This window comes from Planococcus sp. 107-1, from assembly GCF_021513255.1.
Classification (GTDB): Bacteria; Bacillota; Bacilli; order Bacillales_A; family Planococcaceae; genus Planococcus.
Window position 1 is genome coordinate 2707660 of the sequence record NZ_CP090977.1, and the last position, 115343, is coordinate 2823002.

The window sequence follows — 115343 nt, forward strand, 5'->3', positions numbered from 1 at the left end:
CATGAAATTTTGCATGCCGGTTGGCTTAAGCTTTAAATTCCGAGTAGAAATGAAGGCAATTAGAAATACGATAACAGCGGCTACGATGAGCATCATAACGTTCGACAAGTTAAACCAGATCCCGAACACTTTAAGCATAGGAGCTTCATGACCCACGATAGTTTCACCTCTCTTTCCACTTTCTTAATGGTGTTTCACATGATAAACAATCCGTTCTGCCAAGAGCAGAACATAAGGGATCATCAACCCGATTACTGTACTGACCAAGTGAATATGCTCTGCGAATAATAATGCCATCGCCACAGCAGCTACACCCGATGCAAACCGTAATGCCGTTCCAAGCGAACGAACCTTCGAGCCTTCTGCCACCGCCCGGTCGAATTTTTCCATCCGGCGAACCAGGATCCACATATTATAAATGCCGAACAAAGTTCCGATTAACAGACCGGCGAACACCTCTTGATAAGGGGTAAACCCCCAACCAATAACGAAAGCCGCCAGGATGAAATAAATCATTCTTTTTAGTCTTGTATATATCTCCCTAAGTCCATCCATTTTTCATTTGTCTCCTGATTCGAATTTTCGGACGGTCTGCAGCATTGCCCACACACCGGCAAACATGCCCGTGAGCAAGCAGATGATTAAGAAAAGCGGGGGCGGTTCCGAATTGTTCATCGAGCCACATACCTGTGAACGTACCGATGAGCACGGACCCGACAAGTTGTGAGAGGATAGCACTGTAAAGTGCCATCGCTTGTAAGGGACTTTTTGTTGGGCGCATGATAAACCCCTCGAGTTTCGTTTGATTTGACATTTTACCCCTATAAAAGAGCAGTCGCATCAGGCTTTCGGAACAACATCTATATGTAAGAAAACCTTCTCATGCATACCCTTTGTAAGCATACAATAGGGGTAAAATCATGTCAATTACTAGAAGTGAAAAACTTCACAAGCAACTACGCTTCGACATATTCTTGACAAATTCGTGTCGAACATGTCCTCTCAACAATTCCGCTATTTATTTCTCAGAAAAATACGTGTGCAGCGCTTCAACGATTCGGCGGGAAGCTTCCCCGTCCCCATAAGGGTTTGAAGCATGCGACATTTCTTTATATGCGTTTTCATCTGTCAATAATTCTTTTGCCATTGAATAGATGGTTTCTTCTTCTGTACCTGCAAGTTTCAACGTTCCTGCATCGATTCCTTCAGGGCGTTCCGTCGTATCGCGAAGTACCAGTACCGGCTTGCCGAGTGATGGCGCTTCTTCCTGGACGCCGCCAGAATCCGTCAAGATGATGAATGAACGTGCTGCGAAGTTATGGAAATCCAGAACTTCAAGCGGTTCGATTAAATGGATCCGTGGATCGCGTCCTAAAACTTCATCTGCCACTTCCCGGACAGCCGGGTTCATATGCACGGGATAAACCACTTGGACGTCATCGTGTTCTTGAATCAACCGTTTAATCGCACGGAACATATTGCGCATCGGCTCTCCAAGGTTTTCGCGTCGGTGAGCTGTCAACAAGATCATCCGGTCATCGCCGATCTGTTCAAGGATCGGATGGCTATAAGTTTCGCGCACCGTCGTTTTCAATGCATCGATCGCTGTATTGCCCGTAATGTAGATGGTTTCTTCTTTTTTGTTTTCATCACGCAAGTTTTGCGCAGATTTTTCAGTCGGCGAAAAGTGGATATCAGCCATTACGCCCGTCAATTGACGGTTCATCTCTTCCGGATACGGCGAGTATTTATTGTGCGTACGCAGACCCGCTTCTACATGGCCGATGGCAATCTGATTGTAAAACGCTGCTAAACTGGCAACAAAAGTTGTCGTTGTATCGCCATGGACCAAGACGATGTCCGGCTGTGCTTTTTTCATGACTTCGTCTAAGCCAAGCAGAGCACGTGTCGTAACGTCGCTCAATGATTGGCGGTCTTTCATAATATTCAAATCGTAATCCGGCGTAATCTGAAATGTCTCAAGCACTTGATCGAGCATCTGTCTATGCTGAGCTGTTACCGTCACAATCGGCTCGATTGTTTCCGGATGCTTTTGAAGCTCGAGCACTAGAGGCGCCATCTTGATTGCTTCCGGGCGCGTGCCAAAGATCGTCATTACTTTCCACTTTTTCGTCAAACTAATCAACCTCGTTTTCATATTATTTGAGTGAGAAAGTGATCACCTTTGTTTCCGGCAATCGCTTACCTGACTTATCGCTTTTTCGTGTCCAAATTCCAACTGCATAAGGCTAAACGGGCGCTTCCGCTTTTCTACTGTCCAGACTCCAGCGCCCAACCCCTCGAGTCGCTTCGCCCTTTCCTGCAATGGCAAATACCGCCATTACCGGCAAGGCCTCCAGCGCTTGTCGGGGTTAAACGGGCGCTTCCGCTTTTCTCTTGTCCAGACTCCAGCGCCTAGCTCTTCGGGACATAAGCTGCTTCGGCTGTGCGGCTGAAAAACGCCGCTTCGCCGAATCATCTTATGTCTGTCAGAGCTGACCAGGCGCTTCCGCTTTTCTATTTACTTCGTGCCGAACAATCTGTCTCCGGCGTCTCCGAGTCCTGGAACGATGTAACCGTGGTCATTCAATTTTTCATCAAGTGCCGCGATGTAAATATCCACATCCGGATGCGCTTTTTGCAAAGCTTCTACACCTTCTGGAGCTGCGATGATGCACATGAAACGAATTTTAACAGCCCCACGTTTTTTAAGTGAATCTACTGCTTCGATTGCAGACCCTCCTGTAGCAAGCATCGGGTCAACGACAATCAATTCACGTTCTTGAACATCAGAAGGCATTTTAAAGTAGTATTCCACCGGTTGCAAAGTTTCCGGATCACGGTATAAACCGATATGGCCGACTTTAGCAGCTGGCATTACTTTCAAAATACCATCTACCATGCCAAGACCGGCGCGGAGAATCGGCACGATGCCTAATTTCTTGCCAGAAAGCACTTTTGAAGTTGTCAATTGAACAGGCGTTTCAACTTCAATATCCTCCAACGGCAGATCTCTCGTAATTTCAAAAGCCATCAATGTAGCAATTTCGTCTACCAATTCGCGGAATTCTTTCGTTCCTGTAGATTTATCACGGATATAAGTCACTTTATGCTGGATCAACGGATGATCAAATACATGTACTTTTCCCACGGCACATCTCTCCTTTTCAAACTTTATCTTAAATAGTATAACAGAAAATTTAGGCCGCTTGGGGCTGTAGATAGCATTGCAACTTTTCAGTTAATTGGAGTTTTCCGCAAAAGAAAAATGGAAAAAACAAAAAACCGAAGTTAAAAACTCCGGCTTTTTTATAAAAGGTTGGCTTCTTCGAGCGACATCGGACGGTAGTAGAAATACCCTTGCCCTACCCGGCAGCCGAGCGATACCAACACGCGTCTTTGCTGATCGGTTTCAATGCCTTCCGCAACTGCTGTCATATTCAAGTTTTCAGCTAGTTGAATGATGGTTCTGACAATCGCGAGCGTCCCTTGTTCATGCATAGTGGAAATGAAAGAACGGTCGATTTTGATTTCACTGACCGGAAGTTTCTGCAAATAACTAAGCGAAGAATAGCCTGTCCCGAAATCATCTACAGAACTGGTGAATCCGTAGCGATTTAATTTTTTAAACACTTGATGAGCGGTTTCAATGTCAACGAAGCCGATGCGTTCGGTGATTTCAAGCTGAATCCATTTATGTTCAATGCCGTATTCAGCCATTTTATCAACCAGATGCGGTATGAACGAATGGTGGAAGAAATGATCAGCCGAGACATTGATGGCGACTTGGCGCAATTCAAGTCCGATTTCTTTGCGTTTCCTTAACCATGTCAGCACGCGTTTTAAAACGACTTGCTCCAGCAGTCGGATTTTCCCGTTCTTCTCCGCTGCCGGAATGAATACATCCGGCGCAATATTGCCTAGCTCCGGAGAATTCCACCGGGCCAAAGCTTCAAAGCTGATGATTTTGCCTGATCTCAAGTCCACTTTCGGTTGGAGATGGACATCGATTTCTTCGCGTCGTAACGCTGCCGATAATTCATTGGCAATCCGCAAATCCCTCATCATGAAATCATCGTGCTCATTTTCAAAATAACAGATGGATTCTCCGCGCGCAATTTCGCTTTTGACAGCGCACTGTCTGCATAGCGGATCAGTTCTTTCTCATCCTGCTGTTTTGGCGTAATAAGCGCGACGCCCATTTTTAACGTTAAAAATAATTCCATGTCTTGTACACTGATCGGTTCGATCACACATTGCGATAACTTTTCTAAATACGCCGGTACATCCCCTAACGGATTTAAATTTACTAAAGCAATGGTCGAATCGGAAAAGCGCGCAATGACATTATTTGCAGACATGCCCGCTCTCAAAAATCGTTTGCCGATTTCCCTGATCAGCGCATCTCCTGCCGTATGGCCGTACTGATCGACTACTTTGATGTATTCATCTGCTGAAACGAAAGCAACAAATCCTTCTTTCTTTTCATCCAGCAATTCTTTCAATTCATTGATAAAATAATTCCGGTTTGGCAAGGCGGTCTCTTTGTCGGTGTATGCTAAGCGCAGGATTTCTTCCTGTTGCTGAGAATACCTTACGGTTAACGACACAATAGAGCCGACCTGCTCCATGAAGGCAATGTCCTCTTCAGTCGGCAATGCCTTATCTGCGAAATAGATTCCGAACGTACCGATTGCCCGGCCGTCTGCATCATTGATGGGCACAGACCAACTTGAAGTTAAATGGTGTTCCTCCACTAAATATTGAAGGCCATTCCAGAGCGGACTTACCTTCATGTCTTCAACAATGACCGTTTTATTTGTATGGAAAGCGGCTCCGCACGTACCGGTTAACGGAGAAGACTGGATTTTCTCGACTTTTTCATGAAATTCACTCGGCATTGATTTTCCGGCACCTACTTGAAAATAACCGGCATCATTGACAAAAAGCACGGTGCATTTCGTATCATCTTTGAAGAAAGATTCCACTGTATCACACGCTTTTTGAAGCAAAAAGCTTAGTAGATAGCCTTTGCCTATATCGTTGTAGATTTGCTGCTGCAAATTGATCAGTGCCTCTGCCCGTTTCCGATCAGAGATATCGCGCTGCAGCATGATCGTGAACGTAAAGCCCGTTTCATGCATGACGATTGGCTGGATCGTGATTTCATTCCAGAAAGGAAGTCCGTCTTTCCGATAATTGACGATTTCAAAAATCCCTGCTTTTTTTGATTCCATGCATTTCCTGATTTCCTGCCCAACCTGCTTATCTGTTTTAAGGCCATGCATGAACCTGCCATTCTGCCCTAAAACTTCCTCTTCTTCGTAGCCGCTCATCTCTAAAAAAGATTGGTTGGCATAGATGATCGGATGGTCTTTCACTTCTGGATTCAGCACAATAAAACCTGTCTGGAATTCCATTCCCAAACGCCGCAGCCAGTTTATGATCACTTGTTTCTCTTCATGTATTTCGTGAGTCGGCATACGCGGTTCACCTAGCTTCCCTTAGTTAATGTATTCTATGTATTGCTGGTTTCTGAAGAAATTAGAAATAAGTAACATTATTAATGAAATTACCAGTTTTATACCAAAAATCTAGTTGCTATTCTTCAAAAATCGGGGAAAAAATACAGCTGCCTTAATCCCTCTTTGGCAGCTGTATTCCCTTATTTGTATAATGGAAAACTAGCTGTAAGTTTCGCAGTGCGCTCAGCAGCTTCTTTTTTCGCATTTTCATCTTCAGGATTTTTTAGCAAGGATGCAATAATGGATGCAATTTCCTTCATTTCAGGTTCTTTAAAGCCGCGAGAAGTAACTGCCGGCGTTCCTAAACGGATGCCTGACGTGACAAACGGGCTTTCCGGATCATATGGAATCGTGTTTTTATTAGTCGTGATGCCGACTTCATCCAACACGTGCTCCGCTACTTTTCCAGTTAGACCTAACGAACGAAGGTCAATCAGCATCAAATGATTGTCTGTTCCCCCAGAAACGATATCCACGCCTTCAGCGATCAATCCTTCAGCTAACGCATTTGCATTCTTCACTACTTGTTCAATATAAGTTTTGAATTCCGGCTGTTGCGCTTCACCGAATGCTACCGCTTTTGCAGCAATGACGTGCATCAACGGTCCGCCTTGGATTCCCGGGAAAATCGTTTTATCGATTTTCTTTGCGAATTCCTCTTTGCAAAGGATCAATCCGCCGCGAGGTCCGCGCAAGGTTTTATGCGTTGTTGATGTAACGAAATGGGCATGAGGAACCGGGTTCGGATGGGCTCCGACTGCAACAAGTCCCGCAATATGCGCCATATCCACCATCAAATAGGCGCCTACTTCATCCGCGATTTCACGGAATTTAGCAAAGTCCAGTTGGCGTGAATAAGCACTTGTTCCAGCAACGATCATTTTCGGTTTGTGCTCAAGAGCGGCCTGTCGAACCGTTTCATAATCGATCAATTGATTGTCTTCTGTTACTCCATACTCGACGAAATTGTACTGCATCCCACTGAAATTCACTTTACTGCCATGTGTTAAATGTCCGCCATGGTTCAAGTTCATCCCTAAAATCGTGTCGCCTTTTTCAAGAACCGCTGTATAAACTGCCATATTGGCTTGTGATCCAGAATGTGGCTGTACGTTTGCATGGTCTGCGCCGAAAATTTCTTTCAGGCGATCACGAGCAATGTTTTCTACGATATCTACATATTCGCAGCCGCCATAATAGCGCTTGCCTGGGTAGCCTTCGGCATACTTATTCGTAAGTACAGAGCCTTGAGCGTCCATTACTGCTTGTGATACAAAGTTTTCAGATGCGATAAGTTCGATATTCGATTCCTGACGTTCCTTTTCCGCTTGCATTGCTTCATAAACTGCCTGGTCCTGCGTCTTAATCAATTCCATCTGTTAATCCCTCCTGTAGTTGAACAAGCTCACGATCATACCTAGCGCGTTCCCCCCCGATCAATTTCGGCCGAGTGGTTGCAGCTGAGACAATCGCTTCTCCTACTAGTTTAACAGAAGTTCGCACAGGAACGGCTACTCTTTTTAAATGCATGCCAATCATTGTCTGGCCGATGTCGATTCCGGCATGCGCCTGCACTTCTTCCACGACCACCGGATCTTTTAAATTCGAATAAGCGAATGCACTCATCGAACCTCCCGCTTTTGGCACCGGCACTACCGACACAGGCTCCCACCCGTATTTTTCTGCAGCTTCCCGCTCGAGCGTCAATGCCCGATTGATATGCTCGCATCCTTGAAAAGCCAGGAAAATGCGGTGGCGGTCTGCAAAATTCTGCAGAGGTTCAAACAAACTTTCGGCTATATCAAGGCCACCTGACGTTCCGATCCGTTTGCCTACCACTTCTGAAGTCGAGCAGCCGACGACAAATATCTGGCCATTTTTAAATTGAATTTCCTGCTCCAATTCACTTAAAGCTTCTTCAAGCTGTAATTGCCATAAGGGTTGCATGCCAGCCACTCCTTCAGTTTATTATTTTTCTAAATCCGAGATTTTTTGAACGCGTTTTTGATGGCGTCCGCCTTCGAATTCTTCAGTCAGCCAAGTTTCTGCAATTTCACGCGCAAGTCCTGGGCCGATGACACGTTCGCCCATCGCCAGAACGTTTGAATCATTATGTCCTCTCGTCGCTTTCGCACTGAACACATCATGTACAAGCGCGCAGCGAATGCCTTTTACTTTGTTTGCGGCAATCGACATGCCGATTCCTGTTCCGCAAATTAGAATGCCGCGGTCAAATTCTCCGCTAGCCACTTTTTCCGCAACCGGTGTTGCATAATCCGGATAATCGACCGAATCATCTGTATGCGGTCCAAAATCTTGATATTCCATGCCAAGTTCGTTTAATAAGTTGACAATTTCTTTACGAAGATTATTTCCGCCGTGATCTGATGAGATTGCAATTTTCATTAAAAACCCTCTTTTCTTTTCAGATAAAGTGAAATCCAGAATTGCATTCCACTTACTTTCGCTTCACTAAGGGCTTTGTTGATTAACGCGCCCTTAGCGATGGTTCACTTTATTTTAACATCATTATATGAAAAAACATACAAACCTGCATAGGCTTGTATGTTATCACTCTATTTCATCATTCAATTTTTCGGCTACCTGGTTGATCAATCCGTGCAATTCATTAAACGTCGACTGATAAGTGGCTAAAGAGCCGCCGTATGGATCACTGACGTCCGCTGTAGAACCATTCGCGAATTCTTTTAATGTATAGATTTTTGTTGCGTATTCCGGAAAATTCTGCAGCAAGAATTTCCGGTGCGATTCGGTCATCGTCAAGATCAATGTCGCCCATTCCATGTCGCCAGGCAGCAACTGTTTGGAAGTATGGGTAAAATCGATCCCTTGATCATCTAAAACCGTTTGGGCATGGGATGACAAGGGAGATTCTCCAGCAAAGATGCCGGCTGAACGAACTTTCACATCCGGCAATTCCTTCGCTTTTAAAATTGCTTCCGCCATCGGGCTTCTGCAGGTATTCCCCGTACAAACAAAGAAAATATTCATGTTATTTCCTCTCTTTCTACTTCATTAACTGAACCATTTATGGTCAGCCGCTTTCTCCAAGCGATTCATCATCGCTTCACTTCTATTGGCATCTGTAGAAATTGCAGCCAATATCAAGTCTGCATCCGTTTGGTCGCATTTGCGCAAGCTGGCATACAGCGTTTCCGCTGAAAGTGGGAAGCAATAATCCGCACTCGGATGCTTTTCCGAACTTAGAATCGCCACTTTTTTGCCGTCATTTTGCACATGTGCGATCGCTTTTTCAATCAAGCCATCTGCTTTTTCAATCAAATAGACCGGAGCTTCTGGTGCATAATGAATGTATTTCATTCCCGGTGATTTGGGGATATTCCCTTGAATTTCCGAAGAAAGCCGGACTGTTCCGATAACAGCCTCTAAATCTTCTTTCGTGATTTTGCCCGGACGAAGGATAACAGGTGGTTCACTTGTCATATCCAATACGGTCGATTCAATGCCGATCATTGTCGCCCCACCATCTAAAATCAATGGAATGGTTCCTTCCATATCGTGATACACGTGCTCCGCTAAAGTCGGACTTGGTTTGCCGCTTGTATTCGCACTTGGCGCCGCAATCGGCAATTTCACACGTTTTAGCAAATTCAGCGCTACCGGATGATTCGGCACTCGAATTCCAACTGTGGATAGACTGGCTGTTACGTTTTCAGCAAAAACTCCCGGTTTCGTTTGTAGAATCAACGTCAATGCGCCTGGCCAAAATGCTTCCATGCATTGGATCGCTTTTGGACTTACATTTTGAACATAATTCAATGCGCTTTCTTTTGAATCCACATGGACAATCAATGGATTGTCGGCTGGACGCCCTTTTGCAGCAAAGATTTTTGCCACAGCCTCCGCATTTGTAGCGTCTGCTCCAAGTCCATAAACGGTTTCTGTCGGAAAAGCGACAACTTCTCCATTTTGCAGTCTTTCCACAGCCTGTGAATAAGTTTCTTCTTTATTCACATTTCTATCCACAAGTATGGTTTCCGTTTCCATATAAACATCTCCTATTATAACTAGTTTTCGACAAAGTTATGCACATTACGTGGATAACTTCACCTACCCTGTTTAAAATATGTTAGTAACTTACACGTTTATGCAAAAAACCATTCGGTCATTTTTGTTGATATCTTTTTTGACATACACATTCGCTTCCGGAAAAGCATCTTTTAAGAGATTTTTTACAGCCTTTCCCTGTGTATAACCGATTTCAAAACCGATAATGCTTGGTTTATCCACAATTTCCGGTAACCCTTCAGCCATTTTTTCATACAAGGCCAAACCTTGGTTTTCTGCAAATAAAGCCGAGTGAGGTTCGAAGTCACGGACACTATCCGATAAATCAGGAGCTTCCTCGTAGCCGATATAAGGAGGATTGGATAACACGATATCCCATTTCCGGTCTTTGATCGATTCCAGCAAATCTCCTAATTTAAACGCCACATCTGCATGCAGCCGTTTCGCATTGTCTGTTGCAACACTTAAAGCTGCTTGTGAGATATCCGTTGCTGTCACGTCTGCAGCAGGCAACTCGCATTTCATCGTGATGGCGATAACGCCGCTCCCAGTTCCTATATCTGCGATAGACGGATTGCCAGTTGGAAAATAGCGAGCGGCCAACTGCAAAGTTTCTTCGATTAGTTCTTCTGTTTCCGGCCGCGGAATCAGAACATGCTCATTTACTCCAAATGAACGCCCGTAAAATTCCTCGCTGCCCGTTATGTGCTGAATTGGCGTTCCTAAGGAATGCAATTCAATTTTAGACCAAAACTCACGGAATTTCTCTTCTTCCAACTCTTCACGCATTGAAGCGAGCAGCCCCGCATGTGAAAGGCCCAGTTCATGCTGAAGAATAATCCGTGCCGCTGCTTCTTCGCGGCCTTTGCTTTTTAAAAAGAAGAAGCCCCTTGAAGGGCCTCAAAAATGTATTTTTTATTAGTCATTGTTTAAGCTTTCCATTCTTGCTGATTGTTCTTCAACAATCAATGCATCGACGACTTCGTCCATTTTGCCTTGAAGAATCTGATCCAGCTTTTGAATCGTCAAACCGATGCGGTGGTCTGTAACGCGGTTTTGCGGGAAGTTATACGTACGAATCCGCTCAGAACGGTCGCCTGTTCCGACTGCAGATTTTCGGACTGCATCATATTCAGCTTGCGCTTCTTGCTGGAATTTATCGTATACACGTGCACGAAGTACTTTCATCGCACTCGCTTTGTTTTTAATCTGTGATTTCTCGTCTTGGCACGTTACGACCGTATTGGTCGGGATATGCGTTAAACGGACAGCTGACATGGTCGTATTGACCGACTGCCCACCTGCACCGGATGATGCATAGGTATCGACGCGGATATCGTTGTCATGGATTTCAACTTCCACTTCTTCCACTTCCGGCAAGCAAGCGACTGTTGCTGTCGAGGTGTGGATCCGGCCGCCTGATTCCGTTTCTGGTACCCGCTGCACACGGTGTGCACCGTTTTCGTATTTCAATTTCGAATACGCGCCTTTGCCGGTAACCATGAAGACCAATTCTTTGAATCCGCCGAGTCCGGTCGGATTGGAATCCATGATACTCACTTTCCAGCCATTTGATTCCGCGAATCGGCTGTACATGCGGTATAGATCTCCCGCAAACAAAGCCGCTTCGTCTCCGCCTGCAGCTCCCCGGATTTCCATAATGACGTTTTTATCGTCATTCGGATCTTTCGGAATCAATAATACATGCAAACGATCTTCAATCGCTTTCGCTTGCGTTTCCAATTCGCTCACTTCTTCTTTGACCATTTCGCGCATATCTGCGTCCAGCTTCTCATCGAACATCGCTTTCGCTTCATTCAATTGGGAAGTGACTTCCTTATATTCGCGGTACGCTTCCACCGTTTCCTGCAAATCCGATTGCTCTTTCGAGTATTCGCGCAATTTGTTTGTGTCGCTGACAATCGCCGGGTCACTCAATAATTCGTTTAAACGGTCGTACCTGTCTTCTACTGCTTGTAATCTATCGAACATTGTTGCATCACCTCTAATTCACATATTTATTGTTAAACTATATAAGTTCACTAGTGTTGCATAAATAATGACGAAATATTCAGTCACAACGTTTCAATTATTTTTGCCAAAAAGGGAAGCACCCGAATAAAGGTAGCACTGTCCATTTGGTAAATTTATACATTTCGGCAGAGGCGACAATGACAGAACAGCTTGTTACGGAACCTTTTCACTTCCGATTTTCCGAAGCCAGTACTGGGGATTTTTCCAAAGGTTGGCGACCAGTACACGCGAAATTCGTAAGATCGACACTCTACTGTTCGTGTCCATTTGAACAAGCACGTTCAAGCAGTAGGCAATCAAAGCAAGGTACACCTGGTTTTTCACGGCGTTTTCGCTTTGACCATAAAAATGCTTGATTTTCACGTGCTGCTTAAGCCATTTGAAGAACAGTTCGATGGCCCAACGGTTCCGGTAAATATCACTGATTTCCTCTACGGAAATATCGAAGCGGTTGGTGATCAGACGCAACACATCGCCTTTTCCATCTGGGAGAACGATAATTCGGAAGACATTTTCTGTACAATTGGTGGCGTTTCCCACGAATGCCATCGAATCGGAAACAGCATCGCTTTCTTCCGGAAGTTCAAATGTTTCGACTGAATGGATGACGGCTTTGTTTTTCAATCGGGAAACGAAAAAGATGCCGTCATCTGTGAAGGTATCAAAGCGTTCATAGTCGATATAGCCGCGGTCAAAAACATACATGGCTTCCTTGTCGTCCACCAGCACTTCCAGCTGATTGCGATCGGATTCCTTGGCATGGGTCATGACTTCTTTGTCCGGATAATGCGTTCCGTATTCATCGTAAACCAGTCGCAGATGCAGTTTGATCCCCGCTTTGGTTTTTCGGAATTCCGCCCAGTTGAAATGGTTCACATTCAAAGGAAGTGTCGTGGAATCAATGATTTTTAACAACATGCCCTTTTTCGGCGCTCGCTTTTGCGCGGCAATCTGGCTGACCAGCTGCTGGAAAAGATTCGACAGAATCGCTGGATCCAACTTGTTGTTTTTACGGGAAAGCTGCGACACACTGATGGACTTCACGCCAACCGCCCGCTGAAAATCGGCGTTCGTTAACGCTGCTTCAAGCGCATGAAGACTATCCGCCTCGGTCAATTGCGCGTGCAGCATCAGCAGCGTATACGCCTGTGTCGTCAGTTTTTTCGTGTACCGGTCTTGCCCGTGAATTTTCACGTTTTCGTTGAATTTCTCAAAATTAATGGCGTGAAGCCATTTACCAAATGAAGTTTTTCGTGTATTCTTGTCCATGCGTGAGTCCTTTTTATTGGATTTGGACAGGAACTACCTGACCTTTCCATTATAAAGGACTTTTTCTTTTGGTTTTCATCGGTTTTTGAATGTTTTATGAATTCCTAATCTTCAAAATCAATTAATGCAACACTAGTGATATAAGTTGAACTAATAACTTTTCCCTATCGATATTCCGCAAAACAGCTACGCTTGCCGCGGGCTCGCGTCCAAGCCTCCTCAGTCGCCTTGCTCCCTGCGGGTCTCGGCCGTCTCGCTAAGCCGCAGGCGTCGTAGCTGTTTTGCTTCATATCTTGATACTTCTTAGATGAAAGAGCAGAAGGCATCCGCCTAGAGCGATTTCCTCACACTACAATTAACTTAGTTTACCATCTATAAAAATATTCATTCTTAAAACAGTGCCACTTCATATTTCAAATTAGTTAGAGAGCCTCCAAAATAACCTATTTCGTCACTGTCACGCCAGCAGGCACTTCATGATGATGGCGGCAACGGGGCTCGTAGGCTTCTGAAGCGCCAACTAAAATGGTAGGATCGTCAGAACCGGCAGGCTTGCCGTCAATTAGGCGCTGCGTCCGGCTTGCTGGAGATCCGCAAACTGTACATACTGCCTGCAATTTTGTCACTTGCTCAGCTATCGACAGCAAATTCGGCATCGGTCCAAACGGACGCCCTCTGAAATCCTGATCCAATCCGGCAACGATTACGCGGAATCCATGATCCGCTAATTTTTGTACGTTCTCAATGATCTGTTCATCAAAAAACTGGGCTTCATCAATGGCAATCACATCGAAATCATCGGAAATATAATCCCAAATTTCTTGTGAATGCTGGATTGGTAGAGCAATTACGGTCGTGCCATTATGGGAAACAACCGCTTCTTTGCTATAGCGGTCATCGATTTTCGGTTTAAAAACTGCAATCTTTTGTTTGGCAAATTGTGCGCGGCGCACTCGGCGGATCAGCTCTTCTGATTTCCCTGAAAACATGCTTCCGCAAATCAGTTCTACCCAACCGGATTGTTTCATAACGTACATAAATAAGCCCCTTTCAAACAACTTTATCATTATTCATCATACCCAAAATCGGGCTGAATTACTGCTTTTTTCTCGATTACGTAAAAGAATTAACGCTCAAAATGTGTCTTTTAAACGAAAAAATACCTGCTTCGCGTTTTCGCGCAAAGCAGGTATATTCTTTACTATTACTCGTTGATTTCTTCTTTGATGCCGTATTTTTTGTTGAAACGGTCTACGCGGCCATCTGCTGCTGCGAATTTCTGACGTCCAGTGTAGAATGGATGACATTCAGAGCAAAGCTCGACGTTGATGTTTTCTTTTACAGAACCTGTTGTGAAAGAGTTCCCGCAAGAGCAAGTTACTGTTGCTTGTTTGTAATCTGGATGAATACCTGTTTTCATTATTGTTTCTCCTCCCGCCCTGAACCATCTGGAACAGAGTTTGATAATCTATTTTGACTATTGCCTTACATGGCTCTTTAGGCCATATATGCAATAGCACTGTTTTAATTCACTCTCATAATCATAACAAATCTTTCGTCTGTTTGCAACTAATTAGATCATCTTTTTATTGCTGCGATGAGCTTTCAATTCGCTGTTAAGCTGTTCGAAAAATTCTTCGTTAGTTTTTGTTTGGCCAAGTTTTTTCAAGAAGCGCTCTCCGAAATCATGCGTATCTGAGAACGTTTTACGGATCGTCCATAGCTTGTCCAACTGATCGGCTCCGATGAGCAATTCTTCTTTCCGCGTTCCTGAACGGCGAATATCAAGTGCCGGGAAAATGCGGCGTTCCGCTAGGCTGCGGTCCAAATGCAATTCCATGTTGCCGGTCCCTTTAAATTCTTCGTAAATGACTTCGTCCATACGTGAACCTGTATCAACTAAAGCCGTTGCAAGAATCGTTAAACTGCCGCCTTCTTCAATATTGCGGGCAGCCCCGAAGAAACGTTTCGGACGGTGGAATGCTGCTGGATCTATCCCTCCTGATAGTGTACGCCCACTTGGAGGAATGACCAAATTATATGCTCGCGCCAGGCGCGTGATGGAATCCATCAATATAATAACATCTCGTTTGTGTTCGACCAAGCGCATTGCTCGCTCTAAAACAAGTTCAGCCACTTTCACGTGATTTTCAGGAACTTCATCAAAAGTCGAAGAAACGACATCCGCATTTACCGAGCGTTCAATATCGGTTACTTCTTCTGGACGCTCATCAATCAAGAGAACAATCAATTCCGCTTCAGGATGATTGGTTGTAATTGAATTGGCAATTTCCTTTAAAAGCATTGTTTTCCCGGCTTTTGGCGGAGCGACAATTAATCCGCGCTGCCCAAATCCGACAGGTGCTACCAAATCCATGATCCGCGTAGATAAATGTTTAGGCGATGTTTCCAAACGGATATGGCGATCCGGATAAAGCGGCGTCAAACCTGGAAAATGGACGCGTTCTTTTGCCACTTCCGGATCTTCACCGTTAACGGCTTCGACTTGCAGCAATCCGAAATACCGTTCGTTTTCTTTTGGCGGACGGACTTTCCCTGAAACTTTATCGCCATTTCTTAAATCGAATCGGCGGATTTGTGAAGCGGAAATGTAGATATCCTGGGAACTTGGAGAGTAATTGATTGGACGCAAGAAACCGAAGCCTTCTGACTGGATGATCTCTAAAACGCCTTCCATGAAGAAAAAGCCTTCTTGTTCGGCACGTGTTTTCAAGATAGCAAAGATCAATTCTTTTTTTGTCAATTTGCTGTAATTCGTTAATTTGTATTCTTTCGCTAAATTATAAAGCTCTTTTAGCGTCATGTTTTCCAATGCGGAAATTGTTATCGTTGTCATGTATCAGACACCACTCTTAGTCATTTTTTAGGGTTAATTTTTTGAGGATCAGTCGTTGCAATGATTGGAAGATCTTTAAAGAAGGAGCCCGGCATTCAGCCGGACTCATTTTAGAAGTAGGATCATTAATCGTGCATGACAAGATTCGGTTTTTTCTTCAGGCTGTGACGGCCTTCTACAAAGCGGACAGTTCCTGATTTCGCACGCATAACTAAAGTGTGGCTTTCTGCAAAGCCGCCTTTCAGTTGAACGCCGCGCAATAATTCCCCGTCCGTTACACCCGTTGCAGCGAAAATGCAATCGTCGCCTTTAACAAGATCGTCCATTTTCAGGACTTGAGTAACGTCGATTCCCATATCAATGCAGCGTTGTGCTTCTTCTTCGTTTTGCGGCAATAATTTGCCCTGCAGTTCGCCGCCCAGGCATTTCAGGCCGACTGCAGCAATCACGCCTTCAGGTGCGCCGCCAGTTCCAAATAAAATATCGACGCCCGTCTGGTCAAAAGCCGTATTGATGGCTCCTGCTACGTCGCCGTCGTTGATCAGTTTGATCCGGGCTCCGGCTTCGCGGATTTCCTGGATGATTTTATCATGCCGCGGACGGTTCATAACAGTCGCCACTACGTCTTCTATATCTTTGTTTTTGGCTTTCGCCACTGCACGGAGATTATCAATTACAGGTGCATTGATATCGATTTTGCCAACCGACTCAGGTCCCACTGCAATTTTTTCCATGTACATATCCGGTGCGTTCAATAAGTTTCCGCGATCGGCAATTGCCAATACCGCCAAAGCGTTCCATCCGCCAGCTGCGACAATATTCGTTCCTTCTAAAGGATCGACTGCTACATCCACTTCCGGCCCTTGACCCGTGCCAAGTTCTTCACCGATATAAAGCATTGGAGCTTCATCCATTTCACCTTCACCGATAACCACGATTCCGCGCATCGGAATCGTATCAAATACATTTCTCATTGCCGTAGTTGCTGCATCGTCGGCTTCGTTCTTCAGTCCACGGCCCATCCATTTAGAGGATGCAATTGCAGCCGCTTCTGTAATGCGCACCAATTCCATCGATAAACTTCGTTCCATTATGCATTTCCTCCAGTTCAGCTATAAGTTCAATTTAATTGTAGCACAGTTAAATCAGCCAAAAAGAAGTCAATTCGCATTATGCCCAAGGTCAGACTTTGCACTGCTGACGGGATCGATTGTTTCTCTGCGGATATCCGCACCTAGCCCTTGCAGTTTCTGGACAATTGCAGAATAGCCGCGTTCGATATGGTAAATCTCCCGGATTTCGGTTTCGCCTTCAGCAAGCAAACCAGCGATGATCAAGGCCGCACCGGCACGCAAATCAGATGCTACAACAGTAGCAGAAGTCAACGGCGTCGGTCCGGTAATAATGGCAGCCCGGCCTTCCACACGCCCACTTGCATTCATGCGGCGAAGTTCATCAATATGTTTGAAGCGGGCCGAATAAATGGTATCCGTAATCATCGAAGACCCCGTGGCCTGCGTCATCAATACAGAAAACGGCTGCTGCAGATCCGTTGCGAATCCAGGATACACAAGCGTTTTTACATCAATCGCTTGCAGTTTCTCAGCTTTCGGAATGTAAATGGATTCTTCGCCTTCTTGCACGTCGACTCCCATTTCACGAAGTTTCGCCGTCAAAGCTTCCATATGGAATGGAATAACGTTATCAATCGTGATTCCGTCTCCTGCTGCTGCCGCCATGATCATGAATGTCCCGGCTTCAATGCGGTCTGGAATGATGGTATGGTTCGTACCATGCAATTCTTCAACGCCGTCAATCCGGATAATATTCGTGCCTGCCCCTTTGATTTTCGCGCCCATATTCGTCAATAAAGTAGCAACGTCAATGATTTCAGGTTCTTTAGCAGCATTTTCAATGACCGTCTGCCCTTTCGCAAGAACAGCAGCCAACATGATGTTGATCGTAGCGCCAACGCTCACGACATCCAGATAGATCTTCGCACCGCGAAGTTCATCTGCACGCAGATAAATCGCGCCGTGTTCATTTGTCACTTTCGCTCCGAGTGCTTCAAATCCTTTGATATGCTGATCGATTGGACGAGGCCCTAAAAAGCAGCCGCCCGGCAAACCGATCGCCGCATGCTTGAATCGTCCAAGCATAGCGCCCATCATATAATAGGAAGCGCGAAGTTTTTTAACATTTCCGTTTGGCAGAGGGATATCAACCATATTGGTCGGATCGATGTTCATGGTTCCGTCTTCGAAAGAAACTTCTCCACCGATCTCTTCAAGAATATTTTTCAGTGTCCAGACATCAGAAATTTCCGGTAAGCCTTCGATTTGCACAGGCGAATTCGCTAAAATTGATGCAGGAATCAAAGCCACTGCACTGTTTTTTGCGCCATTCACTTTTATCGTGCCCGACAAGCGTTTACCGCCTTTTACTTTATATACATCCATCAGATCTAATTTCTCCTTTGCCCTACTTCAAGAATCAGCCAGGCTTTCAAAATAGAAAGCCTGGTGAATCTCGAAATTTGATTGCCGTGCCGATTTATTTTGCTTCCTCTTCAATTGAACGTTTTTCCCAATCTGCCAGGAACGCTTCGATGCCTTTGTCTGTTAGGGGATGCTTGAACATTTGCTCCATAACTTTAATCGGCATTGTTCCAATATGCGCACCGTTCAAAGCAGCGTCCGTTACGTGCTGTGGATGGCGGATTGATGCGGCAATGATTTCAGCTTTGATGTCATGGATAGCGAAAATGTCTGCGATTGTCGCGATTAAATCCATGCCGTTGTGTCCGATATCATCCAAACGCCCAAGGAAAGGAGAAACATATGAAGCGCCGGCACGAGCTGCAAGAAGAGCTTGGTTCGCACTGAAAATCAATGTAACGTTTACTTTGATGCCTTCTGCTGCAAGTGTTGAACATGCTTTCAAACCATCTGGAGTCATTGGCAATTTCACAGTAATGTTTGGAGCAAGTGCAGCCAGTTCACGGCCTTCTTTGATCATGCCTTCTGCATCTAATGCAATAACTTCACCACTGATTGAACCATCGACCAAAGCCGCGATTTCTTTTAAACGATCATGGAAAGAAACGTTTTTCTCTTTCGCCACTAATGACGGATTTGTCGTAACGCCTGAAAGGATGCCCCATGAATGTGCTTCTTTGATTTCCTCGAAGTTTGCTGTATCAATAAAAAATTTCATTGTTGTTTTCCTCCTGTAATTTGGAAAAGGAAGAAGAGACCACTCGGACGCTTCTCCCTTTCCACAGTTTTAGTTTATTTTTTTGCCGATTCCAGAGAATCGATTACGCTTTGTTCGAACTTCCGAATTCACGCATTTTGCCGATGACTGTCGCTTTGATCGCGTCGCGAGCTGGCGTCAAGTATTTACGTGGATCATACATTTCTGCATCTTTAGCCAATGCTTCACGAACCGCTTTCGCTGACGCAATCTGGTTTTCTGTATTGACGTTGATTTTCGCTGTTCCAAGTGACACAGAACGTTGAATATCTTTTGTCGGAATGCCTGTGCCGCCGTGCAATACAAGCGGAACATCACATAGTTGAGAGATTTCTTCCATTTCTTTAAAACCTAAATTCGGCTCGCCTTTATATGGTCCGTGGACGGATCCTAAAGCTGGTGCTAAACAATCGATGCCTGTTTGGTCAACGAGTTGTTTGCATTCCTGCGGATCTGCATAAATAACGCCGTCAGCGATGACATCGTCTTCCTGGCCGCCTACAGTGCCAAGTTCCGCTTCAACTGAAACATTGTGTTGATGTGCGTATTCTACCACTTGTTTCGTGATTTCGATATTTTCTTCAAATGGGTGATGGGAAGCGTCAATCATGACAGATGTAAATCCAGCATCAATCGCTTCTTTGCATTTTTCAAAGCTAGAACCGTGATCTAGGTGAATCGCCACTGGCACTGTAATTTTATAATCGTGCATTAAGCCTTTCACCATATGTACTACAGTGGTGAAACCGCCCATATAACGTGCTGCCCCTTCAGATACCCCTAAAATAACTGGTGAGTTCTCTTCTTGTGCAGCTTGTAAAATTGCTTGGGTAAACTCCAGGTTATTCAAATTGAATTGACCGATTGCATAACCTTCTTGTTTCCCTTTGATCATCATATCTTTCATTGAAACTAATGCCATTCACAATTCCTCCTAAGCTCTACTCTTATCCAAATATCCTTTATACTATACCAAAAACGCCGTGCTTTCGCCACTTCTGCGTGTATCAGTCTGTTAACAATTGCTTTACAGCTTCACGTATCTCGAATACGTCAAACGGTTTTGTGAAATAACAGGATGCACCGTTGATGAGCGATTCTTCGATCAAATCCAGTTCGCCATAGGCTGTCATCATGATTACCTGGACATCCGGCTGAACCTGTTTCAAATTCTTCAATATCTCGATGCCGTCCATCCCTGGAATTTTCATATCGAGCAATACGATATCCAAATGCTTTTCGCCTGCCGTTTGAAGGGCTTGGTTGCCATTTGCAGCCGTCAAGGTGTCATACCCCTCTTTTTTAAATACTTCATTCAATAAAAGACGGATTCCCATTTGGTCATCTACAATCAATATCGTCTTCAACCGTATTGCCCCCTTCTGTTCCAGCTTTCTCAACTCTAGTTTCATTCTACTGAATCGCCGCATGCATTTCCACCAATACTTTCCAATTATTTTTGAACTCATTTAAAATTGGACGACTGGAAAGCTTATTCTTTTCTTTCATTTGGCTATAATGAAAAGTGAGGTGAATGAAATGAAAATGTTAGCAACTCAAACCGCCGGGCTGCTCCAGCGTCTTTCAAAGCAAGAAGAGGCCGTTGAAGATACGGCAAGAGTCTTGGCTCAGGCCGCAGTCGGCGAAGGAACTATCTTTCTCGCAGCCTTTGGTGAAATGAAAGCAGTCGTTGAAACGGCGCTAAACGGTGCTGAACCGCTCAAAAGCAGTATCGACTGGAAACCTGATAGCATTTTGACAAGTGCTGATCGTGTATGGATTCTTGCACCCAATGATGAAGGCGACGAACTGGCAGGACGCTTGAATGATGCCGGAATTCCGTTCGCCATGCTGACGGGTGCCGCAAGAGATCCGGTAGAAGCCGATGCATTCATTTCACTCGGCATTTCGAAAGGCCTTGTTCCTACAGACGACGGTGGACGCACGGTGGTTCCTTACGCAATAGGCGCATTGTTTATTTACCACGCTGTCAAAATGATCATCGATGAAATGCTCGCGGAATAAAAAAATCCTTCCCAAGGAAAGCTCCTGGGAAGGATTTTTGATATTAGTTGTTCAAAGAAGCTCTAACGAATTCTCTGAATAGCGGCTGTGGGCGATTCGGGCGCGAGATGAATTCCGGGTGGAATTGGCAAGCGACAAACCATGGGTGGTCTGCAATCTCGATAATTTCCACTAGGCGGCCATCCGGGCTCGTTCCTGAGAATTTAAAGCCGGCTGCTTCGAATTGCTCACGGTATTCGTTGTTGAATTCATAGCGGTGGCGGTGGCGTTCATACACCAATTCTTCGCCGTATGCTTCATGCGCTTTTGAACCAACTTCCAATTTTGCCGGGTAAAGTCCAAGGCGAAGCGTTCCACCTAAGTCTTCGATGTCTTTTTGTTCCGGAAGAAGGTCGATGACCGGATACGAGGTTTTCGGGTTCAACTCAGATGAATGCGCATCGTCAAAGTCCATGATGCTGCGTGCAAATTCGACTGAAGCCAATTGCATGCCCAGGCAAATCCCGAAGAATGGCACTTTGTTTTCGCGTGCATATTTTGTCGCCACGATCTTCCCTTCGACTCCACGGTCTCCAAATCCACCAGGAACCAAGATTCCGGCACAGTTTGCGAGTTTCTCTTCAACGTTTTCAGCGTTGATGTGTTCTGCATTGATCCAATCCACTTCGATATCTGCATCAAATGCAAATCCTGCGTGTTTCAATGCTTCTACTACAGAGATATAAGCATCTTGAAGTTCCACATATTTTCCGACAAGGCCGATGCGGACTCTTTTCGATAATGATTTCACTTTATCCACAAGTTCGATCCACTCGCCCATATCCGCTTCCGGTGCTTCAATGCCGAAATGGTCAAGAACGATCTGGTCCATATGCTGTTCTTTCAAGCGAAGCGGCATTTCGTAGATCACGTCAACATCACGGGATTCGATGACTTCTTCTGCTTTGATATCGCAAAACAAAGCGATTTTGTCTTTCATGTCCTGAGGCACTTCATGCTCGGTGCGGACAACGATCAAGTTTGGCTGAATCCCTAAGCTGCGCAATTCTTTCACGCTGTGCTGAGTCGGCTTCGTTTTCATTTCCTTCGCAGCGCCCAAGTACGGGATCAACGTACAATGGATGTACATGACTTCTTCGCGGCCAAGGTCTGAACGCATTTGGCGGATGGCTTCAAGGAATGGAAGCGATTCGATATCCCCAACGGTCCCGCCGATTTCGGTAATGACGACATCTGCTTTTGCTGTTTTCGCAGCGCGCAGAAGGCGGTCTTTGATTTCATTTGTGATGTGCGGAATCACTTGGACAGTTCCGCCCAAATAATCGCCGCGACGCTCTTTTTGAATGACAGTGGAATATACTTTCCCTGTCGTTACGTTAGAGTATTTATTTAAATTGATATCGATGAAACGTTCGTAATGCCCTAAATCCAAATCTGTCTCCGCGCCGTCATCCGTTACGAAAACTTCTCCATGTTGGTATGGGCTCATCGTTCCCGGATCAATATTGATATATGGATCGAATTTTTGGATTGTGACGTTCAACCCTCTGTTTTTCAATAAACGCCCGAGTGAAGCGGCTGTTATCCCTTTTCCTAATGACGATACAACGCCGCCAGTTACAAAAATATACTTTGTCATGCCGGTTTCCTCCTTCAATTTTGAAAAAATAAAAAGCGCCCCTTCTGCAAGTGCAGAGGGAGCGCGTAAACTGTACGAATCATCTCTCCTATTTTTAAGGAGCCCAGTAAAATCTTATCCAGTCTAGTCACATAAGTCAAGGTAAAAAATTGTTCTGATTACTTCAGATCATCTTCCTCTTCGTCATCTTCATCATCAATGATGTTGCCGTCCAAATCTTCTACTAAGACGCCATCATTATCATCGTCTTCATCTTCTACGTCGAAATCAAGGACTTCCACTTCTGGAACTTTCAACAGCTCATCTGTATCATCGTCATCGTCGTCTTCTTCATCGTCGCCTTCGCCGAAGTCATCGAATTCCAATTCATCTTCAAGATCAAGATCCAAATCGTCGAAGCCATCGTCGCCTGCCACTTTCGCTTTTTTCTTGCGTGCTTTAACAGTCGGTGCCGATTCTTCTTCGATCTGTTCAACCGGGTACCATTCGCGAAGGCCCCAACGGTTTTCGCCGAGAATCAAGAAACGGCCGTCAATATTCATGTCTGTGTAGAACTGAGCCAGACGTTTTTTCATATCCTCTTTAGATAAACCGAGCAATTGTTCAATTTCTGCAACAATCTCCGGATAAGTTTTTGTTTCGTGTGTTTCTTCTAAAAGTGCATAGGCTAAGTCGACAAACGACTCTTCCACTAATTCTTCTTTTGATAATTCACGGATTTTCAATCTGTGCACGTCCCTTCTTCTATCTTAACTTAATTCATTATATACAAAGTAGTTGCGCTCCGCTACCGTGTTTTCTTTTTTCTGCTACTCAGCTGCGTCCAGCCGAAATAAAACAAGTAAAACGACAAGATCAAAAACGGGATTGATCCGAGCGCTTTGTTGTAGAGAAAGAAAGTAAGGACGAGGCAGAGGAGGATGATAAGATAATGTGCGTATTTCGACATGGGTGATCATCCTTTGTGTTTTCTACAGTGAACTTTCTTCTATTATACAGAAAATTGCCATCTTTATCGACTTGCTGCACTTCCAGGCGGCGAAGATATTCGTGTGGATGTGCCCATTGGGTCGAACGCGCGTATTCTTGGTTGAGCGCGCGCATTTTTCATTGAACGCGCGCAAATGGATTTAAACCATCTAAATTCAAAAAAAGAAGAAAAAGTGGTTCGTGGATGCTCCACGAACCACTTTTGTCATTATTCAAGCTGGATGTCGGAGCAAAACGGCCGATTCCGCTTTTCCATTGTCCAGCTCCTCCGCCCAGCCCCTCGAGGTCTTAAGTCAACTTGGCTGTGCGGCTGAAAACATGCCGCTTCGCCAAGTCGCCTTAAGCTTGTCGGGGCTTTCGCGGGCGATTCCGCTTTTCCATTGTCCAGCTCCTCCGCCCAGCCCCTCGAGGTCTTAAGTCAACTTGGCTGTGCGGCTGAAAACATGCCGCTTCGCCAAGTCGCCTTAAGCTTGTCGGGGCTTTCGTGGGCGGATCCGCTTTTCTAACTACATATTCCGTCTGTACTGTCCGCCAACTTCATATAAAGCTGTCGTGATTTGGCCTAGGCTTGCGACTTTTACGGTTTCCATCAATTCTTCGAAGATGTTGCCGCCGGATTTCGCTACGTGTTTCAAGCGATTAAGCGCTTCTTCTGAAGCATTGCGTTCCTGGAAAGCGCGCAAGTTGGCAATTTGTGTTTCTTTTTCTTCGGTCGTCGCACGGGCGATTTCCATTGCGTTGATATCGTCGTCACTTTGTGGATTCGGATTCAAATACGTGTTCACGCCGATGATCGGCAATTCGCCTGTGTGTTTCTTCATTTCGTAATGCATGGATTCTTCTTGGATCTTGCCGCGCTGATACTGCGTTTCCATCGCGCCAAGAACGCCGCCGCGGTCATTGATGCGGTCGAATTCCTGCAATACTGCTTCTTCAACCAGCTGCGTCATTTCTTCAATGATGAACGCACCTTGCAGCGGTTTTCGTTTTTCGACAAGCCGTGCTCTTTTGTAATGATCATCTGGATTGCCATTGCACGGCGAACCGATTCTTCCGTCGGCGTTGTAATCGCTTCGTCATAAGCATTTGTGTGAAGCGAGTTGCAGTTATCCTGCAACGCCATCAATGCCTGCAGCGTCGTACGGATGTCATTGAAGTCGATTTCCTGTGCGTGCAAGCTGCGCCCGGAAGTCTGCACATGGTATTTCAGTTTTTGGCTGCGTTCGTTTGCGCCGTATTTATCGCGCATCACGACTGCCCAAATGCGGCGTGCCACACGTCCGATGACTGTATATTCCGGATCCAAACCGTTCGAGAAGAAGAACGATAAGTTCGGTGCGAAGTCATCAATGTTCATACCGCGGCTCAAATAATATTCGACATAAGTGAAACCGTTCGACAAGGTGAACGCGAGCTGTGAAATCGGGTTCGCTCCCGCTTCTGCAATGTGGTAGCCGGAAATCGATACCGAATAGTAGTTGCGCACTTTATGGTCAATGAAATATTGCTGGATATCGCCCATCATGCGCAACGCGAATTCTGTTGAGAAGATGCAAGTATTCTGGCCTTGGTCTTCTTTTAAGATATCCGCCTGCACCGTCCGCGCACTACTTGAAGCGTCGATTCACGAACTTCCGTGAATTCTTCAAGCGTCAACGGACGGCCGAATTTCTCTTCGTTTATTTTCACTTGCTGATCGATGGCAGTGTTCATGAACATCGCCAAAATGATCGGCGCCGGTCCGTTGATCGTCATCGACACCGATGTAGATGGTGCGCATAAATCAAAGCCTGCGTATAGTTTCTTCATATCCTCTAATGTACAGATCGATACACCCGACTCGCCGACTTTTCCGTAAATGTCGGGACGGTGGTCAGGATCTTCGCCGTATAGCGTTACCGAGTCAAAAGCCGTTGATAAGCGTTTCGCATCGTCGTCTTTGGATAGGTAGTGGAACCGTTTATTCGTGCGTTCAGGTGTTCCTTCTCCTGCAAACTGGCGCTTTGGATCTTCGCCTTCCCGTTTGAATGGGAATACTCCAGCCGTGTAAGGGAATGAACCTGGAACATTTTCCAAATAAACCCATTTCAAGATTTCGCCGTAGTCTTCGAATTTCGGCAGTACCACTCGCGGAATCTTCAATCCTGACAAACTTTCCGTACGCAAAATCGTGCGGATTTCCTTGTCGCGGACTGTTGTGACGAATTCATCTCCAGCATAAGCGTCTTTCAGCTGTTTCCAGTTTTCAAGAATGCGTTTGGATTCCGCCGTCAATTCGTCGCGGACGCCGTAAGCAAGCGATTGAAGCGATTCAACAAGCGCATCATCCGGCGCTTTTTCTTTTACCGCTTCGATGGCGCCTTCCAATTGGAACAAGCGGCGTGCAAATGCTGCTTGCGCTTGCGTTTTCGCATGGTAGTTGCGGACTGTATCCGTGATTTCCCGCAAATAATAGCGGCGGTCATTCGGAATGATCAAGTTCTCTTTTTGCGTTTTGACGAATTGGTCATAATCCGTCGTCCACTCGGTGCCGCATTTTTCATTGACTGCATGCACTAGCGCTGCAAAAAGTGAGTTCGTGCCTTTGTCGTTGAACTGGCTTGCGATTGTGCCGAATACCGGCATTTCGTCCAAGTCTTTATCCCATAAAAGATGGCTGCGCTGGAATTGCTTCTGCACTTGGCGAAGCGCATCTTCTGAACCTTTGCGTTCGAATTTGTTGATGACAATCAAATCTGCGTAATCGATCATATCGATTTTCTCAAGCTGTGTCGGCGCACCGAATTCGCTTGTCATGACGTACATTGAAACGTCTGAGAAATTAGCGATTTCCGCATCCCCTTGTCCGATTCCGCTTGTCTCCACTACGATCAAATCGAAATCTGCCGCTTTAACGACATCAAGGACATCGCCCAATGCGCTTGAGATTTCCGTTCTTGAACCGCGAGTCGCCAAACTTCTCATAAAGACGCGTTTGTTGAAGATCGCATTCATGCGGATCCGGTCACCAAGCAAAGCGCCGCCCGTTTTTTGCTTTGTCGGATCAATGGAAAGAATCGCGATTTTCTGATCCGGAAGTTCAGACAAGAAACGGCGGATCAATTCATCTGTCAGAGAAGATTTTCCTGCGCCGCCTGTTCCGGTGATGCCGAGAACTGGCGTGTTCTTCGTTTGGGCACGTACTGCCTGAAGCAATTTATCGGTATCAAGTTCACGTGTATGCGCTTCTTCGGCTGCCGTGATCAAGTTTGCCAAAGCTACCGGATTGTCAGCTGAAATCACATCAAAAGCAGGTGTTTCTTTGATTGTCGAGAAATCGCATTCTTTGACGATTTCCAGAATCATGCCTTCAAGGCCCAATTTGCGTCCGTCTTCCGGCGAAAAGATACCGGCAATGCCGTACTCTTCCAATTCTTTGATCTCGCGCGGCAGGATAACACCGCCGCCGCCTCCGTAAATGCGGATATGGCCAGCGCCTTTTTCCTGAAGCAGATCGTACATATACTTAAAGTATTCCATGTGGCCGCCTTGGTAAGAAGAAATGCAGATTCCTTGAACGTCTTCCTGGATTGCTGCGTTTACCACTTCTTCGACTGAACGGTTATGGCCTAAGTGGATCACTTCAGCCCCGCTTGCCTGCAAAATGCGGCGCATGATATTAATCGATGCATCGTGTCCGTCGAAAAGGCTGGATGCCGTTACAAAGCGAACGTGATTTTGCGGCTTGTATTTTGTTTCTTCTTGAATTGTCGCCATAATCTATTAAACCCCCCGTAGCGTAATTTTCTCCCCTGCCATCCCCTGCAGCAGAAATTTCGTTTGAAGTTCGATGAATTCCTGAATTGTGTAATCACGCAATGCCCAGCGGCGGAATGCCCACATTTGGCCTTGGACAAATAAATGATTGGCTGCCAGTTTAATTTCCTTCGGCGCCATGGTGATTTCTCCGCTGTCCGCACATTCTGCGAGCAAACGCTCAAAGAGAGACACCATTTCCATTTCTTTATCCAGCACATAGCGAAGCGCGTCTTTTGGGAGCGATTTCGATTCCTGGTACATGACCACGTATTCGTCCTGCATGTCATCGATCAAGCTGTAGTAATGTTCGATTGCCGTAATCAGTACATCAAGTGATCCTTTGTCAATGTCAAGCGCATCGAGCCGTGCATGCACTTCGTCGTAAATCGAGTCACAGACCAAATAAAGGACATCCTCTTTTGTCCGGATGTATTCATATAAAGTGCCGATACTAAAACCTGAAGCTTTGGCAATTTCTCTTGTCGTCGTCCGGTGAAAGCCTTTTTCTTTAAAAAGCGTGACAGCGCCGCGAATCATCTGTGCACGGCGCTTTTCAATCAGGCTTTCGTCTTTTACGGAGGACTGAATTTCACGCTTTTTATTCATCAAGCAGCCCTCCGGTTATTTAGTGACCATACGGGAAATGACCAAACGCTGGATTTCCTGTGTGCCTTCGTAAATTTGAGTGATTTTCGCATCACGCATGAAACGTTCGACCGGATAGTCTTTCGTATAGCCGTAGCCGCCGAATACTTGAACAGCTTCTACTGTGACTTTCATCGCCGTATCTCCAGCCATCAATTTCGCCATTGCCGATTCTTTGCTGTAAGAAAGTTTGTTCGACTCAAGCCAAGCAGCTTGGTAAGTCAACAGGCGGGAAGCTTCAATCGATGTTGCCATATCCGCCAATTTAAACGATACGCCTTGGTTCGCAGCAATCGGTTTGCCGAATTGCTCGCGCTCTTTTGCGTAGCCGATTGCAGCGTCCATCGCACCTTGTGCAATTCCGACTGCTTGTGCAGCGATTCCGTTGCGTCCGCCGTCAAGCGTCTGCATCGCAATTTTAAAGCCTTGGCCAAGTTCGCCAAGCATGTTTTCTTTCGGTACGCGGCAGTTGTCAAAAATGATTTCAGTTGTCGGGCTTGAACGGATCCCGAGTTTCTTCTCTTTTTTGCCGACTGAGAATCCTTCAAAGTCTTTTTCAACGATGAAAGCGGTCGTGCCTTTATGCTTGGATTCTGGATCTGTCACCGCGAAGACGATGTAGATGTCCGCAATTCCGCCGTTTGTGATAAAGATTTTCGAACCATTCAAGATGTAGTGGTCGCCGTCTTCTTTAGCAGAAGTTTTCATGCCGCCTGCATCCGATCCTGAAGCGGGCTCCGTCAAACCGTAAGCACCAATTTTCGTACCTTCTGCCATCGGGCGAAGGTATTTCTGTTTCTGCTCTTCTGTTCCGAATGTGTATACCGGCCAGCCTGCAAGTGATGTGTGGGCTGAAAGCGTTACGCCAGTTGAAGCGCAGACGCGCGACAATTCTTCCACAGCGATGCAGTATGCCAAATAGTCAGATCCAATACCGCCGTACTCTTCCGGCCAAGGAATCCCTGTCAATCCCAGTTCCGCCATTTTATCGAAAATTTCGCGGTCAAAACGTTCTTCTTCGTCGCGCTCTTCTGCTGTCGGCGCCACTTCTTTGTTTGCGAAATCGCGTACCATTTTGCGGATCATTTTATGTTCTTCGCTCAATTGAAAATTCATTTTCATTTCCCCCAATTATTTTAATAGTTGCTTGCTGATAACAATGCGTTGAATTTCACTCGTGCCTTCATAGATTTCCGTTACTTTCGCGTCGCGGAATAAGCGCTCGACCGGATAATCTTCCGTATAGCCATAGCCGCCAAAAACTTGGATGGCTTCGATGGAAACGTCCATTGCTGCTTTGGATGCGAATAATTTCGCCATTGAAGCTTGCTTATTGCAGTCTTTACCTTGTGCATAAAGATCAGCCGCCTGGTAGACAAGCAATTTTGCCGCTTCCACTTGTGTTGCCATATCCGCTAATTTAAAGCCGACGCCTTGCTGCTGTGAAATCGGTTTGCCAAACTGCACACGCTCTTTCGCATAAGCCACCGCATGTTCATAGGCCGCTTCTGCGATGCCAAGTGCCTGTGCCGCAATCCCGATGCGTCCGACGTTCAAATTCGCCATGGCGATGCTAAAGCCTTTATTTTCCGTGCCAAGCAAGTTTTCAACCGGCACTTTCATATTATCGAATGTCAGCTGCACTGTCCGTGAACCGTGAAGCCCCATTTTCTTCTCATCTTTGCCGATGACCAAGCCCGGAAAATCCTTTTCCACAATAAATGCAGAAATTCCACGCGAGCCCGCTTCCGGTTTTGTCGACGCGAAAACGATATATGTATCCGCTTCTCCGCCGTTTGTGATAAATACTTTTGAGCCGTTTAAGACGTAATGATCACCGTTCAACACTGCTTTTGTCTTTAAGCTGCCTGCATCAGAGCCGGCAGCCGGTTCTGTTAGGCAAAATGCCCCCAAATATTCGCCTGAAGCCAATTTCGGAACATAGCGCTGGATCTGCTCTTCTGTACCGAAGTTCAAAATCGGATTGGTGCCGACTGACGTATGGACGGACAAAATCACACCGACAACTGCACTGACTTTTGACAATTCATGAATGGCGCTGATATAAGAAGTAAAGTCCATATCGGAACCGCCGTATTTCTCAGGTGCGGTGATGCCCATCAAGCCAAGTCCGCCCATTTTCTTGATGATTTCGCGGGGAAATTCCCCTTCTTCCATCCGGTCGATAAATGGTGCTATTTCTTCTTTTGCAAAATCACGCACCATATTGCGCATCATCAATTGTTCTTCTGTAAATCGCAAATCCATTGCTGTTCCCCCTAAATTAGCTGTATTCATAAAATCCACGGCCCGTTTTCTTGCCTAACCAGCCGGCTTTCACGTACTGGCGAAGCAATGGGCTTGGACGGTATTTGCTGTCGCCGAATCCTTCGTGCAAAACTTCCATGATGTAGAGACAAGTATCGAGCCCGATAAAATCGGCAAGCTGCAATGGCCCCATCGGATGGTTCATGCCGAGTTTCATGATGTCGTCAATCGCTTCTTTCGTTGCGACACCTTCTTGCAGCGTGAAAATCGCTTCGTTGATCATCGGCATCAAAATGCGGTTTGCAACAAATCCTGGGAAGTCGTTGCATTCAACCGGCGTTTTCGAAAGTTTGAGCGTCATTTCTTCAACCGCTTGGTACACTTCATCAGAAGTTGCCAACCCGCGGATGATTTCAACCAATTTCATGACCGGTACCGGATTCATGAAATGCATGCCGATCACTTGCTCTGGCCGGTTCGTCACTGCTGCAATTTCCGTGATTGGAAGCGACGATGTGTTCGATGCTAAAATCGCATGCTTCGGCGCCACTTCATCCAGCGTTTTGAAAATGCTGTGCTTGATTTCCATATTTTCTACTGCAGCTTCGATGACGATATCTGCATCATGGGCATCTTTTAAATCAAGAGATGGTGTAATTCGGCCGAGAACCGCTGCTTTCTCATCTTCCGTCATGCGTCCTTTTTCAACGTTGCGGGATAAGTTTTTCGTAATCGTCCCGATTCCGCGGTCATAAGCTTCTTGTTTCATATCATTCAGTTTCACGTTAAATCCAGCTTGTGCACAAACCTGTGCGATGCCTGAACCCATTTGGCCGGCACCGATTACCATTACGTTTTGAATCGCCATTGTCAGTTTGCCTCCTGTTTCGGTACTTCGATCATGATTGCATCGCCTTGGCCGCCGCCTGAACAAATAGCTGCGATGCCAATTCCGCCTCCGCGGCGCTTCAACTCATACGCGAGTGTCAGGATGATGCGTGTTCCGCTTGCTCCGATCGGATGTCCAAGCGCAACCGACCCGCCGTTCACATTCACTTTTTCAGCATCCAACCCAGCAATTTTCGAGCTTGCCAGCGCCACTGCTGCAAACGCTTCGTTAATTTCGAATAAATCGATTTCCTCTAGTGATCTGCCCGTTTTCTTCAATAATTCGTTGATGACAATTCCTGGAGTTTCCGGGAAACGGTGCGGCTCAATCGCCACTTCCGTATGCGCCAAAATATGTGCCAACGGATTCTTGCTTTCTTTTTGAGCACGTTCTTCGCTCATCAACACGAATGCTGCGGCACCGTCATTGATTCCTGGTGCATTCCCAGCTGTAATCGTGCCGTCTTTTCCGAATGCCGGCTTTAATTTCGCAAGCGCTTCGATCGTTGAATTGGCACGTGGTGCTTCATCAAAATCAACTGTTATTGAATCGCCTTTACGCTGTGGAATTTCAATCGGTGCGATTTCTTCGGCAAAAAGGTCTTTCGCTTTGATCGCCCGTTCATGCGAACGCACGGACCATTCGTCTTGCGCTTCACGCGTCAAACCGAAATCTTCCGCAGTCGAGTTGCCGTATGTTCCCATGTGCACGCGGTCCGGGTGGAACGAACAAGACAATCCGTCGTGAACCATCCCGTCAATCACTTGAGCATCGCCCATGCGAAGCCCCCATCGGCCTTTCGGCAAATAATACGGCGCATTGGACATCGATTCCATGCCGCCTGCCACGATGACTTCTTCATCCCCTAAGCGAATGATTTGATCCGCAAGTGTCACGCTGCGCATGCCGGAAGCACACACTTTATTGATTGTTTCCGATTTGACGTTATAAGGAATCCCCGCTTTTTTAGCTGCCTGGCGGGAAGGGATCTGCCCCTGTCCTGCTTGAAGCACGTTGCCCATGATGACTTCTTGTACTTGTTCCGGCTCAATGCCTGCTCGCGCCATCGCTTCTTTGATCGCTGCTGCCCCAAGCTCGCTTGCTGTGAGCGTACTTAAATTCCCGCCAAACTTGCCAAATGCTGTCCGTGCCCCTTCGATGATCACTGTTTTTGCCATTTTCTTTTCCTCCCCTTCGTGTAGGTGTAAACGGTTTCATAGCGGTATAAAAAAATTCATTTATGAAAATGAAATTGGGTTATACATGAAGATAATTGGTTTGTTTCTGCGTCACTTCGCTGCTTCGAAACATGAAAGTGCGTTGCATCGCTGCGCTAGCTTCGGCAAACCGTTTGCTCCTCCATCGCTTCGCTGCTTCGTCGCAAATTTTATACTTAGCATCGCATAATACTATTGCGCCTGTTTCTGCATCGCTTCGCTGCTTCGTCGCAAATTTTATACTTAGCATCGCATAATACTATTGCGCCTGCATCGCTTCGCTAGCTTCGGCGCAAACATTTGATGCCGCGTTCCCTGCGGCATCAAATGTTGACTGAACGCTCGCTCGGATTTTGGTTCAAAAGAAAAGGGAGTGGTTAGACTCCCTTTCATTTCTGTTGCTTATGATTCTATCTTATAGAATTTTTGTTGTTTTGGCAATAATTATTGAACGATTGCCGGTTCTAGTTCTGGTGTCTGGCTGCCGATGACTGCCATTTCCAGAAGTTCTGCTACGTCGTAAGTGCTGACGGTTTCTTCTACTTCTTTTGCTTTCGTTCCATCCGACAACATCGTCAAGCAGTACGGGCATCCAGATGAGATGACGGTTGGGTTTACTTCCAACGCTTGTTCCGTACGCGCTACGTTGACGCGGTGTCCAGCATCTTCTTCCATCCACATCAATCCGCCGCCGGCTCCACAGCACATGCCGTCTTGGCGGTTTCGGACCATTTCGACCAATTCGACTCCTTCGATCGATTTCAAAATCTCACGCGGCGCGTCGTAGACGTCGTTATAGCGGCCCAAGTAGCAAGAATCATGGAATGTGATTTTTTCATTTACCGGGAATTGCGGTTTCAGTCTGCCTTCTTGCACAAGTTCAAACAGCATTTCCGTATGGTGGTAGACTTCCGCTTTAAAGCCGAAATCCGGATATTCGTTTTTGAAGATATTGTATGCGTGCGGGTCAATCGTCACGATTTTCTTGATCTCCGCTTTTTCGAATTCTTTGATGTTCGCTGTTGCAAGTTCCTGGAACAAGAATTCATTTCCTAGACGTCTCGGTGTATCGCCGGAGTTCTTTTCTTTATTTCCAAGAATCGCGAATTTCACGCCTGCTTCGTTCATCAAACGGGCAAACGATAAAGCGATTTTCTGAGAGCGGCTGTCGAATGATCCCATCGAACCTACCCAGAATAGGAACTCGAATTCTTCGCCTGCTTTGTTCATTTCTTTTACAGTCGGGATTGAGATATCTGGACGTGCATCTCTCCAGTTTTCTTTTTCTTTGCGGTTAAGGCCCCAAGGATTCCCTTGCTTCTCGATGTTTGTCATCGCGCGCTGAGCGTCTTTGTCCATCTTCCCTTCCGTCATTACAAGGTAACGGCGAAGGTCGATAATTTTATCCACGTGCTCGTTCATAACCGGACATTGGTCTTCACAGTTACGGCAAGTTGTACATGCCCAGATTTCTTCTTCTGTGATAACGTCTCCGATCAAGCTTGGGCTGTAAAGTTCGTCGATGCTAACCCCTTCAGCACCGGCAGCCATTGCCAACTGGTTCCCTTTTGTTCCGTTGAATGCAAGTGCCGGAACCCATGGTTTTTGGCGTGTCATAACTGCGCCTGTATTCGTCAAATTGTCGCGAAGTTTCGTAATCAAGTCCATCGGAGACAGCATTTTCCCTGTTCCGGTTGCTGGACACATATTCGTACAGCGCCCACATTCTACGCAAGCGTAAAAGTCGATCATCTGCGATTGGCTGAAGTCGGTGATTTTGCCGACGCCAAATGAAGGCATCGCTTCCTCGTCTTCTTCGTCTTCCATCTCTTCAAAATTGATCGGTTTCAAGCGGCCCACGTGGTCCACACGGTGAAACCAAGTATTGACCGGTCCGAAGATTAAATGTGCGTGTTTTGATTGCGGTACGTAAACTAAGAATGTCAGAAGGAACAATAAATGCGCCCACCACATTACGTAGAAAATCGCAGCTGCTGCTGTTTCAGGAAGTCCTGAGAACAAAGTGGCAAATACAGAAGCTACAGGCTCTGTCCATGCAGTTTCGTGTCCAAGCCAAATCATGCTGGCACCGTTCCCAACAAGTACAGAAACCATCAATCCACCGATGAAGATCAGCACTAATCCGGATTTCCATCCGCGTTTCAAACGCACCAATTTCTCGATGTATCTTCTATAGAACGCCCAAACCACTGCAACCAAAATCGTCAATGTCACGATTTCCTGGAAGAATGTGAAGGCTGGGTATAACGGTCCTAGCGGCAAATGTGCTCCAGGCACAAGCCCTTTAATGATGAAATCGATGGCGCTTGCCTGCACCAATAAGAACCCGTAAAAGAACATAACGTGAATCGTTCCGCTCTTCTTATCTTTCATCAATTTCTTTTGGCCAAAAACGTTGACCATGACTTTGCGCAAACGCTCTTTGAAATTTTCTTCAAACTCGACTTTCTTTCCGAGCTTGATGAAGTCGTAGCGCGTTTTCAGCAAATAAATAAACAGATAAACTGCATATCCCAAAATGGCTATGAAGAAGACCCAGTTCGCAATGAGCAATGGCTCCATGATGTTATCCCCCTTTTTTATGTGTAAATTCCAAAAATTCCTTAAGCAAAGTGTACGTGAACCCTTTTTAAATGTCGATGCTAAGTCTAGTTTAAAATATGAATGAGCATTCAGTCAACTGTTATTTGAAAGGGGTTTCATCTTTTTATTATACACAGGCTCCAGTTGAATAAAAGCTTTTTCTGGAATCGCTCTCATCGGCTTGATATCAAGGGAACCAGGATTGTGCCAAATACTTAAATTTCGAAATTGCTGCACGTGAACCTTGGGGCCGAATTATTGCCCATAGAAAAAAGGCAGCGTCTTAAACGCTGCCTTCTTCCCGTTCTACAATCAATGGTTCAAAAAATTTACCGAAAAACAGAGCGGCTTCCTTTGTCCGCTCTGTTTCTACACCGAGCAGTACGCAGCAGGCCGGACCAGCGGATACATCCAATTGAACATCTGCAGAAACGGCTGCAGTTGCACCGAATAACTGCCGGGCTTCTGCTTCAATGCCTTTGGAGCCAATTGGCCAAATCCGTTTGACGATTCCGCTTTGGATGGCTGCGCGGATTTTCTTCAAATCCGCAACCGCTTCTTTTTGTGCAAGTACAGCTTCACCGACGAGCGGCTTCCCGTAGACATACCATTGCAGTCCTTCCGAAACGAAGTGACGCTGCTGCCGGCCAAGCATCGTCACCGCAATTCCGGATTGCAGCGTCGCCATATTCGTCTCGGAACTTCCACCGATTTGCGGCACGTCCATATCTGCTTCTCGGAAAATTTCTTCGATGCCAGCCTTATAGGAAGCCCATTGCGCATCCCCGCTGAAATTGTGGACGAGTACAGCTTCCGGTTCACTTCCGGCCGCCCATTGTTCAAGCAAGGCAACACGGGCTGCAAATTTTGCAGTTAGCTGGTCCGGTGCATTGACTTCATCCAACTCCTTGCCGCCGATTCCCGCTGAGTTATCGGATGTAATCACCCAGCCATCCAGTTCGATCCCGTTTCGCATCAGCTCACCTTCTCGCCAACTCGGAACATGAAGGGCATAACGACTGCGGCAACGCCGGCGTTAATCGCTGCCGCAAGCAAGAGTCCTGGAACAGAAGCATAGAAAAATGCGGAGACAATAAAAAATAGAACGGGATGGCGGCGATGATTCCATTCCCTATAACAAACGCCGGCCATCTCAATTTATTCCACCTATGTTCACTCATCTTCGCAAACAGCCAAACAACCGCAAACATTTCAAACGCGATCAGAAAGTGAAATGGACCGAGCGGAAAACCGCCGAGCATCGCAGATAGTAAATGGCCGGCCGCAGCCACTGTCCCAGCAAGCGGGGCTGACAAAAATAAGGCGGCAATTAACGCCGGCATGGAATCGAGTGCGATCGAAGCGATGCCGACTGGAATTTTCAATAATCCGCCGATTGCAGCTAAACTGATAAATAGAGCAGTGAGGGCAAGCGTCTTTGTCTTCATATTAATCCTGTTTTTTCGCACGGCCGCCGTTTTTGAAGACTTTCGCACTTCTGACGTATTCGTTATCCGGCACTCCTGCACGCGAATTCACCACACGGGCTGCTGCAAACAAGTAATCGGACAAGCGGTTCAAATAGCGCTGCACGACCGATGGAAATTCTTCCCCTGATTTCATCAAAGTCACTGTTTGCCGTTCTGCCCGGCGTGTGATTGTCCGTGCGATATGCAAAGTGGCTGCAGCCGGCGATCCGCCCGGCAAGATGAAACGCTCGAGAAGCGGCGGCTCTTCCATCAAGTCATCAATGCGCGATTCCAACACTTCCACCGGCTGTTCGGTCATTTTGTAATTCGGCTCTTTCCGGACATCTGCAAGATCCCCGCCGCAATCAAACAATTCGTTTTGGATGGCTTCCAGATCCGCCAACAAGTCGGCGTACTTTTCTGCATCCAACTCTGTCATTGCTTTGCCGATAAACGAATTGACTTCATCAATCGTTCCGTAAGCTTCAACGCGCGGTGCATCTTTATCCGCCGCGCCCCGATTAAACCCGTTTGCCCTTTGTCGCCTGTTTTTGTGTAGATTTTCATCTTCCATCCCCGCCTTTTAAGTTTTGTGGTATGCCGTACCAAATTCGTGTAATTTCAGTCGCTTCGGAGAATAAAAATTGATAGATCCTGCCGAGCACATCGCGCAGTTCGCGTTCGAGCGGATCAATCGGTACGATTCCCCGGTTCATATCGGTTAATACCCAAATCAGCTTATAATCTTTGTACTTAGCCAGCATCTGTTGGATTTCTTCACGAATTTGAAATTCGGAAATCCCATTGCCCAATTGGGTTTTGATGCGGTGCTCAATTCCAGTGACCACTATTGTTGAAAATACAACCGAACCTTTTGGAAGTTCGCTTTCCAACCATTCCACTTCCTGGCCAGCAAAACGTTTTTTTACGTATTCACGTTTGCCATTAAAGGCACCGCCGAAAACGATGCGCATAATTCCCCCTCCTCCATAGCTTTCCGGTTTTTCCATTCCAACGTAATTTGGCGCCCGTGCTGCGCAGTTTGCCGTTGGAACGGCTGTCCCATTGCTCTCGCCAATATATATCGGATGGGTCCTCCGTGCGTCAAAATGGTGAATTCATCGCCTTCCGGCAAAACTTTTAACGCCTTTTCAATCCGTTTCGCTAGCTGCTGCAAGTTTTCTCCATTAGGAGGTGCCAAGTTTAGCGGATCGTCAATCCAGTTCCGATACAATTCGTCGTTTTCGAGTTCTGCATAGGTTTTCTGCTCCCAATCGCCGAAATGGCATTCGCGCCAAAGCGGCGACGGGTGATAATTCGCATTTGGAAAAAGAAGGGCTGCCGTTTGCTTGCATCTTTTCAGATCACTTCCCCAAACGGATGTCTGCGAAGAATTGGGTTCTGCTTTAAACGGCAACACCGCTTCATCAGTCCAGCCGATATATTGTTTCGCCTGATTTCCTGCAGTCGGTGCATGGCGGATCAGATGAAGAATAAAAGAATTGCCCATAATAGCCATTCCGTCCCTTCTATATAAGCTCCAAACAAGTCTCCCGTCGCCCCTCCGAAATGGCGCTTGCACCAATTCCGGTAAAGCCCTAAAGAAATGGCAAAGGCGAGAGATAAAGCAATAGCTATTTTCCAGCCAAGCAAGATGACCATCCCGCTTAATGCGATTGCTAAATATAGGGCCGATGCTGCAAGCAAACTTTTTTTATTCGCTTTATTCTGAAAAAAGAATGCAAGGCCCTCTGCTTTTGCACTGCCAAGCGTATTGAACAGCAGCAGAAGACCCGTTCGGGACAGGAATGGGAGGAATAAAACTGCAATGAGTGAAACCTGGTAAATAATTTCCGAAATAATAAGGATTTTCCCGATTACTGCAAATAGCAGCACCATCGTCCCGAATGCACCGATACGGGGGTCGGCCATGATTTCAAGCCGCTTTTTCCGGTCCCGATAAGAGAAATAGGCATCTCCGACATCCGCCAAACCGTCCAAATGCAAGCCGCCTGTTAAAATAACGAAGAGAACCGTGATGAAGAATGCGGCAATTAATGAGCTGAGTTCTGTGAAATCCCTGAATACCAACGCAGTAATTGCTGCTGCACTGCCAAAAAACAATCCCAGAAAAGGCAGAGCCGCATACATTGCGGTGATGTCTTTTCTCTCCATCGGCAATTCCTTTTTAACCGGAATGGCAGAGAAAAACTGAAAAGCCAGTGCAATTCCATTCACTACATGGCGCATCTTTTCATCACTTCCTTTTTTGGGCCATGCCATTTTCCATTTCATAAGCTTCGTCTGCTTGTGCAGCAATCCAAATATGGATTCTCCCGAGCCAGCGCTGATACGTATCGTCCCGGACGAAATCATCCAACACTTCATTCGAGACAATAACCAGCAGTTTTGTCCGGCACTGCAAACTGTGGATCGTGTTCTTCAAATTGGCCCATTTTTGCTCCATACATCCTGGCTGTCCGGCACACGAAGCCCCTTTTTCCCAGCCTTCGTATAATTCATTGGCGAGCCAGGTGGTGGCGCAATCCCATAAGACCGCGTCGCCGTCTTCTATAAATGGAAGCGCCTTTTCCAAATGCAAAGGCTGTTCGATGGTGATCCAATCTTGTTCTTTCCGGTCCTCCTGGTGGCGATGAATTCGTTGCACCATTTCCGGGTCATGCGCTTGCCCGCTCGCCAAATAAACTTTGCGAGTCCCAGCTGACCCTTGAATTCTCCGTTCAGCCCACGCACTTTTCCCGCTGCGGACACCTCCGCTCACAAAGATCAATTGTCCATTAGCCATCTGCCGATCGCCTCCTGCAATTGATCCATTTGCGCAGGTGTCTTCATGCCGATGCGGAACCATTCGCCATCCATTCCCCGGAACGATTTGGTATGCCGAAGAACAAAGCCTTGCTCAAGAAAATCGATGAAAAACCGGCAGGAATCTTTTTCTTCCGGCAGTTTGAAAGATAAGAAATTTACTGCGGATGCACTCACCTTGCATTGAACGCCTTTTAAAAAGGCTGCCATGCGCTCCCGTTCTTCATTCGCCGAAGCAATTACTCGCTCCCTGTAAATCTGTTCCTTAAAACATTCGGCTCCGATTTGAGCGGAAATGGCGTTGACATTCCAATGTGCCGCTCCTTGTTTTAGCGCCTGCATGATTTCCAGGGTGCCAATTGCATAACCGAGCCGGAGTCCGGCAATCGCGTACATTTTTGTCATCGATCGGACGATGATGGTTTGAGGGTAAGACGATTGGCGCGGAATAAATGAAAAAGCCTCCCCCGCAAAATCGATGAAGGCTTCATCGATCACCAATTCACATCCCGCCTTCTTGCAAGCTTCAGCAATAGATTCCATCTGCGGCTGTTTAATCAGAAGGCCTGTCGGGTTATGCGGGTTGCAAATATAGACAGCGGCACAGCCATCAAGAGAAGATGCCAATAATTCGATATCAAGCTGCCAGTCATTTTCCTCCGTCAATTGGATGGTTATGATTTGGGCTTCTTCCGCTTCCAGTGTTTTTCGGTATTCGGAAAAAGCCGGTTCAATCAGCACCACTTTCTTTTTCTGATACCGGTGTGCTAACCATGTAAAAATTTCAGCAGCACCGTTTCCTGTAATCACTTGTTCAGTTGAAACCCCATGGTAACTGGCAGCGGCGCTCCGAAAAGGTTCACCTTCCGGATCCGGATAACGTTCAATCAATCCATGCATGGAATGCCAAGAGTTCCGGATGAATTCCGGCGGACCAAACGGATGGACATTTTCACTGAAATCCAAAATCCGCTCCGGACATTCGATATTCAATTGCTGGTAAAGCCGGTGTGGATTTGCTCCATGGTCAGGCAATTTCAAAAATCATCGCTCCTCCTGCAAATAAAATGTAAAACCAAAAAACAGCTAGATGCATATGCGCTACTGTTTCTTTAATATGATGGGCTTCCAATTTAAAAATTGGCGTCCCCATTCGCGCACGGACGGATTGAACCCCTTTGTAAGTATTGACGCCGCCCAATTCGATGCCAAGCTGAATGGCAGTCGCAGCTTCCAGCCAGCCACTATTCGGACTTGGGTGTTTCGGAGCATCACGCAGCCATTCAGCAAAACGCTGACGTAAGGTGAGCCCTCTTTTATTTCTCGTTGACAATAGAATAATCGCTCCCGTAATACGGCTCGGGATAAAATTCAGCACATCGTCCAATTTGGCAGAAGCATAGCCGAATCGGCTAAACTGTTCGTTTTGATAACCGACCATCGAGTCGCACGTATTGACTGCTTTATACATCCAAAGCCCGGGTGCACCCAGCAAGAACGCCCAAAACAAAGGAGCCGTGACGCCGTCGCTCGTATTTTCGGATACGGTTTCGACTACACCTCTTGTGATTTCGCTTTCGTTCAAGTGCCTGGTATCCCGACCGACAATCCAGGATAGCTTTTCGCGTGCTTTTGAAAAGTCCTTCCGCAAAAGCGGCTGATGCACTTCTTCTGCTGCGTCCTTCAAGCTTTTTTGTGCGAGTCCTACCGCGATCAATACAGCTTCAACAAAGAAGCCCACTATTCCTTGCACTTCATAAGCTAAGCTGATGATCAGATAAGCAATCGCAAAAGCACCGCCAGCCATTAAAGCGATGAGCAAGAAACCATTGCGAAACGCATGTGGCGCACGGTTCAACTTTCGAGTCAGCTTCATAATGAGCGATCCGATCCAGCGAACCGGATGCGGCCAATTCTCGGGATCGCCGATGACCCGGTCGATTAAAATACCAAGGGCAATGGCTAAGACATGCGCCGTCATTGCTGTTTCGCCTGCCGGTAGGATTCAAGTGCATCCAATGTACATTCAAACACACCCGTACCGATCAATTTGCCCAGTTCCGTAATCGGCCCGGCATAAGGCAAGTATTCGCCTTGCTGAGTAGCAGAGACGAGGCAGCTGTCTGTAGATGTTCCGGTAGCGATCGTGCCCGTCAATGGATCTTTTACCTCTTCTTGATGAAGCGCTTTCGTCTTGGCTTCTGTCGCTGTTATCATTGCCTGGATAAACGCTTCATCCGATAAATGGCCATTGACCATAATCCACGTATTGATGGTGCCGACGCCAATTTCCCGGTCAACCGCCCTTGAGACATCGACGGCATTTCCGACACCTGCAGTCACGGCAATGACAACCGATCCGAAATCTCCCTGATATTCTTTCACAACCGCATGTTCTGTTCGGACAGCCGTCATCATCCCGACTGTTTCTGTCGGCTTATAGCCTTTGCTCTCAATGAAACCGGTCATTTCCTGGACACTGTCGTCGATATTATAATCCATATCCACGTGGCGGTTGATAAAGGTACGGAACCAGCCCGCCTCCCGCATTAATCACCGCGGAAGAAACGGTTTTCAAAGGCATTTCACTTTGGTATACGACCATTTCAGGTGAAACCAGAAAATCGGCGGCTGCAATTTTAACCGCGGCTGTTTTGCGTTCCACTCCCGGCAGCAAAGTAATCTGCGGCTTTGGAAGCTCTGGATGGGGATGATTGCTGACACGTGTATGGTAAACCGCTTCGATATCTTGCTCCCGCACAACTTCGTGCGGTTCGCCCATGCGGACAATCTGCCCTTGATCCAATAGCAAGAGCTGGTCGCAATACATGGAGGCAATATTGATGTCATGGAAAATCGAAACGATCGTCAGATTTTTTTCGATTGCTTGTTTTTTAATCGTGTCTAATAATTCCTTTTGGTGGTTAATGTCCAAATGATTGGTTGGTTCGTCTAATAATAGAACGGGCATTTTGGGCTAGAGCTTGCGCCACAAAAACACGCTGTTGTTCTCCGCCTGACAGCTGGTCAATTTGCGTCTTTTCATACTGGCCGATGTTCATCAGGCGCATCGCTTCTTGCACTTCGCTTTCATCTTCCGCTGACCAGGAAGAAAACCAGCCGCTTTGATGCGGGTAGCGGCCAAGCGAAATCGTTTCACGGACCGTATGGGCAAAAGCATGGGCGTGAAGCTGCGGCAAAACAGCCATCTCTCTCGCTAATTCTTTTGCTTGGAATGCGCCAATTTCTTTGCCGCCGATTTCGACTGTTCCGGCAGTTGCCGGCAATACCCCGCTGATCAACTTCATTAAGGTCGATTTGCCGCTGCCGTTCGGACCTAAAATGCCGAGCATGGACCCTTTCGCTACGGAAAAAGAGACATTCCGGACAATATTCCGGTCCCCATATCCGCCGCTTAAGTTGTTTATTTTCAACATATTATGCCACTCCTTTGCGTTGGCGGAAAAAGATAAAGGCAAAGACCGGTGCACCGATAAAGGCTGTGATCACGCCAATTGGAAGTTCCGTCGGCGAAATGATCGTACGTGAAACTAAGTCACAGACGATCAGCAATGCGGCTCCGTTGATAAAGGACAGCGGCAGCACATGGCGATGGTCCGATCCCCACAGTAAGCGAACCATATGCGGAACCACGAGCCCGACAAATCCAATCGTTCCGGAAACGGCAACGGCTGCACCAGTCAGAACAGAACCGCTGACCAAAATCATCATTTTGCTCCTTTTGATATTGACGCCAAGATGCTGTGCCCGTTCTTCACCAAAAAGCATGGCGTTCAACTCTCTGCGGTTCAGCCATAACAGAAACGATCCGATTAAGAGAAATGGCAGCGCCATCTGCACATAAGGCCAACCGCGCATGGAAACTGAACCAAGAAGCCAACCGATAATCTGGCGCAGCTCTTCCCCCGTCAAAGCGATCATCAACGAAATGACCGAGCCGAGAAAAGAGCTGAAAATGATCCCCGTTAAAATCACCGTTTCCATCTTCATCGACCGGTCCACTAATTTGGCAAATCCCATGACAGCCAACATTGTGGCCAGTGCACCTGCCATACTGATGACCGGCAAGGTGAAAATTCCTAAAAAAGGGATGGTAATGCCGAAAAAGAGCGTCGTCACGGCACCTACTGAGGCACCGGAAGACACTCCTAACGTATAAGGATCGGCCAAAGGATTTTTCAGCAACCCTTGAAAAGCTGCTCCGGCAATGGCCAGCGCCGCTCCAACAAGGCCTGCCAAAACCACACGCGGCATCCGGATATTCCAAAGGATATTGGCCGCTGTTTCATCCGAAGATGGATTCCATAGCACACGCGGTGAAATCGTTACCGTGCCGACCGTTACACCCAACACTACAGCTCCCGCCAATAAAATGAGGGATATCGTGTAGGCGATCAGGTTTTTATTCACCGTAGACCTCTGGATATACTGCCCGTGCAAGCTCTAGTAATCCTTCTGTCACTCGTGGGCCTTGGCGTGTCAATTTATCCGAGTCCAGGTTATAAACCGCCTCGTCTTGTACTGCCGTGATTTCAGCAAAACCATTGCGTCCCATGATGAGCTCGACTGCATTTGGTACGTATGCGCCTTCAGTAGTAACAATTACATCCGGATTGCTGCTGACGATTGCTTCCGGATCCATGCTGACCCAGCCTTCCTGATCGCCGGCGATGTTTTCAGCATTGATCGTTGACAGCATTTCGTCTATGAACGTGCCCGTTCCGGTCGTATAGATTTCCGGCGTACTTCCCACTTCGACAAATACTTTTTTCGGTTCTTTTACTTCTGCAGACATTTCTTCGATTTCGTCCAATTGCGCTTCCATCTCTGAAATTTGCGCATCCGCTTCTTCCATGGTGCCTGTTGCTTGCCCGATGATGGTCATCGTTTCAAAAACTTCATCAAAAGTGGTAGCTTCTTCAACTACAAATACATCTAGGCCAGCATCTCGAAGCTGCTGCAACCCCGTCTCCGATTCCTAAATTCGATTCATGCGCTAATACGATATCGGGTTGCAGGCTGATGATTTTTTCCACATTGAATTCCTGTCCGCCAATTTTCTCAACGCTTGCCGCTTCTTCCGGATAATTATCAAAATCGGAAACCCCGACCATTTTTTCACTCAATCCCAGTTCATAAGCGATTTCCGTATTAGAAGGCACCATCGAGACAATCGCATCCGGCTCTTCTTCAATCACCACTTCTTCGCCGACAGCATCCGTCAAAGTCACCGGGAATTCAACTTCTGCCACCTCTTTGGGCGGTTCTGCCGGTGTTTCTACGTCCTGTTCTTCTGCCGGTGCCGCCTCTTCCCCGCAGCCTGCCAGCAGCAAAGCCGCCATACCCGCACTCATTCCAAACTTCCAAAACTTCTTCATTGCTGTATCCCCTTTTCTCTTGTTGGTATTATTGCGTTCGAAATAAAAAATCCCTCCGCATAAAACTGCGGAGGGATGAAAGGACGGCATAATAAAACTATGCATCCAGCCGGTCCTCGCAGGCTTATGGGGCGTTTCATAAAGGCAGGTCTCCTGGCTCGTGCTCGGCGCTTTCTGTTCCTTCCCGGAGTCTTGCTCCAGTGGCATCAACAGATTGCTCACACTTACAGTGGCGGGACCGCGCCGGATTCGAACCGGCTTCCCTTTTAACTTATGCTGTTACACATAAGCACCTTTATGATTTCAACTATTCAATTGATTCATTTTCATTATACACATTCAGTTTAAAAACAGAAAGTTTACATTTTATCCGGTGCAGAAACGCCGATCACTTTTAACGCATTCGCAATCGTCGTTCTAACTGCTGTAATTAATGCCAGACGTGCACGCGTCAAATCTTCATTCGTCGCATCCAATACTTTATTGGCATTATAGAAGCTGTGGAAGTTCGAAGCAAGATCTTGGATGTACGTCGTGATGCGGTGCGGTGCACGCAGCTTTGCGGCATCGGCAACCACTTTCGGGAAATCGCCGATTTTCTTCAAGACATCCACTTCTTTTTCTGATGACAATAATTCCAGATGGTCAGTTGAAGCTGTGAAACCTTGCTCTTCTGCCTGGCGCACAATCGAACAGATGCGGGCATGCGCATATTGCGAATAGTAAACCGGATTTTCGTTGGACTGGGAAACGGCCAAATCCAAATCGAAGTCCATATGCGAATCGCCTGAGCGCATCGCGAAGAAGTAACGGACTGCGTCTAAGCCGACCAACTCAACCAATTCACGCATGGTGACCGCTTTGCCGGTACGTTTGCTCATCTTCATCTTCTCGCCGTCTTTATAAAGCTGGACCATCTGCACGATGTTCACTTCCAACGTGTCGCGGTCGTAGCCAAGCGCTTCGATTGCCGCTTTCATACGCGGAATATAGCCATGGTGGTCAGCGCCCCAAATATTGATCAATTTATCAAATCCACGCTGCAATTTATCTTCATGGTAAGCGATATCCGGAGTCAAATACGTGTAAGATCCGTCGTTCTTGATCAATACGCGGTCTTTATCGTCTCCGAATGCCGTTGAACGGAACCATGTAGCACCGTCTTCTTCATAGACATGGCCATTTTCGCGAAGTTTTGCTAATGCTTTATCGATTTTGCCATTTTCATAAAGGGACGATTCCGGATACCACACATCGAATTCCACGCGGAAATCCGCAAGGTCTTTCTGAAGCTTCGCCAATTCCACTTTCAAGCCGTGTTTGCGGAAAGCTTCAAAACGCTCTTCGTGCGTCATCGCAACAAATTTATCGCCGTGTTCTTTTACAAGATCTTCCGCGATATCTTTGATGTCTTGTCCGCGATAGCCGTCTTCCGGCATGCTGTCGCCTTTTCCTAATGCCTCAAAATAACGGGCTTCGATCGAAAGCGCCAAATTGTTGATTTGGTTTCCGGCATCGTTGATGTAATATTCACGTGAAACGTCATAGCCTGCAAGGTCCAGTACATTGCAAAGCGAATCGCCGACAGATGAACCGCGGGCATGGCCAAGATGCAAGTCGCCAGTCGGATTTGCTGAAACGAACTCGACTTGAATGCGTTCGCCTGCGCCGGAATTGGTGCGGCCGTAATCTTCCTTCTGCTCCAATACGGTTTTGACGACATCCAGTAAATAGTCTTTCTTAATCGTGATATTGATAAAGCCAGGTCCTGCAATTTCCACTTTTTCAATATTCGCTGATTCTTTATCCAGGTTTTCCACAATCGCTTCCGCAATCGCACGCGGTGCTTTTTTAGCGATGCGCGTCAATTGCATGGCGATATTCGTTGCATAATCGCCATTCGCTTTGTCTTTTGGAGATTCTAAATGGATTTCCATTGGTTCGGTTGTTAATTCGGCTTTTTGAACCGCTTCACTGATGGCCAATTTGATGGCCTGTTGAACTTTTTCTACTGCATTCATGATTTACCCTCCGTAAATTGTATTTCCATTTCGTATTCCCCGACATGGGACGAGCCCATTGCCAGATCGTATCGAACTTTGAAACGCGTATCGCTTGCTGACAATTCGTGCGCTTTCGTCGTCAGCATAAAAGACCCCTGTTCGTTCGTTAAATTCCCCGTTTGCTCTTTATGTAATAAAAACGGCAGGCGCATCTGCAAGCCTCCGCTTCTCATGATTACTGCTTCATCATCGCTGATTTTCACTGTGGTTCGGATGCTGAGCTCTTCAAGCTGCTCTTCATATTGCAAATAAAGCCGGTTATTTTTAACCGTCATTGTGCCTTCCGACCGCATTTCCAACACTTGCTCTTCAACATCCGGTTGGCGGATTTTAGTTGTCAGTTTGATTTTCACGAATTTCTTCAAAACGCTTCCGCCTTCCTGTCAATTGATAACCTTTATATTATAGCCTGTTTTGCACTGGTTTTTCAATTAAGTTTGGGATAGCTCGCGGCACCGCATAAAAAAATGGCGCACAGCCATGCTGTGCGCCACTTGGAGCCATTTATCGCGTATACGTTTTAACGAAAGAAGGGCGCGGAAAAACATTCGGGCGCTTATCAATGCCTTCTGCTGTGCCGCGTTTCGCGTGGGCATGGCTATAGGCTTGGGACTGCTGCCAGTTTGTAAACGATTCTTCATCTTTCCACAAAGTCAAAATGATATACGTATCCGAATTTAGCGGTCGAAGCACCCGGATCGCCGCAAACCCCGGCTCTTCTTCCACTTTGCCGGCGCGATTTTGAAAGCGCGCTTCAAACAGCTCGCGTCCTTCCTCAGTTACCGGAATGTTGTTGAAGACCGCATAAAAGCCGTCATTGATATCACCGACTGCGTTCAAGATCTGAAATGCTTCAAACCCTTGCGCCGATGTGCCATCTTCCGCTTCAAACAATACCGTTGCCTCTTCGCCGTCCACCAAGTAAATCAATCGCGAATTCGGCGAGGACGCAAGGATCGATACCCCCTGGTCGCGCGGTCCAGTCCACTTATATAATTCCATCGTCAGCACCTCTTTCAATATTTTCTCTCTCATCTTACCGTTTCTTTTCGAAAGATTCTATTTTGCAGGTCTTACGAGCGAGTTTTGTGTTTTTATGAGCGACTTTCGCCATTTTATGATCATTCACCAAGAATCTGCATTCCGCCGTCCGAAAAGTTGCCGAAATAAAAAACGGCCTGGAGATTTCCAGGCCGTTTCCGCTTTTCTTATTGTCTAGCTCCAACGGCCAGCCCCTCGAGGTCTTAAGTCGTCTCGCCTGTGCGGCAAAAAGCGCCGCTTCGGCAATCCGTCTTAAGCTTGTCACGGCTACACGGCCGTTTCCGCTTTTCTTATTGTCCAGCTTCGCCGCCTAGCCGCTCGAGGTCGCTTCAGTCATATCAGCAATGGCTGAAGAACGCCATTCCCCGCTCTGACTTCCAGCGCTTGTCGCGGCTGTCGAGGCGGCTACGCTTTTCTTATTGTCCAGACTCCAACGGCCAACCCCTCGGGTCATAAGCCAAACCAGCTGTGCGGCAAAGAACGCCGCTTCGCTGATTCGTCTTATGCCTTTCGGGGCTAACGGGCCGTTTCCGCTTTTCTTTATTTCACCCAACCCAAAATCATTTCGCGCAGCAATTTGCTGGCGGTGTTGGCTGTTTGGTCGGAGTGGTCGTAAACCGGAGACACTTCCACCAAATCGAAACCGACAACATTGACGCCTGAAGCGGCGATGGCGTGGATCGATGCGAGCAGTTCGCGGGAAGTGATGCCGCCTGCGTCAACGGTTCCAGTACCCGGTGCATGCGCCGGATCCAGGACGTCGATATCAATCGTCACATAAACTGGGCGTCCGGAAAGTGTCGGCAATACTTCTTTCAATGGTTCCAATACTTCGAACATGGAAATGTGCATGCCGTTTTCTTTTGCCCAGATGAATTCTTCTTTCATTCCTGAACGGATACCGAACGAATAAACGTTTTTCGGTCCGATATGATCTGCGATTTTGCGGATCGGCGTCGAATGCGAATATTCTTCGCCTTCGTAATTTTCGCGAAGATCAGTGTGCGCATCAAAATGGATGATCGCTAAATCATCGTATTTGCTCGCCACTGCCTTCATCACCGGAAGCGATACTAGATGTTCGCCGCCCATGCCGATTGGGATTTTATTGTCAGCCAATAAGGTATGGATATACGTTTCGATTTCAAGCAGCGATTTTTCCGGGTTGCCGAATGGCAATGGGATATCGCCGGCATCGAAAAATTTCACGTCATCCAGTTCACGGTCCAGGTAAGGGCTATACTCTTCCAGGCCGATCGACACTTCACGGATTTTGTTCGGGCCAAACCGGGAACCGGGACGGTAGCTGACTGTCCAGTCCATCGGCATTCCGTAAAGGACCGCTTTCGATTCTTCATAATTCGGATGGCTTTTGATAAATACTTTTCCAGAATACGTCTCGTCGAAGCGCATCTTATTCGCCTGCCATATCTTTCACGAATTTCGGCAAGACGAATGCCGCGTTATGCAATTCTTTCGTGTAATACTTAGTTTCGATGTCATGGAAGCGTTCAGCTGGAACAGCTGTCGGATCGTATTTCTTCGAACCGATTGTAAACGCCCAAAGGCCTGATGGGTACGTCGGGATGTTCGCCAAATACAATTTCGTGATTGGGAAAATTTCCTTCACGTCTTTTTGGACTTGTGTGATCAAATCCGCTTTGAACCATGGGTTGTCCGATTGCGCGACGAAAATGCCGTCTTCTTTCAATGCGCGTGAAATCCCAGCGTAAAAGCCTTTTGTGAATAAATTCACAGCCGGGCCGACCGGTTCCGTCGAATCCACCATGATCACATCGTATTTATTTTCAGATTCTGCAATGTGCATGAAGCCGTCGCCAACGATGACGTCTACACGTGAATCTTCAAGGCCTGACGCAATAGATGGCAGGAATTTTTTCGAGTACTCGATCACTTTGCCGTCAATGTCGACAAGCGTCGCTTTTTTAACAGAAGGGTGTTTCAGCACTTCACGGATAACGCCGCCGTCTCCGCCGCCTACAACCAACACGTTCTCCGGGTTCGGGTGCGTGAACAATGGAACATGTGCCACCATTTCATGGTAGACGAATTCGTCTTTTTCAGAAGTCATGACCATGCCGTCAAGGAAAAGCATATTTCCCCATTCCGCCGTTTCAGCCATTTCTAAATATTGGAAATCCGTTTGTTCCGTGTGAAGCGTTTTGTTGATTTTCATTGTGATCCCGAAATTCTCGGTCTGTTTTTCTGTATACCAGAATCCTGCCATTTATAATCAAACTCCTTTAACTTTCAGATTAAAATCTACTTAAAAAAGTATAAATCTTTTCAACGAAAGTGCAATCATTATTTGCACAGTCTTCTTTACCCGAATCCCATCCAATTATCCCCAAAATAAAAAGGTTTTCTGCGCAGAGAACTTTTCCCTGTACAGAAAACCTTTTTATGCCTGACGGCGCGAAGAAAGAGACATGAGGCATTGGGCTTGGGTTTTCTCGCAATGGCTCACGTCACTTGTCCGCAATCAGGTGTCCTAGCTTTCTATTTAAAAGCTGTAGTTATAGTGTACTGCCTTTTTTAAACAACTTCAACCGCCTGTTGGAAGCAATTGCAAATGTCACAAATCGTACAAATATTTTTAGCTTTTATGCGTTTAAATCTTGTTTCAACTGATCTTCGCTGCGCTCCCACATTTTGGGATTGTGGCTTCTCAAGTATTCAGCCAAGACTTTTTTCGAACTTTCGTCCATCTGCTCGACGATAATCTTGCGTTTCATCGATTTATCCATGAGGTTCACATGATCGGCTAATATCTTATAGCCTCGGCGTTTTTCCCGGTTCACAACCATTTCACAAGCCGTCACGCCAGCGTAATAAGGGCCTTCCGGATTGAAGTCGATCGTGATCCACACAAGCCAGTAAGGTTTTCCGCCTTCCGAGTCTTCGCGGTTGACCGTAAACTTGATGCCGCGTTCGACTTGGCTGCGGGCGTGCATAGCACCGATATCAATAAATGCCTCCTGCTCTTCGATGTCGATGAACAGCGGTGACACGTTTTCGAGTGACAAGGAGCCGATGCCATAGCCTTTATGGCCATCAGTCGGGTCGTTCTTTATAATGGTAAATCCTACTTTTTGTTTTGGTTTTTCTTCGTTTGCCATGTGTACATTCCCTCCGTTCTGATATGATAAGAATATCCCTAAAAAAGGAGCTGTGTCCATTATGCCATACGTAACTGTGAAAATGCTCGAAGGCCGCACAGAAGACCAAAAGCGCGCACTCGTCGAAAAAGTAACTGAAGCTGTCTCTGAAACGACTGGCGCTCCAGTCGGAAACGTAGTCGTCTTCATCGAAGACATGAAGAAAACCGATTACGGCGTTAAAGGAAAATTATTTTCTGATATTTAATTCCCATCACTTTTAAAAAAACTCCCATCATGGGAGTTTTTTTAATGCACTCAATTCTTCTATAAAAGCAAACGCCTCTTCGATTTCTTCCTCTGTAAAGTTTAGCTTCCCTTTAACAACATGGAGTTTTTCGATTTGTTCGCTTCGTTCCAGCTGGTCAAAGTACAAAAGCGTCGCGGTCAATTCCAAAAAGCGGCCGCTCTTTTCATTAAGCTTTGCGGCGTAAGCCGAATCTTCCAGCACCGATTCTTTCAAGGTATTCCGGAAATCTCCGCCTTCTTTTGTGACGCTGTATTTATATTGGACGTAAGAACCTTTGTCTTCCAATTCCTCCGACAAAAACCCCATATCGCAAAGTTCTTCTACGCGGGCCGTCAACTCTTCTGAATACGGCCCATAAATATGGAATTCGTATTTTTCCTGAAAAGGAACGCCCATCTTCTTTAAGATGTAAATCATCTTCTGCATCTTTTTGCGTCCTGTAATTCCGTCCGCTGCAGCAATAAAATCCACAATTTTCGCATGTTCCTGGAGCAACTAAATTCCCCCTTCTCTTAACATTTCCAGTATTTGCTGCTTGATGGCTTTTTTCTTGCCATCGATCAATAGCTCAGCTGGAAAATACAATTTATAGTCTGTGCGCCGCTTACCTGAAATCGCATCAACGATTTGGGACAAGCGGGACAGTTCTTTAATCTCACCGGACGGCATCAATAAATGAATCGGAAGGCGTTCTTCCTCTTCTCCCGGACGGTAAAAGTCATATGGCAAATCGGACGTAGAGTCATCAATCAAATAATAATCCGGATCAATTCCGGCTTTTCGGAACAATTGTGCAAGTTCCCCAAGCTTCCGGTAGTCTTTCCCTGGATCGAAGTCGACGTATTGGAACAAGCGCCGATTAACAAAGCGGTCGCTTAAGTCCGCTAAAATCGGATCGCGTTCCGTCATCCACAATTGGAAATACGTCATCAAGACGCCTTCATCCAGCGCTAAATAATCCTTCAATGTGAACGTGCGGTCAAAAAATGACAGGAAATGCGTGGGTGGCTGGGCAAATTTATAGCCGCCTTCGCTCAATTCTTTCGCCCGCTGCAGGATTTTCCGTAAAATCACTTCGGCGCTTCGGGCAACCGGGTGGAAATACACTTGCCAGTACATCTGATAGCGGCTCATGATGTAATCTTCAACAGCATGCATGCCGCTCGATTTGATCACCACTTGATCATCCACCGGACGCATGACGCGAAGGATCCGCTCCATATCGAAATGGCCGTAGGAAACTCCCGTATAGTACGCATCCCGCTGCAAATAATCCATGCGGTCCGCATCAATCTGGCTCGAAATCAGCGAGACGACTTGTTTATTGCCATAGGTTTTGGCAATGACTTCAGCGACTTTCGCAGGAAAATCCGCCCCTACTTTCTTAAGGACGCGATGGACTTCAGTATCGCCAAGCAAAATTTCACGGGTGAATTCTTCGTGGTCGACTTGAAAAACCTTTTCGAACGAATGTGAAAATGGACCATGTCCAAGATCATGAAGAAGCGCCGCACATAAAACGACAAGCCGTTCACTTTCATCCCATTCGGGGCGGCCGTGGAAAATATCGTCAGAAATTCTTCGGACGATTTCGTAGACGCCGAGGGAGTGGTTAAAACGGCTATGTTCAGCGCCGTGGAAGACTAAATATGAGGTGCCAAGCTGTTTGATGCGCCGCAGACGCTGAAATTCCTTCGTGCTCACCAAGTCCCAAATTACTTGGTCGCGCACGTGTATGTATCGGTGAACCGGATCTTTAAACACTTTTTCTTCAGCTAATTTTTGCGATGCGTAATCCATAAGCCCACCTCCAAATTTTCCTGCGTAACAGGTATTCTACACCAGCAAAAGGACCTCATTCAAGAGGCCCCGGAAGCATTTTCGCGTTGCGTTCAACGACACGTTTCAAATAAAATCCGTAAAGTTCAGTCTCATCAGGCATTAGCGGGCGCGGCGCGGGCGACCCGATCAATTCGTATAAATTTATGACAACTTCCTGGACCGTAATTTCTTTATCCAGCAATTCGCTGAGCGACGCCATCACTTCCGGTTTGATGGCCGGGTAATCGAATTTTGTGTCTTCGCCTTGCAGCCCTTTTTCATAAAAGCCGCGAATCAGTTCTGCACGCTCTGCACCAGAGCCTTCGACGCAAAGATAGACTTGGACAGCGATCCCTTTGCGGATGCGGCGTTGGGAGATTCCGGCGAACTTCTTGCCCCCGATGCTGAGGTCATAAGATCCCGGACAGTAGGATCCCACGATCTCGTAAGCTTCTATTGGTGCTTCCGGAAACAGTGCCTGCACCAGTTCAAGCATCATATCGTAGCCAGCCGAAATATCGATGGCATGTTCTTTCTCCGAAACGACCAATGAAATATTCAAAACACCGGCATCAAGAACCACTGCGAGACCGCCGGAATTCCGGACAATCGGATAGTAGCCGTTTGCTTCCAAGTATTCCATACGCCGTCCGACATGCGGCAAACGGTGATCTTGGATGCCAAGCACTACCGTATCGTCATGGACCCAAGTCCGGACGGTCGGCTCACTTCTCCCGCTGCCAACCAGTTCGCATAATGTATCATCCGCCGCAAACGATTCCAGCGCCGAACGTTTTTTTGCGCTCAAGGATTGGTCCCAGAAACGCCAATTGGTTTGTTGTGAAAATAAGCTCATATTCATTCTCCTCAAAAGCATTTTGCTTAACTCCAGTCTACCCGACTCTCGCCTTGCTGAAAAGCAGGTGCAGCAATGACGAATTGGTGACAGCCTTCTGTTTTATAGGAACTTGAATGGCCGATGTGATAAACTGGATGGGAGAGATTTAGATCAAAGGAGTGTTTAGAGAATGAATGAAGCTGCAATTACATTAGACGGCTGGTACGTCCTCCACGATTTCCGTTCGATGGATTGGGTATCCTGGAAAATGCTGACGGACGAAGAACGCCAATTCGCAATCGACGAGTTCCAGGCATTTATGGACAAAGTAAACCAAGCCGATGAAAATAAAACAGGTGCCCACGCATTGTATTCAATCGTTGGCCAAAAAGCGGACTTGATGTTGATGCTACTTCGCGAAACGATGGACGAATTGCGTGAGCTTGAAACAGAATACAATAAGCTGACATTGATCGCTTATACCGTTCCTACGTATTCGTATGTATCGGTTGTTGAACTTTCCAACTATTTGGCTGGAAAATCAGACGAAGATCCATACCAAAACCCTCACGTGCGTGCGCGCTTGTATCCTGAACTTCAACGTTCACAGTACATCTGCTTCTATCCGATGGATAAACGCCGCGAAGGCGACGACAACTGGTACATGCTGCCAATGGACACACGCAAAGAATTGATGCTTTCCCACGGCAAAATCGGCCGCAGCTATGCCGGCAAAGTTAAACAGATCATTTCAGGATCTGTCGGCTTTGACGATTACGAATGGGGCGTTACGTTATTCGCAGACGACGTTCTCCAATTCAAGAAATTGATCTACGAAATGCGCTTTGATGAAGTCAGCGCGCGCTATGCGGAATTCGGTTCTTTCTATGTGGGAACTCGCTTAGACGCTGATCGTACAGCTAAATTCCTGGAAGTTTAAGTTTTAAAACCGCCCTCGGGCGGTTTTTTATGTGTTTGAGCTGTGAACGCACCCCAGATCAGTATTTTCGCACCCCAATGCTGCTTTTTCGCACCTCAAATTGATATTTCCGCACCTCAGAACAATTTTTTCGCACCTCAAAATTAAAACCGGCGTGATTGCAATATTTTCCGCATGCCTTAATTCGCTAACTGATACAAGTTTTCAGAATTCTGTCACAGATCAGCGCTGACCTTTCCCATGCCCTGCGATATACTAAAAGAAAATGGGGTGTTTAGATGTTTGTAATGCGCCAAACCAACTTTGCAAAATGGGCTTTACTTTTACTCGCACTCGTACTCACCAGCAATTTCCTGCTTTACCGTTCCCCTCTCTCCACTATCATCATTCCAGAAGAAGCGATTTGGGTCGTCAGCGGTTCGCTTCTCGATTTAGCGCTTGTGGCCCCGCTTCTTTTGCTCGCTTCTTACAGGCTTTCAACCAAGCAATTCATCGGCTTTGTCGCCGGGGGCTTGATCCTTGCCCGCCTGCTTATTCCTTCTTCTTACATTGAACCATTCTCCGGCCTGGTCTATGCAGCGCTCGGATTAGAAGCCATCGCCATAGCGGCAGAAGCTGCATTGATCTTCTTGCTTTTCTATCATTTCCCGAAAATCTTGCGGACCATTAAAAGCCAGGCAGAAAGCCCGCTTTTTTCTCTTTTTCCTGCGACATTTGCAGTCGTTAAACCCAATCCGCTCGTTTCGATTGTGCTTTCGGAAGCTTTGATGGTGTACTACGCATTCTTTACTTGGAAAAAACAAGCACCAGAAAACCTTCATACCGTGTCGCTCCACAAGAACACCAGTGCCATCGCTTTCAATATCATGCTTATCCACGCAATCGTTATTGAAACGATCGGCATCCACTGGTTCCTGCATGAAAAATCGGCGGTTCTCTCGATTATTCTGCTCGTCCTGAACATCTACTCGGTATTTTATTTCCTTGCTGAAATCCAGGCCATCCGCTTAAATCCTCTGACGGTCAAAGACGGTTCCGTCCATTTGTCTCTTGGATTGAGCAAACGGATTACTTTCCGTCTGGATTCCATCGAGTCCATCCGGTGGGGCGAAAAACCTGAAAAAGGCAGCTTGGAATTTATCGCAAATGACATCGAAACCGGTGAACCTCAACTGGTCATCGATTTTAAGAAGCCTCAAAAAGCGACCCTATTCTATGGCCGCACAAAAGAAGTTTCGCAAATCGCCTTAAAAGTGGATAATCCGGAAAAATTGAAAAACTTGCTGAACCAATAAAAAAGCTGCCGCGGGCAGCTTTTTCTCGTTCAACTATTATAATGCTTTCGCAGCTGCTACAATCACGAGGATCCAGGCTGCAATAAAAGCCACACCGCCGATTGGCGTAATAGCACCTAAAATGCTAATGCCAGTCAAGCTTAAGACGTATAGGCTGCCTGAGAAGATGATGATCCCGGCAAGCATCAAATAACCGGCCCAGTTTAATGAACCCAGGCTGCCGATCAACGATGAACTCATTAAGATCGCAATGGCGATCAAGCCGATGGAATGGAACATTTGATATTGTACGGCTGTCTGCCATGTGTCCAAATATTTATCTGCAACACGCCCTTCGAGCAAATGCGCTCCAAAGGCTCCAAATGCAACAGACAGCATCGCATTGACTGCGCCTGCAATTAAGAAAAACTTCATATCAGGTCCTCTACTTTCCTGTTAAAATTCAAACAATGAATCGCCGTTTGCATCTTCTTCTTTGAGCTTGTTGATAGATGAGACGGTTTGGACTTGCGGAGACGCGAGCGGCATCGCTTTCGGTCTGCTGGATTCAGGCAGCGGTTCATCGTTCAGCAATAAGTCGCATAAAGCCCGAATGGCCGCAACCGATTCACGGACTCTTGCCGGTTCAGCATTTTTTGCCTGGACGGTATGCTTTTCAATCTCTGTTAGTATCCGGACAGCTTCAATCGCCATTTGAACTCCCCCTCTCCACTTCTAATCATCCTATTTTATCACGCACAGGGAAAAGCCGTCAGGCCAAACAGAAATCTATCGGTTTTTCTCCACGCGCTTGTAACAGTTCGTTCACTTTTGAATAGGGCTTGCTGCCAAAAAATCCACGGCTCGCACTTAACGGGCTCGGATGCACCGATTCGATGACCGAATGCCGCTCCAAATCGATAAGCTGTTTTTTCTTTTGGGCAGGCTTTCCCCAAAGCACAAAAATAACAGGTTCTTCGCGTTCGGATAGTTTGCGGATCACTTCGTCAGTGAAAATCTCCCAGCCTTGATTGCGATGCGAATTGGCTTCGCCTCCACGTACTGTGAGCACCGTGTTCAGCATCATCACCCCTTGGTCTGCCCATTTTGTCAGCGTTCCGTCTTTCGGCTTCTCACAACCGATATCTTCCTTCAGTTCCTTGAACATATTGCGAAGGCTCGGCGGGTGCGGGACGCCTGGCTGAACGGAAAAGCTGAGGCCATGCGCTTGGTTCGGGCCATGATAAGGATCTTGCCCTAAGATAACGACTTTTACATCTCGGTAAGTCGTGTGCTCAAAAGCATTCCATATGTCTTCTTTCGGCGGATAAACCGTCTCATTTTCATACTCCTTTTTAAGGAACTCACGCAGCTTTAAATAATAAGGCTTTTCAAATTCTTCTCCCACAATTTCTTGCCAGTCATTTCGAAAAATTTTCTTTGGCATATCGGCCACTCCTTATTCTTCAAATTCTACTGTAACGTTATAGTCCACCAGATTGAACATACTGCGGACGGATTGTGCAGCATTTTCTTCTGCAAGTTCCAATACGCCTTGTCCTCTAGTTTCCTCCAGAATCATTTGCTTTGCTTCGTCGGCTAATTCAAAGGCTTCGGAAATATCGGAACCACCGCTGAACAGCCCTTCATAGGTGTATATTTCAGCTTTGTCCATGAACAATTCCGGACCTCCCAGAAAGTCGGCTTTCGGCAATGTAAGTGTAGCCGTTTTCGCTTCTTCATCCAGTTCAATATCATTTTCCGTTAGTTCGGAGAAATCCACCCCTGCACGGACCGAACCTGGAATCACGACTAAAATCTGGCGTTTTGTTCCCGGCAGATCAAGTCCGATATCTTGTCCAAACACTTTATTGTCTTCCCGCTCAATAATCACTTTCGAAAAAGCTTCCGCAGTCGACAATTCATTGAGATCCTGGATCTGCTCTAAAAAAGCCCCTTTGCTTTCCGTTGCTGTGCTGCCTTGGATCATCCACCAAGTTCCAAGAGGCAATGCGATCAATAATAGAAGAAGGATGACGATCAACACTAAAAATGAATTGCGCCAAACGCCCATCATCACTTTGATGCTCTTCCAGAATCCGGATTCTTTCGTATCTTCTTTCCCTTTTACTTCTTTTAATAAGCGTTCGATTTCCGTTAACTTTGGATCTTTTGCCAATTCCTCTCCCTCTTTCTTTTTATTCATTTCATCCTCGCTCCGTGATAGGATTAAAGAAAGGAGCGATGATTATGGCGGACTTGCGTGAAAAAATAAAAACAATCTCCTCCACCAAAGGGGACCATGCCCCGGAAAGCGCCAAGCGCATCGGGATGTGGATCATCGCCGCAATGGTGATAGCTGTTTCCATTCTAACATTTATCATAGCAATTGGTCTTTTCAGAAACGGCAATTGGATCTTGGCTGTCATCGCCGGTTTATTTTTCCTGGTGTCGGCTGCAACCGCCTATGTATTGGCGTTTCCCCATAAGCTGAATACTATGTAAATGTTTCGCCATTTGTTAAAATAAAGCGATAAACGAATCTATTTAAAAGGAGTTTTGATGATGTCATTGAAAAAGACTTTAACGATCGCTGGATCGGATACGTCCGGTGGAGCTGGCATACAAGCAGACTTGAAAACTTTCCAGGAGCATGGCACATATGGCATGAACGCATTGACCGTAATCGTCACAATGGACCCGAATAATGGCTGGAGCCACGGCATCCACCCAATTCCGGTTGAAACGCTGCATGCTCAACTGCAGACCGCTTTTTCTACAGGCGTTGATGCATTGAAAACCGGCATGCTGCCGACAGTCGACATTATCGAGATGGCCGGCAAAGCCATTAAAGACTCCGGCTTGAAAGACGTTGTCATTGACCCGGTCATGGCATGCAAAGGCGAAGATGAAGTGCTATTCCCTGAAAATGTCGATGCCATGATCCAGCATTTGCTTCCGAATGCTAAAGTCGTTACGCCAAACTTGGTTGAAGCTGGCCAACTATCCGGCATGGGCACTCTTCGTACAGTGGAAGACCTTCAAGCAGCAGCCGAAAAAATCCATGCACATGGTGCACAGTTTGTAGTCATCAAAGGCGGCAAACAGTTGCAGCATGAAAAAGCGGCTGACCTCTTGTACGATGGCAAAAAGCATTATCTTTTGACAGCTGAAAAAACTGAGACGACTTACAACCACGGTGCAGGCTGCACATTCGCTGCCGCAATCACCGCTAATTTAGCCAATGGCCAATCGGTTAAAGATGCTGTATTGAACGCGAAGATCTTTGTTTCTGCGGCAATTGAACACGGATGGAAACTCAACGAATACGTGGGGCCGGTTATGCACGGCGCCGCTAATAAATTCCCGAAACCTGAAGTGACAGTTACTGAACTTTAATCATAGACGAAGCCGAAGGAGAGAAGCATCGCTTTTCTCCTTCGGCTTTTATTGTTTTCTGCGATTTATAATTCCTTCGCCATCATCACTTGTTTCGTCGTCACTTTAAAGCCCGCTTCTGCCAGAACTTGATGGGTGAATTTGTTCATTTCCACCGGGATATTGACCGCTACGCGATTGATCTCTCCTGAGAAGCCTTCAAAAGCTTTTGCAATCAAGCGGGCAGTAAGAGATTGGGAATCTTCGGCCAAAGGATTTGCCACACATTGATAAAGCGTTGTCCCGATATGCTTGCCGTTTTCATCTTTGGATTTCCGGAAATACGCATAGCCTGCCGCTTTTCCTTCAGCGTCATGGGCAATCAGCGCCTCGCCGTCTTTGACACTTTGCCATTGGGTTTGCCACGTGAAATCATGTCGATAGAAATCCAAACTGCCGGCCTCTTCTACAGTTGCCGATTTCAGCGTGATTTCTTGTCCCGACCCCAACTCTTCTGGAAGCTTCTCGACTTTCCCTTTAAGCTGCATGAAATCCACTTCATCCACTATTTCATATCCTATTTTTCGGTAAAGTTCGATCGCTGCGTTATTTTCACTGACAGCTTCAAGGGTAGCCAGCTGTACTCCTGAATCCCCAAGCCACTCGATCGTCTTTTCCATCATGCGTTTTCCGACGCCTTGGCCCCGAACCGATTTAGCGACGCCCGTCCCGCCATTCCAGGAAACTTTTCTTCCGCCATTTTCGCGAAACCCGTTACGGACGATGCCTACTGGATGGTTCCCATCAAATGCAATGATCGATAATTCTTCATTCAAATCTTCCATTGTTCCTCTTTTTTCAAATGCTTCTGCAGTCGTTTCCATATTAAAATAATAGCCTTCGAACCCTTTATTCCAGGCTTCGACCTTTTCTTCTATTGAACACTCGGACATCTTCTTTATTTCGAACATTTGCTGTACCTCCCCATTTTGTTAACTTCCCCCGTTATTTTTTCGACAGAACCAATTGAATTTCCTTTTTCCAAAACGATTAACTAACTTGTATAACAAAGTAGTTGACTTGTATTGTTCATCATGCTATCTTGTATTACAAAGTAGCAGTTTTATTTTTAGCTATCTTGTTTTACAAGTTACTAAGAAGGAGGGTATATATGTCATCTAGCCAGATGCTAAAAGGAATACTTGATGGGTGTCTGCTCGGCATTATCCATAAAGGCGAGACTTACGGATACGAAATGATCGAAAAATTGGAGATTTACGGTTTTCGGATGGTCAGCGAAGGCAGCATTTATCCCGTGTTGATGCGATTGCAGAAAGACGGTTTCGTCCATTCGGTCATGAAAGAATCACCCAGCGGCCCGAAAAGGAAATACTACACCTTAACTCCGGCAGGCGAAGAGGAATACGAACAGTTTAAAGAACGGTGGGAAAGTTTATCCCATTCTGTCAATCGACTCGTAAAGGAGGAAAACTAATGGTCTTATCAAGAGAAAGTGAAGAATTCATTGCTAATTTGAGGATGTATTTGATGACTTCCGGGAAGAACGACCACGAAATCAATGAGATCGCGGAAGAATTACGGGGCCATCTGGAAGACGCCGAAAGCCACGGGAAAACGGTGGACAGCGTTACTGGCGGATCGCCTCAAACGTATTTGGAGAACATTAGCAATGAAATGAAAACCGATTATTTCGGTTTAGTGAGACTGGCGCCCATGTTCATTTTGCTGCTTATCGCATATTTCATCACCGGGTCAGCTATCCGCGGCGATCTGAATTTTTCTTTGCTGAAGCTGATTGCTTATCCGGCCATTGCACTTTTGAGCATCGGTGCTTATATTTATTTCTTCCGGAAAATGAGCGTAGCTAACTATTCGAAGAAAAAAGAGTTGTCGATTTTTATCGCTCTCCAAGTCATCATTACTCTATCATTAATGGCTGTGCTTTTTATGGACATCTTTTTCTTTGAGCCTTTCTATATACCTTCTCGCGAAACGATGTGGGTCATTGCAGCACTTGGAGCTCTGGTTTTCATTGCAGGCGCCATTTGGTCGAAAACGTGGTTCACGTTAATCCTTCCGCTGTTTTTATTCGGGCCGGATTTCATCCTGCAATTCCTTCAATATAGTGAAACGACAGAGCTGATTATCAGCGCAAGCGGCCTTTACCTCGGGATTGGAATTGTGGTCCTCATTCTTTATTGGCAGAATAAAAAACAAAACCCTCACAAATTGTGAGGGTTTTTTAAACGGATCATTTTCTCCCGCAATTGTTCTTTATTCCATTCGACGATTTTCTCGGACGGTGAAGCGATGCCTTTCCGTTTCTTCACTTGCGGATTTTTCGACCGTAAATATCCTTCCATCATGAATGAGACTGAAAGAATTGCCAAGGCGATAAAAAACACGGGATATAAAGGCAGCCAAGGTGCACCTTGCAGATAGCGGAACGTTGAACCGAAAAGCCCTGCCCATTCATACGAAATGGACATGGGTGGATCTCCGAACATCGGGTCGTAGCTGACTTTCGTACCTCCAAGGAACAAGTCCAATAAACTGAGATGGGCCATCACTATAAAAGTCTCCATCACCTGCTGACCGTATAGAACTGCCAGCTTTTCACGCATTTGCGGATACAGATGCTTCCGGATAATTCGGAACCGCCCTGCACCCAGTACACGGGAAGCAAGGACATATTCTTTGCGGTATAGAAGCGCCGCTTCATTTCCTACCAATACCGCCACAATCGGCATCGTCAATAACGACATCAAGACAATTTGTATCGCGATGCGTTCCCATACCCCATTCGAAAACCCTTCCGGCGGCATCCAAAGAACCGGGTAGAGCACGTAAGCCGCAAATAAAGTCAAAGGGATATAATGCAGAGAATCGGCAAGTCCGCCAATCCATGCACGATGCTTTTGCAGATAAGTCCCAAGAAGATAACCGAAAGGGACGGCAATTAGCATTCGAAGTGCGGCGACTGCGAGTGCAGCGATAATGGTGTATTTTCCGCCAAGCATGATTTTGCCAAAGAGGTCATAGCCATACTGGTCGGTTCCAAGCGGAAATTCCCATTTCGGCGAAATCGGCGGACCTTCGACTGCCCGGCCATTTTCTTCGATAAAAAAGACTTGTTTCGGCACCTTGCCGAAAAGCCATTCGAAGGCAAAGCTTCCGAAAAGCAGCAAAGCCATAATACTGAAACCAATCACAAAATAAGGCTGTCTCCACATTTAAGCCACTTCCTTTCCACGGAAATGGCGGAGGAAAAACCATTCGCCCACGCTGTACAGGATAAACATCGGCAAGAAAAAGCTGAAGATCGTCACAAGAAACACTTCAGGTGAAATATTATCGCGCATGAACAGCATGATCCCCGGCATATTGAACATCAGTTCCAGGACAAACAGATTCGACAACATGAACCAAATCGTTTTTCTTGGATTGGAAAAACACTGAAATGATAGCATTCCGGAACATATGCATCCAAACGATAAAGACTTTCGAAAAGCCGAGTGATCGAGCAAGTTCGACATACATTTGCCGCTCTTCTTCCTGGAAAGTCAGCATGCAAAGCCGGTATAGCTGGATCATCGGCAATATTGATAAACACAGGACCGGGAGCCAATAGATTTTGTCCCCGCCTACGACTGCAATCTTGGAGATCAAAACATCCGTTTTTAAATAGATGAAGATGATGCCAAGCTGAGCTGCCATGATGATGAGCAAATCCGGAAGCGATTCCAGAAAATACAAAAAGAGCTTTACCGCTCTCGGGCCTTTTCAGATAATAGCATCGTCAGCACCGTGAAAACTAAAGCGAAAACCACAGCTGCCGCAAATGCCAAAAATAAAATTTGAAGTGAATAAAGTATGTATTCGGCAATGGTTGGAAACAAGAAAATTTCTCGTCCTGTCCGCATATTCATAACAGAAAATTCCTGCAGCGGCCAAACTTCTTTTAGTACCTGTTGAAGCGATGAAATATACGCACTGATTCTTAGTTCGCCTTCCGTCAATCCCCCGATAAGTACGGGAAAGCCACTGATTAAAACGATGCCGAGCAGCGAAAACACAAATCTCAAGATTATTCCCAATTTAGCCATCCCTTTTGTTCGAAAATTCTTTCATTCATTATCATAGCATTATTTCGGTTTCCGTAAAGCATCCTAATCGCATTCTCGCTTCTTATTCCCTATACTAAAAGAATACGGAATGTCTGAGGAGTGAGAGAAATGGAATTAGTTGAAGCAAAAAAATTACAGGTTCACTTGGATGCGTTCGCCAATAAAGATGTTTATCTGCATCTGGAAACGACGAATGGCTCTTATGCGACTCATTTTAATGAAGGGTTTTTCAATGCAGGAGCTTTTATCCGCAATGTTGTCATTAATTATGAGCTTGGCAAAGTGGTCGGCGAAAGCCCGCATCGGGTCGGACTGAAATTGCCGCATGGCTGGGTTTACGCCCAAGGCATTACACATTATGAATTAGATGAGCACGGCAGATTATTGCTGGCTGGACACGACGGATCAGGAAAACTGGCGGTAGCGCTTGAAATCAGCGAAACACCGTTCAGTTATTAAGGAGGCATAAAAAAATGACAATTCCACAAGAACGTCATGTATTGGTGGTTTTCCCCCATCCGGATGATGAAGCATTCGGCGTATCCGGGACCATCTCGACGCATATCAAACAAGGCACCCCGGTTACATATGCTTGCTTGACTCTCGGCGAAATGGGCCGAAATTTAGGCAATCCGCCTTTTGCTACCCGCGAATCGCTGCCGGAAATCCGCAAGAAGGAATTGCAGGCTTCAGCTGATGCCATGGGCTTGACCGATTTACGAATGATGGGCCTGCGGGATAAGACGGTTGAATTTGAAGATGATGAGAAAATGGTCGGCATGATGACCGACTTGATCAACGAACTTAATCCTTCCTTGATCATCACGTTTTATCCGAACCTTTCCGTGCATCCTGACCACGAAGCGACGGCACGCGCTGTAGTACGTGCTGTCCGGCGGATGGAAGACCGGCCGAAACTCTATTGTGTAGCTTTTGCTAACAACACGTTGGAAGTTCTCGGCGCTCCGGATGTCCTTCACGATGTATCGGCTGTCCGCGACCAGAAGATGGGTGCGATGAAGGCCCATATTTCGCAAACGGTTTGGATGCTTGAAGAAATGGAAAACAAATTGGCACAAGGCGATCAGGAAACTGAAAACTGGCTGACGAAAGAACGTTTTTATAATTACCGCTGGGACCAGGATTTCGAAGAAAAGTTCTAACCAAAAATACCCTTATTTTCTTTTTGAAAATAAGGGTATTTTTCTGTGCTGTTTTCAGATAATATAAACATTGATTATACAGCGGTTTCATCGGGGAGAATGTTGTATAATTAGTATCAATGTTGTGTTTTCATGCACAGAGAAAAGGGGATTTATTTGTGAAAAAGTTTTCAGCTTCAACTTGGATTTTATTCCTACTTCCTTCCTTGTTGGGAATTTTGCTCTTCTTAGTGCCAATTCCAACAAAAGATGAAGGCGAAACTGTCTGGATGGTCACCATAGCCGTTTTGGCTAACTTGATGGCTGGTGCCATTGAATCCGTAGTCCCTTGGATTATGATGGGGATCTTGATCATTGCAGCAATCGGTTCAATTGCGGCCATTGCGAAAAAAGTGAATGAACACCATTCCGCGTCGTTTTTCGATAAGCTATTTAATGTGAATTTATTTTGGACGATTGTACGCATCCTTGGAGCGGTGTTCGCTGTCATGGTTCTCTTCCAAGTCGGCCCGGAAGCCGTTTGGAGTGAAAATACAGGTGGATTGCTGCTCGCTGGAGATGGGCTACTCTCTTTCTTGTTTACCATTTTCCTATTTGCGGGCTTGTTCTTGCCGCTTCTCATGAATTTCGGTCTTTTGGAATTCTTCGGAACGATGATGGTAAAAGTCATGCGCCCATTATTCCGCCTTCCTGGCCGCTCTTCCATCGATGCGTTGGCATCTTGGGTCGGTGATGGAACCATCGGTGTCTTATTGACCAATAACCAATATGTACAGAACAAATATACACAGCGCGAAGCAGCGATTATCGGGACAACTTTCTCTGTTGTTTCCATCACTTTCGCTATCGTTGTCATCCAGCAAGTCGGATTGAGCCAATACTTCTTGCCTTATTACGGCACTGTCATTTTGGCTGGCATCGTTCTTGCGCTCATCATGCCGCGCATCTATCCGCTTGCCCAAAAGTCGACCAATTTCATGAACGGCGATCCGCAGGAATCCCAATCGGAAGAAGTTCCTGAAGGATACAGCGTCGCTTCTCACGGCATTGAAAATGCGTTGACGAAAGCCTCTGAAAACAAATCCATCAAAGAGTTTTTCAAAGATGGCTTTAAAAACGTTTTGGATATGTGGATTGGTGTAGCGCCGGTCGTTATGGCATTTGGTACTGTAGCGTTGATTTTAGCAGAGTATACACCTGTCTTCTCTGTTCTTGGCACGCCTTTCGTCCCTTACTTGAACTTGCTCGGCATTCCTGAAGCAGCCGAAGCGGCTCAACTGATGGTCGTCGGTTTTGCAGATATGTTCCTGCCTTCCCTTCTTGCTGAAGGCATTGAATCCGATATGACCCGCTTTGTTGTCGCAACAATGTCCGTGACGCAATTGATCTACATGTCCGAAGTCGGCGGCTTGCTGCTCGGATCGAAAATTCCTGTCAACATTCTTGACTTGATCGTTATTTTCCTTTTGCGCACGATTATCGCATTGCCGATCGTTGCAGGAATTGCCCACTTATTGTTTTAAACAAAACGAAATGCCCTTCGCAGCTGCGGAGGGCATTTTTCTATTCTTTTTATTCGATTAAGCGTGCATTAATTTTTTTTTCAACTTTTCCAGCATATCTACAGTCATTGCATCCAAATCATACTGGGCTTTAAAGCCCCATTCTTTTTGCGCAGCTGAGGCATCAATGCTATCCGGCCAGCTATCTGCAATCGCTTGGCGAACCGGGTCTACCCGGTAGCTCATTTTAAAATCAGGAATGTGCTTTTGGATCGATGCAGCAATCTGTTCCGGCTCAAAACTCATCGCCGTGACATTGAAGGCATTGCGGTGTTCAAGCTTCGAAGCGTCCGCTTCCATCAAATCGACGATTGCTTGAAGTGCATCCGGCATATACATCATATCCATATAAGTCCCTTTGGCGATAAAAGATTCGTAGCTCTTTTGCTCAACCGCCTTATAATAGATGTCCACTGCATAGTCGGTCGTACCGCCGCCTGGAGGAGCTACATAAGAAATCAACCCCGGGAAACGGACTCCGCGTGTGTCTAGCCCGAACTTCTGGAAATAATAATCGCATAGGAGTTCTCCGGAAACTTTATTGACCCCGTACATTGTCGTCGGGCGCTGCAGCGTATCTTGCGGTGTATTCTTTTTCGGCGTCGATGGTCCGAATGCGCCGATCGAACTCGGCGTGAAGAATTGCATATCCAATTCACGTGCTGCTTCAAGCGCATTCACTAAGCCGCCCATGTTCAGGTTCCAAGCAAGCAATGGCTTTTCTTCAGCAGTCGCTGACAGCAATGCGGCCATATGCATAATCGTATCCGCCTCAAAGTCTTTCGCCAAATCGTGCATCTTTTGTCCATCTGTTACATCCAATACATTAAAAGGGCCTCTTTCATCATTGGTTGCACGGATATCTGTCGCCAAAACATTGTCAGCTCCGTAAATCGTCCGCAGCTTGGTGGTCAATTCTGAACCGATTTGCCCTAGAGCTCCGGTGATCATTATTCGTTTCATTTTATGTGCTCCTCTCAAATAAAACATTTGTCCTCTGGATAAAAACATTCAAATCGTTAAGATCATTGTTTAAATAAGCTTTTCTATCTTGCCATTATAATTTGTTCTCTTTAAAAATACAATGAATTTTGCTGTATTTATCCGAAAATGGGCTAAACAGTTCACTTGTGTCTCTGGAATAGCCGGTGCTATAATGAGAAAGTTGTTTAAGCCTTTCAAAAGGCTGATCAAAACTTATTAATCGCTTTTTTTTAAGTTTTAAACCAAGTATTCCACTGTGTTTTATGGCGTTAGTTTCCCTCTTCTCGAAGAGGGGTATATTATGCGAAACAGACTGGGATGCCTTTTGTGGAGAATTTGGAAAGGCCGTTAATAAAACATATAGAATGGAGGCATTTATTTTATGAAGAAATTTAGTTTTGCACTATTATTATTGATTGCCGCACTCGTATTGGCAGCATGTGGCGGAGGATCATCTGAAGAAGATCCGACGACAGACGATGCAGCAGGATCTGGCGGTTCTAGCAGCTCGGAAGGAGATTTGCTGGCTGAAGTCCAAGAAGAAGGTAAATTGATCGTAGGGACTGAAGGTACATACCCTCCTTTCACTTTCCATGACGAAACTGGTGAACTGACAGGATTTGATGTTGAAATTGCACGTGAAGTCGGGGAGCGCCTAGGCGTTGAAGTCGAATTCCTTGAAACGCAATGGGATGCGATTTTCGCAGGGCTTGATGCAAGCCGTTTTGATATGGTAGCTAACCAGGTCGGCATCAACGAAGAACGCCAAGCAAGCTATGAATTCTCAGATCCTTATATCACTTCTACTGCGGTACTGGTTGTAGCTAAAGGCAACGAGGAGATCAAAAGCTTTGAAGATTTGGAAGGCAAACTTTCTGCACAATCTTTGACAAGCAACTACGCAGAAACTGCCCGTTCGTACGGAGCTGAAATCGAAGGTGTAGAAGGATTTAACCAAGCGATCGAGCTATTGAACTCTGGCCGCGTTGAAGCGACGGTAAACGATAACTTGACTGTGCTTGATTTCTTGAAACAGCGTCCGGATGCAAACATCGAAATTGTCGATGAAGCAGACGATGCAGCTCAAAGTGCCCTATTGTTCCGTAAAGACAGCGGCGCAATCGTTGAAGAAGCAAATAAAGCCCTTGCTGAAATGATCGAAGACGGCACGTACGATGAAATTTCCGAAAGATGGTTCGGCGAAAATGTACTTGAATAGTATTTTCTCTGACCCTGTCCGGATGGAGCGGCTAATGGACATCTCGCAGACGTCCTGGCTGCCCCTTTTGGAAGGGCTGATCCAGTTTACTGTCCCTTTGTCGATTATTTCTTTTATCATTGGTTTGATATTAGCAGTTTTGACAGCGTTGGCACGTATTTCTACGATCAAAATCCTGCAAGTGATTGCCCGGATCTATGTATCCATCATCCGCGGCACACCTTTGCTTGTTCAATTGTTCATCTTATTCTATGGCTTGCCGTCGCTCGGTGTGACGATTGATCCTTTCCCGGCTGCGGTCATCGGTTTTTCATTGAACGTCGGGGCATACGCATCTGAAGTGATCCGCGCTTCCATCCTTTCGATTCCGAAAGGCCAATGGGAAGCTGCCGATACTATCGGTATGACATATGTACAATCGCTTCGCCGCATTATTTTGCCGCAAGCGGCCGCGTTTCCGTTCCACCTTTATCCAATACTTTTATTAGTCTAGTGAAAGACACGTCGCTCGCATCACTCATTCTCGTAACTGAAATGTTCCGCATTGCCCAGCAAATCGCTGCGACCAACTACGAATTCCTATTATTGTATGGCCAAGCCGCACTTATCTATTGGGTCGTCTGTTTCCTTCTATCTGTCGGACAGGGCCGATTGGAAAACCGGTTTGACCGTTACGTTTCACGATGATGAATGCTTACGAAGCGAATAATAAAGCACTGGCTGCAGTGAGGAGCGAAATATGATTACAATAAAGAATTTGCATAAGAAGTTCGGCGACTTGGAAGTTTTGAAAGGCATTGACCTTGAAGTGAAAAAGGGCCAGGCCGTTGTGGTCATCGGCCCTTCCGGATCCGGGAAAACGACTTTCCTGCGCTGCTTGAACATTTTAGAAACACCTTCAGCCGGCGCTATTTCCATCGATGAACAATCGGTCGACTTTGCGAAACCGGTTCCGAAGAAAAAAGTGAATGCTTTCCGGAAACAATCCGCGATGGTATTCCAGCACTACAACCTCTTCCCTCATATGACGGCGCTTGAAAATGTCATGGAGGGTCCGGTTACGGTGCAGGGACAAGATAAAGCAACGGCGCGCAAGAAAGCGGAACAATTGCTTGCAAAAGTTGGCCTTGCCGACAAAGTGAACGAATACCCGTTCCAACTATCCGGTGGACAGCAGCAGCGCGTCGGCATCGCCCGTGCGCTCGCACTTGAACCAAAAGTGATGCTCTTTGATGAACCGACTTCAGCACTCGATCCTGAACTTGTAGGTGAAGTGCTGCAAGTTATGAAAGATTTAGCGTCAGAAGGAATGACGATGGTCGTTGTCACCCACGAAATGCGTTTTGCAAAAGGCGTGGCTGATGAAGTCCTGTTCATGGACGGCGGACATATTATCGAACGCGGCAAACCGGAGGATATTTTTGAACATCCAAAAGAAGCCCGTACTCAGCAATTCCTGAATTTGATTCAAAAAACAGATATCATCTAAACCCGCAGCCATTTATGGCGCGGGTTTTCTTTTTGTATTTTTATTCTGTTTTATCGTTTTTTATTCCTTTTGAGGATTTTATTGTATACTGAATCTATCCGCTTTGAAGGAGAGTCGAAAAGATGAAACCGTTAATCTATGAAAAAATCGAGTCACTTTATACAGAAATGGTGGAAACCCGCCGCTATTTTCATATGCATCCTGAGCTTTCCCATCAAGAAGTCCATACACCGGAGTTTATTGCACAACAATTGGAAAGCATGGGCATAGAGGTTCGTCGCGGCGTTGGCGGCCGTGGTGTGGTCGGCTATATCCGCGGCAGCTTGCCGGGTAAAACCGTTGCTTTCCGGGCAGATTTCGATGCGTTGCCGATCACCGACCAAAAAGAAGCTGCTTATAAATCGACTGTCCCTGGAGTTATGCACGCCTGCGGCCATGACGGCCATACAGCAGGGCTATTAGGCTTTGCCAAAGCGATGGCTGAATTCAAAGATCAACTGCCGGGCACGATTGTGCTGATCCATCAATTCGGCGAAGAAGTAGCGCCGGGCGGGGCTCAGGCGATGATCGCCGATGGCTGCTTGGAGGGAGTCGATTCCGTTTACGGTGCCCATCTGCAAAGCAAGATGGAAAGCGGCAAAGTCTTTGTGCGTGATGGCTTTTTGCAAGCTTCTGAAGACACGGTGAAAATCATCGTTCGCGGATACGGAACCCATGGTGCAGAACCGCATACTGGCGTGGATCCGATTCTCGCAGCCAGCCATATCATGATCGCTCTGCAATCGATCGTCAGCCGAAATGCCGATCCACTGAAAGAATTGGTGGTGTCTATCGGGAAATTTCATGCAGGCGATGCCGATAATGCCATTCCAAGCGAAGCGGTACTGGAAGGCACAATCCGCGTATTTGATCCGGAACTGCGGAAGATGGCAACGGAGCGGGGTAAAAGCGATTGCTGAAAACATAGCGCTGGCCATGGGTGCAGAAGCGGAAGTGACGATTGAAGCCGGCTATATTTCCTTATGGAATCATCCGGAGGCGGCTGAAGTGGTCCGCAGTGCAGCTCGCCAAGCGATTGGCGAAGAACAAGTGATGGAAGCGGACCCAATCATGCCGGTGGAAGATTTCGCTTATTTTACCCAACAACGGCGGGGTGCTTACTTTTTCGTTGGAGCGAAAATGCACGATGAGCGTTTAAGCTTCCCGCATCATCATGAGAACTTCGATTTTGATGAGCGTGCCATGCTTGTTGCGGCAAAAGTGTTTGCGGCCATTTATTTTGAGGAGCAAAATATGGGGATGGAAAGTACTAAGTAAATCCTTAGATTGGAAAATAAAACACGCTCAGCTGCTGCTAGCTGAGCGTGTTTCGCTGTATTATTGAATAACTCCAAGTTCTTTTCCGACGCGCGCATACACTTCGATCGCTTCGTCGAGCATTTCTTTTGTATGGGCCGCTGTCGGCATGTTGCGGACACGTCCTGTGCCTTTTGGAACCGTCGGGAAGACGATGGATTTCGCATAGACGCCTTCTTCAAATAAACGTTTTGAGAACTCTTGTGTGAGCTTCTCGTCGCCAATGATGCAAGGTGTAATCGGTGTTTCAGAATCTCCGATGTTGAATCCTAGCTCTTTCAAGCCTTTTTTCAAGTAATCGCCGTTATCCCAAAGTTTATCGTGCAGTTCTGTCGAATCGATGATCATTTGCAATGCTGAAATGATGGCAGCCACGTCACCAGGAGTGACGGCTGTTGAGAACAAGAACGGGCGGGAACGCACTTTCAGCCAATCGATCAAGTTTTTCTTGCCGGCCACATAACCGCCAACAACGCCGACCGCTTTAGATAAAGTACCCATTTGCATATCGATCTCTTTTTCAAGGCCGAAATGCTTTACAGTCCCTTTCCCTTTTCCAGTAACGCCTGAGCCATGCGCGTCATCGACGTATGTAATCAAGTCAAATTCTTTTGCGATTTCCACAATTTCCGGAAGCTTCGCGATATCGCCATCCATCGAGAATACACCGTCTGTAATGACCATGACTTTATTGTACAAACCGGATTCTGTCGCTTCTTTCGCTTTCGCGCGAAGGTCTTCCATATCCGAGTGCTTGAATGCGATGATTTTCGCTTTTGACAAACGGCAGCCATCAATGATGGACGCGTGGTTCAACTGGTCGGAAAGAATCGCATCGTTCTTATCCATGACCGCAGAAATCGCTGCCATATTGCAGTTAAATCCGGATTGGTAGGAAATCGCCGCTTCTGTTCCTTTGAACTCAGCAAGCTTTTCTTCCAATTTCACGTGGAGGTCCAATGTTCCGTTGATTGTGCGGACCGCACCAGCACCGACGCCGTACTTGTCGATTGCGTCTTTTGCCACTTGCTTCAAGTCTTCGTTTGTCGCAAGCCCCAAATAGTTATTTGATGATAAGTTGATCAAGTCTTTGCCGCGGACTTGGATGATTGCGCCGTTCGGTCCTTCAACTGGATCGATTTCGTTATATAAGCCTTGCTCTTTTAATTCGCCAAGGTTTTGATCTAAAAATGCATCTAATTTTTTTGACAATGTCCTCTTCCTTTCGCAAACGATTTCACTTTCCATCTTACCATAAGGGCAATCTTCTCCAAACTGAAAAGAAATTCAGGCAAAAGAAAAAGCGGACCGAGGTCCGCTTCTCACTTATTGATTGCCTTTCCCTTTTCCATTGTTATTGCCTTTGCCTTTATTCTTTTTGTCTTTTTTGTCTTTCCCTTTTTGGTCTTTATACATCACTTCATAACTGAACTCCTGCGCTTCTTTCTGGCCTTCAGCTGCTGCATAAGACGTGATCATTTTCACATTGCCTTCACGAAGCACTTGCTTCAGATCCAATGCCTGTTGGTTCGTTACATTGTATGGGTTGACATGGAATACATGCTCTTTGCCATTTTTCTTCGTTTGGATGAACGTCGTTGTGAAATTCACGTAGTCGCCTTTCAACTGTCCAAGTGACTGGAATGCGTCGGTTGAAGAACCGTCATTCGAGAAGTTGCCCAGTTTCACGTCTTTGATGTACCAGCCTGGATTGTTTGAACCCCAGTCCGTCAAGTTGCGGAATGAAACCAGTACGTCTTTGCCAGCATAAGCTGACAAGTCGAAGCTTTCTGTTGCCCAATCACCGTTCGTGCCTGTAAATCCAGGAACATTTTCTTTGATGGTCGGGTAGCCTTCTTCCACTACATCACTGCGTGTGTTTTCGTTTTCAAGAGATTTCCATGTTTCGCCGTTGTCTGTTGAAACTTGGACCATGCCGAAATCCCATTGTTCTTCAATATCGTAGTAGTGATCGAATGTTAAGGTCGGGTTTGCTGCTGGCACCGTTGCGCCGAAGATCAACGCTTGGTCCGCCTCGTCTCCGTTATTCGGATGCAACACTTGTTTACCGGATCCTTTAGGATCCGCGACTGTGCTCCATTGCAATGGCAAGAAGTCGACGCCGTCAAATTTCAAACCGCGTACGTCTTTGCCAAAGTTGAATTCTTTAAAATCGCCGCCCCATGCTGGAACTCCCGCTTTTTCATACGTTTTTGCACTTTCAAAATCGATTGTTTTGCCGCGCACTTTCCCGTCCGTGCCAACCGGCAACTCGCGAAGGTCGATGCTGTCAATATCATAGTCGCTGTCGACTTTTGAGCTATCAAGTGTCAATGCCGTCATGAAATCTTGGTAGACTTCAAGGAATGTTTTGTTCGTGCCGTAGTCTTTCAACACTTGGTCTACGCTCGCCATGCCTTGTTTTTCGCCGTCGACTGCCAATTCACGGATGAATTCCTGGCCAAATTTATCGTACATATAAAGAGTGAATAAATAAACTTGTCCGTAGTCCGCAATTGTTTCCGGACCGGTTTCAGCTGTTCCGTGTTCATCCCAGCTTACGAGTGAGTTTTCTGGATGATCCAGATAGAAATTGATGGATCCTTCACTGTGTCCGTAGCCGCCAAGGTATTCAGAGAAAGTGGACATTCCTTCGTTCAACCACGTTTCCTCAGCGCCGTCATTGTCTGCATGGATCAAATGCTGCAATTCGTGGATTGTCGTCCCGAAGAACGTCGACTCCAGGCGTGTTTCCCATGAATTCGTATCGATTGTGATGATGTTGCGGTCTGTATAGTTTTCGAGCGTCTGCCAGAAGAAGCCGGCTACAAAGAATGGATACGACGGGTTGTTCCAGCCTTCATCCTGTACATTGTCAACAAGCATGATGACTTTGTCCGATCCTTCGTAATAATCTTCAGGCAATCCGACCATTCCTGGAACCGTCGCATTTGAACCATCGAGCTGATCCGGCATTCCGAAGAATCCAGTCGCTTTCGGGTAGATATTGCTGTCGAATTCTGCTTTCAATTTATCTACTTGCGCCTGCGTTACGACATCAGCGGGTTTTGGGTTATCCGGGCCGTAAGCCAAATCATTCGCTACCCAGATTTCCACATTATCGCCTACGCTGCGCAAAGTGAATTCTTTAAACGACAAGTTGCGGTCTAGGAATAATTTAGTTCCTCCGTCGTATGTAAATGGACCATCAGCTGCTGCTTCAGCGCCGGAAGCCGCCACATCGTTGGCCTGTGCTTTGATTTTTTTATCGGCTTGCTTCATGAACGCTTCATCTTGCGCCATATCATTTAAGGTTTGGTCGATGTCGACACGGTCCCCGTATCGCTCACTGTTCCATTCCGCTTTTGTCGTTGATGTTGTTGCCGCTTCCGCCGGTGCAGCTGCTGCCGGCACCATTAACGACAATGCTAGAGCACTTGCTGAAAGAATGGAAACCCACTTGCTTTTAACCATGTTATTTTTGCCCCTCTCAAGTTGTCAGAATTTTATAGCTGAATAAAATAATAACATGCAGACTATTCAGACGAATGAGGTAAATGGTTTATTTCGGATTTCGAAATTTGAGGTATTAATTGCTAATAAAAATTTGGAAAATTATTAAAAAACTTATTTTTTAGTAAGTTTTATCCTTACACAAACAAAAAAACCGCCAAATGGCAGTTTTTTATCATGATTTATTTTAATGCGTTCTCAAGGTCTTCGATTAAGTCTTCCACATCTTCAATCCCGACGGAAATCCGCACTAAGCCTTCTAGGATCCCAAGTTCGCCGCGGCGTTCAACAGGAATCGAAGCATGCGTCATTTGCGCAGGCACTGAAATCAAGCTCTCAACGGCACCTAAGCTTTCCGCTAAGGTGAAGTAACGCAATTTCGCCAACAATTCGCCCGCTTTTTCACGGCTGCCGACATCAAATGAAATCATCGCACCGAAACCGGTTGCCTGTTTTTTCATCAATTCGTGTCCCGTGTGATTCGGCAATCCAGGATAGATGACGGCATTGACTGCTTCATGCTGATCCAGGAATTCAGCGATTTTCTGTGCATTTGCTACCGCTTCTTCCATACGGATGCCTAGCGTCTTCAACTCCGCATCAATAGCCAAGAATCTTGCGGCCCTAAGATGGCGCCAACAGAATTCTGGACAAAATGCATGTCGGTTGCTAATTGCTCTGAACTGACCACGACAAGCCCAGCTACGACGTCACTGTGTCCGCCGATGTATTTTGTCGCACTATGCAAGACAATATCTGCGCCCAATTTCAACGGGTTCTGTAAATAAGGCGTCATAAATGTATTGTCGACAATCGTCAATAAGTTCTTCGATTTTGCATAAGCCGAAACCGCTTCAATATCCGTTACTTTCAACAAAGGATTCGTCGGTGTTTCGATGAAAATCGCTTTCGTATTCGCTTTTACAGCGGCTTCGATCGCTTCCAAATCGCCTGTATCTACGAAAGTGAACTCAAGACCGAAACGGTTCAAGACTTTATTGACCACACGGTAAGTTCCGCCGTACACATCATCCGTTAAGATGATGTGGTCGCCTGCTGAAAATAGCATCATGACAGAAGAAATGGCAGCCATTCCGGAACCGAATGCAAATCCGGCATGTCCGTATTCCACGTCTGCAATCAATTCTTCGAGTGCATGGCGCGTCGGGTTTCCTGTACGTGAGTATTCATAGCCTTTGAATTTCCCAACGGCTTCCTGCTTGTATGTGCTTACTTGGTAAATCGGTGTGGATACGGCGCCTGTCGCTTCGTCTCCAAAAATTCCGCCATGGATTAATCTTGTTTTCGGTTTCATGAATGATCCTCCTCAAATGTTCTACCATATATATTCTGGCTCATATAACGTTCGCTTGAATCTGCAAAAATCGTGACGATATGGCTTCCTGGTTTAGCTGTCTCGGCTTCTCTCATCGCAGCAACAAATGCGGCACCTGAAGAGCTTCCTACTAATAAACCTTCTTTTCTCGCCAATTCGCCAACAGCAGCAAATGCTTCTTTATCCAAGATGGTGTGGATGGCCTCAAAATGGGAGTGGTCCATATAGGCAGGCAAAAACTCCATGCCGATGCCTTCCGTTAAATGAGGGCCGGATTCCCCGCCATTGATGATCGATCCTTCCGGTTCCACAATCACCGTCTTGATGGTTTCCCGTTTCAACTTCAAAAACCGCGACGTCCCGGCAAATGTTCCACCGGATCCTGCACCTGCTACAAACACGTCGATTTTGCCGTCCAGCGCTTCCCATAATTCGGGGCCGAGTGTCCGGACATAAGTTTCCGGATTCGCTGGATTTGAAAATTGGGATGGGGAAAATGCATCCAGCTCTTTGGCTAATTCATTCGCTTTTGCGATTGCGCCTTTCATCCCAAGTTCGGTTGGTGTATTGATCACTTCAGCTCCAAGTGCGCGCATCAAGGCCTGCTTTTCCTGGCTGAATTTCTCAGGAACCACAAATTTCACTTGATAGCCTTTGCCGATTGCAGCCAAAGCAAGGCCGATCCCGGTGTTGCCGGCAGTCGGTTCGATCATCGTTCCGCCTGGCTTTAGAACACCGCGCCGCTCTGCATCTTCAATTAATGAAACGCCGAGGCGGTCTTTTACGCTGCCGCCCGGGTTAAAGAATTCAAGTTTGGCAAAAATCCGGCAGCCATTCGGAATTTCAATATTCGTCAATTCCAGTACCGGTGTATTTCCGATCAATTGCTGAATACTCGTTGCAATGTTCATGCCCATTCCCCTTAAACAGTTTCTTCGGCGAACACTTGGCGCCATTCGTCTTTTTTAACCAGCATTTCACGCGCTAATTCTTTTGCACCTTCTAAGCTATGGCTTGCAGCCCATCCGCATTGGACTTCGTTGCACGCAGGCACTTCGTCAGCTGCAATCACATCCGTCAATGTGTTTTCCAAAATGCGGAGAATGTCTTCGTAATCATCGTGGTTGATGACAGACAGATAAAAGCCGGTCTGGCAGCCCATTGGCCCGATGTCGATGATTTGGTCTGAATGGTTGCGGCTATGTTCCGCCATCATATGTTCTAGCGAGTGAAGGCCCGGCATATCCATATGCTCTTTGTTCGGCTGTTTAAAGCGGATATCGTATTTCTTGATCGTATCGCCATTTGATCCTGTTTTTTCTCCAGCTAAGCGTACATAAGGCGCCACTACTTTTGTATGGTCTAAGTTAAAGCTTTCAACATTCATTTTTTTCAAGTGAATCGTCTCCCTTAGTATAAAAATTTCTTTTCAATCTTACTGTTTTGTCGCGTCAATCAGAAACACGTAATTATTGAGCTGCGTAAACTCGACTTCGAATCCTGCTGCTTCGATCAATTCTTTCATCACTGGCAAGGTCGTGTAATATTCTCGGTTTAAATCTTCTACTAGATTAGCATAACCACGCGACTCTTCAAATTCAATCATTTGCTGTTTTGCTTCTTCGGATTTAAAGACGGTATCCGCAAATACCACTTTTCCGCCTGCCGGAAGCTTTTCGGCATAAAGTTTAAATGCCTGCGCTTTCTCGGCATCGGTCAAGTGATGAAAAGCATACGTACTCGTGAAACTTTTCACGTTAACCGGCTGCTCGAACTCCAAAAAGTCGCCGTCGATGATTTTCAATGCCGGAAACTTTTCGGCTTTCGCTTCGCGCATCGCCTGATTCGGCTCAATGCCCACCACTTCAAGTCCGCGGTCCACCATCTTTTGCGTCAAGTTTCCCGTACCTACTCCGAACTCAATTACCGGCTCGATCGCCCGGTCTGCGACTGCTTGCAAAATCTCATTATATTTAACGAAGACATCTTCGTATTCTTTATCTTTTCCATTTACCGAATCATCATAAGTGTGAACCCATTCATCAAAAATTTCTACGAACTCTCGTCCCATTTTCAATTCTCCTTTAGATGGCTTTTTCTATAAAACCAATAGACTTACTAGGTTTTATTTATACCATAAAAAGAGCCCGGATTCAACTCTCTGAACCGGGCGCTAAATCTTCAAAACGGGTGGAACGTCGCTTTTTCTTCCAATGATTTTCTTAAGCATTTTTTCAAATAAAGGCAATGCCGCCTGAACGATTTTGCCGGTTAAAAGGGCAACCGCAATCGTCCCGATTCCCACCGGACCGCCAAGCAGCCAGCCAGCTACTGCTGCAAACACTTCGATAATGGTCTTTGCCCAGCTGATGCTGATGCCGGTTTTCTCGTTGATGACGAGCATGAGTCCATCACGCGGGCCGGCACCGATTTTCGGGGCTACGTAAATCCCGACGCCGTAGCCGGATATGATGATTCCTGCAATCAAGATCAGCACTTGCCCCGTCCACGTCGTGATATCCGGAATCAGGAAGTTGAAGATATCGATAAAAGCACCGACCAGCAGCATATTCAAAAAAGCGCCGATTTGCGGCAATTTTTTCGTGAAGAGCATCGTGAACAAAATGATGGCGAGTCCCATGATGACTACCCAACTGCCAATGGTCAAACCGAAGTTAAGATGCAGCCCAACATGCAGCACATCCCAGGGGCTGATGCCTAATTTGTCTGCTTTTAGGACCAGCGTGAAACCGAAAGACATGATGATCAAGCCGACAATAAAAAATAGCCAGCGGTAAAACAGCGAACGCCTCATTTTCATCCTTCTTTCTGCTATGTATTATGAAAAATCCATCCACTCAAGTGAATGGACGGATTTTTCAATTTGCCGCCATAGTGATTGCGGCAAATTTGGCGTTTGTCGCTTTCGCTAAATCGTTGGGCTGGAGCTTTAGCTGCACTCCGACTTTTCCAGCCGATACAATGATTTCAGCCATCTGCTCAGCAGATGCTGAAATAAACGTAGGAAATAGTTTTTTCATGCCGAGCGGCGAGCAGCCGCCACGGATGTAGCCGGTCAAACCTTGGAGTTCTTTGACCGCTATCATTTCAATCCTTTTCTCGCCTGCTGCTTTAGCCGCCGCTTTTAAATCCAGCTCTTCCGCAACCGGAATGACAAATACGTAATGCTGCTTGGAACTTCCGACCGTCACCAAGGTTTTATGGACGAGTTCCGCATCTTGGCCAATCTTAGCTGCAACGGATACGCCGTCATTCAACCCGTCGCCAGGTTCGTATTGAAGAATGTCATAGGAAATGCTTTCTTTATCTAATATTCGGGCTGCATTGGTTTTCGCAATTTTCTTCGCCACTCGCACCATCTCTGCCTTTCACTGTTCATTTTCAACAGCATATCATCAAATTCAATCGATTTCTAATCGTTTTGATTTAATAATTTTTTCAGAGCTTCAGCCATCGCAGTGTTTGCCGGCGGCTCTTCTTGTTGTTTTAAGAATTTATTGACGTCTTTCTTATTCGCTTTCGACTGATTGTTATTGCGGCGTTTTTCAAATGCCGACAATTTCTCGCGATGTCCGCATTTGCAGACGAAAATCTTGCCATCGCCCTCACCTTGCATTTCTAATTTCTTATGGCAATTCGGGCAGCGGGCATTGGTCAGCATCGCCACTTGTTTCTTGTAGCCGCATTCGCGGTCTTGGCAGACATTCATTTTGCCGCGTTTGCCATTGACTTCAAGAAGCGGTTTGCCGCAGTCCGGGCACATCTTGCCAGTGACGTTATCATGCTTGAATTTCTTATCGCTCTTCTTGATGTCCGACACGGATTTCTCGGCGAATGCAATCATCTCTTTCATGAACTGCTCTTTTTTTAATTGCCCTTTGGCGATTTTATTGAGCTGCTGCTCCCAATCTGCTGTGAGTTTCGGCGACTTGAGATCTTCCGGAACAAGCTCCAGCAATTGCCGGCCTTTTGATGTGATGGTCAAATCCTTGTCTTTTTTCTCGATCAGGAACGTATTGAACAATTTGTCGATAATATCCGCACGCGTCGCCACAGTCCCGAGTCCTCCTGTTTCACCGAGTGTCTGGATCAATTCCTTCGACTCGCCGGCCATGAACTGGGACGGATTTTCCATCGCACCAAGCAAAGTTCCTTCATTGAAGAATGCAGGCGGCTTCGTTTTGCCATCGGTTAAAGCGATGCCTTTAATCGACAGCTTCTGGCCTTTTTCAAATGGGGGCAACGTGGAATCGCCGTCTTCTTCGTCGTCTTTATAGATGCGCTTCCATCCTTCGTTGCGGATTGTATTGCCTTTCGTCTGGAACGTTTCGCCGCCTGCTGTGATTTTCACAGTCGTCTGGTCATATTCGTACGCCGGATAGAAGACAGCCAGGAAGCGCTTGACGATCATGTCGTATAGTTTATGCTCTTTGTCGGACAAGTTGTGGAGCTGCGGTGTTTCCTCCGTCGGGATAATCGCATGGTGATCGCTGACTTTACTGTCATCGATCACGCCTTTTTGCGGAGCCACCGGCGTTTTCAGGATAGTCGCGGCAAGCGCCCGGTACGGTCCGACTTGCACCGCTTTGATGCGGTCTTTCAACGTCCCCTTCATATCGGACGTCAAATGCTTCGAATCCGTCCGCGGATAGGTGACGATTTTGTAGCGCTCGTACAAGCCTTGCAGCGTGTTCAGCGTCTCTTTCGCCGACCAGCTATAGCGCTTGTAGGCTTCTTTTTGAAGTTCGGTCAAGTCGAATAAAGGCGGAGCCGGCTGTTTCTTCGGCGTGACTTTTACATCAGTAACTGTTCCTTCATGTGTGTTTTGAAGTTTGCTGAACAGCTTATCGATTTTTTCTTTATCGAATGACTGCGTCGAGTTGCCGTCCGTCCAAGTGAAGGCGGCATTGTCCGTAATCGCCTGCATGCCGTAATACGGCTTCGGCTGGAAATTGCGGATCTGCTTCTCGCGTTCTGCAATCATCGCAAGCGTCGGTGTCTGCACGCGGCCAGTCGATAATTGTGCATTGTATTTCACGGTCAACGCGCGCGTCGCATTAATGCCGACGACCCAGTCCGCTTCTGAACGGGCAACTGCCGCTTGATATAAGTTTTCGTAAGCTTTGCCGTCTTTCAGATTGTTGAAGCCGTCTTTGATCGCTTTGTCCGTCACGGATGAAATCCATAAACGCTTGATCGGCTTGCGCGTTTTCGTTTTCTCTAAAATCCAGCGCGCGACAAGCTCCCCTTCACGCCCGGCATCGGTCGCGATGATGACTTCGTTGACGTCGCCTCTCGACAGCTGTGCTTTTACAGCATTGTATTGTTTCATCGATTGCTTGATCGGCACGAGTTTAAACGGATTCGGAATGATCGGCAAGTTCTCCATCTTCCATTCCTTAAAGTCGTTGTCGTATTGCTCCGGCTGCGCCTGTGTCACCAAATGGCCAAGCGCCCACGTCACAATGTATTGCTTGCCTTCCAAATAACCGTTGCCTTTTTGTGAACATCCAAGAACGCGTGCAATATCGCGCGCCACGGATGGCTTTTCTGCTAGTACTACTGATTTCATTTATAGTCACCCTCATTTCTATATGGATTAATTATAACACCTTCCGGATTTGCCGGCTTTTGGGGGGGTTGGGTGTGGTACGGAAAGTATTTTAGGCTGCAAAGAAAGTAAATCCTTATACTGGAAATAAATTCTTAGAGCCGCTTGCTCTTCTACCGTCCGTAGTCTATATTCAGATTAATAAAATAAAGGAGATGATGGTTTGATTTTAAAACATCGAAAAGAACCGCCTGACATTTTTCAGCTGCAAAGTTTACTGAAAAGAACTCCATTTACCTACAGCCAATTCCCCCATTGGACTGAACAGCTCCGACGAATCACTGCCGGTTTCCACGGCGAGCAGCGAATCGATTCCCTCTGGCACGAAATTGAGTTGCCTTTCCCCCACTTTTTTATCCATGATTTATTTATTCAAAAGCCGAATTCTTCCCATCAACTGGATACCATTTTGGTGACAAGCCGGTTCATACTGATTTTAGAGATCAAGAGCATTTCTGGGCTGCTCAATTTCGATTTGCAAACACGCCAATTTTCCCGGACCAATAAAGACGGCAGCATCGACGGCATGCGAAATCCGGATGACCAGCTGCGGCGCCACGAAAAATGGATGCAACGGTTTTTGGCTGATCAGCAATTCGAGCTTCCTGTAATCGGAGCAATTGTATTCACTTATCCTTCTTCGGTTATCCAATCGAAAGCCGGCAAGCGGATTATGATCCACTCTTCCGGATTGCTTTATTTAATGGAACAATTGTTTTTAAAATATCCTGAAGACATTTTGACTGGAAGGAAAACAAAGCAACTCGCTTTGAAATTGGCTGGCCTCCATTCACTGCAGCCTCTCGAGTTGCCGGCCTTGCCGGCGTGTTTCATGAAGGGAGTGCTTTGCCCTGTGTGTCCGGGCTTATGCTTAACTTACCACCGTGGAAAATGGCGATGCAGTAAATGTGTTCATGTAGATTCCTTGGCTCATTTGGATGCTTTATCACAATATCGTGCACTGGTCAAAGCAACAATTACCAGTTCGGAATTCCGGGAGTTTACTGGAATTTCTTCTCGTTCCGTTGCTTCTAAAATGTTGGTTCATGCGAAAATGCCCTACACGGGTTCATTTAAGGACCGGAATTATATAATTCCGGAAGCTTTTCTGTGAATGGATAGTATTTCTTCCAGTTTCGACAGTATTTAAATTATATGGACAGTATTTTGCCCAATTCGGACAGTGTTACTTCGATTTGGACAGTAAGCTGTTTTATTACTGTAAATAAAATCTAAAATTTTATCAAAACAAAAAACCTCCCACGGGAGGTTTTTTCTGCTCATTACGGATTATCGATCGTTTCTTTCGAAAGGTTCTTGCTCATTTCGGCATATTCCACGAAAACACGGGCCAGCTCACGCAAGCGGTCGTGAACGTCTTCATTGATGATGGTATTGGTTTCATCAAAATGGCTCGTATGCGTGTAGACGTAGTTCGGCGTAACGAGGCAGCGGAAATAATCAAGAATCGGCTTCAGCTGATTTTCAATAACCAAGTGATGCTGATACGTTCCACCGTTTGCGACGATCGAAACCGGCTTGTAGCGCATCGTCCGCGGATGCAGCATATCGAATGTGTTTTTCAGAACACCGGGAATCGAGCCTTGGAAAATCGGCGTCGCAATGATGTAGCCGTCCGCATTTTCGAAGCGATGAACGATTTCCTGCATGTCTTTATTGTATTCGCCGAGCGGCCGGCCATCGACGAACTGGTGCTCATATTCGGCCAGGTTCAAAATCACCAATTCCATTTCCGGATTGAAATCTTGGATATATGTTTTCACCTGTTCTAAAATGGCTCCTGTTTTTCTCCCGATAATGGTGCCGTCCACTAATAAAATCTTCATAAGAAAATCCTCCTTGAATGCATATCTGCCGAGCAGCTTTGTTATCTTCATCATAGCAAAGACCGTTTCGTTATACGCATCGATAAATCTTACGAAATCCGAATTTCATTCTTTAGACTGAGTTTCGCTTTTTAAGCGATTGGTTTCCAGCTTTCCTTGAATCCGATTTTCCTGGTGCGCAGGCGGTGAAAAGCTGACAATCGTGTCGCCGATTTTCGCTTCCATCTTGTTTTCATCCGTAAAGAATTCAATTTTCCCTTGCGCCCGTTCGATAAAGAGAGGAATTGTCCCTTCGACCGACTTCTTCTGGAAATCCGTGTAGGTATATTGCTCCGTCAATTGTGTTTTACGCATCGCGTAGCCTTCATCTATTTTCGCTTCGAGTGCATGGATATTCCACTCGGAGCCGAATAAAGTACGGCCACTGAGCGATGAATGTAAATCAGCAGGATTGCCGATGTGGATCGCCGTCTGGTATAAATTCACGCGCCCTAACTCCGGCACGAAATTATTCACCACCAACGAGTTATAGGAATCGGTATCCGTCGCGACAATCATTGTTTCATAAGGCGTCAAGTCGAGTTCATATTCCGTATGCTCGGATAAAATTTCCCCCACAAAATTCGGAATGCCCAATTGGCGAGCAAGCTGCAAACTGCCCCACGCCGGATCCATTATCAAAACGTTTTTATTGAGCGTGCGCAGAATTTCCGCGAGCCTGATATTAAAGCGGCTGCTGCCGACAATTAAAATCCCCGGTTCATCAGACGAGGCAAGGCCCAGTTTCTTTCCTAGCCAGCTGATGCTGAACCCATGCGCCACTACCGTTGAAAACACCAAGGCAAAAGTCAACGCCGTCAAAAGTTCTGCGTCTTCGAATCCCGCTTCAAGCAAAGTGCTGGCAAAATATCCGGATACCGTCAATGCGACGATTCCGCGCGGCGCAATCCAGCCGATCAAAGTTTTTTCCTGGTTGGTCAGGTCGGTGCCGATTGTCGAAAGCCAAATCGATAACGGACGAACCACAAATAGCATGGCCAGCACAAAGGCGATGATTTGCCAATTCAAAATCTTGAGAAGCACTTCCAGACTTAATGAGGCGGTCAACATGACAAATATGCTTGAAATCAATAAAACAGAGATATTTTCTTTAAAATGGCGCATTTCATTGATCGACGTAATGTTCATATTCGCCATCATGATCCCCATTGCCGTAACAGCAAGCAATCCCGTTTCGTGCATCACCATATCTGATACGGCAAACACCAGCAGCACCACGGCAAAGACCATCGGCGATTTCAAGAATTCTGGCACTTGCCCTTTCTCGAACATGCGCCCCATTCCCCATCCCGCGAGTAAACCGAGCAAGACAGCGAAGAGCGCCGCCAAGAAGAACAAACCAAATGCCGCAGCCGATTCTTCGCCCATCGCAAACAGTACAAATTGGAAAGCGAACAAAGCAAGCAACGCCCCAAACGGATCGACGACGATGCCTTCCCATTTCAGGATTGCAGCTGGCCGCGCTTTTAATTTTGCCTGGCGCAGCATGGGCAAAATCACAGTGGGTCCCGTTACGATGAACAAGCCGCCGATTACAAAAGAAACCGCGATCGACAAGCCTGCCAAGTAATGAGCTGCCAGCGATCCCGCAATCCAGGCGATAAACGCTCCGAGCGTGACGATCCGCAGGACCGGTTTGCTAAACGTTTTTATTTCTTTGAAGTTTAAATTCAGGCTCCCCTCAAATAAAATAATGGCCACAGCCAATGAAATGATCGGGTTGAATAAATCACCGAAACTTTCCGCTGGCGAAATGATGCCGAAAAACGGCCCTACGATCAAGCCGGCAATGGACATCATCACAATCGCCGGAAGCTGCAATCGCCACGCAATCCACTGCGACAGAACGCCAAGGAAAAGAATCAGCATGAGATCGAATAATAAAGAATCGATGATAGGTACCTCCATGTCTGTAATTTAGGGCTGATTCTATTTTTAAGCCAACTATTTGACCATTATAGAGGGTTTTCCCTCAGATTGAAAAGCGAGAACCGAGCCACCAGGGATTTAATAATATGGAATTTATGCTATAATAGAAAAAAATCTAAGGGTGAATCGTATGAACAAACAAGAAATCGAGTTTGAGATTGCTGATTTGAAAAGCGATTATGTCCGCCACCAAGGGGATATTGAAAAATTAGAGACCACTGGCCATGCTCGGATGGTCGAGCAAGCAGAAGAACGATTGGAAAAAATGGAACAGCGACTTGCGGAATTAAACAAAAAACTCGCGGAACTCTAGCCCGCGAATTTTTTTTTGGCGTTTCGCTCCAGTCTGTTTGATTTTTCATGGCCTTTATCTTTTTCTTTTGTCCAGTTCCAGCGCCTAGCCCCTCGAGGTCGCTTCAGCCCAATCGCCAATGGCAAAATACGCCATTTTCGATTGAGCTTCCAGCGCTTGTCGGGGCTGAACTTGCTGTCTAGCTGCAGCAGCCAGATTCTCGGGACATAAGCCACTTCGGCTGTGCGGTTGGAAATACACCGCTTCGCCAAATCGTCTTACGCCCTTCGAATCTAAACGGCTGCTTCCGCTTTTCTATGGCGCTTATACTTTTCTTAAATAATGGAGGAATACAATAAATGAGTTTATTAACAGTAGAGAATTTAAGCCACACTTTCGGTGACCGCACGCTTTTCAATGATGTGTCGTTCCGTTTAGTGGAAGGCGAACATGTTGGCCTTGTCGGCGCAAACGGCGTCGGCAAATCGACTTTGATGAATATTTTAACAGGAAAGATCATGTACGATTCCGGCCGCGTTGAATGGCAGCCGAAAACGCATTACGGTTATTTGGATCAGCACACACAATTGACGCCTGGACGCACCATCCGTGAAACTTTGCAGGACGCGTTCTTGCCTCTTTATGAAAAAGAAGCGGAATTGAACAATATCGCCATGCAAATGGGCGAAGCAGATCCCGATCGCTTGGAAGAATTACTAGAAGAAATGGCGGAGGTCCAAGATGCCTTGGACGCTGGCGATTTCTATACGCTTGATGTGAAAATCGAGGAGATTGCACGCGGCTTGGCCTGGATGCCATCGGCCTTGAACGTCCGGTTGAAGCTCTTTCCGGCGGCCAGCGCACGAAATTGCTGCTTGCGAAACTATTGCTTGAAAAACCGAAAGTCCTATTGCTCGATGAGCCGACCAACTATTTGGATGAAGAGCATATTCAGTGGCTCGTCAATTACTTGAAGAATTACTCCGCATGCGTTCTTGTTGATTTCGCATGATACCGAGTTTATGAGCAGTGTCACGGGCGTCATTTTCCATTTGGAATTCTCGCGCCTGTCCCGCTTATACCGCTACGTATGAAAAATTCATTGAGCTTGCGGAACTAGCGAAAAAGCAGCATCTGGATGCGTATGAAAGACAAGCAGACATGATCAAGAAAACCGAAACTTTTATCGCGAAAAACAAAGCCCGTGCGTCAACTACCGGCCGTGCTAAATCCCGTCAAAAGCAATTGGACCGGATGGACCGGATTGAAAAACCTGAAATTGCAGCAAAACCGCAATTTTCGTTTAAAGAAACACGGAGCCCGAGCCGTTATGTCGTAGAAGCCGAAGCTTTGACGATCGGCTACGACAAGCCGCTTCTTCCGCCGCTTACCTTCATGATCGAACGCGGAGAAAAAATCGCGCTTGTCGGCATGAACGGCGTCGGTAAATCGACGCTGCTAAAAACGATGCTTGGCAAGATCAAACCGCTCGACGGCAATGTGCTGCGCGGAGAATATTTGACGCCTAGCTATTTTGAGCAGGAAGTCAAAGCGCCTACGCATACGCCGCTGGATGAAATCTGGGCAGCGTATCCAAGTTTGGATCAAGGCCAAGTCCGTGGAGCCCTTGCGCGCACCGGTTTGAAAAACGAACACATTTCCAGATCGATGACGCAACTAAGCGGTGGCGAACAAGCCAAAGTCCGTCTATGCAAATTGATGATGGAAGAAAGCAATTGGCTGATTTTCGATGAGCCGACGAATCACTTGGACATCGATGCCAAAGCCGAATTGAAACGTGCGATGCAAGCTTATAAAGGCACGATCGTACTGGTCAGCCACGAACCTGAATTCTACGAAGGACTTGCAACCAAAGTCTGGAACGTCGAAGAATGGGTCAATGCTGGAAAGCAATCGACTTTATAATAAATCCGGCTCGCAAATTAAAAATCATTTCTTTTAAAGACTAAAAAAGGCTTTTCGCAGATAAATGCGAAAAGCCTTTTTTTAATAGGTCGTCAGCTTGAACAACTTCTGGAATCCATAAATGCCGCGCTGCAGGAATGAAAAAGTATCTTGGTACTCCTCGGTATCCAACGTATAAAGCGCATCTTCATTTTCCCAAAGACGATCAAAATAAGTATTCATATTGTCCGTCAGCTCACTGTCATTCGGTGCAATGATGCGGATATTGTTTTCCAGATTGTAATTATCGAGAGCCCGCTCTGTGTAGTTGGCGGCCCCGCCGGAAATAATTGTTTCTTCCGCCGTTTCAATCATGATGGTTTTTGTATGGAACTGGCCAATCACGGTATTGTACCAGCGGACCTGTACTTGATCATCAGACTCTTCGAGCATTTCATTGACTACGGGACGGTTTGGCAGCCCCGTTTTCTCATTGCCGAATGCGTTCTGGTTCGGGTCCAAGATCAATTGGACTTCCACTCCCCGGTTCGCTGCTTCAGTCAGCGCTTCTACAATATCACTTTCTGCCACATAGAACATCGCTAATCGGATGCGGTCGCCTTTTTTCGCTTTTTCAAAATCTTGGAGCAGCGCATCTAAAATTTTTCCTTCAGTTACATATTGAATTTGGTATTCTCCCTGCTGCTCTTCTGCTTCCACTCTTGGAAGTTCAGGGCCACCTGACATTTTCGATGCTGCCTCTTCTGATTCCAATATGTCATTCAAAATAGGGCCGCTGACCTTGAATGCCATATTGCCATGGAAGCCGCTCGCATTATGGGGATTAGCAGAACTGATTAATGCTTCTTTTTCCGTAATGATCGCTTTCCGGTGATTGGCTTTGATGTTCATCATCTTCAAATAAGAAGCCAATTTCAGATCCGGTGCATCGCTTGACATGCCATTTGGCAACCAGCCTTTACCGTCCGTATCAAACCATTGGAAAAACGCACGGTAGAATCCGGAATACAACGGAGTTGAATCGCGCAGCTTATCGAGATCCGTCACAACCACCTCTACTCCTGCCTCTTCCAAAGCATCCAGCAATTCGCTGTCATAAGATCCATATCCTTGATTCAGCGGGTCCGTAATAAAATAAATCGGCATCTCGGGAAATGCTTCTTTTTTCTTCAGGAGATGTTCGGTCAAACTATCGGCCACTTCCGGGAAGTCCGTATTTTGATCGTTATAATTATCGAATAGGAAAAAGTCCAAAACGATGAATTCTTCTGCACGGTCAATCATTCCATTGATTTCATCAAAAATCCTTAATTCGTGTTCCATCCCGGTTCCTTTTTTATCTTGCGCATAAGAAAGATCATAAAACATCTCCACTTGTTCCACTTCATGCAATTCACTTGTATAGGAAACACCTGGAGGCAGTGGTTTGTATGTATGCCAAATAATGATGCCAATGTAGACCAACGCGAGAACGCCTGCGGTGGCATAGACGATTCTTCGGCGCTTGCTCCAATTTCTTGCTCTTCTCTTCACTCGATTCATCTCCTCTGGTCTTATTATAGCAATAAGAACAGAAAAGGAATTTATTAATTAATTGTAAAAAAAAGCCAACCGAATAAATCGACTGGCTTCTAAATTCTTAAGCTAATTCAGCCTTAAGCTGTTTGTACGTATTCCCGTGTGCGTGCATCTTCTAAAAGCATATCTTTCAGGCGCTGTTTGCCTCGGAACAAACGTGATTTCACCGTTCCGATTGAAACTTTCATCGCTTCAGCTATTTCGATCAATGACAATTGGTGAACATAGAAATACACAATCGTTGTCCGGTAAATGGCATCCAGCTCAGAAATCTTGCTGCGGATCATTACCGATACATCTTGCTGCTCCAGAAGTTCAGGTGCTCCCGCTTCATCTGTGGGAATCAAATCCAATAAAGACACGTCAAGCCCTTCCGGCTGCTGCTGGATGTGTTTGCTGCGTCGGACATTCTTGCGGTAACGATCACGGAAAGTATTCATGCAAATCGTAGTCAGCCAAGCTTTTACGTGATCGACTTCTTGAATTGATGATTCATAGCGCACGACCTTCAACCAAACCTCTTGCATCAAATCCTCTGCTTCCGCTTTGTTGCGCGTCAGTTTTAAACACAAGTGGTAAATGTAGCGATTGTACTCTATATATAAACTTTCCATGATAATTGCCCCCATCCGATTTTTTCTTAATGCGGTCCGTTCGAACCGTTCCGGTTTTCTTGTTACCCTTATTGTGCCTCAAGCCAAGCTTTCACTCTATCGCTCTCACTTTCATTTCACTTACAAAATTGTAATATTACCGAAATAAAAACAGAAGAAATTGCCAGGCTTGGATAAATCCATAAGAAAGTTTGCGGATAACAGCAAAAAGCACTGCCGAAGCAGCGCTTTTCATTCATGCGATTTTTCATTCATTCTTTTGCAGGCTTTCCAACCTTTCGGAAGTCAGCCACAATCAATGCGCCTACCAGTAATAGGCCAAGGTATCCGATGGCTGGATAAAGCCAGTTTACCAATTGGGTGAAGCCGGCGAAGCTGAGCCCAAAAGCTACTATGCCCGACACGATCACAAAAACTCTAAACTTTTTTGTGCCGATTGGTGTAAAGCGCGCAGAAAACGAGAGCAATAAGCTGACAGCCGTGTTGTAGATCATACTGAAAATCACGATAGCCATAACGATGCCGAGTACGGGTGAAATATTATCTGCCAGTCTTAGCATCGGCAAATCAGCTGTTCCTACAACATCAACTTTTGAAAAAATCGCAAAATAACTCAATAAAATTAACACGCCGAAAACAATCCCGCCGATCATGCCGCCGCGCGCTGCAATTTTTTCGTTTTTCTCTGCGCCTCCGAGCACAAGCGCCATGGCAGTGGTTAATGCAATAGCTAGCGAAACGTAATTAATCGCCGCTATCAGCCAATTGGGGCCAGCGGACAATTGCTCGTTAGCGATAGGATCCAACTCTCCAAAGCTGATGTCCATCGTGGCTAAGCTATAAATCGCAATCCCAACCACCATGACGATTAACAAAGGCGTGATGCTTCCAATGATTGTGATCACTTTTTTCACGTTAAGCATAATGGTCAGTATAACAAGCAGAGTAATAGTCACCCTGCCAACCACCGGGGAAAGCCCGAATTGCTGTGAAAAAATGGACCCCGCGCCTGCTATCATGACGACCAAAATGCCGAATAAGGTAATGATTAATGTATAATCGATAATTCGCCCAATTACCTTTCCGCCAATATGGAAGACCGCTTCTTCATGGGATTCTGTTTGGAGCCGGCTTCCAAGCCCCGTCAGCACTTTCCCTAAATAACCAAAAAGAATGGCAGATAAGACTACTCCTGCGAGCCCCCAGTAGCCGAAGCTCGTAAAATACTGCAAAATTTCCTGGCCGGATGCAAAACCTGCTCCAACAATGATTCCGATAAATGCACTCGCTATTTTTAAACTGCGTCTCATCACATTCTCCTTTCAAAAACCGCTTACCTGATTTTTTATTGTGCATAATTTCCTATATATTCATTACTACCTTTTCAGCGGCTAATGTAAACTGGCTATTTTTAACACCAATGAGGATAGAAGTTTCCGATGGCCGTATAAATCTTCTCTCATTAAACAAAAAAAGCTTTGTCCGGAGACAAAGCTTTTAAGCAAATACTTCTTCTGTTGCATTTTGTTTTGTGATTGTTAACCGCATGATCCGATTGCGATCCATTTCATTGATTTTCACATGAAGGTTTTCATAAGAAAATTCTTCGCCTTCATCCGGCACATGGCCTAGTTGCTGCATGACAAAGCCCGCGATGGTATCGTGGTCATCCGGCACTTCGACTTCGAACATTTCATTGACGTCTTCAATTTCCAAGCGGCCATGGCAAATCAATTGCGTATCCGTGATTTCAAAAACAAGTTCATCGTCTTCATCATCGGTTTCGTCTTCGATATCCTGGCCAATCATTTCTTCAATAATATCTTCATGGGTTACAATTCCCAATGTCCCGCCGTATTCATCCAAGATAACCGCCATATGTTTTTTCTTCGCAAGCATCATCTTGAACACTTTTTCAACGCTTACAGATTGAACCACAAATAGCGGGTTATCATCCATTAAATCTTGAAGCGTTAAATTGGGATCCATTGACCACTCAATCAGTTTCTTCGAATAAAACAAGCCAACTACGTTATCCATGCTTTCTTCATAGACAGGATAACGGGTGTATGAAGAATCCAAGATCAGATCACGGACTTCTTCATAAGTTGAATCGATTGAAATGCCTACCGTATCGGTACGGTGAGTAGACATTACATCTGAAACGTCTTTGTTCGGGAAATCGAGAATCCCTTTAATCCGTTCAGACTCTCCTTCTTCGAAAGTCCCTTCAGTAGACGCAATGTCTACCATTGAACGCAATTCCTCTTTGGTTAAAGTAGCTTCCTTAACTGTCCCTTTGGAGATGATGCGGATAAAGATATTTGTGAATTGCGAAATCAGCCAAGTTAACGGGCGAAGGACCGCCACTAAAATCGAGATGATCGGCGCTACGATATAGGCCATTTTATCGGCAAAAGTTGCCGCGATGGTTTTCGGCAAAACTTCTCCGAATAAAATCAATACCACTGTCAGAATAGCCGTAGCTATCCCCACTTCCCATCCGCGTGTGATGGCAATAGTCGTCACTAAAGTCGGCAGCATGATATTGGCTATATTATTTCCGATTAAAATCGTTGTAATCATTCGGTCCGGCTTCGCTATCAATTTTTGCAGCCTTTGCGATTTTTCATCGCCCTGCTCTGCGCGAAGATGGACCTTCATCCTATTTACTGCTGTTAAAGCCGTTTCGCTTCCCGATAAGAAAAACGACATCATTAAAAAAATCCTAATGCGATAAACAAATTTAGTTCCTCCAGTGTTTTAAACACAGATTTTACGAGCTCTTTCCGTATCCATAATTATACCATAGCGATTTTCCAAATGTCGAAAACCATATCTCGTATGTTATAATTTTCCCATAATAAAAATAGAAGGATTGAGGGATATTATGAATGCACAAGTGATTGACCAATATTTCAAAGACCATCGTGAAGAACATTTAGAAGAATTGAAAGCATTTTTGCGCATCCCTTCCATTTCATCACTGTCTGAGCACAAAGAAGACATCCGCAAAGGCGCTGAATGGCTGAAAGAGGCCATGCTGAAAGCCGGACTTGAAAATGCTGAAGTTTTTGAAACAGAAGGACATCCGGTCGTATATGCGGACTGGCTCCATGCAGAGGGCAAACCGACAGTGCTTGTCTACGGCCATTACGATGTCCAGCCTGTCGATCCGCTTAACCTGTGGGAATCCGCTCCATTCGACCCGCAAATCCGTGACAACAAACTTTTTGCACGCGGTGCCAGCGACGATAAAGGACAGACTTTTATGCATGTCAAAGCAGTCGAAGCATTGCTTCAATTGGACGGTGAGCTTCCAGTCAACATCAAATTCATCGTTGAAGGCGAAGAGGAAGTCGGCAGCCCGAACTTGCCGCTCTATGTTGAACAAAACAAAGAGCAGCTAAAAGCTGATGTCATCGTGATTTCAGATACAGGCATGCAAGGGCCTGGGCGTCCAGCTGTATGCTACGGCCTGCGCGGATTAGCCGGCATCCAAATTGATGTCAAAGGTCCAAAAGGAGATTTGCATTCCGGCTTATATGGCGGCGCTGTCCAAAACCCGCTGCACGCCGTGGTGGAAATCCTGCAATCTTTCCGTGATAAAGAAGGCGTCATTCAAGTCGAAGGATTTTACGAAGACGTCTTGCCGGTATCGGATGAAGAACGTGCCGAATTTGCTTCGCTTGAATTTGATTTGGAACATGAGAAAAAAGAAATTGGCATCACGGAAGATTTTGGCGAAAAAGGCTATTCCTTTGTCGAACGTACTTGGATTCGCCCGACTTTGGAGATCAACGGCATCACTGGCGGTTTTTCCGGTGAAGGCATCAAGACCGTATTGCCAGCAGAAGCCAGTGCGAAAATCACGTGCCGTTTAGTGCCGAACCAAGATCCTGATGACATTGTCGCGAAATTGCGCGCACACATCGATGCAAATAAACCAGCGGGTGTCACTGTTGAAATCACGGATTTTGATAAAGGGAAACCTTTCTTGACACCATTTGACCACCCTGCGATCCAAGCGGCTGGCCGTTCGTATGAAAAGATCTACCAAGTGCCGACTGCCTTTACACGAATGGGCGGTTCCGTGCCGATCGTCGCAGTTTTCGACGAAGTTCTTGAGCTTCCTGTCGTGTTGATGGGCTTCGGCCTCGCTTCGGAAAACTTCCATGCGCCAAACGAACATTTCCATTTGGAGAATTTCGATAAGGGCCTCCGTGTTATTAGCGATTACCTTTTCGAAGCTGCCAAATTATAAGACGCTGAGCCCCTGCTTTATTTCCTTAAAGCAGGGGCTTTTTTTGCCTTCATATTAAGTAGAATCCATTACTTCCTTCCTTCTAGAGCATAAGCTGTATAAAATAGAAGAAAAGACGGCATTCGGGAGGAAACTCATGATTTTGTATTGGATGGCAGCGTACCTTATTGGAAATTTTTTAACCGCCTGGTGGATCGGCAAATGGAAAGGCGTTGATCTTCAACAGCATCGAAGCGGCAATTTAGGTGCGCGAAATGCTGGCGCAGTCATTGGAAAAACGGCATTTTTGCTGACTTTTATCGGCGACGCCTTAAAAGCCGCAGCTGTTATTTGGCTTGGCTATTATCTGGAATATGCTCAATGGGTTATTGGTGTCGGAGGGCTATTGGTCATTTGCGGCCACCTATTTCCTTTTTGGCTAAAAGGAAAAGGCGGGAAAGGAATTGCTTCTTTTATCGGAGCTTCACTTTATTTCACACCGGAGCTATTCGCCATTATGTTTGTTGTTTTTCTCTTATTTTTCCCATTCGTTAAAAGTGCTACCTTAACCATGCTATTTGCCATGGCCGCATACATCATCGGGATTTTTATTGTTGGTGAAATGCTCGACTGGTGGCCGATGGCTGCAGCGATTTTTCTCATTTTGGCAAAGCATCGGAACGACATTGCCGAATCATTCCACCAACGCTTTTCAAAAGCTTAAAAGTTATTCTGTAAAGAGTTATTTTCTTTCGTATTCCCATCCCGTTACCTTGTCTTCCGGTTTTCTCTATGAGGAAAATATTATTCGTGTTATAGTTTAATTATTCAAAATTATTAAATGACAGGATGAGTAAACTTATGAAAAAACCAATTGCTTGGATCATGGACACTACGGGCTATGTAACCGACGAATTCAAGTCCCATCCGGATGTGTATATCGTTCCTTTGAATATCCACTTTGACGCTGAAGAATACATTGACGATGGAATCGATTTATCCAATACCGAACTTTATGAAAAAATTAAAAGTGCCAAAGAATTCCCTAAAACTTCACAGCCCTCGGCCGGAAAATTTGCAGAGCTATATGAAAAATTGAACGAACAATATGAATGTGCCATTGCCGTCCACGCATCCGCCAAAATGAGCGGCACCATCGCCTCTTCCACAGCTGGAGCTGAAATGACCGGTTTCAAGGTTTATGCAGTGGATTCTCTTGCCCTCTCTTATGGATTAAGCGGATTGATTGAACGCGGAATGCTTCTTGAACAGCAAGGCAAAACAGCTGAAGAAATCGCGCATCGCTTGGAGCAGGAAGCACACGACTTCCGCAACTATATCTTGATCGGCAACCTTTCCCAGCTTTACAAAGGTGGACGGATGAGCGGAGCCCAGTATTATTTGGGCAGTTTGCTGAAAGTAAAGCCAATCGTCCAGATCAGTGCAGAAGGTGAATTGCAGCCGATTGATAAAGTGCGGTCGCATAAAAAAGCTGTTCAATATTTAATCGACCATGCCAATCAGGACCATCAGGAATATGGCATCGAACGTTTTCAAATCATGCATGCCAATGTACACAGTGAAGCTGAAAGTTTAAAGCAGGAGCTGCTGAAAATTGCTCCGCAGGCAGAAATTTTGATCGGAAACTTAAGCTCTTCTTTAGCGGTCCATGCCGGTGAAGGTACCATTGCTTTAATGTGGAGAAAGAACGTCATCTGATTTATTCTCCATCTGAACATGATTCCAGTCCTTATTTGAAAATTTGCTTTTCTAAACCGGTCATATCGGCTATTTGATAACTCGTCTGATACAATAGATAGTAGAATGATGAGTGAGGTGGATTTAATGCAACATGTTGAACGGGAACTTACGGAAAATGTAATGCTTTGTGATGCAAAAGGCCAATTAAATCCTGGAGCGATTGGATACGCGCGCCAGCCGCTTGTCATCAGCAATTTGCGCGGCAATTTTATGCGGAAAAAGAAATGGAATTATTGGTGCGTTTTTGGAGAAGACATTATGTTCTCTGCCACTATCAGCCATCTTGATTATGCAACTGTCTGCTTTGTCTATTTTTTAAATTATGAAACCCAGCGATTCTTTGAAAAAACCGTGGTGGTGCCTTTTACCCGCCAACTTAAACTATCCAATGAAGTATTGGATACGAGCCATTTCCGCCATGAGGAAATGGCTATCAACTTTGAATACAAGGAAAACCAGACCCTCCTCAACGTCCGGATTAAAGACTTTGACGGAGAGCCGCTTCAAGCATCCCTGGTTATCCAGCATCCTGAATCGTATGAATCATTGAACGTGGTCATTCCATGGAACCGCCAAACTTTTCAATTCACCGGCAAGCACCATTCCCTCCCAACTTCGGGCGAAGTAAAAATCGGCAGCCAACGCTTTGAGTTCGAACCGGAAGAGAGCTTCGCTGTCCTTGATTATGGACGAGGCGTGTGGCCGCGTGAATCTTCATGGAATTGGGCGATGGCTTCCCAGCGTTCACTTGGAAGATCGATCGGCTTGAATTTCGGCGGAAAATGGACGGATGGAACCGGCATGACGGAAAATGCATTTTTCATCAACGGCAAAATGATTAAAATCCACGAAGATGTTATTTTTCATTACAATAAAGAGAATTACAAAGAACCGTGGCTCATCCACACCAAATTCTCAGACGATGTAAAGCTGACTTTCACACCTTTTTTTGAACGGGTCTCAAAAACAGATGTGCGCGTGATTAAATCGGAAGTTCATCAGCTTTTCGGCTATTATAACGGTTATGTCCGCTATCCTGACGGCAAAAAAGTCAAAATTCTTCAAATGCTCGGGGCCATTGAAGAGCATTATGCTAAATGGTGAAAAAGCAGGAATAATTAAAAGCTCTAATTCATTTTTCATAAATAAAAGAGGCGCTGCTCAGCGCCTCTTTTATTTGAATTCGTTTAACATGCGTTCCGGATAATCGGTGAAAATCCCATGGACGCCTATTTTCCGTAGCTCCGATGCATATTCCACGCTGTTTACTGTATAGACATAGACAATCGCGCCTTTACGCAAAGCATCTGTCGCCATTCTCCGGAATGCGGAAGGCAAAGACAAATGGATGCGTGTCGTGCCGATCACGCGCGCATAATCGTAAACATCTACAAAGATCTGAGACGTTAAAATGGCAGATTCTATGTCGGTATCGCGGCATACTTTTTGAATGTCTTCGTGATTGAAAGAAGAAATGACAATCCGTTCGCCCATTCCAAACTTTTCAGCGCTTTCGATGACTTTATTGACCAAGGAATCATAAGGGAAAATATCCGATTTGATTTCGATATTAATACGATGAGATGTGTTTTCAAAAACGCTTAATACTTCCTCAAGAGTCGGGATGCGTTCACCTCTCCAATTATCCGAAAACCACGATCCACAATCAAATTCCTTTAATTCCGATAATTTCATGTCTTTTACATAACCTTTGCCGTCTGTGGTGCGATTGATCTTTTCATCGTGAATGACGACAATCTCCCCATCTTTCGTAAGATGGACATCAATTTCCACCCCGGCAATCGGCAATTCGGCCGCTGCTTTAAAAGCAGCCAATGTATTTTCGGGATGCGTCCCCGAGCAGCCTCTATGTGCATATATCTTCATCTTTTGTTCTCTCTCCCCTGCTTAATCACTTATATATCTGAACGCAGTTCCCAAAGTTCAGGGAAAAAGTATTGGTCCAGCACTTTCTTCAAATAATGCACGCCAGAAGACCCGCCTGTCCCTTGCTTAAAGCCGATGATCCGTTCTACAGTTTTCATATGGCGGAACCGCCATTGCTGAAGGGAATCTTCGATATCCACCAGTTTTTCCGCAAGCTGATAGAGTTCCCAGTGCTTATCTACATCCCGATAAACGGTCTTCCATGCAGCTTTAACACTGTCGTTTGGTTCGTAAACGGTCGTGACATCCCGGCTTAAGATGGCTTCATCGATTTTAAAACCGCTTCTCGCCAATTTTTGGATAGCGGCATCATATAATCCAGGCTTTTGAAAAGCTTCAGTTAATGTAGTGGATAGAGCTGCATCTTTTTCATAGATTTTAAGTACATGTTTTGTTTTATACCCTAATGCAAATTCAATTAACCGGTATTGGTAGGATTGAAATCCGCTGGCATTGCCTAAGTCGTCGCGGAACTCCATATATTCAGCGGGAGTCATTGTTGCCAATACGTCCCAGGCCTGGATAATCTGAGTTTGAATTTTGGAAACCCGGGCCATCTGCTTGAACGCAGGCTGCAGATCGTCTTCATCGATATTTCGGATGGCGGCATGCAATTCATGCAAGATGAGTTTCATCCACAATTCAGATACTTGGTGGATGATAATAAAGAGGGATTCATCATGATGTCCACTAACCCCTTCCTGCGCATCCAATAGTTTATCCAAATGCAAATACTCCCCATAAGTCATGCTTTCCTTGAAATCGGTGCGTATGTTCTTTTCAGCTGCAGCAGCTACATTTTGACCATTTGTATACTTATCCATTGTAAAACTCCGTTCTAGCTCTTCTTCTACTAGGCTCGTCTTTTGATTTAGCTATTCTAAAATAACGATTAAAAAGCTAAAAACCGGGAATACATAGTTATAACGAATGACAATCGAAAGGATGACTTTCATGATTTCAACCAAAAAACCTTTATTGACTGCCTTGATGCTATCTTCTGCCATGGTTTTGGCTGCATGCGGAGATTCAGATGAAGTGACTGAACCCGTAGCCCCTGAACAGGAAACCCAGGAATCTGAAAATACAAGCGATGCAAGCCCAAGCGGCGGCATTGAAGGAGAAAATATTGGCGGCGGAACATTCGGCTTTACTGAATTCAGCGTAGACGCGGATTACCCTGAACTTGATGATGCAGTTGACATCAGCTATGAAGAAGACAAGGACAAAGTCGAAGCGGAATACAGCAACCGCTTCTCTGAACAGAATTTATCGGGTAATGATGCAATGGACGAATTGGAACCTGCTTTCCAGCAATTAGAGATTACAAAAGATTCCACTGATGACGAAGCGATCCAGCAAGTCGTCGAAGCATTCGGTCTAGAAGACGGCTATACATCAATGGAAGTCGAAGTCCGCTTTGAAGATGGCACTGAAAAAGAATTCAGAGCCCAAAACTAATAAGTAAGATTGGTTTTCAAAATAGCCGCTTGCTATTGCAGGCGGTTTTTACATTGCCTGAATTCCGCTCTTCTTTTCCGTTACGCTTTTCGTTTTGTCCAATACGCAATTGTCTGGACAGGTTCAAATTGTGATTTCCGATAAATCTGCAATGCGTCATTGGCCGTTTCTACGTCCAGCATAATTTGCTCCATCCCTTGTATATGGGCCATGTAGCGGCTCCATAAGAGAAAAGCTTTGCCGTATCCCTTGCCTTGCTGAGCTGGGTCGACAGCGAAAGCAGTCAGCCATAAAGCGCCATCTTCTTGCACGAGTGTAGCAGTAGCGACAAGTTCCCCGTCTTTTTTCATCACCCAAATTTCCCGGCCCTCTTCGGCTTGATTAAAAGCGATTACTGGCAAGATATCAGAATCGAAAGCGGATACGAGCAGGGTTTCCAGCTCTTCGATTCGGCCATCAAAAGGAAGAATTGAAAGTCCCTCCGGCAAAGCGATTTCTTTTAACGAGTCGGCAGCCATCTGGATTTCTTTAAAATCAGGACCATACCCTAAGCTTTGCAGAAATTTCTCTGCGTCTGGATTTTCGATAAAAGCAGCCAGTGCTCCTTCTGCCTGCCGCTGTTCATGTCCATGATGAATGCCGTCAGCAAGTGCTGAACCGATCGACATTCTGCGATATTCAGGATGCACAAATACAGACCATTCATAATGATGGAGGTTGACAATATCCGTAGAAGTCGCAAAACCGATAAGCTGCCCCTCTTCTGTATAAGCCAAAACAGCAAAGCCTCGGATATTCGGTTGATTCCAAGAAGCTTCTTGAAGAACTGTGCTGTAGCTCCCTCCGAATTCTGTCAGCAAATGCTTCATATCTTGGATTGTGCAGGAATCCAACGGAAATGATTCGATTGATAGTGAAATATTCATTTCCCACCATCCTTCCTTTAACTTTTTAATAAATATTGCTAATTTTTTACATAACATATTATGATGACATTCTTTAGTTTATGGTATCACATGATCACAGAATTTAACGAACTTTTACCGTTGTGTAACATTGGTTTAAATCGCCTTTTCTTCGGCTATACTAGTCTGGTTAGCAAAATTCCGGAGGTAGGCAAAATGGCTAAAGCACGTTTAACTTGGGTAGATACAGCAAAAGGTTTTTTAATGATCCTCGTTGTTGTAGGACATTATTCTGGTCCGACCATGACTGATTTTCCATTTATTAAATACATATATTGGTTCCACATGCCCGCATTTTTTATTTTGAGCGGATTATTCTTTAAACCAATAACTGAAAACAGTAAATTGAAACCGGCAATCCATAAAAGATTGATGCAATTGATGGTCCCTTACTTATTCTTTTTGCTTCTTCTTACATCCATAAAATATGGAATGGCGATTGGAGAAGGCACCTTTACAGCGGCATTCTTAAAGCAGGATCTGATTGAACTGGCCGTCGGCGGTCGTTTTCTACGCGGAGAGCATGGCGTCTTCTGGTTTATCACCGTGATGTTCGCTACTCATATACTATTCTTATGGATTACGCGCATGAAGCGCCTGTTCCAATTCATGATTCTCGCAGCATGTTATGCAGTAGCTGAAATTGAAGGGGCCTTTGCAATGGGTCTAGCTGGCGAACCCGATATCGCCTCTATGCAAATTCCGATGATTTGGAATCTGGATGTCGTCTTGATGGCGGTCGTTTACTTTGCCATCGGCTATTATTTCAAGAAATTCTGGATGAATATCCCTACATTTGCACTTGCTGCCGCTGCAGCTGTCGCCTTTATGGCATTCCGTGCTGATGAAATGGGGTGGATCGATTATCATTTGAGCATGAAATTTCTCCGCTATGACCATGCTGTTCTGGATTTAGTCATTCCATTGGCGTTTACTGCCGTCATCATCGGCTTTTTTCAAAAAGTCACACCGATTATTCGGATGCCTTGGTTTGAAAGAATTGAAGCGCATTCGATTTCGATTATGTACTTGCATATCTTCATCGGCTTTATGGTAGAAGATTTCTTGCCATACAATGTCTTTACGTATTCTTTCTTCGGATTGATGGTTCCGATTGTGTTGTCCATCCTTATTCCCAAAACCATCCCACTTGGAGAAATCCTGATCGGCCGTTTCAAACCGCGATCCGCCATCCAAACTCATTAAAAAAGGGTTGTCCCAAAAGCAATTTGGGACAACCCTTTTCATTTTATAATTTTGCATCTGCGAGCATGTTCGCGTAAATTCCGCCTTTTTCAAGAAGCTGCTGTTGCGTGCCTGACTCAACCAACTGGCCCATTTCCATCACGAATACAACATCGGCTTTTCGGACCGTATTCAACCGATGGGCAATGACAAAGCTGGTTCTGCCGACCATCAAGCGTTCAAGCGCTTCTTGGATTTTCAATTCGGTGACGGTATCAATGCTGCTGGTCGCTTCGTCTAAAAGGAGGATAACCGGATCGGCGATCAGCGCACGGGCTATCGACAGCAATTGCTTCTGCCCTTGGCTAATCATCGAGCCGTCTCCTTTGAGAATCGTTTCATAGCCGTCTGGGAGTTTTCCGATGAACTCATGGGCATTGGCTTTTTCTGCCGCTGCCCTTACTTCTTCATCAGTCGCGTCCAGCCGCCCGTACCGGATGTTTTCATAAACACTGGCTTCGAATAAAAAAGGATCTTGCAGGACAAAAGCGATTTGCTTCCGCAATGTTTCTCTCGGCATTGACGCAATCGGGGTGCCGTCAAGACGGATCTCACCTTCATTGGCATCATAGAATCTTGCCAATAATTGCATGATCGTCGTTTTGCCGGCACCGGTAGCGCCGACCAAAGCGGCTGTTTGGCCAATCCCCACACTAAAACTGACATCACGGATGGTCCAATCCTCTTCCGCCCCTTCGTATTTAAAAGAAACCTTATCGAACTCCACATAGCCTTGCAATTCTTTCTCGGCATTCAACACTTGACCGTCTTTTTCTTCCGTTTCTTCCATGACGGCAAAAACACGTTCTGCTCCAGCAATGGCTGACAATACCGTATTGAACTGGTTTGCCAAATCGTTAAGTGGACGCGTAAATTGCCGTGCATACTCCGTAAAGATGACAATCACACCGATCGAAACGCTGCCGTTAAGGGCTAATATCCCACCCACTCCAGCTACGATTGCAAAACTCGCGTTGTTAAGAAAGTTCATCACCTTTGGAATGAAACCGGAATAGGTCCAGGCCCAAAAACCGGTCTTGCGCAAGCGTTCGCTTTTTCCAAGAACTCCTCCATCACTCTCGGTTCCTGGGAAAAAGCTTTTACGATTTTCTGCCCCGAGATGGTTTCTTCGATCATCCCGTTCAATTCGCCGATGGCATGCTGCTGTTCTTTATAAAGGCGGCCTGTGCGTTTCGTAATCCATTGCATGGAAACATACATCAACGGAATGATAATGAGCGTCAACACGGTAAGCAAAGGGCTAAGCCATAACATGACCACAACTGTTCCGGTCAAAGTCAGCAGGCTCGAAAATACTTGGATAAACGAGCTGTTTAAAGTAGAAGATACGTTTTCGATGTCATTGGTCATCCGGCTCATCAATTCACCGTGCTGCCGTTTATCGAAAAAAGATACCGGCAAGCGCTGAAGATGTTCGAATAAACCGGTACGCATCCGGTAAATGACTTGTTGAGCAATGCCGACCATCCAGTAATTCTGCAAATACAAGGAAATAGAATGGCCAATGTACACTACTATCAGCCAGGCAATAATAATTCCCATCCCGTCAAAAGCTTCCGGCACAATATACTGGTCTATAATATGGCCGATCAGAAATGGCCCCAATAGAGCCAGTGCCGAACTCACGAAGACCAATGATAATACGGCAATCAATAGGAGGCGGTGTTCGTCCACGAGTTTCCAGATGCGCAGAAGCGTTGATTTCCAATTGTTTGCGCGTTCCGTCTTTTTATTGTCTTTCTTTTTTAAATCCTCTTTTCTGATGATCGGTTCATATCCAAAAGGGCGCCGGATGGCATCAAACATATTCATCCACCTCTTCTTCCTGTTGTGACAAGGCTATCTGTCTGTATAAAGCGGATTTTTCCAACAGCTCTTGATGAGTCCCATAAGCTGAAATCTCGCCTTCTTCCAGCAGCAGAATCCGGTCCGCTTTCATGGCCGTGCGGATTTTCTGGGTGACTACAAGCATCGTCGCACGCTCACGGTCCAGTTCTTCCCAGAGAGCGGCTTCCGTTTTCACATCCAAGGCGCTTGTACTGTCATCTAAAATCAGGATGGACGGTTCCCGCACGAGCGCACGGGCAATCGATAGCCGCTGCTTTTGGCCGCCGGATAAATTGACGCCTTTTTGTCCGACCCTTGTATCGTAAGCTTTCGGGAAATGTTCTACCGTATCATGGATTTGTGCTTTAATGGCCGCATCTTCGAGTTCATCTTGCGCAGCCTTGTCTTTGCCCCAAGAAAGGTTATCTGAAATCGTTCCCGTGAACAGAAGCGATTGCTGCGGGACAATCCCGATGCTTTTGCGCAGCGGGCAATGACCATTCTTGGACATCTATGCCATGTATCCGCACGCTGCCTTCAGTCGCGTCGTAAAAACGCGGAATAAGCTGAAGCAATGAGGATTTCCCTGAACCTGTCGCACCCATGATCGCCAATTTCTCGTTTGGTTTTATTTCAAACGAAATGTCTTTTAACACGTGGGCGGCAGTTCCCGGATAGGAGAATGAAACATTTTCAAAAACGACTGTTCCGTCTTCGACAGCCGCCTGCTTTCCTTGGCCGTCCTTTTCCAAAACATTTTCAGCCAATAAAATCTCTTCAATCCGTTCAGATGAAGCCTTTGAACGGGCAAAAGCCATAATGATGAAGGAGAACATGGAAAATGCCCCGGTCATGCGCATTGCGTAGTTGACAATCGCCACCAGCTCGCCAATCTGGGCGCCGTTTGCCTGTATTTGTGAAGCACCGAACCATAAAACGGCAAGCAGCGACACGTTCATGCCAAATAGTAAAATCGGCAAAATTGTTTCCATGATCCGGAATGCTTTGACTGTATCTATTTTCAAGGAATCGGCCACTTCAGAAAAGCGGTTCGATTCGTACCTGCCGCGGAGATACGCTTTGATCAAGCGAACAGCCTGGAGATTTTCTTGGATCATCCGGTTCAGGCGATCCAGCCGCTGTTGGACAAAGCTGAAATAGCGGACGCCTTTTAATACCATGAAATAGAGGAATGCCAATAGGAATGGGAACACGAGAACTAAGTAAACCGCAAGCTTCGCATTGACCACCAGCGCCATGATCATACTGCCAATTACCAGGAGCGGAGCACGCAGCATGATGCGCAGTCCCATGAACAGGATCTGCTGGACGAGCGTCACATCGCTCGTCAAGCGGGTAATCAACCCGGAAGCCGGAAACTTATTGAATGTCGCAAGCGAAAAAGATTGAATCTTGCCATACACGGCTTTGCGAAGATCAAATGAAAAACTTTGGGAGACATGCGCAGCGTAGTAGGAATTCACGATGCCTGACAGCAAGGCAATAAATGAAAGAACCATCAGAACAATTCCATATTGGACGATCCGGTCCTGGTCTCCTTCCAGAATCCCATCGTCGATGATTTTGGCGATGACGAGCGGCTGCATCAACTCAACTGTGAGTTCAAGCAACATAAGAAACAACGCAAAAATTATGGGGATCTTATAGGGTTTAGCATATGCAAATACAGTCTTCATTGGTGTGGCCCCCTAAACATTTCGAAACACGAATCTTTTGTTGACTATTATGCCACAGTTTTCTGACAACAGGTAGCAAAAGTCATTAGAAAATGAAAAAGGTGATGCATTTTTTGCATCACCTTTTGGTCTAAGCTTATGTAAACGTCCATGCATGGAGCTTTATGCTTTTTTTGTTTTCTTCTCCCCTGCGAGTGACAGCCAAGTGACGAAAACAAGCATGACAAGCGCCCCGGCAAGTTGGAGCGGCTCCAATAATTGATTGAACCAAAAGACTGAGATCACCATTGCTGTCAGCGGTTCGAACGAAGAAAGAATGCTCGTCTCAACGGCTGTGATATAGCGCATGCTGCTCAAGAACAGCACAAAAGCAATCGTGCCGATAATGATGATGGTACAGATTGCGAGAACCAGTCCACCCTGTGACAGTTTCGGCCATTCGTCCGAAAGAAAAATCGGATTCGCCAAGCCGAGAAAAATCCCGCCAAATAACATCGACCAGCCAACTACGAGCAGCACTCCCCATTCCTGCATCAATCTGGCCGGATACAGCGTATAGAATGCAAAAGTCAGCCCTACAAGAATTCCCCAGAATAAAGCTTCACTGCTAATGATCAATTGCGTCGGCTTGCCGTTTGTCAAAAGCAGAAACAGCCCGGCTAAAGTTCCGATCATCCCAACCACTTGGTAAACCGGCGGCCATTTCCGTTGGCGCAGTGAAATGAAGAGGATAATGTAAATGGGCGCCAGAAACTGCAGCAAGGTCGCAACTACCGCATCGCTCGCTTCTATGGCTGCAACAAAACTAAATTGCACACCGAGCATACCGAATAACGCAAAGATGATCAAAGGCATTATCCAGATCTTTCCCGTGAAAATAGCTGTTATCCTAACTTTTTTCAGCTTCAGGAAAAGCAATAGGAGCAATCCCGCTACGGTCAGCCGAATGGTCAGTAAGAACGAAACTGATATGCCGAACTCTGCCATTGTCCACTCCATTAGAGGGCCTGTCGCACCCCACAGCATAGCCCCCGATAAAATCATGGCAATCCCTTTCAAACGTTCCATCAAATCGCTCCTTTCCATATGAAAAACCAATCCCGGGAGATTGGTTCCAGTTTTCATTGACTAAATTCCAATACGGCTTCACTGATTCTCATAGACGCAGATAGGCGCTGCATTGTTTTTTCAATAAGACATATTTAACATTAAACCGATATAAGATGCAATGATAAATCCGCTTCCGCATAAAATTGATAGCCAAGGCGATAATGCGCGCTTGTAGCCAATGACCATCATGGCAAGCAGCAGCAGCCCCAGTACAATAAATAAAATGCCGTTAATGGAGGCATCCCAGCTTCCATCGATCGGGATATAAAGGGGACCTTTCAACATTTCTACAAATGGCGCCGGCCCTTCCGATCTGAATGTGTTATTGATATTATGCGGCGGTGCTTGCTTGCTCATGAATGCCGTAAATAGAAAAACGAGAAGCAATAGGCCGCTTTCTGCGCGGAGCCACGCCCGTTCATAATATTTTCGTTTATTCAAGAAGGCATTGATCGCTGCTGCTGCGAGCAGCGGCACGATGCTCAAATGCTTCAGCAACAAGAGCTGGCCATAAGGCAATACCCAGGAGCGGGCATATTGCGAAGGTTCTACGAAAAACAACATGATCGCAACGCCGCTCGCAAACAAGACGGCGACACAAGCGATGGCAAACGGCGTAAACCACGAAAGAAAACTTCGCCATTCCGTTTTGCTTTCCGCAAACCACGAAACATGCAGCAAAATTCCTGTCCAAACGGCCATCGCGAGAAAATGGATCGTATGGCTCGCAAATCCTCCCCATAAATTCAAGGTCGAAACATGGCTGAAGTAGCCGACCGCTAATATAAGGACGCCTAAAAAATACACGGTGATATGTTTTGAAAAATTGAGCAAGGTTGCTGCTGCTAAAATGATGCAGAATAATCCCGTCACGATCCAGCCATGGCCAGTCCGGTAATCCACTAGCACCTTAAAGAAAACAGCAAACCAACTTTGGTCGTCTGCAAGGAAGTTCGTCAATTCGATGACCGGTGCCAAGGAAAACAAGGCAATGGCAGCTACGCTCAATAGTTCAAGAACTTTCGATTCACGGAGAACCGGCTTTTTCGAAATCGGTACGAACTTCAAAACAACCGAACCTGCCAGATATGAAAATGCGATGTAGACGAAAACATCGGACAAAGCCGTAAAAGCGATCATCGTTTGTTCTTCATGAGCTTAACCATTCCCGCCGCGACTAAAATAATGGCAGCAACAATCAATACAGTCACCCATACGTTGCTGTTTTCTTCCTCGCTTTGTGCGGTTTCGGCAGCTTCTGCCGTTTCATTTTCTGCCGTTTCATCAGACTCTTCTTCAATTGCCGGTTCTTCTTCAGCCGGTTCTTCTGCAACTTCTTCTTGAGGAGCTTCAACATCTACACCAAAAAGAATTTGCCCTTCAATCGGATGTCCGTCTTCACCGATGATTTTCCAGTCGATGATGTATTGGCCATTTGGCAGTTCGTTCGTTACTTCACCGGTCATAATATTATCAGATACGGTGATTTCACCTAACTCAATGGAAGCTTCTGGCCCGCTTAACGTCATGGAACTGCCTTCTTCGATCACTGTTCCGAATTCCAGTTCAATATTTTCTGGCTTAGTAGACAATACTTCCCCTTCGGATGGATTGGATTCAGTCAACGTGGTGTGCGCCATCACAGTAAATGGCACGAGGGAAATAAATAAAATTAACAAAATGGCAACTTTTCTCATGAATTATCTCACTTCTTTCAAATTTTTCATTTTTTCTTCCCCCATTCTCTCATGATTGCTACAATAAATATAGTTAATGTATAGTAAAATAATTGATACAAAAATTGGGAAAAGGATGACGATAGTCCTTTTCTTCTCTATAATGAAGGTAGACTTACGAGAAGGAGCGTCATGGCATGAGCGAATTGCAACAAATACTTTCCGACAACCTGGTTTTTAACCATATCCCTTTTCCCATCATCATCATGGATAAAGACGGACTTGTGGTATGGTGCAACCGTCATGCGGAGCGTGTATTTCAATTAGAACCTGAAACGATTAAAGGTACATTATATCCTTATATGAATCCCGAAAAAGCAGCTCTTTACAAACAAACATGGGAAAACATCATACATAGCAAAGAGCCGATCCGTTTCGAAGAGATAGAAGTTGGCCTTGGAGATGGAACACGTACGTATACGACAATTGTGACCAAAGCTTTTGCTTCCGGCGATGAGCGATTTGTAATGTCCATATTTGAAGTGGATGAATCCACGGAAGAAATATCGGCTAGCCGCGAATTGAACAGCCTGCGCGATGGGTTGGATGCTTCATTCATGTTGTTGTATTTTGATGAAGAATTCTTGATTACTTATGCCAATCCGTTATTCCTGAAATTAAGCAAATGGACGCCGAAACGGATTCTCGGCAAACCCATCTGGCAAATGTTCGGCGAAGAAAGCGACGATGTGAATTTCGTTGAAAACTTGATCAGCACGTTAAGAAGCGGCAAAGTATGGAATGGCCAAGCCAAGAAATTGAAAAAAGACGGCGAAGAATATTGGGTGGAATTAACAGCGATTCCGATGGATTTAAAAGGGGACGATACGTATTACATCTTCTTGGAAAAAGACATCACTGCTGCTAAAAAAGCGCAGCACCATTTAGAAGAAATTGCCTTCATTGATCCGATTACCGGACTTGAAAACCGCCATCGCCTTGAACAAGTAGTCAATGACCATATTAAAGAAGGAAAGCATTTTTCATTCGTCTTCTTTGATATTGACCGTTTTTATACATTGCGCGACGTTTCCGATACAGATACCGAAAACGAATTATTGACTGAATTTACAAAACGCCTGCGCATGTATTTTTCGGATTCGATCATTACGCGTGCAGGATTGCATGAATTCGCGTTGATTACGCCTCTTAGCAATTGGTTTATCGAAGGCTTCCTGCATTATTTGCAGCAGCACCCGATCTATATCCAAGGAACTGCGATTCCGTTGACAGTGAGCGGTGCCATTACCCGTTATCCGGAAGACCAGCAATCCTTTGTCCACTTGATCAAAGCTTCTCATGTTACCATTAAAAAAGTAAAAGAGCGCGGCGGCAGTGCGATTTCAGCATTGACTTCCGACGACCATGAACGGTTGAACCGCAAATCCTTGATTGAAAAACGCCTAATCCATGCATTAGACCGCCACAACTTGCATTTAATGTACCAGCCGCAAGTCAATTTGAGCACGGGGATCGTCGAGCGCGTCGAAGCTTTGGTGCGCTGGGAAGATTCTGAAGTGGGCATCGTAACTCCGGAAGAACTGATTCCGATTGCCGAAGAAAATGGCATGATCCATGAAATCGGCATGTTTGTTCTCGAAACGGTTTGCGCCCAGATAAAAGAATGGAACTCCCGCGGCATCCACATGAACGTCAGCATCAACTCGTCTATCCGGGAATTCCGCGATAAGGATATGGCAAAATCATTCTTGGAACAAATCCAGTTGAATAGCTGTGATCCAAGTGCTTTGACCATCGAAATCACTGAGAAATTTGCACTGGAAGCAGAAGCAGAGCGTTCCATCATCAAACAGATGAAACAATTAAACCAGGCAGGAATTTCGTTCGCCCTTGATGATTTTGGAACGGGTTATGCATCATTCCGCTATATGCTGATGTTGCCGATCTCAAGCTTGAAGATCGACCGGACCATTATCCAGTCCATCACGAAACAAGAAAAAATGCAGAAAATGATTAAAGGCATGATCCAATTCGGCAAGAGTCTGGACTTCCAAGTCATTGCCGAAGGCGTCGAGACCAATGAACAACTGGAACTTTTACGTGCCATGAACTGCGACATGATCCAAGGCTTCATCACCGGGCACCCAATGGAAGCAAAAGAGTTGGAGAAATGGTTGAATTAGTGTAGAAAAGCGGAGGTGCCTGTTTAGCTTCGACAAGCTTAAGGCAGAACACGAAGGAAATCCTGAATTCCGTAGTGGGCTGACTTAAGACCTCGAGAAGCTAGGCACCGCAGCTGGACATCGAAAAGCGGAAGCGGCCACATTCCACTTCCAAAACACCTATAACTATAAAAAATCGGCATGTCCAAAACATCAGTTTTGGGTCATGCCGATTTTTCTTTGGATGCGTTTCGCTTGCCGCTTGAAAAAGAGCTGCATCAAGACTTCTGCAAATACCAGTCCCATTGCGACCGCACCTGAAATCATCAAAGCTTCAGAAGCGTAAGTGATGGCTTCCAAGTAATTATTCTCTACAATATTACGCATTGCATTATAAGCTTTGCTTCCTGGAACTAACGGAATGATGCCCGCAACACTGAAAATGATCATCGGCATCTTGAACTTTTTAGCCAATAAGTGGGCAACTAACGCCACCCCAAAAGCTCCGGCAAAAGATGCTTGCGTGGTATCGTCCAACACCAATACATAGCTCCGGTAAATCAGCCATCCGGTCATACCCACCAGCCCGCAGCTGAGCAAAGTTTTTCGAGGTGTATTGAAAATAACGCCAAATGAGCCTGCTGCTAAAAAACTAAGAAACGCTTCTAATGGCCAATTCATCCAATCCCTCCTTTAAAATGACAGCACCAAAGCAATTCCGGCACCTATCGCAAAAGCCGTCAGAAAAGCTTCCGCTCCTTTTGAAAGCCCCGAAACAAAATGGCCGGCCATCAAATCGCGGACGGCATTCGTGATCAATAGCCCTGGCACCAGCGGCATGATTGAGCCGATAATGATGGTATCGAGATCAGTTCCATAGCCCGAATAGACCGCGAGCAACGCGAGAATTCCGATTGCCAATGCTCCGATAAATTCCGCAAAGAACTTGACACGGGTTTGGATTAAAATCGTTTCAACTATGATAAAACCCGTTCCTCCAAATACAAAAGCGAATGGCAAATCGCTCCAGCTGCCGCCAAGCAATATGAGAAAACAGCCGCTTGCCATGGCAGCCGCAAGGATTTGCAGCCATATATGAAATTTATAATTTGTCTGATCGATCACTTGCAATTCTTCATAAGCTTTTTGCAAGGTATATTCTCCAGCCACCAACCGACGCGAAACAGCGTTGACTAATGCCACCCGCTCCAAGTCTGTTTGCCGGTCATTGATGCGGACAAAACGGGTAGCCATTTCTTCCGTTGGCGAAAACATGATCCCCGTTGGTGTAACAAAACAATGCGAATGTGTCATCTTTTGTGAAATTGCCATCCGGATCATCGTGTCTTCCACACGGTAAGTTTCTGCACCGTTTTCCATCAAAATCTTACCAGCCAATAAAAAACAATCCAGGGCAAGCTCGCGCCTTGTTTCTCCAATTTCAGCCACATGCTTTCCCTCCTTACATTTCACAATTCATCATAACGCATTAACGCAAAAATATAAACGCCTCTTAAGCCAGAGGCGTTTATACTTTGTATTCCCATTATTCACTTTTAAGGTTTCAAAATAACTTTTGTGCAATCATCTGTGTGGTCATTGAAAATCTGATAAGCTTCGCTCGCTTTTTCAAGCGGCATAATATGAGAAATGATTTCTCGAGGATCAAATTCCCCGTTCTCAATTTTCTCGTAAAGCATTGGCATTAAGTGAACGACTGGTGCTTGTCCCATTTTCATCGTAACATTACGCTCGAAAATATTGCCAAGCGGGAACATATTATAATTTAAGCCATAAACGCCAGTCAATTGAATCGTACCGAATTTGCTTACTGCATCTTTTGCGATATCAATCGCACTTAACGTACCGCCTTGCAATTTCAATTTCTGCTGGACTGCTTCTGCCGGTGACTTCTTCCCATCCATTCCGACACAATCAATCACGACATGGGCTCCACCACTTGTAATTTCATGGATATAAGCACCCATATTATCGTGCTGCGAAAAGTCGAAAACTTCTACGTTGTTCATTTCTTTCGCCTTTTGCATGCGATATGGAATTTCATCCACGGCAATAACACGCTTCGCGCCTTTCATCCACGCGAATTTTTGAGTCATTAAACCAATCGGTCCGCAGCCAAGTACGACTACTGTATCGCCTGGTTTAACGCCTGAATGTTCAACACTCCACCAAGCTGTCGGCAATACATCCGACAAGAACAAGACAGATTCATCTTCTAACTCTGAAGATTCCGGAATGACGAATGGCAGGAAGTTTCCATAAGGAACTCGCAAGTACTCAGCTTGTCCGCCTTGATAATCCCCGTAGCGTTCTGTAAAGCCGAAATAGCCGCCTGTATCGAAATGCGGATTGCCGTTAGAATTATCACATTGGCTTTCCATGTCATGGGTGCAATAATGGCACTGCCCGCAACTTACGTTAAATGGCAGAACAATGCGGTCGCCTTTTTTCACTTTCGTGACTTCAGGTCCGACTTCTTCAACAATCCCCATCGGTTCGTGTCCGATGACGTAATCTTTTCTGGCAGGCAATGCTCCTTGGTACATATGCAAATCCGAACCGCAAATCGCTGTAGAAGTGATTTTCACAATGATATCGTCTTTTTTCAAAAGCTCCGGGTCTTTCACATTCTTGACTCTCATATCCTTGACGCCTTGAAACGTTACTGCTTTCATCCATATCCCTCCATTTTTCAGAATACTTCACTTCTTCCCTATTTCGAATAAAAAAAAACGTCAAAAAAAGCACGGGGAAGATCTTTTCTTCCCCGTGCCGCTTATTTGTAGCTTAAAGTTTGGATCAGTTTGAAATCATTCAACCCGTAGCTAGTGATTTCACTATTCGCGATTGTGTACAAGCTGTCATCAACATAAAGAAGTCGTTGGACGCTCGTTTCCCAATCTTCATATTGCATCGTAGAATCTTTTATCAAATCGGCCGCTTTTTCAATTCCTTCTGGTGTGATGGTAAAGAGCATGGCTCCCGAACCTTGGTATCGAATAGAGTCGTTTTCGCCTTCTGTATACGCTGCAACCGGGAAGCCGTAAAGATTCGATGCTGTATGGGTAAATAAGGCTTTATGGTCGTATTGCAAGGGCGAATACGTTCCCGGACCGCCAATGATTTCCGTATCTTTTTCCAACGGATTGCTGAAGTCGCTGACGTCGAATAAAGAAATCTTCATGCCGCCGGTTACAACTCTCGGCTCTTCGCCTTTGACCGGTTCGAGTTTTGTGTCATAGCCGAAGCCAATTAAATGATTTTCATCCAAGGGGTGAAGATAGTTTGAAAATCCAGGAATTTTCAATTCTCCTAGCACTTTAGGTGAAGACGGGGCTGATACATCAATGACGAATAAAGGATCCGTTTCTTTAAATGTGACCATATACGCTTTATCTCCCATGAAACGGGCCGAGTAGATTCGTTCCCCTTGTGCCAAATCCTCTACAGATCCAATTTGCTTCATGCCTCCGTCCAATACGAATAAGTGATTTTTAGAAGGTGCTGCCTCATCCCAGGCAAATCCTTCCGTCGTGACCACCCGGAAATAGCCATTGTACTCATCCATTGAAAATTGATTCAGCAACGTTCCTGCAACTTCATTGGAAGCAACAAATTCCACGCTTTCTCCTTCTAGATGAAATTTGAAGATTTCCGTATTGGCTGATTGAGGCTGCCATACGGACATATCCGGGCCATCGTCTTGTTCTGCTTCATCGATCGGCATATAAACGGAAGCCGTAATATAGAGATTTTCGGCATTCATGTACATCTGTTCACTTCCGCCCAAATAGCCTTCGGTTGAAATAGAGTTTTCGGTTGGGTCCGTTAAATCAATCGCGGTTATGAGACTGTAATTGCCTTCCATCGTCCCTGGAAGGATGGATAAATTTTCATAAGGCAATGGCTGCAATTCCTCACCATTATTGGAATCGTAATGGTGAGGACGCAATTCCGGATCTTTCTGCTCTTCCATGATCCAATAATCCGGATAGACATTCGTTACAAAATACAGCATCGCTCCTGTCAACCGCGCGCCGTTCAGGTTGCCTTCAGTTCCGAATTCACGAATCAACTGCGGAGATGCGGGATTTTCAATATCATACAGATAGACAGAAGTCAGGCCGATATGTGGTTGATAATCATTGATTTTGCCTTCGGTCGGCAAAACGGAATACTGACTCCCCAATACGACAAGCGTGTTTTCGGACAAAAACAATTGCTGGGGATACATATCCTTCTTAAACAGGAGTTTGGCTGCTACGCTCATTTCTGCCGGATTTCTGACATCCGATATCACTACTGATGAATCGCTGATTGAATAAACGAAAGAACCGTCCGTTTTCACAAGATCTGCCTCATCTACCCCTTCTACTTGATTGTTCGTAGATGAAAAATCCCCGCTCTCGCCGCCGGCAGCATCTGACGAGCTGGATTCTTCGGTAGCCATGGAGTCAGTTGCACCGCTAGTAGTACTTCCATCACTTTGTTGCTGCAATTCAAGCAACCGGGCAAAATACGCTTTCAATTCATCTTCATTTGAAAGGTTCTTCAATTCTTCCTGCACGACAAAAGAAATTTCTGACAGAGCCAAACTCTTTAATAAGCTTCCTCTAACCGCAGTTTTTTTGATATGGAGCTTGTATTCTCCTGTTGCCAGCAAAGGAATTTCAATCGTCTTGCCATTTTTAAGAAGCGTCATTTCTGCATCGACCGGCTCTCCACTCGAATCCGTCAAGTACAAATCACCTTTTTCAATCGCATCCGGATTCAGCGGCGAAGAAAAATTCGCCTTCCATCCTTGGTCAGCCAAAGCAATCGAAGAGGCACTGACTGTCACTTTATCCATCATAAAAGCGACAGCCAATCCAATAATCGCAACTGCCGCTGCTGCGATTAACCACGCACTCCTTTTCTTCATCTTAACCCCGCCCTTTCATCCGCCTTTATCCATTAGACAGAAGTTCGGTAAAAAAGTTACAAAATTCTTTATTT

The 115343-nt window shown here is 45.9% G+C and carries 109 protein-coding genes, 10 pseudogenes and 1 riboswitch (2 of these 120 only partly in view); of the genes and pseudogenes, 27 read left to right on the forward strand and 92 right to left on the reverse strand.

Annotation, left to right across the window (positions count from 1 at the left end):
• From atpB to L0M13_RS14090, 23 genes and pseudogenes are all read right to left on the reverse strand, one after another.
• Nucleotides 1–156, reverse strand: the start of a protein-coding gene (gene atpB, locus L0M13_RS13980) for a F0F1 ATP synthase subunit A (protein WP_235197079.1). Its footprint begins 555 nt before the window's first position; the window shows 156 of its 711 coding nt (coding positions 1–156); its start codon is at nucleotides 154–156; the stop codon falls past the left edge of the window.
• Nucleotides 157–183: 27 nt separating this feature from the next.
• Entirely contained in the window at nucleotides 184–555 is a 372-nt protein-coding gene (locus tag L0M13_RS13985; protein ID WP_235197080.1) for an ATP synthase subunit I, read from the reverse strand.
• A gap of 3 nt (nucleotides 556–558) precedes the next feature.
• Nucleotides 559–781, reverse strand: a pseudogene (locus L0M13_RS13990) (AtpZ/AtpI family protein).
• Between the two features lie 237 nt (nucleotides 782–1018).
• A complete protein-coding gene (wecB, locus tag L0M13_RS13995; protein WP_285835939.1) occupies nucleotides 1019–2137 on the reverse strand; it encodes a non-hydrolyzing UDP-N-acetylglucosamine 2-epimerase in 1119 nt (372 codons plus the stop codon).
• 384 nt (nucleotides 2138–2521) lie between these two features.
• On the reverse strand, nucleotides 2522–3151 hold the full coding sequence (upp, locus tag L0M13_RS14000) for a uracil phosphoribosyltransferase (protein WP_235197082.1): 630 nt from the start codon (nucleotides 3149–3151) through the stop codon (nucleotides 2522–2524).
• Nucleotides 3152–3309: 158 nt separating this feature from the next.
• Complete coding sequence (locus tag L0M13_RS14005; protein ID WP_235197083.1) at nucleotides 3310–4068, reverse strand: EAL domain-containing protein; 759 nt, start codon at nucleotides 4066–4068, stop codon at nucleotides 3310–3312.
• On the reverse strand, nucleotides 4065–5483 hold the full coding sequence (locus L0M13_RS14010) for a GGDEF domain-containing protein (RefSeq protein ID WP_235197084.1): 1419 nt from the start codon (nucleotides 5481–5483) through the stop codon (nucleotides 4065–4067). Before L0M13_RS14010 ends, L0M13_RS14005 begins: the two co-directional genes overlap by 4 nt.
• A 182-nt stretch (nucleotides 5484–5665) precedes the next feature.
• Nucleotides 5666–6901 (reverse strand): serine hydroxymethyltransferase, encoded by a 1236-nt coding sequence (glyA, locus tag L0M13_RS14015; protein WP_235197085.1) that lies wholly within the window; start codon nucleotides 6899–6901, stop codon nucleotides 5666–5668.
• Nucleotides 6888–7472 (reverse strand): TIGR01440 family protein, encoded by a 585-nt coding sequence (locus tag L0M13_RS14020; RefSeq protein WP_235197086.1) that lies wholly within the window; start codon nucleotides 7470–7472, stop codon nucleotides 6888–6890. Before L0M13_RS14020 ends, glyA begins: the two co-directional genes overlap by 14 nt.
• A gap of 21 nt (nucleotides 7473–7493) precedes the next feature.
• The gene (gene rpiB, locus L0M13_RS14025; RefSeq protein WP_235197087.1) at nucleotides 7494–7931 is read right to left on the reverse strand and encodes a ribose 5-phosphate isomerase B; all 438 of its coding nucleotides are present in this window, start codon (nucleotides 7929–7931) and stop codon (nucleotides 7494–7496) included.
• A 165-nt stretch (nucleotides 7932–8096) separates the two neighbouring features.
• Nucleotides 8097–8537, reverse strand: a complete 441-nt coding sequence (locus L0M13_RS14030) for a low molecular weight protein arginine phosphatase (RefSeq protein ID WP_235197088.1) — start codon at nucleotides 8535–8537, stop codon at nucleotides 8097–8099.
• 24 nt (nucleotides 8538–8561) lie between these two features.
• On the reverse strand, nucleotides 8562–9554 hold the full coding sequence (locus L0M13_RS14035; protein WP_235197089.1) for an L-threonylcarbamoyladenylate synthase: 993 nt from the start codon (nucleotides 9552–9554) through the stop codon (nucleotides 8562–8564).
• Nucleotides 9555–9644: 90 nt separating this feature from the next.
• The gene (gene prmC, locus L0M13_RS14040; protein WP_311195670.1) at nucleotides 9645–10415 is read right to left on the reverse strand and encodes a peptide chain release factor N(5)-glutamine methyltransferase; all 771 of its coding nucleotides are present in this window, start codon (nucleotides 10413–10415) and stop codon (nucleotides 9645–9647) included.
• A 78-nt stretch (nucleotides 10416–10493) separates the two neighbouring features.
• Nucleotides 10494–11567 (reverse strand): peptide chain release factor 1, encoded by a 1074-nt coding sequence (gene prfA, locus L0M13_RS14045; RefSeq protein WP_235197090.1) that lies wholly within the window; start codon nucleotides 11565–11567, stop codon nucleotides 10494–10496.
• A gap of 195 nt (nucleotides 11568–11762) precedes the next feature.
• Nucleotides 11763–12878, reverse strand: a complete 1116-nt coding sequence (locus L0M13_RS14050; RefSeq protein WP_235196374.1) for an IS4 family transposase — start codon at nucleotides 12876–12878, stop codon at nucleotides 11763–11765.
• Nucleotides 12879–13321: 443 nt separating this feature from the next.
• On the reverse strand, nucleotides 13322–13915 hold the full coding sequence (locus tag L0M13_RS14055) for a thymidine kinase (RefSeq protein ID WP_235197091.1): 594 nt from the start codon (nucleotides 13913–13915) through the stop codon (nucleotides 13322–13324).
• Nucleotides 13916–14082: 167 nt separating this feature from the next.
• Nucleotides 14083–14298 carry a 50S ribosomal protein L31 gene (rpmE, locus tag L0M13_RS14060; protein WP_074510520.1) on the reverse strand — a complete coding sequence of 72 codons (216 nt, stop codon included), beginning with the start codon at nucleotides 14296–14298 and terminating at the stop codon, nucleotides 14083–14085.
• Nucleotides 14299–14451: 153 nt separating this feature from the next.
• Entirely contained in the window at nucleotides 14452–15735 is a 1284-nt protein-coding gene (gene rho / locus L0M13_RS14065; protein ID WP_235197092.1) for a transcription termination factor Rho, read from the reverse strand.
• 125 nt (nucleotides 15736–15860) lie between these two features.
• Entirely contained in the window at nucleotides 15861–16826 is a 966-nt protein-coding gene (gene glpX / locus L0M13_RS14070; protein ID WP_235197093.1) for a class II fructose-bisphosphatase, read from the reverse strand.
• A 69-nt stretch (nucleotides 16827–16895) separates the two neighbouring features.
• Nucleotides 16896–18194 carry a UDP-N-acetylglucosamine 1-carboxyvinyltransferase gene (locus L0M13_RS14075; protein WP_235197094.1) on the reverse strand — a complete coding sequence of 433 codons (1299 nt, stop codon included), beginning with the start codon at nucleotides 18192–18194 and terminating at the stop codon, nucleotides 16896–16898.
• Nucleotides 18195–18288: 94 nt separating this feature from the next.
• The gene (gene fsa / locus L0M13_RS14080) at nucleotides 18289–18951 is read right to left on the reverse strand and encodes a fructose-6-phosphate aldolase (RefSeq protein ID WP_235197095.1); all 663 of its coding nucleotides are present in this window, start codon (nucleotides 18949–18951) and stop codon (nucleotides 18289–18291) included.
• Between the two features lie 103 nt (nucleotides 18952–19054).
• Nucleotides 19055–19912, reverse strand: coding sequence for a class II fructose-bisphosphate aldolase (locus L0M13_RS14085; protein WP_235197096.1), 858 nt, complete (start codon nucleotides 19910–19912; stop codon nucleotides 19055–19057).
• 85 nt (nucleotides 19913–19997) lie between these two features.
• Nucleotides 19998–20357: a response regulator gene (locus L0M13_RS14090; protein ID WP_311195575.1), complete on the reverse strand. Its 360-nt coding sequence runs from the start codon at nucleotides 20355–20357 to the stop codon at nucleotides 19998–20000.
• Between the two features lie 172 nt (nucleotides 20358–20529).
• Between L0M13_RS14090 and L0M13_RS14095 the strand changes: the two genes are divergently transcribed.
• A complete protein-coding gene (locus L0M13_RS14095) occupies nucleotides 20530–21015 on the forward strand; it encodes a DUF2529 family protein (protein WP_235197098.1) in 486 nt (161 codons plus the stop codon).
• A gap of 43 nt (nucleotides 21016–21058) precedes the next feature.
• Here L0M13_RS14095 and L0M13_RS14100 read toward each other — a convergent pair whose 3' ends face one another.
• Together L0M13_RS14100 and rpoE are read right to left on the reverse strand one after the other, a co-directional pair.
• Nucleotides 21059–22654, reverse strand: a complete 1596-nt coding sequence (locus L0M13_RS14100; protein WP_235197099.1) for a CTP synthase — start codon at nucleotides 22652–22654, stop codon at nucleotides 21059–21061.
• A 158-nt stretch (nucleotides 22655–22812) separates the two neighbouring features.
• A complete protein-coding gene (gene rpoE / locus L0M13_RS14105) occupies nucleotides 22813–23379 on the reverse strand; it encodes a DNA-directed RNA polymerase subunit delta (protein WP_235199327.1) in 567 nt (188 codons plus the stop codon).
• Between the two features lie 208 nt (nucleotides 23380–23587).
• On the opposite strand from rpoE, the gene L0M13_RS14110 reads away from it, so the two are divergent.
• Nucleotides 23588–23788: a hypothetical protein gene (locus tag L0M13_RS14110; RefSeq protein WP_235197100.1), complete on the forward strand. Its 201-nt coding sequence runs from the start codon at nucleotides 23588–23590 to the stop codon at nucleotides 23786–23788.
• 362 nt (nucleotides 23789–24150) lie between these two features.
• On the opposite strand, the pseudogene icmF reads toward L0M13_RS14110, so the two are convergent.
• From icmF to L0M13_RS14235, 25 genes and pseudogenes are all read right to left on the reverse strand, one after another.
• Nucleotides 24151–27400: pseudogene (gene icmF, locus L0M13_RS14115) on the reverse strand (fused isobutyryl-CoA mutase/GTPase IcmF).
• 6 nt (nucleotides 27401–27406) lie between these two features.
• Entirely contained in the window at nucleotides 27407–28048 is a 642-nt protein-coding gene (locus L0M13_RS14120) for a TetR/AcrR family transcriptional regulator (RefSeq protein WP_235197101.1), read from the reverse strand.
• 15 nt (nucleotides 28049–28063) lie between these two features.
• Nucleotides 28064–29203, reverse strand: a complete 1140-nt coding sequence (locus L0M13_RS14125) for an acyl-CoA dehydrogenase (RefSeq protein WP_235197102.1) — start codon at nucleotides 29201–29203, stop codon at nucleotides 28064–28066.
• A gap of 15 nt (nucleotides 29204–29218) precedes the next feature.
• Entirely contained in the window at nucleotides 29219–30355 is a 1137-nt protein-coding gene (locus L0M13_RS14130; RefSeq protein ID WP_235197103.1) for an acyl-CoA dehydrogenase, read from the reverse strand.
• A gap of 16 nt (nucleotides 30356–30371) precedes the next feature.
• Nucleotides 30372–31223, reverse strand: a complete 852-nt coding sequence (locus L0M13_RS14135) for a 3-hydroxybutyryl-CoA dehydrogenase (protein ID WP_052650662.1) — start codon at nucleotides 31221–31223, stop codon at nucleotides 30372–30374.
• A 2-nt stretch (nucleotides 31224–31225) separates the two neighbouring features.
• Nucleotides 31226–32422, reverse strand: a complete 1197-nt coding sequence (locus L0M13_RS14140; RefSeq protein WP_235197104.1) for an acetyl-CoA C-acetyltransferase — start codon at nucleotides 32420–32422, stop codon at nucleotides 31226–31228.
• A gap of 483 nt (nucleotides 32423–32905) precedes the next feature.
• A complete protein-coding gene (locus L0M13_RS14145) occupies nucleotides 32906–35044 on the reverse strand; it encodes a (Fe-S)-binding protein (protein ID WP_235197105.1) in 2139 nt (712 codons plus the stop codon).
• 304 nt (nucleotides 35045–35348) lie between these two features.
• Nucleotides 35349–36041: an alpha-ribazole-5-phosphate synthase gene (locus L0M13_RS14150; RefSeq protein ID WP_235197106.1), complete on the reverse strand. Its 693-nt coding sequence runs from the start codon at nucleotides 36039–36041 to the stop codon at nucleotides 35349–35351.
• A 4-nt stretch (nucleotides 36042–36045) separates the two neighbouring features.
• Entirely contained in the window at nucleotides 36046–36513 is a 468-nt protein-coding gene (locus L0M13_RS14155; RefSeq protein WP_235197107.1) for an ECF transporter S component, read from the reverse strand.
• Nucleotide 36514: 1 nt separating this feature from the next.
• Nucleotides 36515–37101, reverse strand: a pseudogene (locus L0M13_RS14160) (cob(I)yrinic acid a,c-diamide adenosyltransferase).
• Entirely contained in the window at nucleotides 37098–37508 is a 411-nt protein-coding gene (locus L0M13_RS14165; RefSeq protein WP_235197108.1) for a bifunctional adenosylcobinamide kinase/adenosylcobinamide-phosphate guanylyltransferase, read from the reverse strand. The pseudogene L0M13_RS14160 and the gene L0M13_RS14165 overlap by 4 nt, the downstream one beginning before the upstream one ends.
• Complete coding sequence (locus L0M13_RS14170) at nucleotides 37460–38053, reverse strand: histidine phosphatase family protein (RefSeq protein WP_235197109.1); 594 nt, start codon at nucleotides 38051–38053, stop codon at nucleotides 37460–37462. The genes L0M13_RS14165 and L0M13_RS14170 overlap by 49 nt, the downstream gene beginning before the upstream one ends.
• Entirely contained in the window at nucleotides 38017–38829 is an 813-nt protein-coding gene (gene cobS / locus L0M13_RS14175) for an adenosylcobinamide-GDP ribazoletransferase (RefSeq protein WP_235197110.1), read from the reverse strand. Before cobS ends, L0M13_RS14170 begins: the two co-directional genes overlap by 37 nt.
• The gene (locus tag L0M13_RS14180) at nucleotides 38792–39340 is read right to left on the reverse strand and encodes a bifunctional adenosylcobinamide kinase/adenosylcobinamide-phosphate guanylyltransferase (protein WP_235197111.1); all 549 of its coding nucleotides are present in this window, start codon (nucleotides 39338–39340) and stop codon (nucleotides 38792–38794) included. The genes cobS and L0M13_RS14180 overlap by 38 nt, the downstream gene beginning before the upstream one ends.
• On the reverse strand, nucleotides 39322–40401 hold the full coding sequence (locus L0M13_RS14185) for a pyridoxal phosphate-dependent aminotransferase (RefSeq protein WP_235197112.1): 1080 nt from the start codon (nucleotides 40399–40401) through the stop codon (nucleotides 39322–39324). Before L0M13_RS14185 ends, L0M13_RS14180 begins: the two co-directional genes overlap by 19 nt.
• Complete coding sequence (gene cbiB / locus L0M13_RS14190) at nucleotides 40388–41341, reverse strand: adenosylcobinamide-phosphate synthase CbiB (protein ID WP_235197113.1); 954 nt, start codon at nucleotides 41339–41341, stop codon at nucleotides 40388–40390. Before cbiB ends, L0M13_RS14185 begins: the two co-directional genes overlap by 14 nt.
• A pseudogene (locus L0M13_RS14195) lies at nucleotides 41338–42797 on the reverse strand (adenosylcobinamide amidohydrolase). Before L0M13_RS14195 ends, cbiB begins: the two are co-directional and overlap by 4 nt.
• A 1-nt stretch (nucleotide 42798) precedes the next feature.
• Nucleotides 42799–43776, reverse strand: a complete 978-nt coding sequence (locus L0M13_RS14200; RefSeq protein WP_397443545.1) for a FecCD family ABC transporter permease — start codon at nucleotides 43774–43776, stop codon at nucleotides 42799–42801.
• 7 nt (nucleotides 43777–43783) lie between these two features.
• Nucleotides 43784–44759 (reverse strand): annotated as a pseudogene (locus L0M13_RS18765) (ABC transporter substrate-binding protein).
• A 125-nt stretch (nucleotides 44760–44884) separates the two neighbouring features.
• Nucleotides 44885–45071: riboswitch (cobalamin riboswitch) on the reverse strand.
• 47 nt (nucleotides 45072–45118) lie between these two features.
• Complete coding sequence (gene argS, locus L0M13_RS14210) at nucleotides 45119–46780, reverse strand: arginine--tRNA ligase (protein WP_235197115.1); 1662 nt, start codon at nucleotides 46778–46780, stop codon at nucleotides 45119–45121.
• Entirely contained in the window at nucleotides 46777–47187 is a 411-nt protein-coding gene (locus tag L0M13_RS14215) for a YwiB family protein (protein WP_235197116.1), read from the reverse strand. Before L0M13_RS14215 ends, argS begins: the two co-directional genes overlap by 4 nt.
• A gap of 139 nt (nucleotides 47188–47326) precedes the next feature.
• Complete coding sequence (locus tag L0M13_RS14220; RefSeq protein ID WP_235197117.1) at nucleotides 47327–47824, reverse strand: antibiotic biosynthesis monooxygenase family protein; 498 nt, start codon at nucleotides 47822–47824, stop codon at nucleotides 47327–47329.
• 579 nt (nucleotides 47825–48403) lie between these two features.
• Entirely contained in the window at nucleotides 48404–49276 is an 873-nt protein-coding gene (gene speB / locus L0M13_RS14225) for an agmatinase (RefSeq protein ID WP_235197118.1), read from the reverse strand.
• 1 nt (nucleotide 49277) lies between these two features.
• Nucleotides 49278–50111 (reverse strand): spermidine synthase, encoded by an 834-nt coding sequence (gene speE / locus L0M13_RS14230; protein ID WP_235197119.1) that lies wholly within the window; start codon nucleotides 50109–50111, stop codon nucleotides 49278–49280.
• Nucleotides 50112–50487: 376 nt separating this feature from the next.
• Nucleotides 50488–51003 carry a YwhD family protein gene (locus tag L0M13_RS14235; RefSeq protein ID WP_235197120.1) on the reverse strand — a complete coding sequence of 172 codons (516 nt, stop codon included), beginning with the start codon at nucleotides 51001–51003 and terminating at the stop codon, nucleotides 50488–50490.
• Nucleotides 51004–51064: 61 nt separating this feature from the next.
• On the opposite strand from L0M13_RS14235, the gene L0M13_RS14240 reads away from it, so the two are divergent.
• Nucleotides 51065–51250, forward strand: a complete 186-nt coding sequence (locus tag L0M13_RS14240) for a 2-hydroxymuconate tautomerase (protein WP_235197121.1) — start codon at nucleotides 51065–51067, stop codon at nucleotides 51248–51250.
• Nucleotides 51251–51277: 27 nt separating this feature from the next.
• Here the strand turns inward: L0M13_RS14240 and L0M13_RS14245 are convergent, their stop codons facing one another.
• Genes L0M13_RS14245 through L0M13_RS14255 form a run of 3 tightly spaced genes read right to left on the reverse strand, consistent with a single transcriptional unit; the run spans nucleotide 51278 to nucleotide 53969 of the window.
• On the reverse strand, nucleotides 51278–51787 hold the full coding sequence (locus L0M13_RS14245; RefSeq protein WP_235197122.1) for a YwgA family protein: 510 nt from the start codon (nucleotides 51785–51787) through the stop codon (nucleotides 51278–51280).
• Nucleotides 51788–53092 carry an HD domain-containing protein gene (locus L0M13_RS14250; RefSeq protein ID WP_235197123.1) on the reverse strand — a complete coding sequence of 435 codons (1305 nt, stop codon included), beginning with the start codon at nucleotides 53090–53092 and terminating at the stop codon, nucleotides 51788–51790. It lies immediately after the preceding gene.
• 55 nt (nucleotides 53093–53147) lie between these two features.
• Nucleotides 53148–53969 (reverse strand): octanoyl-[GcvH]:protein N-octanoyltransferase, encoded by an 822-nt coding sequence (locus L0M13_RS14255; RefSeq protein ID WP_235197124.1) that lies wholly within the window; start codon nucleotides 53967–53969, stop codon nucleotides 53148–53150.
• Between the two features lie 172 nt (nucleotides 53970–54141).
• Here L0M13_RS14255 and hemQ point away from each other — a divergent pair, with 172 nt between their 5' ends.
• The gene (hemQ, locus tag L0M13_RS14260; RefSeq protein WP_235197125.1) at nucleotides 54142–54891 is read left to right on the forward strand and encodes a hydrogen peroxide-dependent heme synthase; all 750 of its coding nucleotides are present in this window, start codon (nucleotides 54142–54144) and stop codon (nucleotides 54889–54891) included.
• A 278-nt stretch (nucleotides 54892–55169) separates the two neighbouring features.
• Nucleotides 55170–56186 carry a beta-carotene 15,15'-monooxygenase gene (locus L0M13_RS14265; protein WP_235197126.1) on the forward strand — a complete coding sequence of 339 codons (1017 nt, stop codon included), beginning with the start codon at nucleotides 55170–55172 and terminating at the stop codon, nucleotides 56184–56186.
• Nucleotides 56187–56222: 36 nt separating this feature from the next.
• Here L0M13_RS14265 and L0M13_RS14270 read toward each other — a convergent pair whose 3' ends face one another.
• The 4 genes from L0M13_RS14270 to L0M13_RS14285 are packed head-to-tail and all read right to left on the reverse strand — an operon-like array spanning nucleotide 56223 to nucleotide 58371.
• Nucleotides 56223–56600 carry a DUF423 domain-containing protein gene (locus L0M13_RS14270; protein WP_235197127.1) on the reverse strand — a complete coding sequence of 126 codons (378 nt, stop codon included), beginning with the start codon at nucleotides 56598–56600 and terminating at the stop codon, nucleotides 56223–56225.
• Nucleotides 56601–56621: 21 nt separating this feature from the next.
• Nucleotides 56622–56879 (reverse strand): YwdI family protein, encoded by a 258-nt coding sequence (locus L0M13_RS14275; RefSeq protein ID WP_235197128.1) that lies wholly within the window; start codon nucleotides 56877–56879, stop codon nucleotides 56622–56624.
• Nucleotides 56880–56937: 58 nt separating this feature from the next.
• Complete coding sequence (locus tag L0M13_RS14280; protein ID WP_235197129.1) at nucleotides 56938–57612, reverse strand: uracil-DNA glycosylase; 675 nt, start codon at nucleotides 57610–57612, stop codon at nucleotides 56938–56940.
• A gap of 12 nt (nucleotides 57613–57624) precedes the next feature.
• On the reverse strand, nucleotides 57625–58371 hold the full coding sequence (locus tag L0M13_RS14285) for a DUF4230 domain-containing protein (protein WP_235197130.1): 747 nt from the start codon (nucleotides 58369–58371) through the stop codon (nucleotides 57625–57627).
• Between the two features lie 44 nt (nucleotides 58372–58415).
• On the opposite strand from L0M13_RS14285, the gene L0M13_RS14290 reads away from it, so the two are divergent.
• Nucleotides 58416–58670, forward strand: coding sequence for a hypothetical protein (locus tag L0M13_RS14290; protein WP_235197131.1), 255 nt, complete (start codon nucleotides 58416–58418; stop codon nucleotides 58668–58670).
• A 60-nt stretch (nucleotides 58671–58730) separates the two neighbouring features.
• Nucleotides 58731–59564, forward strand: a complete 834-nt coding sequence (gene pdxK, locus L0M13_RS14295) for a pyridoxine/pyridoxal/pyridoxamine kinase (RefSeq protein ID WP_235197132.1) — start codon at nucleotides 58731–58733, stop codon at nucleotides 59562–59564.
• Nucleotides 59565–59629: 65 nt separating this feature from the next.
• Here the strand turns inward: pdxK and L0M13_RS14300 are convergent, their stop codons facing one another.
• On the reverse strand, nucleotides 59630–60514 hold the full coding sequence (locus L0M13_RS14300) for a GNAT family N-acetyltransferase (RefSeq protein ID WP_235197133.1): 885 nt from the start codon (nucleotides 60512–60514) through the stop codon (nucleotides 59630–59632).
• Between the two features lie 200 nt (nucleotides 60515–60714).
• Here L0M13_RS14300 and L0M13_RS14305 point away from each other — a divergent pair, with 200 nt between their 5' ends.
• On the forward strand, nucleotides 60715–61038 hold the full coding sequence (locus L0M13_RS14305) for a PadR family transcriptional regulator (protein WP_235197134.1): 324 nt from the start codon (nucleotides 60715–60717) through the stop codon (nucleotides 61036–61038).
• On the forward strand, nucleotides 61038–61799 hold the full coding sequence (locus L0M13_RS14310; RefSeq protein WP_235197135.1) for an HAAS domain-containing protein: 762 nt from the start codon (nucleotides 61038–61040) through the stop codon (nucleotides 61797–61799). Before L0M13_RS14305 ends, L0M13_RS14310 begins: the two co-directional genes overlap by 1 nt.
• Here the strand turns inward: L0M13_RS14310 and L0M13_RS14315 are convergent.
• Genes L0M13_RS14315 through L0M13_RS14325 form a run of 4 tightly spaced genes read right to left on the reverse strand, consistent with a single transcriptional unit; the run spans nucleotide 61787 to nucleotide 63661 of the window.
• The gene (locus L0M13_RS14315; protein WP_235197136.1) at nucleotides 61787–62797 is read right to left on the reverse strand and encodes an ABC transporter permease; all 1011 of its coding nucleotides are present in this window, start codon (nucleotides 62795–62797) and stop codon (nucleotides 61787–61789) included. The two genes, L0M13_RS14310 and L0M13_RS14315, sit on opposite strands and share 13 nt — an antisense overlap.
• Nucleotides 62798–62926 carry a hypothetical protein gene (locus tag L0M13_RS18375; RefSeq protein WP_260107562.1) on the reverse strand — a complete coding sequence of 43 codons (129 nt, stop codon included), beginning with the start codon at nucleotides 62924–62926 and terminating at the stop codon, nucleotides 62798–62800.
• Complete coding sequence (locus tag L0M13_RS14320; protein WP_235197137.1) at nucleotides 62916–63320, reverse strand: ABC transporter permease subunit; 405 nt, start codon at nucleotides 63318–63320, stop codon at nucleotides 62916–62918. The genes L0M13_RS18375 and L0M13_RS14320 overlap by 11 nt, the downstream gene beginning before the upstream one ends.
• Nucleotides 63321–63328: 8 nt before the next feature.
• On the reverse strand, nucleotides 63329–63661 hold the full coding sequence (locus tag L0M13_RS14325) for a hypothetical protein (protein WP_235197138.1): 333 nt from the start codon (nucleotides 63659–63661) through the stop codon (nucleotides 63329–63331).
• Nucleotides 63662–63799: 138 nt separating this feature from the next.
• On the opposite strand from L0M13_RS14325, the gene L0M13_RS14330 reads away from it, so the two are divergent.
• The 3 genes from L0M13_RS14330 to L0M13_RS14340 all read left to right on the forward strand — a co-directional run bounded on the left by L0M13_RS14330 (nucleotide 63800) and on the right by L0M13_RS14340 (nucleotide 66377).
• The gene (locus tag L0M13_RS14330; RefSeq protein ID WP_235197139.1) at nucleotides 63800–64150 is read left to right on the forward strand and encodes a YojF family protein; all 351 of its coding nucleotides are present in this window, start codon (nucleotides 63800–63802) and stop codon (nucleotides 64148–64150) included.
• A 14-nt stretch (nucleotides 64151–64164) separates the two neighbouring features.
• A complete protein-coding gene (gene bshB2, locus L0M13_RS14335) occupies nucleotides 64165–64854 on the forward strand; it encodes a bacillithiol biosynthesis deacetylase BshB2 (RefSeq protein WP_235197140.1) in 690 nt (229 codons plus the stop codon).
• Between the two features lie 158 nt (nucleotides 64855–65012).
• Complete coding sequence (locus L0M13_RS14340) at nucleotides 65013–66377, forward strand: YjiH family protein (protein WP_235197141.1); 1365 nt, start codon at nucleotides 65013–65015, stop codon at nucleotides 66375–66377.
• Between the two features lie 57 nt (nucleotides 66378–66434).
• Here L0M13_RS14340 and L0M13_RS14345 read toward each other — a convergent pair whose 3' ends face one another.
• Entirely contained in the window at nucleotides 66435–67379 is a 945-nt protein-coding gene (locus L0M13_RS14345; RefSeq protein WP_235197142.1) for an L-threonine 3-dehydrogenase, read from the reverse strand.
• Between the two features lie 403 nt (nucleotides 67380–67782).
• Here L0M13_RS14345 and L0M13_RS14350 point away from each other — a divergent pair, with 403 nt between their 5' ends.
• The 5 genes and pseudogenes from L0M13_RS14350 (at nucleotide 67783) to L0M13_RS14370 (ending at nucleotide 71425) form a co-directional block, all read left to right on the forward strand.
• Nucleotides 67783–68619 carry an amino acid ABC transporter substrate-binding protein gene (locus L0M13_RS14350; RefSeq protein ID WP_235197143.1) on the forward strand — a complete coding sequence of 279 codons (837 nt, stop codon included), beginning with the start codon at nucleotides 67783–67785 and terminating at the stop codon, nucleotides 68617–68619.
• Nucleotides 68606–69306, forward strand: a pseudogene (locus L0M13_RS14355) (amino acid ABC transporter permease). The gene L0M13_RS14350 and the pseudogene L0M13_RS14355 overlap by 14 nt, the downstream one beginning before the upstream one ends.
• A 52-nt stretch (nucleotides 69307–69358) precedes the next feature.
• Complete coding sequence (locus L0M13_RS14360; RefSeq protein ID WP_235197144.1) at nucleotides 69359–70108, forward strand: amino acid ABC transporter ATP-binding protein; 750 nt, start codon at nucleotides 69359–69361, stop codon at nucleotides 70106–70108.
• Nucleotides 70109–70230: 122 nt separating this feature from the next.
• On the forward strand, nucleotides 70231–71067 hold the full coding sequence (locus L0M13_RS14365; protein ID WP_235197145.1) for a M20 metallopeptidase family protein: 837 nt from the start codon (nucleotides 70231–70233) through the stop codon (nucleotides 71065–71067).
• Nucleotides 71068–71083: 16 nt separating this feature from the next.
• Nucleotides 71084–71425 carry a M20/M25/M40 family metallo-hydrolase gene (locus tag L0M13_RS14370; protein WP_235197146.1) on the forward strand — a complete coding sequence of 114 codons (342 nt, stop codon included), beginning with the start codon at nucleotides 71084–71086 and terminating at the stop codon, nucleotides 71423–71425.
• A 60-nt stretch (nucleotides 71426–71485) separates the two neighbouring features.
• Here the strand turns inward: L0M13_RS14370 and L0M13_RS14375 are convergent, their stop codons facing one another.
• From L0M13_RS14375 to L0M13_RS14415, 9 genes and pseudogenes are all read right to left on the reverse strand, one after another.
• Nucleotides 71486–72676 (reverse strand): glycine C-acetyltransferase, encoded by a 1191-nt coding sequence (locus tag L0M13_RS14375; RefSeq protein ID WP_235197147.1) that lies wholly within the window; start codon nucleotides 72674–72676, stop codon nucleotides 71486–71488.
• Between the two features lie 114 nt (nucleotides 72677–72790).
• A complete protein-coding gene (locus L0M13_RS14380) occupies nucleotides 72791–74938 on the reverse strand; it encodes a M6 family metallopeptidase (RefSeq protein WP_235197148.1) in 2148 nt (715 codons plus the stop codon).
• Nucleotides 74939–75159: 221 nt separating this feature from the next.
• A pseudogene (locus L0M13_RS14385) lies at nucleotides 75160–76292 on the reverse strand (bifunctional cystathionine gamma-lyase/homocysteine desulfhydrase).
• Nucleotides 76289–77224: a PLP-dependent cysteine synthase family protein gene (locus L0M13_RS14390; protein WP_235197149.1), complete on the reverse strand. Its 936-nt coding sequence runs from the start codon at nucleotides 77222–77224 to the stop codon at nucleotides 76289–76291. Before L0M13_RS14390 ends, L0M13_RS14385 begins: the two are co-directional and overlap by 4 nt.
• 11 nt (nucleotides 77225–77235) lie before the next feature.
• Nucleotides 77236–77709 (reverse strand): S-ribosylhomocysteine lyase, encoded by a 474-nt coding sequence (locus tag L0M13_RS14395; RefSeq protein WP_311195578.1) that lies wholly within the window; start codon nucleotides 77707–77709, stop codon nucleotides 77236–77238.
• Nucleotides 77710–77748: 39 nt separating this feature from the next.
• Entirely contained in the window at nucleotides 77749–78384 is a 636-nt protein-coding gene (locus tag L0M13_RS14400) for a class I SAM-dependent DNA methyltransferase (RefSeq protein ID WP_235197150.1), read from the reverse strand.
• Between the two features lie 102 nt (nucleotides 78385–78486).
• Nucleotides 78487–79134, reverse strand: a complete 648-nt coding sequence (locus L0M13_RS14405; protein WP_235197151.1) for a YczE/YyaS/YitT family protein — start codon at nucleotides 79132–79134, stop codon at nucleotides 78487–78489.
• A gap of 58 nt (nucleotides 79135–79192) precedes the next feature.
• The gene (gene ybaK, locus L0M13_RS14410; protein WP_235197152.1) at nucleotides 79193–79684 is read right to left on the reverse strand and encodes a Cys-tRNA(Pro) deacylase; all 492 of its coding nucleotides are present in this window, start codon (nucleotides 79682–79684) and stop codon (nucleotides 79193–79195) included.
• 62 nt (nucleotides 79685–79746) lie between these two features.
• Nucleotides 79747–81906 (reverse strand): DNA topoisomerase III, encoded by a 2160-nt coding sequence (locus L0M13_RS14415; protein WP_235197153.1) that lies wholly within the window; start codon nucleotides 81904–81906, stop codon nucleotides 79747–79749.
• A 202-nt stretch (nucleotides 81907–82108) separates the two neighbouring features.
• On the opposite strand from L0M13_RS14415, the gene L0M13_RS14420 reads away from it, so the two are divergent.
• A complete protein-coding gene (locus L0M13_RS14420) occupies nucleotides 82109–83059 on the forward strand; it encodes a nuclease-related domain-containing protein (RefSeq protein WP_235197154.1) in 951 nt (316 codons plus the stop codon).
• A gap of 169 nt (nucleotides 83060–83228) precedes the next feature.
• Here L0M13_RS14420 and L0M13_RS14425 read toward each other — a convergent pair whose 3' ends face one another.
• Together L0M13_RS14425 and L0M13_RS14430 are read right to left on the reverse strand one after the other, a co-directional pair.
• On the reverse strand, nucleotides 83229–83792 hold the full coding sequence (locus L0M13_RS14425; RefSeq protein ID WP_052650609.1) for an NADPH-dependent FMN reductase: 564 nt from the start codon (nucleotides 83790–83792) through the stop codon (nucleotides 83229–83231).
• A 105-nt stretch (nucleotides 83793–83897) separates the two neighbouring features.
• Nucleotides 83898–85760: a cation:proton antiporter gene (locus L0M13_RS14430; RefSeq protein ID WP_235197155.1), complete on the reverse strand. Its 1863-nt coding sequence runs from the start codon at nucleotides 85758–85760 to the stop codon at nucleotides 83898–83900.
• Nucleotides 85761–85911: 151 nt separating this feature from the next.
• On the opposite strand from L0M13_RS14430, the gene L0M13_RS14435 reads away from it, so the two are divergent.
• Entirely contained in the window at nucleotides 85912–86094 is a 183-nt protein-coding gene (locus L0M13_RS14435; protein WP_052650608.1) for an SE1832 family protein, read from the forward strand.
• Here the strand turns inward: L0M13_RS14435 and L0M13_RS14440 are convergent.
• The gene (locus L0M13_RS14440) at nucleotides 86091–86345 is read right to left on the reverse strand and encodes a hypothetical protein (protein WP_235197156.1); all 255 of its coding nucleotides are present in this window, start codon (nucleotides 86343–86345) and stop codon (nucleotides 86091–86093) included. The two genes, L0M13_RS14435 and L0M13_RS14440, sit on opposite strands and share 4 nt — an antisense overlap.
• 87 nt (nucleotides 86346–86432) lie before the next feature.
• On the opposite strand from L0M13_RS14440, the pseudogene abc-f reads away from it, so the two are divergent.
• A pseudogene (abc-f, locus tag L0M13_RS14445) lies at nucleotides 86433–87999 on the forward strand (ribosomal protection-like ABC-F family protein).
• 81 nt (nucleotides 88000–88080) lie between these two features.
• Here the strand turns inward: abc-f and L0M13_RS14450 are convergent.
• The 4 genes from L0M13_RS14450 to L0M13_RS14465 all read right to left on the reverse strand — a co-directional run bounded on the left by L0M13_RS14450 (nucleotide 88081) and on the right by L0M13_RS14465 (nucleotide 92909).
• Nucleotides 88081–89541 carry a phospholipase D family protein gene (locus tag L0M13_RS14450; RefSeq protein WP_235197157.1) on the reverse strand — a complete coding sequence of 487 codons (1461 nt, stop codon included), beginning with the start codon at nucleotides 89539–89541 and terminating at the stop codon, nucleotides 88081–88083.
• A 113-nt stretch (nucleotides 89542–89654) separates the two neighbouring features.
• Complete coding sequence (locus L0M13_RS14455; RefSeq protein WP_052650605.1) at nucleotides 89655–90191, reverse strand: RNA polymerase sigma factor; 537 nt, start codon at nucleotides 90189–90191, stop codon at nucleotides 89655–89657.
• 251 nt (nucleotides 90192–90442) lie between these two features.
• Entirely contained in the window at nucleotides 90443–91501 is a 1059-nt protein-coding gene (locus tag L0M13_RS14460; RefSeq protein WP_235197158.1) for a YkvI family membrane protein, read from the reverse strand.
• Nucleotides 91502–91688: 187 nt separating this feature from the next.
• Nucleotides 91689–92909, reverse strand: coding sequence for a CNNM domain-containing protein (locus L0M13_RS14465; RefSeq protein ID WP_235197159.1), 1221 nt, complete (start codon nucleotides 92907–92909; stop codon nucleotides 91689–91691).
• A gap of 172 nt (nucleotides 92910–93081) precedes the next feature.
• Between L0M13_RS14465 and L0M13_RS14470 the strand changes: the two genes are divergently transcribed.
• From L0M13_RS14470 to L0M13_RS14485, 4 genes are all read left to right on the forward strand, one after another.
• Nucleotides 93082–94455: a dipeptidase gene (locus L0M13_RS14470; RefSeq protein WP_397443491.1), complete on the forward strand. Its 1374-nt coding sequence runs from the start codon at nucleotides 93082–93084 to the stop codon at nucleotides 94453–94455.
• Between the two features lie 136 nt (nucleotides 94456–94591).
• Nucleotides 94592–95158: a glycerol-3-phosphate acyltransferase gene (locus tag L0M13_RS14475; RefSeq protein WP_235197160.1), complete on the forward strand. Its 567-nt coding sequence runs from the start codon at nucleotides 94592–94594 to the stop codon at nucleotides 95156–95158.
• A gap of 137 nt (nucleotides 95159–95295) precedes the next feature.
• Complete coding sequence (locus tag L0M13_RS14480; RefSeq protein ID WP_235197161.1) at nucleotides 95296–96153, forward strand: DegV family protein; 858 nt, start codon at nucleotides 95296–95298, stop codon at nucleotides 96151–96153.
• Between the two features lie 126 nt (nucleotides 96154–96279).
• Nucleotides 96280–97299, forward strand: a complete 1020-nt coding sequence (locus L0M13_RS14485) for a DUF2804 domain-containing protein (RefSeq protein ID WP_235197162.1) — start codon at nucleotides 96280–96282, stop codon at nucleotides 97297–97299.
• Nucleotides 97300–97368: 69 nt separating this feature from the next.
• Here L0M13_RS14485 and L0M13_RS14490 read toward each other — a convergent pair whose 3' ends face one another.
• Both L0M13_RS14490 and kynA read right to left on the reverse strand, forming a co-directional pair.
• Nucleotides 97369–98082, reverse strand: a complete 714-nt coding sequence (locus tag L0M13_RS14490; protein WP_235197163.1) for a glycerophosphodiester phosphodiesterase — start codon at nucleotides 98080–98082, stop codon at nucleotides 97369–97371.
• Between the two features lie 29 nt (nucleotides 98083–98111).
• Nucleotides 98112–98966, reverse strand: coding sequence for a tryptophan 2,3-dioxygenase (kynA, locus tag L0M13_RS14495; protein WP_235197164.1), 855 nt, complete (start codon nucleotides 98964–98966; stop codon nucleotides 98112–98114).
• A gap of 130 nt (nucleotides 98967–99096) precedes the next feature.
• On the opposite strand from kynA, the gene L0M13_RS14500 reads away from it, so the two are divergent.
• On the forward strand, nucleotides 99097–99603 hold the full coding sequence (locus tag L0M13_RS14500) for a YusW family protein (protein WP_235197165.1): 507 nt from the start codon (nucleotides 99097–99099) through the stop codon (nucleotides 99601–99603).
• A gap of 80 nt (nucleotides 99604–99683) precedes the next feature.
• Here L0M13_RS14500 and L0M13_RS14505 read toward each other — a convergent pair whose 3' ends face one another.
• Nucleotides 99684–100529: a GNAT family N-acetyltransferase gene (locus tag L0M13_RS14505; RefSeq protein ID WP_235197166.1), complete on the reverse strand. Its 846-nt coding sequence runs from the start codon at nucleotides 100527–100529 to the stop codon at nucleotides 99684–99686.
• A gap of 195 nt (nucleotides 100530–100724) precedes the next feature.
• Here L0M13_RS14505 and L0M13_RS14510 point away from each other — a divergent pair, with 195 nt between their 5' ends.
• Nucleotides 100725–101774 (forward strand): acyltransferase family protein, encoded by a 1050-nt coding sequence (locus L0M13_RS14510; protein ID WP_235197167.1) that lies wholly within the window; start codon nucleotides 100725–100727, stop codon nucleotides 101772–101774.
• Nucleotides 101775–101817: 43 nt separating this feature from the next.
• Here L0M13_RS14510 and L0M13_RS14515 read toward each other — a convergent pair.
• The 5 genes and pseudogenes from L0M13_RS14515 to L0M13_RS14535 all read right to left on the reverse strand — a co-directional run bounded on the left by L0M13_RS14515 (nucleotide 101818) and on the right by L0M13_RS14535 (nucleotide 108147).
• A pseudogene (locus L0M13_RS14515) lies at nucleotides 101818–103640 on the reverse strand (ABC transporter ATP-binding protein).
• A pseudogene (locus tag L0M13_RS14520) lies at nucleotides 103633–105358 on the reverse strand (ABC transporter ATP-binding protein). The pseudogenes L0M13_RS14515 and L0M13_RS14520 overlap by 8 nt, the downstream one beginning before the upstream one ends.
• A gap of 162 nt (nucleotides 105359–105520) precedes the next feature.
• The gene (locus L0M13_RS14525; RefSeq protein ID WP_235197168.1) at nucleotides 105521–106426 is read right to left on the reverse strand and encodes a DMT family transporter; all 906 of its coding nucleotides are present in this window, start codon (nucleotides 106424–106426) and stop codon (nucleotides 105521–105523) included.
• 120 nt (nucleotides 106427–106546) lie between these two features.
• A complete protein-coding gene (locus L0M13_RS14530; protein ID WP_235197169.1) occupies nucleotides 106547–107608 on the reverse strand; it encodes a copper resistance D family protein in 1062 nt (353 codons plus the stop codon).
• The gene (locus tag L0M13_RS14535) at nucleotides 107605–108147 is read right to left on the reverse strand and encodes a copper resistance CopC family protein (RefSeq protein ID WP_235197170.1); all 543 of its coding nucleotides are present in this window, start codon (nucleotides 108145–108147) and stop codon (nucleotides 107605–107607) included. The genes L0M13_RS14530 and L0M13_RS14535 overlap by 4 nt, the downstream gene beginning before the upstream one ends.
• A 194-nt stretch (nucleotides 108148–108341) precedes the next feature.
• Here L0M13_RS14535 and L0M13_RS14540 point away from each other — a divergent pair, with 194 nt between their 5' ends.
• Nucleotides 108342–110348: a sensor domain-containing protein gene (locus L0M13_RS14540; protein ID WP_235197171.1), complete on the forward strand. Its 2007-nt coding sequence runs from the start codon at nucleotides 108342–108344 to the stop codon at nucleotides 110346–110348.
• Between the two features lie 192 nt (nucleotides 110349–110540).
• Here L0M13_RS14540 and L0M13_RS14545 read toward each other — a convergent pair whose 3' ends face one another.
• The 5 genes from L0M13_RS14545 to L0M13_RS14565 form a co-directional block, all read right to left on the reverse strand.
• Entirely contained in the window at nucleotides 110541–111008 is a 468-nt protein-coding gene (locus L0M13_RS14545; RefSeq protein WP_235197172.1) for a threonine/serine exporter family protein, read from the reverse strand.
• Nucleotides 111009–111020: 12 nt separating this feature from the next.
• Entirely contained in the window at nucleotides 111021–111776 is a 756-nt protein-coding gene (locus L0M13_RS14550; RefSeq protein WP_235197173.1) for a threonine/serine exporter family protein, read from the reverse strand.
• A gap of 107 nt (nucleotides 111777–111883) precedes the next feature.
• The gene (locus L0M13_RS14555) at nucleotides 111884–113023 is read right to left on the reverse strand and encodes a zinc-dependent alcohol dehydrogenase (protein ID WP_235197174.1); all 1140 of its coding nucleotides are present in this window, start codon (nucleotides 113021–113023) and stop codon (nucleotides 111884–111886) included.
• Nucleotides 113024–113124: 101 nt separating this feature from the next.
• A complete protein-coding gene (locus L0M13_RS14560; RefSeq protein WP_235197175.1) occupies nucleotides 113125–115269 on the reverse strand; it encodes a beta-propeller domain-containing protein in 2145 nt (714 codons plus the stop codon).
• A gap of 25 nt (nucleotides 115270–115294) precedes the next feature.
• Nucleotides 115295–115343, reverse strand: partial view of an alanine--tRNA ligase gene (locus tag L0M13_RS14565; RefSeq protein ID WP_235197176.1) — the 3' end only. The gene runs 806 nt beyond the window's last position; only the last 49 of its 855 coding nucleotides appear in the window; its start codon lies beyond the right edge, outside the window; the stop codon is at nucleotides 115295–115297.

What these genes read in the sequence shown, in the direction of transcription:
- L0M13_RS13985 (WP_235197080.1), bottom strand. Translation starts at nt 555, where the DNA reads ATGGATGGACTTAGGGAGATATATACAAGACTAAAAAGAATGATTTAT.
- L0M13_RS14005 (WP_235197083.1), bottom strand. Translation starts at nt 4,068, where the DNA reads ATGATGAGGGATTTGCGGATTGCCAATGAATTATCGGCAGCGTTACGA.
- L0M13_RS14010 (WP_235197084.1), bottom strand. Translation starts at nt 5,483, where the DNA reads ATGCCGACTCACGAAATACATGAAGAGAAACAAGTGATCATAAACTGG.
- glyA (WP_235197085.1), bottom strand. Translation starts at nt 6,901, where the DNA reads ATGGAATTGATTAAGACGCAGGACCAGGCAGTTTATGAAGCAATGCAA.
- L0M13_RS14020 (WP_235197086.1), bottom strand. Translation starts at nt 7,472, where the DNA reads ATGCAACCCTTATGGCAATTACAGCTTGAAGAAGCTTTAAGTGAATTG.
- rpiB (WP_235197087.1), bottom strand. Translation starts at nt 7,931, where the DNA reads ATGAAAATTGCAATCTCATCAGATCACGGCGGAAATAATCTTCGTAAA.
- L0M13_RS14030 (WP_235197088.1), bottom strand. Translation starts at nt 8,537, where the DNA reads ATGAATATTTTCTTTGTTTGTACGGGGAATACCTGCAGAAGCCCGATG.
- L0M13_RS14035 (WP_235197089.1), bottom strand. Translation starts at nt 9,554, where the DNA reads ATGGAAACGGAAACCATACTTGTGGATAGAAATGTGAATAAAGAAGAA.
- prfA (WP_235197090.1), bottom strand. Translation starts at nt 11,567, where the DNA reads ATGTTCGATAGATTACAAGCAGTAGAAGACAGGTACGACCGTTTAAAC.
- L0M13_RS14050 (WP_235196374.1), bottom strand. Translation starts at nt 12,878, where the DNA reads ATGGACAAGAATACACGAAAAACTTCATTTGGTAAATGGCTTCACGCC.
- L0M13_RS14055 (WP_235197091.1), bottom strand. Translation starts at nt 13,915, where the DNA reads ATGTACGTTATGAAACAATCCGGTTGGGTAGAACTGATTTGCGGAAGC.
- rpmE (WP_074510520.1), bottom strand. Translation starts at nt 14,298, where the DNA reads ATGAAAACAGGTATTCATCCAGATTACAAACAAGCAACAGTAACTTGC.
- rho (WP_235197092.1), bottom strand. Translation starts at nt 15,735, where the DNA reads ATGACAACGATAACAATTTCCGCATTGGAAAACATGACGCTAAAAGAG.
- glpX (WP_235197093.1), bottom strand. Translation starts at nt 16,826, where the DNA reads ATGGAACGAAGTTTATCGATGGAATTGGTGCGCATTACAGAAGCGGCT.
- L0M13_RS14075 (WP_235197094.1), bottom strand. Translation starts at nt 18,194, where the DNA reads ATGGATGTATATAAAGTAAAAGGCGGTAAACGCTTGTCGGGCACGATA.
- fsa (WP_235197095.1), bottom strand. Translation starts at nt 18,951, where the DNA reads ATGAAATTTTTTATTGATACAGCAAACTTCGAGGAAATCAAAGAAGCA.
- L0M13_RS14085 (WP_235197096.1), bottom strand. Translation starts at nt 19,912, where the DNA reads ATGGCATTAGTTTCAATGAAAGATATGATGATCAAAGGGAAACAAGAA.
- L0M13_RS14095 (WP_235197098.1), top strand. Translation starts at nt 20,530, where the DNA reads ATGAAAATGTTAGCAACTCAAACCGCCGGGCTGCTCCAGCGTCTTTCA.
- L0M13_RS14100 (WP_235197099.1), bottom strand. Translation starts at nt 22,654, where the DNA reads ATGACAAAGTATATTTTTGTAACTGGCGGCGTTGTATCGTCATTAGGA.
- L0M13_RS14120 (WP_235197101.1), bottom strand. Translation starts at nt 28,048, where the DNA reads ATGAATAAAAAGCGTGAAATTCAGTCCTCCGTAAAAGACGAAAGCCTG.
- L0M13_RS14125 (WP_235197102.1), bottom strand. Translation starts at nt 29,203, where the DNA reads ATGAATTTTCAATTGAGCGAAGAACATAAAATGATCCGCAAAATGGTA.
- L0M13_RS14130 (WP_235197103.1), bottom strand. Translation starts at nt 30,355, where the DNA reads ATGGATTTGCGATTTACAGAAGAACAATTGATGATGCGCAATATGGTG.
- L0M13_RS14135 (WP_052650662.1), bottom strand. Translation starts at nt 31,223, where the DNA reads ATGGCGATTCAAAACGTAATGGTAATCGGTGCCGGCCAAATGGGTTCA.
- L0M13_RS14140 (WP_235197104.1), bottom strand. Translation starts at nt 32,422, where the DNA reads ATGGCAAAAACAGTGATCATCGAAGGGGCACGGACAGCATTTGGCAAG.
- L0M13_RS14145 (WP_235197105.1), bottom strand. Translation starts at nt 35,044, where the DNA reads ATGGAGCCATTGCTCATTGCGAACTGGGTCTTCTTCATAGCCATTTTG.
- L0M13_RS14150 (WP_235197106.1), bottom strand. Translation starts at nt 36,041, where the DNA reads ATGCGAAACGGGATCGAACTGGATGGCTGGGTGATTACATCCGATAAC.
- L0M13_RS14155 (WP_235197107.1), bottom strand. Translation starts at nt 36,513, where the DNA reads ATGAAGACAAAGACGCTTGCCCTCACTGCTCTATTTATCAGTTTAGCT.
- L0M13_RS14165 (WP_235197108.1), bottom strand. Translation starts at nt 37,508, where the DNA reads ATGCGCATCGTTTTCGGCGGTGCCTTTAATGGCAAACGTGAATACGTA.
- L0M13_RS14170 (WP_235197109.1), bottom strand. Translation starts at nt 38,053, where the DNA reads ATGGCTATTATGGGCAATTCTTTTATTCTTCATCTGATCCGCCATGCA.
- cobS (WP_235197110.1), bottom strand. Translation starts at nt 38,829, where the DNA reads ATGAAATGGAAAATGGCATGGCCCAAAAAAGGAAGTGATGAAAAGATG.
- L0M13_RS14180 (WP_235197111.1), bottom strand. Translation starts at nt 39,340, where the DNA reads ATGGCTAATGGACAATTGATCTTTGTGAGCGGAGGTGTCCGCAGCGGG.
- cbiB (WP_235197113.1), bottom strand. Translation starts at nt 41,341, where the DNA reads ATGACGGCGCATGTCTTAGCCATTGCCCTTGGTATTTTAATCGACCGG.
- argS (WP_235197115.1), bottom strand. Translation starts at nt 46,780, where the DNA reads ATGAATGCAGTAGAAAAAGTTCAACAGGCCATCAAATTGGCCATCAGT.
- L0M13_RS14220 (WP_235197117.1), bottom strand. Translation starts at nt 47,824, where the DNA reads ATGGAATTATATAAGTGGACTGGACCGCGCGACCAGGGGGTATCGATC.
- speB (WP_235197118.1), bottom strand. Translation starts at nt 49,276, where the DNA reads ATGCGCTTCGACGAGACGTATTCTGGAAAAGTATTTATCAAAAGCCAT.
- speE (WP_235197119.1), bottom strand. Translation starts at nt 50,111, where the DNA reads ATGGCAGGATTCTGGTATACAGAAAAACAGACCGAGAATTTCGGGATC.
- L0M13_RS14235 (WP_235197120.1), bottom strand. Translation starts at nt 51,003, where the DNA reads ATGGCAAACGAAGAAAAACCAAAACAAAAAGTAGGATTTACCATTATA.
- L0M13_RS14240 (WP_235197121.1), top strand. Translation starts at nt 51,065, where the DNA reads ATGCCATACGTAACTGTGAAAATGCTCGAAGGCCGCACAGAAGACCAA.
- L0M13_RS14250 (WP_235197123.1), bottom strand. Translation starts at nt 53,092, where the DNA reads ATGGATTACGCATCGCAAAAATTAGCTGAAGAAAAAGTGTTTAAAGAT.
- L0M13_RS14255 (WP_235197124.1), bottom strand. Translation starts at nt 53,969, where the DNA reads ATGAGCTTATTTTCACAACAAACCAATTGGCGTTTCTGGGACCAATCC.
- hemQ (WP_235197125.1), top strand. Translation starts at nt 54,142, where the DNA reads ATGAATGAAGCTGCAATTACATTAGACGGCTGGTACGTCCTCCACGAT.
- L0M13_RS14265 (WP_235197126.1), top strand. Translation starts at nt 55,170, where the DNA reads ATGTTTGTAATGCGCCAAACCAACTTTGCAAAATGGGCTTTACTTTTA.
- L0M13_RS14270 (WP_235197127.1), bottom strand. Translation starts at nt 56,600, where the DNA reads ATGAAGTTTTTCTTAATTGCAGGCGCAGTCAATGCGATGCTGTCTGTT.
- L0M13_RS14275 (WP_235197128.1), bottom strand. Translation starts at nt 56,879, where the DNA reads ATGGCGATTGAAGCTGTCCGGATACTAACAGAGATTGAAAAGCATACC.
- L0M13_RS14280 (WP_235197129.1), bottom strand. Translation starts at nt 57,612, where the DNA reads ATGCCAAAGAAAATTTTTCGAAATGACTGGCAAGAAATTGTGGGAGAA.
- L0M13_RS14285 (WP_235197130.1), bottom strand. Translation starts at nt 58,371, where the DNA reads ATGAATAAAAAGAAAGAGGGAGAGGAATTGGCAAAAGATCCAAAGTTA.
- L0M13_RS14290 (WP_235197131.1), top strand. Translation starts at nt 58,416, where the DNA reads ATGGCGGACTTGCGTGAAAAAATAAAAACAATCTCCTCCACCAAAGGG.
- pdxK (WP_235197132.1), top strand. Translation starts at nt 58,731, where the DNA reads ATGTCATTGAAAAAGACTTTAACGATCGCTGGATCGGATACGTCCGGT.
- L0M13_RS14300 (WP_235197133.1), bottom strand. Translation starts at nt 60,514, where the DNA reads ATGTTCGAAATAAAGAAGATGTCCGAGTGTTCAATAGAAGAAAAGGTC.
- L0M13_RS14305 (WP_235197134.1), top strand. Translation starts at nt 60,715, where the DNA reads ATGTCATCTAGCCAGATGCTAAAAGGAATACTTGATGGGTGTCTGCTC.
- L0M13_RS14310 (WP_235197135.1), top strand. Translation starts at nt 61,038, where the DNA reads ATGGTCTTATCAAGAGAAAGTGAAGAATTCATTGCTAATTTGAGGATG.
- L0M13_RS14315 (WP_235197136.1), bottom strand. Translation starts at nt 62,797, where the DNA reads ATGTGGAGACAGCCTTATTTTGTGATTGGTTTCAGTATTATGGCTTTG.
- L0M13_RS18375 (WP_260107562.1), bottom strand. Translation starts at nt 62,926, where the DNA reads ATGCGCGATAATATTTCACCTGAAGTGTTTCTTGTGACGATCTTCAGC.
- L0M13_RS14330 (WP_235197139.1), top strand. Translation starts at nt 63,800, where the DNA reads ATGGAATTAGTTGAAGCAAAAAAATTACAGGTTCACTTGGATGCGTTC.
- bshB2 (WP_235197140.1), top strand. Translation starts at nt 64,165, where the DNA reads ATGACAATTCCACAAGAACGTCATGTATTGGTGGTTTTCCCCCATCCG.
- L0M13_RS14345 (WP_235197142.1), bottom strand. Translation starts at nt 67,379, where the DNA reads ATGAAACGAATAATGATCACCGGAGCTCTAGGGCAAATCGGTTCAGAA.
- L0M13_RS14350 (WP_235197143.1), top strand. Translation starts at nt 67,783, where the DNA reads ATGAAGAAATTTAGTTTTGCACTATTATTATTGATTGCCGCACTCGTA.
- L0M13_RS14360 (WP_235197144.1), top strand. Translation starts at nt 69,359, where the DNA reads ATGATTACAATAAAGAATTTGCATAAGAAGTTCGGCGACTTGGAAGTT.
- L0M13_RS14365 (WP_235197145.1), top strand. Translation starts at nt 70,231, where the DNA reads ATGAAACCGTTAATCTATGAAAAAATCGAGTCACTTTATACAGAAATG.
- L0M13_RS14370 (WP_235197146.1), top strand. Translation starts at nt 71,084, where the DNA reads ATGGGTGCAGAAGCGGAAGTGACGATTGAAGCCGGCTATATTTCCTTA.
- L0M13_RS14380 (WP_235197148.1), bottom strand. Translation starts at nt 74,938, where the DNA reads ATGGTTAAAAGCAAGTGGGTTTCCATTCTTTCAGCAAGTGCTCTAGCA.
- L0M13_RS14390 (WP_235197149.1), bottom strand. Translation starts at nt 77,224, where the DNA reads ATGAACATTGCAACGAGTATTCAGCAATTGATCGGAAATACACCGGTA.
- L0M13_RS14400 (WP_235197150.1), bottom strand. Translation starts at nt 78,384, where the DNA reads ATGGGACGAGAGTTCGTAGAAATTTTTGATGAATGGGTTCACACTTAT.
- L0M13_RS14405 (WP_235197151.1), bottom strand. Translation starts at nt 79,134, where the DNA reads ATGAAAATGAGGCGTTCGCTGTTTTACCGCTGGCTATTTTTTATTGTC.
- L0M13_RS14415 (WP_235197153.1), bottom strand. Translation starts at nt 81,906, where the DNA reads ATGAAATCAGTAGTACTAGCAGAAAAGCCATCCGTGGCGCGCGATATT.
- L0M13_RS14425 (WP_052650609.1), bottom strand. Translation starts at nt 83,792, where the DNA reads ATGAAGATTTTATTAGTGGACGGCACCATTATCGGGAGAAAAACAGGA.
- L0M13_RS14430 (WP_235197155.1), bottom strand. Translation starts at nt 85,760, where the DNA reads ATGGAGGTACCTATCATCGATTCTTTATTATTCGATCTCATGCTGATT.
- L0M13_RS14435 (WP_052650608.1), top strand. Translation starts at nt 85,912, where the DNA reads ATGAACAAACAAGAAATCGAGTTTGAGATTGCTGATTTGAAAAGCGAT.
- L0M13_RS14450 (WP_235197157.1), bottom strand. Translation starts at nt 89,541, where the DNA reads ATGAATCGAGTGAAGAGAAGAGCAAGAAATTGGAGCAAGCGCCGAAGA.
- L0M13_RS14455 (WP_052650605.1), bottom strand. Translation starts at nt 90,191, where the DNA reads ATGGAAAGTTTATATATAGAGTACAATCGCTACATTTACCACTTGTGT.
- L0M13_RS14460 (WP_235197158.1), bottom strand. Translation starts at nt 91,501, where the DNA reads ATGAGACGCAGTTTAAAAATAGCGAGTGCATTTATCGGAATCATTGTT.
- L0M13_RS14465 (WP_235197159.1), bottom strand. Translation starts at nt 92,909, where the DNA reads ATGATGTCGTTTTTCTTATCGGGAAGCGAAACGGCTTTAACAGCAGTA.
- L0M13_RS14470 (WP_397443491.1), top strand. Translation starts at nt 93,082, where the DNA reads ATGAATGCACAAGTGATTGACCAATATTTCAAAGACCATCGTGAAGAA.
- L0M13_RS14475 (WP_235197160.1), top strand. Translation starts at nt 94,592, where the DNA reads ATGATTTTGTATTGGATGGCAGCGTACCTTATTGGAAATTTTTTAACC.
- L0M13_RS14480 (WP_235197161.1), top strand. Translation starts at nt 95,296, where the DNA reads ATGAAAAAACCAATTGCTTGGATCATGGACACTACGGGCTATGTAACC.
- L0M13_RS14485 (WP_235197162.1), top strand. Translation starts at nt 96,280, where the DNA reads ATGCAACATGTTGAACGGGAACTTACGGAAAATGTAATGCTTTGTGAT.
- L0M13_RS14490 (WP_235197163.1), bottom strand. Translation starts at nt 98,082, where the DNA reads ATGAAGATATATGCACATAGAGGCTGCTCGGGGACGCATCCCGAAAAT.
- kynA (WP_235197164.1), bottom strand. Translation starts at nt 98,966, where the DNA reads ATGGATAAGTATACAAATGGTCAAAATGTAGCTGCTGCAGCTGAAAAG.
- L0M13_RS14500 (WP_235197165.1), top strand. Translation starts at nt 99,097, where the DNA reads ATGATTTCAACCAAAAAACCTTTATTGACTGCCTTGATGCTATCTTCT.
- L0M13_RS14505 (WP_235197166.1), bottom strand. Translation starts at nt 100,529, where the DNA reads ATGAATATTTCACTATCAATCGAATCATTTCCGTTGGATTCCTGCACA.
- L0M13_RS14510 (WP_235197167.1), top strand. Translation starts at nt 100,725, where the DNA reads ATGGCTAAAGCACGTTTAACTTGGGTAGATACAGCAAAAGGTTTTTTA.
- L0M13_RS14525 (WP_235197168.1), bottom strand. Translation starts at nt 106,426, where the DNA reads ATGGAACGTTTGAAAGGGATTGCCATGATTTTATCGGGGGCTATGCTG.
- L0M13_RS14530 (WP_235197169.1), bottom strand. Translation starts at nt 107,608, where the DNA reads ATGATCGCTTTTACGGCTTTGTCCGATGTTTTCGTCTACATCGCATTT.
- L0M13_RS14540 (WP_235197171.1), top strand. Translation starts at nt 108,342, where the DNA reads ATGAGCGAATTGCAACAAATACTTTCCGACAACCTGGTTTTTAACCAT.
- L0M13_RS14545 (WP_235197172.1), bottom strand. Translation starts at nt 111,008, where the DNA reads ATGAATTGGCCATTAGAAGCGTTTCTTAGTTTTTTAGCAGCAGGCTCA.
- L0M13_RS14555 (WP_235197174.1), bottom strand. Translation starts at nt 113,023, where the DNA reads ATGAAAGCAGTAACGTTTCAAGGCGTCAAGGATATGAGAGTCAAGAAT.
- L0M13_RS14560 (WP_235197175.1), bottom strand. Translation starts at nt 115,269, where the DNA reads ATGAAGAAAAGGAGTGCGTGGTTAATCGCAGCAGCGGCAGTTGCGATT.